The sequence below is a fragment of the Paenibacillus sp. JCM 18996 genome, assembly GCF_055392555.1.
In genome coordinates this window covers 2,990,001-3,105,343 of the sequence record NZ_AP043884.1, presented here as the reverse complement: position 1 = coordinate 3,105,343, position 115,343 = coordinate 2,990,001, and the positions used below count along the sequence as shown (strand labels likewise).

Here is a 115,343-nt window from a genome sequence, read left to right as displayed (position 1 = left end):
CTTTTTACGAACTCCATATTGTCGTCATTCCAAAAAAACACATTCCTTCCTTAATCGCAATGGAAGAGGACGACACGGGGATTCTGATGGAGCTCCTCGCAGTTATCAAACAGGTGGCTTCACAGGTTGCGGCGGAATACGGGGCATGCAGGGTCATGACCAATCTTGGAGCGTACCAGGAATCGAAGCATCTGCATTGGCACGTAGTTTACGGAGATACGGTGAGAAAGTGAGAATGGACTCCCTCTTGTACGCTAAAAGGACACCTTTCTCCGCAATGTGCGAAATATAGGTGTCCTCATCTATACAATCCTATGCTTTATCGTGCGATTCAACCCAATCCTGCATCTGATGAAGTACCGTTTCCGCACGGCCGATGGCGGCCTGAACCTGCGGAGCAGCCGTTCCTCCGTACACGTTGCGGGCATTCACCACATGAGCCGGCTGAAGCACCTCGTAAATGTCCTGCTCGAAATGCTCCGAGAACTCATGGATTTCCTCCATCGAAAGATCAAGCAAGTACTTATGGTTTTGGATGCAGTACAGCACCATTTTGCCGATGATTTCATGGGCCCCACGGAACGGAATGCCTTTGTTCACCAGGTAGTCGGCGATGTCCGTCGCATTGGAGAAGTCCTGGCTGACAGCTTGCTTCATACGGTCCTTGTTCACATTCATCGTGGACACCATAGGGGCGAACAGCTGCAACGCGCCTTGAAGGGTGCGCACGGTGTCGAGCATACCTTCTTTATCTTCCTGCATATCTTTGTTGTAAGCGAGCGGCAGCGCCTTAAGCACAGTCAGCAGGCCAAACAGGTTGCCGTAGACCCGGCCCGTTTTCCCACGCACAAGCTCCGCCACGTCCGGATTTTTCTTCTGCGGCATAATCGAGCTTCCCGTGCAAAAAGCGTCGTCCAATTCGACAAAAGCGAACTCGGTACTGGACCATAGCACCATCTCTTCGCAAAGCCGGGACAGATGCATCATAATAATCGATGCGTGGGACAGAAACTCCAGAATAAAGTCACGGTCGCTCACCGCGTCCAGGGAGTTTTCGTACACCCGGTCAAAACCAAGCTGCTCCGCGACGAAGTGGCGGTCAATCGGAAAGGTCGTTCCCGCCAACGCTCCCGCCCCGAGAGGCAGCATATTGATCCGTTTCAAGCTGTCCTGCAGACGCTCCGCGTCCCGCTGGAACATGGAAACGTAGGCCATCAAATGATGGGCGAACAGAATCGGCTGCGCCCTCTGCAGATGCGTGTAGCCGGGCAGGATCGTATCGATATTGGCCTTGGCCTGCTCCAGCAGCGCCTCCTGCAGCTTGCCCAATAAGCCGACGAACTCGATTACGCGCTTTTTCAAGTACAGATGCATGTCCGTCGCCACTTGGTCGTTCCGGCTTCTGCCGGTATGAAGTTTTCCGCCCACAGGGCCGATCTCTTCGATCAGCGCTTTCTCGATATTCATATGAATATCTTCATCGCTGACAGAGAACTGCTGCTCTCCGCTGCGAATGCGCTGCAGTACCTTAAGCAAGCCTTCCTTGATCGTCTGTACATCGTCGTCCGGAAGGATTCCGCATTTGCCCAGCATCGTCACATGAGCCAGACTGCCCTCCACATCCTCCTCCGCCAATTCCTTGTCGAACAAGATGGAGGCCGTATATTCTTCCACAAGCTGATCCGTTTTCTTCGTAAAACGGCCGCCCCACAGTTTTGACATCTCCCGCAGCTCCTTCCGTCTCTCTATCATCTGTACAGCAAACGAGCCGCACCCGCGGCCCGCTCCTGTCTACTTTACTTCTTGCTTCTCTCGACCCCGGACGACACCTTTAAGCGCAGTGCGTTCAAGCGGATGAACCCTGCCGCATCGGCCTGGTTGTAAGCTTGCGTAGGATCCGCTTCCATCGTGGCGATATCCGGATTGTAGAGCGAAACCGGGCTTTTCACGCCAGCGCCGATCACATTGCCTTTGTACAGCTTCAAACGAACCGTGCCGGTTACATTCTTTTGGCTTTCCGTTACCAGCGCCTGCAGTGCAAGACGTTCCGGAGCAAACCAGAAGCCGTTATAAACCAGCGAGGCGTATTTAGAAATCAGGGAATCTCTTAGATGCATTACGTCGCGGTCCATGGTCAAGGACTCCATTTTACGGTGAGCGGTGAATAGAATCGTGCCGCCAGGAGTTTCATACACACCGCGGCTCTTCATGCCGACAAAACGGTTCTCCACCATATCGACACGGCCGATCCCGTGCTTGCCGCCAAGCTCGTTCAGCGTTTCCATCACCTGCAGCGGAGTCAGGCGCCGGCCGTTCACGGCTATACAGTTGCCCTGTTCGAACTCCAGCTCGATGTATTCCGCCTGGTCCGGAGCATCCTCGGGGTCTACGCTTAACACGTACATATCTTTGTTGGATTCCGCGCTGGCGTCAAACCAGGGATCCTCCAGCATGCCGCTTTCAAAGCTGATATGCAGCAAATTGCGGTCTGTGGAATAAGGCTTGGCGGCCGATGCGGTTACCGGAATTCCGTGCTTCTCCGCGTAGGCGATCATTTCCGCCCGTCCCGGGAATTGTTCACGGAACGAGTCCAGCCTCCAAGGCGCGATCACGTTCAAGTACGGAGCCAGCGCCGCTGCGGTCAGCTCAAAACGGACCTGGTCGTTTCCTTTCCCGGTAGCTCCGTGAGCTATGGCGGTCGCTCCTTCAGCCAAGGCGATGTCAACCATTCTTTTGGCGATCAGGGGACGCGCAATACTGGTTCCCAGCAGGTATTGTCCCTCATACAGCGCTCCCGACTGGAACATCGGGAAGATGAAGTCTTTGGCGAATTCCGCTCGCAGATCGTCAATATACACTTTGGAAGCGCCGGTGTTGTAAGCTTTTTGCTCCAACCCGTCAAGTTCGTCCGCTTGGCCGATATCCGCAGTAAAAGTAATGATTTCGGCGTCGTACGTTTCTTTTAACCAAGTCAGAATTACGGATGTATCCAAACCGCCGGAGTAGGCGAGTACAATTTTCTCTTTGCTCATATCGGTTCCCCTTTATCCCTGCTCAGAATCTGTCACTACATGATGGCGGCCATTATCGCTTTTTGCGCGTGCAGGCGGTTCTCGGCTTGGTCGAAAATGATGGAGTGTTTGCCGTCGATCACATCTTCGCTCACTTCTTCCCCGCGGTGAGCAGGCAGGCAGTGCATGAACAGGTAATCCTTTTTGGCGCAAGCCGCGATCTCGGCGTTCACCTGGTAAAGCCGGAACGCCTTCTCCCTGGCGGCCTGCTCGGCTTCCAAGCCCATACTCGCCCAGACGTCGGTGTAAATCACATCTGCATTGGCAGCGGCTTCCTTCGGATCGGCAGTGACCGTAAGCTTCGCTCCGCTTTGACTGGCGTTTTCCAGGCACTGTTTCACGATGCCCTCTTCCGGCTGATAACCTTCGGGAGCCGCAATCGCGATATCCATCCCCAGCTTGCAGGCGCCCATCATCAAGGAGTGGGCCATATTGTTGCCGTCGCCGATATAGGCGATTTTGAGTCCCTGAAACTTGCCCTTCTTCTCGAAAATGGTCATGTAATCCGCCAGCGATTGGCACGGATGATTCATATCCGTCAGGCCGTTGATCACGGGTACCGTAGCCGCCCTTGCCAGATCGATCACCGTGCGGTGGGCAAAGGTGCGGATCATAATGCCGTCCAGATAGCGGGACATCGTCTGCGCCGTATCGAAAATCGTTTCGCCCCGGCCCATCTGGATATCGTTTTTGCTCAGAAAAAGCGCGTGTCCCCCAAGCTGATACATTCCCACTTCAAAAGAAACCCGCGTCCGCGTGGACGATTTTTCGAAAATCATCCCTAATGTTTTTCCTTTTAGCGGCTGGTAGATTTCTCCCGACTTTTGCTTTCGCTTGAGATCGATCGCCAGTTGAATGAGATGGTTCAGCTCTTCCGTCGTATAATCGGCTAACGCGATAAAGTCTCTTCCTTTCAGGTTCAAAGCAATTTCCTCGCTTACCAATCCGGCCATAGTCGTTCCTCCTTTATGGTTATGATTGAACGGCGGCAGCCGAATGCTTCGCCAGCACATTGACGATAACGGACAATCCGTGATCCAGCTGCTCTTTAGTAATGGTCAAGCTCGGCAGTAGCCGAATGACGTTTGGACCGGCCGGAACCACCAGCACGCCGCTCTCATGGATGGCCTTGATCAAATCGGCAACCGGCTGCCCGCATTCGATTCCGATAATTAGGCCTTTGCCGCGGATTTCGCGGACGAGAGGGTTGCCTTTCAACTTTTCGTTCAGCTGTTGGAGGATGTAATCGCCCAGCTCTGCCGCCTGCTGTGACAGGTTCTGCCCCACGATCGTCTCCACTGTAGCGATGGCCGCAGCCATAGCGATAGGCGTGCCGCCGAACGTGCTCCCATGGCTGCCGGCCGAGAAAGCTTCACGCAGCTTGGCTTTGCCAAGCATCGCCCCGATCGGGAAACCGCTGGCCAATGCTTTGGCTAGTGTAAAAATATCCGGTTCGATCCCATAATGCTGATGGGCAAAGAGCTTGCCGGTACGCCCCATGCCCGTCTGGATCTCATCCACGATCAGCAGCAGGCCGTGCTTGCCGCAAAGTCTGGCGATCTCCTGCACAAACGACGGATCCGCAGGAATGACTCCACCCTCCGCCTGAACCATTTCAAGCATAATGGCGCAGGTTTGGTCAGTGATGAAGCCCTCAAGCGCCTCCGCATCGTTGTATGGCGCATATACGAAGCCTTCCGGAAGAGGCAGGAAGCCGTCCTGGACTTTGGATTGACCTGTCGCGGTCAATGTAGCCAGCGTTCTGCCATGGAAAGATTGGTGGAAGGTAATGATTTCGTACCGGTTCTGGCCGAGAACCTTCTGGTAATACCGGCGGGCCAGCTTGATCGCCGCTTCATTGGCCTCGGCGCCGCTGTTGCAGAGGAAGACCGCATCGGCGCAGCTGTTATCGGTCAGCAGCTTGGCGAGCTTTTCCTGGCCGGGAATATGAAAAAGATTGCTCACATGCCAAAGATTATCCAGCTGGTCTGTCAACTTCTCTTTTACCGCTTGAGGCGCATGGCCCAACGAAGTGACCGCGAGTCCGCACATCAAATCCAGGTATTCCCTGCCCTTGTCGTCCCACAATCGGCTGCCTTCTCCCTTAACAAACGTCATCGGATATCTGGCATAAGTCGGAAATAACAAGCTTTGCTGCTCTTGGCTCATCCTTTTCACTCCCCATTCTGTATTGGTTATCCTATATTCAAAGAACCGGTTTTGCCGGATTCTACGATAATGCGGGTCCCGTTGCTGCCGCCTTTCAGTGCCTCCGGCAGAACACCCGGTTCAGAACCGTCGACGATAACGACCTCCTGCACATTGCCCTGCAGGCATTGGATCGCCGCCCGCACTTTCGGGATCATGCCGCCGTATATTTCTCCGCCTGCGATCATGTCTTCAATCTGCGATACAGTTACGCACGGAAGAACTTCTTTTCTGCCTTCCACAACCTTCATGATGCCTGGAACGTCCGTCACCACGATCATTCGTTTCACTCCGATGCCGGATGCCACAGCTCCCGCGGCGGTGTCCGCATTGATGTTGTACCGCTGGCTGCCGTCGGCGCCGAGGCCCAACGGAGCGATAACCGGAATATATCCCATGGCGACGATGCCATGGACAAGCGCTGCATTGACGGTGTCCACATCTCCTACGAGCCCCACTTCGTCAGCGTCCGCCACCGGCCTTGCTTGAATGAGGTGCCCATCTACTCCCGATAACCCGACCGCCCTCGCGCCTGACAGCTGGATGCGCCGGACAATCTCCTTGTTGATCTTGCCGGCAAGCACCATTTCCACGACATCAAGCACAGCTTCGTCGGTTTTACGCAGCCCTCTGACGAATTCGGTCTCAATGCCAAGCGCAGTCAGCGTGTTGGAAATCGCGGGGCCTCCTCCGTGTACGATGACTGGAGATAGCCCTTCCTTTTGCAGCTTGCACAGATCGTTGAAGAATGAATCAGGCAAAGCAGCCAGTGTGCTTCCGCCGCATTTTAGCACAAAACAGCCTTCCTGCATGCTCATCTTCGTTCCCCCTTGCACTTAAAGCATAAATTGAATCTATGTTCGGTAAGCCGCGTTAATGCGCACGTAGTCGTAAGTCAAATCGCAGCCCCAACCGACTGCCTTGCCTTCTCCGAGGTGAAGGTTGATGCGAATTTGCACGAAATCGCCTTTTAAGTATTCGAGTGCGGCATCTTCGTCAAAAGCTACCGGTCTCGACTGCTCCAGCACAATTATGTCCCCAAGTCGGATATCCACCGTTTCCGTGTTGACCGGCTGTCCGGCCCGGCCCACAGCGGCAATTATTCTGCCCCAGTTGGCGTCGGCGCCGAAGCAGGCGGATTTGACCAGGCTGGAGCCGATAACCGTTTTGACGATGGCTCGAGCCGCTTCATCGCTGGAAGCTTCAATAACCGCCGCCTCGATAAGCTTTGTCGCGCCTTCCCCGTCCCGGGCGATGGCTTTGGCCAGCCCTTCTGCCACGTACTGCAGACCTGCGGCAAACGCCTCCCAATCCTTATGCTCCGGATCCAGCTTGCCGCTTCCCGACATGCCGCTTGCCATCGCCACCACCATGTCATTCGTGCTCGTGTCCCCGTCCACGGTAATCATATTAAACGTCGAGTCCGTCACGTTGCTCAGAGCCTGCTGCAGATGCGTGCTGTCAACCGCCGCATCCGTCGTAATAAATCCGAGCATGGTTGCCATGTTTGGATGGATCATCCCGGAGCCTTTGGCCGCTCCCGCAATATACACGTCTTTGCCGCCGACCTCGAGCTTGACGCACAGCTCCTTCTTGACGAGATCCGTCGTCAAGATCGCCTGCGAGAAGTCGTCGCCTCCTTCCGCGCTCAGCTGCTCCGGCAGCCGGCCGATGCCGCCGAACACCTTCCCCATCGGCAGCAGCTGCCCGATGACACCTGTGGACGTCACGCCCACGCGGTGCTCGGCGACGCCCAAAGCCTCGGCTGCGGCACGGCGCATCGCGTATGCGTCGGCTTCTCCCTGCTCGCCGGTGCACGCGTTGGCGTTGCCGCTGTTGACCAGCATCGCCTGAAGCCGCCCTTCCACGCCGATGCTCTCCCGCGTCACCTTAAGCGGCGCCGCCTGAAACGCATTCGTCGTGTACACGGCTGCAGCCGCTGCCGGCACATCGCACACGATCGCTCCGAGGTCGTAGCGCCCGTTAGCCTTCAAGCCGCAGTGCAAGCCTGCGGCCCGAAACCCCTTCGGAGTGGTGATCGTCCCCTCCGGCACCACCTTAAACAGCTGCGTCCCTGCGCCTGTCTCCAAACCTGCGCCCATGCTCGTTCCCCCTTATGTCCCTTTATGGATAAACCGGCGTGAACAGCAGACCCGTCGTTTCTTCCCAGCCCATGGCCAGGTTCAAATTCTGAATGGCCTGCCCCGCCGCGCCCTTGACGATATTGTCGATCACGGAAATGACCGTCACGCGCCCGGTTCTTTCATCAACCGAGAAACCGATATCGCAGTAATTCGATCCCCAAACTTCCTTCGTAGCGGGCCACTTGCCCTTCGGACGGATGCGGACGAATTTGCGTCCTTCGTAAACCTGGCCGTAGAGCTCAATCAGCTCCTCCTCCGTCTTCTTTTCATTCAGCTGAGCGTACATCGTGCACATGATCCCCCGTGACATCGGCACCAAATGGGTGGTGAACGTCACCGTCACATCCTGCCCGGCCGCTCTGCCCAGCACCTGCTCGATTTCCGGAATGTGCTGATGTTTATTTACTTTATAAGCAAGAAAATTCTCATTCATCTCCGAATAGTGGACGCCGAGGCCGAGTCCCCGGCCCGCTCCTGACACACCGGACTTGCCATCGATAATTATACTGCGGTTGTCGATGAGCCTTGCCTTCACCAAAGGAAACAGCCCGAGCAGCGCTGCCGTCGGATAGCAGCCCGGATTGGATATAAAACGCCGCCCTTTGACTTCCTCTCCGAACAGCTCGGCCAAACCGTATACCGCTTCATTTAAATATCGGTCCGCCGCAGGCTTATGCTTATACCATTTTTCATATAGCTCTCCCGATTTCAGCCTGAAATCCCCCGACAAGTCAATCACCATCAGACCGGCGTCCACAAGCTTGGGAGCCAGCTCCGCGCTCACTCCTGACGGAGTTGCCAAAAACACAACGTCCGCGTGCTTACTCATGGCCTCGACATCGATTCCGTCCAATGTATGTACCATAATGTCCTGAAGATGCGGAAAGCCTTCCGCAATTCCCGCTCCGGCGCTGGATGAAGAAATGACCGATGTTATTGTGACCGAAGGATGCGCCTGCAGGAGGCGGATCAGCTCCACTCCGCCATATCCCGTTGAGCCGACGATCGCCGCTCTTATGATTGCGTTTGCCATTTTCCGTTCCTCCCCGCTACCTTTCCCCTGAATTTCCTGTAAAACTCGCTCTTCCAGGGTTCTTCTGTTCGAATGATATGAATTATTATACATGTCAAAGTATAAAAATACAATGATTTTTTTCTTCCCACCGGCCTGTTTTCATACTCCGCCTACGCCTTGATTATACTTGCATTTATGGGTGCTTTCCAGAACTAATCCCTCAAAATTCCGCCTCGCCCGGCTCTTCATTAATGATGACCCTTAAACCCTTTGCCCAGCACCTCGTGAGCGTCGCTCAGAATGAGGAACGCCCCCGGATCGATGGCTTTTACAACCGCTTTCAGCCGCAGCACCTCCCTCTTCCGCACCACCACCATCAGAATGTCCCGCTGCTCGCCCGTATACCCTCCCGTGGCGTTCAGTTTTGTCAGCCCCCGGTCAAGATCCTTGAGGATCGCTTCGCTTATTTTTGCGGATTGATTCGATATGATATAAGCCACCTGCGAGGTGCTTAGTCCAACCTGCATAATGTCTATCGTCTTGCTTGTGATGAAAAGTCCGATCAGTGCGATTAAAGCCTTCTCAGGCGTAAAAACGATTCCAGCCGCCAAAATCACCAGGCCGTCCAGCATAGCCACAGCGATTCCCAGAGAAACGCCCGCATACTTATGAATAATCTGGGCAGCCAAATCCAATCCCCCTGTCGATCCTCTTCCAAGAAAAACAACACCCAATCCGATGCCGACCCCCACCCCTCCGTAAATGGCGGCAAGCAGAGTATTCGTCGACAAGGCAGGCAGACCGCTCGTAAAATATACAAAAAGCGGCAAAATAAACGAGCCTGCCGCCGTTTTATAGCCAAATTGCCGTCCGAGCAGCAGCCAACCCGCGATAAATAACGGAATATTAAGCACCCATTGGGTGATGGCCGGCTGGACGCCAAGCGAGTACTGCACGATGATGGAGATCCCGGAAATCCCGCCGGAAGCGATCTGGTTTGGGCGCAGGAACAAATTGAAGCTTAACGCTATGATTAAGGAGCCCGCTATAAGCAATCCGTACTCTGCGGCTTCACCTAACCGCTTTGGCTGTTTTCTGTCGGACATGTTATTCACCTCAACAAAAAACATCCCATACCGCTGAAGGTACAGGATGGTTTTTTATAGTCATTATCTTCATTCCAAGGCAAAATTACTCATGTTTAACCTGCATGCGCAGATAAGCGTCGATAAAGGGATCCAGATCCCCATCCATCACAGCGCCGACATTGCCCGACTCTACTGAAGTTCGATGATCCTTGACCATGCTGTACGGATGGAACACATAAGAGCGGATCTGACTGCCCCAGCCAATCTCCTGCTGTTCGCCGCGGATTTCGGCCAGATGCTTCTCCTGTTCTTCGATCTTCTTCTCATACAGCTTGGAGCGAAGATGCTTCATCGCCCTTTCCCGGTTCTTGATCTGCGACCGCTCCGTCTGGCACGTCACGACGATGCCTGTGGGAAGGTGCGTAATCCTGACCGCCGAGTCCGTCGTATTAATGTGCTGGCCTCCAGCTCCGCTGGCCCGATAGGTATCGATCTTCAAATCCTCTGTACGGATTTCAATCTCCACATCGTCATCGATCTCCGGCACGACGTCGCAGGATACAAAGGAAGTATGCCTGCGTCCCGACGCGTCGAACGGCGAGATGCGCACCAGCCGGTGCACGCCTTTCTCCGCTTTCAGATAGCCGTATGCGTTGTAGCCCTTGATCAGCAGCGTCACGCTTTTAACCCCTGCTTCATCGCCCGGCAAATAGTCGAGAACTTCCACTTTGTAGTCCCGCTTCTCCGCCCAGCGGCGGTACATGCGGAGCAGCATTTCGGCCCAATCCTGGGATTCCGTGCCTCCTGCGCCGGGATGAAGCTCGAGAATCGCGTTCATGCGGTCATACGGCTGGCTTAAAAGCAGCTGCAGCTGGAAATCCTCCAGCTTCTTCGCAAGCTCCATAATGCCCTTGGCCACTTCCTGCGCCAAATCCTCGTCATTCTCATCGTCGGCCAGCTGGGCCATCAGCTCGAGATCTTCATATTCCTGGCGGAGCGCCTGAATCTGGTCCACTGAACCTTTTACCGCGTTCAATTCCGCAATGGTTTTCTGCGCCTTCTCATTATCGTCCCAAAAATCAGGGGCGGCCATCTTATGCTCAAAGTCCGAAATTTGCTCCAATTTCAGATCTAAGTCAAAGAGACCCCCTTAGATCATTTATTTTTCTGGCCGATTCCCTGAGCTGCTGTTTTACTTCCGGTTCCAACATAGTTAACCCACCTCGATAACACTAATTTATGTTTTATCCAATCCAATCCCCAGGCCGTTTCCGGACTGCCAGTCAAACACCGGCTGCTTACCCCTGCCCGTGGCAGTTCTTGAACTTCTTGCCGCTGCCGCAAGGGCACAGGTCGTTGCGCCCGACCGTGTCTTCCTTCTTTACCGGCGCTGAAGGTCCCGCCTTCGGATCGACAGCCTGGCCCTCAGCCACCGCCTGGCGCTCCAGATTCAACTGTACCTGCGCCTTCATAATATAAGTGGCGACTTCCTCCTGGATGCTCTCGATCATCTGCTGGAACATCTCGAAGCCTTCGAACTGGTACTCGCGCAGCGGATCCGTACCGCCGTATGCGCGAAGGTGAATACCTGAGCGAAGCTGATCCATCGCGTCGATATGGTCCATCCATTTGCTGTCTACGGCGCGCAGCAGAACAACCTTCTCGAATTCGCGCATAAACTGCTCGCCGAATTCCCGCTCCCGCTCCTCGTACTTGCGTTTGACAAGCGCCTGGATGTACTCCACCATCTCCGCTTTTTCCTTGCCCCACAATTCGTCCGTATCCAGATCGCCTTCATGCAGGAACGTACCGTTCGCGTAATCCACGACCGCTTTCAGGTCCCAATCCTCAGGCACGTCTTCATCGGAACAGTGAGCTTCCACGGTACGCTCGATGACCGGCATGATCATGCCAAGCACAATTTCCCGGACATTCTCGGATTCCAGCACCTCGCGGCGCTGCTTATAAATAATTTCCCGCTGCTGGTTCATTACATCGTCATATTGAAGAACGACCTTACGCACATCGAAGTTGCTGCCTTCCACCCTTTTTTGTGCGGACTCCACAGCGCGGCTGATCAATTTGCTCTCAATCGGCTGGTCCTCTTCAAAACCGAGACGGTCCATCATACCCATGATGTTCTCCGCCCCGAAGCGCCTCATCAATTCATCTTCCAAAGAAAGATAGAACTGGGAAGAACCCGGATCCCCCTGGCGTCCGGCGCGTCCGCGCAGCTGGTTGTCGATCCTCCGGCTTTCATGGCGCTCTGTGCCTATAATATGCAGTCCGCCGGTGTCAGGCACCCCTTCTCCCAACATAATGTCGGTACCGCGACCCGCCATATTGGTGGCGATTGTCACGGATCCGGGCTGTCCTGCGCGCGATACGATCTCCGCTTCTTCCGCGTGATACTTTGCGTTCAGTACTTTATGCGGCACACCCTTCTTCTTCAGCATGTCCGACAAACGCTCCGAATTTTCAATGGAAATCGTGCCGACCAGGACCGGCTGGTTCTTTTTATGGCGTTCTACGATTTCATCCACTACCGCACGGAACTTCGAGCCTTCGCTCTTGTACACAATGTCAGGAAGGTCCTGGCGGACCATCGGACGGTTCGTAGGCACAACGATAACTTCCAGGCCGTAAATTTTCTTGAATTCTTCTTCTTCCGTCTTGGCCGTACCCGTCATCCCAGCCAGCTTGCGGTACATCCGGAAATAGTTCTGGAACGTAATGGTCGCGAGCGTCATGCTCTCGTTCTGCACGTCCAGCTGTTCCTTCGCTTCAATCGCTTGATGCAAACCCTCGCTGTAGCGGCGGCCCGTCATAAGGCGACCCGTGAATTCATCGACGATCACCACTTCGCCGTCCTGCACCACGTAATCCACATCGCGTTTCATGATGGCATGGGCTTTAAGCGCCTGGGTAATATGATGGTTCAAAGTGACATGCTGATGGTCAAACAGGTTATCGATGCCAAAAGCTTTCTCCGCCTTCGTCACGCCCGCTTCCGTGAGGGCTACCGCTTTTAGCTTTACATCGATCGTATAATCGTCCTCCGGCTGCAGCTTGCTTACAAAACGGTCTGCCGCGTAATACAGATCGGTGGACTTGGCTGCTTGTCCGGAAATAATCAGGGGCGTTCTGGCTTCGTCCACCAGGATGGAGTCCACTTCGTCGATAATGGCAAAATAAAGCGGACGCTGAACCATCTGCTCCTTGTAAAGCACCATATTATCGCGCAGATAATCGAACCCGAACTCATTGTTCGTTCCGTAGGTGATGTCGCAAGCATAGGCTGCCTGCTTCGCTTCATGCGAAAGATCATGCAGGTTCACGCCGACGCTCATCCCGAGGAAGCTGTAGATTTGCCCCATTTCGCCGCTGTCCCGCTGTGCCAAGTAGTCGTTGACCGTAACGACGTGGACCCCTTTGCCGGAAAGTGCATTCAAATAAACCGGCAGCGTCCCTACCAGCGTCTTGCCTTCCCCGGTCCTCATCTCGGCGATCTTGCCTTCGTGCAGCACCATGCCCCCGATCAACTGCACGTCATAGTGGCGCTTGCCCAGCACCCGCCTTGACGCTTCCCTTACTACGGCAAAAGCTTCAGGAAGCAGGTCGTCCACTTCTTCCCCCTGCTCCAGCCGCGCTCTGAACTCGGCCGTCTTGCCCTTTAATTCCTCGTCTGTCAGCTTCTCAATGTCCGGCTCCAGACTATTTATATAATCAACTGTCTTCAGCATCCTCTTGATTTCACGTTCGTTGGAATCACCGAATATTTTTTTCACGAGACCAAGCATGGGTAAGCCCCTTTCTTTCAAATACGGTTTGCCTTAAATTGTAACAGTTTGTCAGTACAGCCGCAACAATCCACTAAATTCCATGCCATATATAAAAGCCCACTCCGCAAAGGATGGGCTGGTTAGACATCAAATCCTATTCAATCAAATCGCCGGTTCGATCAAACCGTATTTACCGTCATTACGCTTGTAAACGACATTCACCTGATCGGTATCCATATTGGAGAAGACATAGAAATCGTGGCCAACCATGTTCATTTGAAGAATCGCTTCTTCGACATCCATCGGCTTCAGATTAAACCTCTTTGTGCGGACCAAATCGAAGTCCTCCTCTTCCGCCGCCGCGGACACTTCGGAGACGAAATAATCCCTGATGCCGCCTTCCTGCTTGATCTTCCGGTTCACTCTCGTTTTGTGCTTGCGGATCTGCCTTTCCAGCTTATCCACCACAAGGTCGATCGAGGCGTACATGTCGGCTTCCCTCACTTCCGCGCGGAGCATCACTCCTGTCAGAGGAATCGTAACCTCTACCGACTGCCTTTCTTTGATCACCGATAAGGTGACATACACTTCATTGCTAAGGGGAGTTTCAAAATACTTTTCCAGTCTGCTTAATTTCTTTTCCACATAGTCCTTTAGAGCTTCTGTGACTTCGATATGCTGACCACGGATACAGTAATTCATATTTATCTCCTCCTTCTCGTCCATTATAACCCATTTCGGTCGCGCCTTCAAAAAATCTTAACATCATATTTATGCCGATCTTCGACCGGACAGAACCGCCCGCATACAACAAAAAGAAGCACCCCTGCGGGTGCTTTAAGTCTGAATGCTTTGAATGTATACTAGCGGCCAATCGGCCGATCAGTGCATTACAGTTTAGTTACGTTAGCTGCTTGCGGTCCGCGAGCGCCTTCCACGATGTCAAACTCAACGGCTTGACCTTCTTCTAGAGTTTTGAAGCCCTCTGTCTGGATTGCGGAGAAATGTACGAATACATCGCCGCCATCTTCGCGCTCAATGAAACCGTATCCTTTTTCTGCGTTGAACCATTTAACTTTACCTTGCATTGTAACAACTTCCCTTCGTCTTCAAATAAATGTAAGTTTTTTACTTACTATTCGAATATAACACCGCAAGAAAGCGATGTCAACGGATTTATGAAGTATAATTAAAGTATTTAGAAAATTTAGCTATATACAGATTATTCGACTTTATTAGACATTATGAAAGCTTGTTTTCATTAGTTATTCACAAACTTGTCCACATTATCCACAGGTTTTTGCGCAGCTTATTCACACAATTCGTTTACATTTATACCCAAAAAAAGCAAAAAGCCGACGCATTCGTCGACCCAAATCGGATTATTTGATTTTATCAAAAAAAATGCTGTCGGGTGTATAAGCGGCCTCGTACCCCGTTTTCTGGACTCGTGCGCGTTCAGCTTTTAATAAAGCTATATTAGCTTCATCTTTCAGCTGCCGCATTTTATCCATTATTAGCGTATCATATTGAAGCAAGTTCAGAATATCTTGTTTGTGTTGTGCATGGCCGTCTCTAATCAGTGTTGATATTCTTGAAACCATCTGTTCTCTTCGTTCAACAAATTCCACAAGCTCTTCGAAAGTTATGCTGTCGATTTCATCCACAACCTGCTGAGTGAGCTGCTGAAGCTCCTGAATAACATTATCCATGATTTGCTGCAGCAGATGTACTCAACGAAAGTTTAGCCGCTTGAACCCAGGTTTCTTTAAGCTCCAATAAAAAGCTAAGTATTTCCTCTGCTGGACCCGGTTCTTTCTTCGTGTTGGCTTCAACTAGTTTAAATACGAAGTATTCGTACAGCTTTAACAATCCTTCAGAAATGTCGGATTTCTTGTCCAACGTAATAACGAACTCCGAAATAATATCCTGAACCTTTAGAAGATATTTATTAGCCTGTTGGAAATTTCTTTGCTTCAAGGCTTCGATGGCCTGTTTACAAAAACGAATGGCTCCATCTGTAAGCATAATCAATAATTGTGCCGGAGTTGCCGTTTGCAAGGCAGTTTCCAGGTACTTATTTTGTTGTGATATCATAATCAGCCTCCATTAATCACCTTTGTGAACCGCCACTAAGTGCATTAGCCAAATAAGACGATTGCGAATTATATTTATTCATCGCGGTTTCCATTGCAGTAAATTGCTTGTAATATCGACCCTCAACCAATTTTAAACGTTTGTTTTCATTAAAAATTTGAGAGTTGATTCTCGTCAAATCCTTGCCCAAAATACTGTTTTCATTCAGCGATGTATCCGCAAAGCTTGAGGTACCTGCCTTTGTGGATATATTATCTAATGTTATTTTTAAATCATTGTATATTCGTTGAGCAATCCCCATGTCTGAACGATCAGGAGTTCCAGTGCCAGGGGCTGCAAAGATGGAGAAAACGGCATCGGGATTTGCGGCGATGGCGGCCCTGAGCTTAGTTTCGTCGGACAAGTATAGTTTACCTTTATCCATGTATGACCCGGTTGTAATGCCAATTGAACTTAATGTGTTATAAGTAGTGGTTCCCGTGTTTACTTTAGACATAATATCCAGTCGCATATTGTTAATTGCACTCTTAAGGATTGAATCATTTCTTAACAAACCGCTCTTGGCTTTATCTTCCCAGGTTTTAACATCATTATCTTTCATTGCTTTTTTCTGATCGTCCGTTAAGGGAAGAAAATCACGGTACTTGTTTTCGTTAACCTTTACTTGAAGGCTGCTTAACAGATCATTATAATCTTTTATAAACCCTTTAATCGCGTCAACAATCTTATCCGCATCTGCGGATACGTTAATGTTTACAGGGGACGTTGCTGCTTGCCCTGTACCTGAAACAGCAGTTCCAAAACCATTGGTAGCTACGTTAGAGACAACAGTAAGGGTACTGGTGGTTCCTGTATTAGCCGTTAAATCATTAACGACCAATTTGGTGCCGGAAGAATCAACTCCAAAAGAAACCTTACCATTTAATGAGGCATTACCTGTAATTGCTGCATTTAGACTGGTAACCATAGCACCGATAGTAGCATTAGTTGATGCACCTGGAGTAAGAGTAATTGGTGCTTGACCGTCAATCGTAAAGGTAAATGTATCCGTGCCTAAAATATTCGTTGAAGAAGGAACTGCACCCGTTACAGAAGCTTTCGATGCAGCAGGACCGGCTCCCCCAGCCTGCAATAATGTAATATCGACTCCATTTACATTAAATGTATTGCTTGTTCGGGTTGTTGTTATGCCATTGATAGTGACATTGGCATTAACGGCCGCCTTTTCATTAACACTTCCGTTGACGGTAAGAAACGTATTGGCCATAAAAGAGCCGGTAATGTCCTGGAAACTGATAGTAGGCTGATTACTTGTTGATCCATTGACCAACCCGGTTTGTTTGGAAGTAAAGGAGACCTTTCCGGTAACCGAATCATAAAAAGCACTCACATTTGTCGTTTTGTTTATTCGATCAATTACGTTATTTAATGAGTCGACATTGGGATCTACGACAACTTGAGTCCCGTTAATGCTAATGGTAGCCTTATCGTACGTTCCGGGAACGGTCTGGGTAAAGGAGTTGCGAATGTTTGCAGCTTGGCTGCCCAATGTTAGGCTTGCATCAAATGTAGTATTTAGGCGGATATCTGAATTACTCATATTTGAGGCCGCTGTTGCTAAAGTTGTAGCCAGAACGGTCAAGGTTCCAGTTAAAGCGTTCCCATTGGCCTTCGCGCTAATAGCTGATGTATTTCCGGTTAGATCAACTTTCTTCGCCTTTAATGTGGATTCAAGCTTAAAATTGAATAGTTTATTATTACGAAAGTCCACAATTTTAGAATTCGTTTCTTTATAAGTATCTCGACGCCATGTAAGAATTTGTTTCTGCTGTCCTAATTTATCTATGGGAACACGGCGTGCCTTCATTAGCTGACTTACCGTAGAATCAACATCGAAACCGCTAGACCCACTAATCCCAGAAACCATTAGAAATCCACCTCCAATTAGAATTTCATAAGCTATCTGCGTTCGTCTACTAAAATTCCAGCCATCTCCCAAACCTTTGCTATAAAATCAAGAGTTTTTTCTTGTGGATATTCTCTTATCACTTCTCCAGAGTCTTTATCAAGAACCTTGACTATGAGTTGTTTCGTTTTTTCATGAACAGAAAAATCGAGCATTGTTGAAGTACCTTCAACAGCTTTTATGGCACGGTCTATCGCTTTTAAAAGCTGTTCTTCACTTATGGGGATATTCTTACCTTCTAATTGGGCCTGCTTTAATTCTTTCGAGGTTTGGATTTGATCCAAACCAGAAGAATTCGTTGTATCATTGGTTACCCGATCTACGGAAATCTTGTCAGTTCCTTTTGAAACATTTAAACCTCCAATAGGAAAATTTGTATTCATGGTAACCTCCGTAAGTTCTATGATAATTATTATATCGGATGGAATTACCAATTTCGTTATATTCATTTAAAAAAAGAATCCAGAAGTTCCTAGATTCTTTCATATATGAACAAAAGTAAAAAAGAGACCCTAGATAAATTAGAGTCTCCTTTTTTGTAATACTGGAATTAACCACGAAGCAATTGCAGAACGCCTTGCGGTTGTTGATTAGCTTGAGCCAACATAGCCTGAGCAGCCTGAGCAAGGATGTTGGACTTCGTTTGATTCATCATTTCTTTTGCCATGTCTACGTCACGGATACGAGATTCAGCAGCTGTTAAGTTTTCAGAAGATGTATTCAGGTTGTTGATCGTGTACTCTAGACGGTTTTGGTAAGCACCCAGATTTGCGCGAGCGGAGGACACAGTATTAATTGCTGCATCAATCGTCGTAATGGCGGCTGAGGCATTTGCTTGAGTATTAACCAGCAAGCCCTTTTCAACCGTTGCCTTATCGATAACCAGACCATTTGCACCTGTGTTAGCTGCAGTAGATGCCTTAGCTACAACATCCAATGTAGAAGCGGAGATAGCACCAGAGGCTGTAGTTAAGGTTGTTGCGGATGGCACTGCCATGGTAACACTTAATCCGTTGCCGAAATCAACTAAAGGAGCAGTCGCAGTGTTGTTTAAACCTGTTACAGTCTTTGTAGTTATAATAGCACCAGTGGAATCCTTCAGGTTAACGCTTGCGGTTGCGTTGGTGCCCGTATTAGCTGTAGCTGCTGCAGGGAAACCAAAAGTGTTACCAGCAGAACCGACAATCGAAACACTGCTATTACTACCTACATTTGTAGTTGAAGTAGTGAATTTCAACTTACCTGTGCCATCATCTGTAACAGAAACTTTTCCCGCTAATGCACTACCATTAATTTTGCTGTTTACGTTGGCAATGAGGTCTGCCGCTGAAGCAAAGTTAGTGTTATCTACGACGATATTAACGGCAGCCGCACCATCTACTTGGATGGCCAGTGTTCTATCAGCAGCAGTTTGTGCACTTTGGTTGAGTGTTACTGCACCGCCTGTTACATTAGCTCTTGACGCGGGAGTTGTCACAGTCCCATCTACTGTATATGTCCCTGTGGCAATTGTTGGATTACTAGCTACTGTTGGAGCGCTAACAGAGGATCCGTTAACTAATGTTGCACCAATACCTGAGGTAACTCCAAGCGTTTTGGCATCAAAGGCTCCGATATTTAGCGTAATATCTTGACTGGAGTTAGCTCCAATTTGCAATTTTTGTTGACTGAAACCACCAGCTAACAGGTTCTTCGTGTTAAACTCGGAGTTATTGGAAATTCTCGTAATTTCGTTGGATAATTGATCTACTTCTTTTTGAACTTGCTGACGGTCATTGAAAGTTGAAGTATCGTTCGATCCTTGAACGGCAAGTTCACGCATACGCTGCAGAATGTCTTGAGTTTGGCTTAAGGAACCTTCAGCCGTTTGAATCAAGGAAATACCGTCTTGGGCATTACGGCTGGATTGATCCAAACCGCGAATTTGACCTCTCATTTTTTCAGAGATGGCAAGACCGGCTGCGTCATCCCCTGCGCGGTTGATACGAAAACCGGAAGATAATTTCTCCATAGCTTTCGAAGTTGACTCTGTGTTTCTAGTTAACTGGTTATACGTGTTTAATGCGGGAACGTTGTGATTAATTCTCATTTCTTTTTTCCTCCTTGAATTTAGGTAATATCCACTTCCATGTGGTCAAAGCTGTTCTTCAGGTCGGCCGCCCTTAGAATCGCCTTATAATTTATATATCGTAAACTCACTCAAGGAAATGAAGAGGGTATTCGTTAATTTTCACTTTTTTTTGAAAAAAACCTGTTTAGTTCCGCTAAATTAACCGTACTTTTAGATGATTCTTCGTTTGCTTGTTGAATAGAAATATAGATTTCCTTTCGAAATACATCCACATCCTTGGGAGCGGTGATCCCTAAACGCACCGTATCCCCTTCCGTTCCCAGGACAACGACCTCTATGTTATCACCGATCATGATGGATTCCCCTTTTTTACGGGCCAGCACTAGCATATACGATCACCTCTCTCAGGTTATTTTACAGACTGCGGCATAATTAACTTGTGTTTTGTCTTATATTCGGAATCATGCAAAATAACCTGTTTAGCCTGTCTGTTATTTACATTGACTATGATCGGCGCCAACAAGTTGAGTGTTGAGGTTTCCAATGGTTCTCTAATCGATACTACTGACCACACGGCTATATCTTCGGCAGTCTCAATGCCAAGCTCCTCCTGAACACTGTCATTGATTGAAAAATCATAATCCGGATAAAAGAGAAAGGGGTTCGTCAGAAGTAAAGATATTTCACTGTGATCCACACATTGCATAAAAATGAAAGGAGACTCCTTATCTTCCTGTATAAAGATATATTTGTGATAATCCTCAAACCCCGGAATGCCAGGCGAAAATGTGAAAAAATCTCGCTCCTGCACTTCCAACTCTCCAAACTGTCGCGTGTTTATATTCATATCCATATCCTCTCCTGGCTCTATTGATTTCAGAATAAACTAAAAAACTATAGATTTATATAACCTATAGTTTACCCAAGTATATTTGTGCTGACTTTACACCTTCATATCAATCTCAGGGGGAATCAATTCCACTTTGGGATATTGAAGCATATAAACATCTACTTTTCCCGGCGTGTAATTGATTTCAGGTTTATTCACCCGTACATTAATATCTACATAACCCCGCACAACTTCAAATTCCGGTTTATGTGCAATGTAATTTATATCTACATTATCGTAGGAAGGATCACCGAAATAATTGATGCCTCCACCGCTTTCAAAGGCTTGTTCCGACGCAATGTCAGCAATCGCATCCGTATTATTCTGTATAGCGGCCATGCGGTTCCCGTTTTCAACAATACGTGCTATTCCCTGTAGTGCAATTTGCTTAGACTGCGAATAGATTCGGCTCATAAACTCCAGATTGTTTCCCAGACCTAGCGCATCCCAAGCCCGGCTTTGATCGATGTGCAATTCCCCTTGCGGGGAGCGGATTTCAATTTTCAAAGGGGTCTGCCGTATCTCAACATCAGCATGGGGCTGCCTGATCTCCATAGTTCCCGGGTGAGTATCCATGCCTATTTTAGCAAACTGCTGTTGAATTTGAATTGTAGGGATCAGTGCACCCACCGCCTTAATGGAGGAAGTCAATCAAGCTGGGACGGATAATCTTTGCACCCACGGAGAGAGAAGATTGATAGACATTTTCCGCGGTTTTCAAATTGGTTATCGTTTCGGCCACATCGGCGTCTTCTACCTTGTTCTGCAATGACTGTAAGTTGGAACTTATATCCTGCAGTCTGTTGTTGGATAAATCGATACGGTTCATTTTGGCTCCAATATCCGAACGAACCGCCAAAAATTTATCCATCCTTGAATCCATCCGTCCCAAAGCGCTCTTAATACCAGTGAAGTCACTGGTTCCTAAAGAAGTAATCAAATCCTGTGTTAATTTAAACATATTATCATTGTCTGCAGGACTCCCGAACACTTGATTCCCGTTTACATTAACAGGAATGGTTACACCCGCGCCGATTTCAAATTTAATATCGGCCGCATCAGTATAATCTGCAGGAGCAGTAGCTTCCGTATAGGGAGCAATATTAGTTTTCTGTCCATTGAATACATGCTTTCCATTAAAATCGCTGTTTCCGATATTGACCATTTCCCCATAAAACTGCTTGACTTCACTTTGAATGGCATCCAACGCAGACTGCGGGTTAGTTCCGTTGGCGGCCTGGACGGTTAGTTCCCTAAGACGCTGCAAGACCTCTCCCGCCTTATTTAACGTGGAATCCGTATAATCAAGCCAAGAGGTAGCTGACTTCACATTCTCCTGATACTGATCGTTGGCAGAGATCTCACTGCGGTATCTTAAAGCAAAGCTCAGCCCAACCGGATCATCCGAAGGTTTATTGATTCTTCTGCCGGTAGACAGTTGATTCTGATAATTGTCCATTCGGGTCAAGTTGGAGCCCAGGTTTCTAATCAATTGAGTGTTGATCATCCCTTGCGTGATTCTATTAGAAGACATAAATCCCCCTCCTTTCTAATCATTATTATCTGCCCACAACACCCATGCCGTTGATGACCTTGTCCAGCAATTCGTCAAAAGTAGTCATAGAGCGTGCCGCTGCGTTATAAGCTTGCTGGTATTTGATCATGTTGGCCATTTCCTCATCCAGGGAAACGCCGCTGACGGATTGCCTTCTGGAGTCCACTTGATCTACCAAGGTTTGTTGGTTGGCATTCTGCCTGACGGCCTCTTGGGATTGTACTCCCAGCTGGCCGACTACTGCTCGCAAAAACTCATCAAACGTACCGCTGGTTAGAAGCGGTGTCCCGTTGGAGCTTGGGTCGAAATCGAACTTTTGGTTTCTGAAAGCAGCCAATGATAAAGCTACGTCATTGTTTCCTCTGACTACCTTTGTTGTACCGTCAGTATCCATGTACACTCGGGACGAGGCCGCGATGTTAGCGACCTTTTTCACAATGTCCGGGTTTACGGTAACGCTGTTTGCATTAAATTCCGTCGAGCCTTCTTTTAGAGTAAAGAATGGGATACCGGAACTTGGAGGATCTTCCAAAGAATATCCCAATAGATGCAAACCGTTTATGCCCTTGACTGTAACTTTCGTATCACCGGCCAGAGTTCTTTGGGCGATGCTTCCGCTGTAGGTTGTTCCATTCAGAACGGTGCCATCCGGAATTACAGTGCCCTTCGGCAGTGTTGTAGTGACTTGTCCCTGTACGAGAGACTTGATCATCGAATCAAACTGAAATTTATAACTTGCCAGATACTGGTCCCGCGAAACGGCCATGCCGTAAATTTCTCCGCTGCTTATGTCCTTGGATGCTATCCCCGCAGCCACTGATTGAGAGGTTAAAGTCGAAGTGACGGCTATCCCGCTTACTAAATTGACACTCCCCATCCTGATATCATAACCGCCGGACGCTTCAGTGACCTTCACATTAACAATCCTTGACAGGTTATCCACCAGCAAATCCCTTTGGTCCCTCAGGTCATTCGCATCATTGCCTAAACCTTCTACTCTGAAAATTTCGTTGTTGAGGTTGGCCACCTGGCTCAATAGGGAGTTGGCTTCCTTGACTTTGACATCTATGTTGTCAGTAAGGTTATTGGACAAATCATCGAGCTGTTTGCCGGTATGGTTAAAAGCGTCGGTTAAAGCCAATGCTTTTTCTTTCAAGGCGGCTCGGGATGTGAGGTTTTCAGGCTCTTTGCTTACATCCTGCCAAGCATTCCAGAATCCTTCTATTACTTTTCTTACTCCTGTATCGGAAGGCTCGTTAATGATAGCCTCAAGTTTTTCCAGCGTATCTTTCCGTACAGACCATTCCCCTGAAGATTTATTTTCATCATAAAACTGGGTATCCAGAAATTTCTCGCGTATACGGTTAATATGGTCAAACTGTACTCCCTGTCCCATTTGTCCCGGTATAGCGCTTCTCATTAAACCAACGGCTTCCAGCGGCCTGGATGCAATTAAATTGACGGTTTGCCGTGAGTATCCCTTTGTGTTGGCATTCGCTATGTTATGGCCTGTCGTCTGGAGTGCGGCTTGCTGTGCAAATAGCCCTCGCTTGGCAAGCTCGATTCCGGAAAATGTCGATCTCATAATACTCCTCCTTCCTTCCGAATGTTATGCTTTACTGTCAAAAATCCCTCTGCGTTTGTATAAAGCCGTCTGCATAGCCGGATGCTCATACACCGGGCTCTCTTCCGGGCCCAACACCAGATCCAGGGAGTAATCGATAAAAGCGAGCGATTGCTCGATCAGCTTCATATTCACGGCATTAGCTTCTTTGAGCTGTGCGATTGTGTTATGCAATTTCGCTTGTGCGTCGGTCAGCAGCTTCTTTTCTTCCTGCTTAAAAATCAGCTTCGCCAAATCACCCAGCGTAATGCGCGGATTCGGATGATAGCCTCTGGCGAGCAAGTATTGGTTTACGGCTTCCACCCGGTTCCGGTCCAAGTCGGCGGCCATGCGGATGAGCTTGTTCTCTTTGTTCACCAGTTGATTCAGCTGTTCAACGTGATTGGCGACGAGAACAGACCTCTTCTCTATCGCTATAGCCAATAAAGTGCGGTTGATTTCATCCAGCTTGTCCAATATCGCTGCTAATGCCTGTATAGTCAAAATCTTTCCTCCATACACCTAGCCTGATTATTTGATAAAAGGAAGCATCCGTTCCGCAAGCTTGCGCGCGTCTACTTTGTACGTCCCGGCGGCAACCGATTGCTTAAGCTCCTCTATACGCGCTTTGTTGCCTTCCACATTCTGCGTCTCGAGAAGCTCTTTTGCCTCTGGAGAAATTTCGACCTGATCCTTCTTCTTGCTGCGCTCTACGTTGTTCGCGGCCTGGTTCTCCGCTTGTTTCCGGTATGGGTTAATATTGTTAATGCGCTGGGGTTCATTAATTTTCACGATCTCTCACCTCACTAAAAAAATAACCGATAAGCTTAGTTAATTTATCGGTTGTCAAGGCCTGTTTATTTATATCTTGATGAAGTTTACTGCAATTTACCAAATCAAATCAAAGGCGGTCTTTCAACCTGTCGCTGATTCTATAAGCAATCGTGTTGTCGTGCTGAAGCTGCTCCTGCTTTAATTTATCCGAGTGCTCCACGTTTGAAGCATCGTTCGCCAGCCTGAGGCGGCAGGGTTCGCAAATCTTATTCTCCCGGATTGCCGTTCCGCATATATCACACGGATAATCCATATTCGGGGAATTCTTGATAGAGATCCTTCCTTCACGGATAAATTTGGCGATCTGCTTGACGGACACTTCCGTCGCGTCGCTAAGCTCCTCAATTTTACAAGCTTTATTCTCCTTAAGGTACTGCAGGCATCTTTCGTATTGGAGTTCAATCTCCTTTAGACAGGCTGGACACATGTCCTTCAAGTTCTTAACGTAAATTTTGCCGCATTTCGCACAGTTGTCAATATTCATGCCCATTGCACCCGCTCCCTTCCTTTGCTTCCAGTTTACTCGAATTTCACCGGATTTGCATGTATGTTTTTCGCAGACAGGTTAGCGCGCCCAGCATAAACCATACACTTCAGCAGGCAGGCTGCTTTTGATCACGCGTGCGCACTGGTTTAACGTACTTCCCGTGGTATATACATCATCGACAATATAAATCTGCTTTGGCGCGGTAGAGCCGAAGCGGTTGGCCAATTCCTGCAGCCCGTCCGGGTCGGTTGTAAAAGCGCCTTCCAGATCGCCGAGCCGGTCGCTGCGTTTCTTGAAGCTTTGTTTGTCCGTGTGCCTCGTTCTTTTCAACAGCGGATAGACCGGGACCCGGCATCTCTGCCCCAAACCAGCAGCCAGCCGTTCCGCCTGGTTAAACCCTCTTTCCCTGTATCTTTCTTCACTCACGGGCACGTAGGTCAACACCCGTACAGCCTCTTTCCCAGCCGAAGCCTGAGTGTGCATCAGGAAAGCATGATGGAGCATCTCTGCAAAAAGCCCGTGCAGCCTCTCGTTTCCCCTGTATTTATAGTTGGACAGCCATTCCTTCATCCTTGCATCGTATCGGACGGCACTGCGGTTGGCCACAAAGAAAGTCTCGTTTCTTCGCCTGCAGTCATAGCACGCTTCATATCTGCCGCAGGTTGGACAGCAGACTTCGTTGATCCAGGGAATCTGTCCCAGGCAGGAAGCGCAGAGCAGCAGCCGGGAATCCAATCTGGCTCTCCCCCTGCACCAGGAGCACACCTCCGTGGAAGGCAGCAGTGCCTGCTCCATCCCCCGTACCGCTTTCTTCAACGAGCGGACGATTCGCTTATCTTTATACTGAAACATGACATAAGACCTCCTATTATTAAACGAGTAATATAAATTATTGCAGTTTGTCCAGGTACCCCCTTTTTTTCGCGATCCTGTTCATTAGTTTAATCTGTTTTATCGCGCCTGCTTGAGAACGGGTCTTTTCCTCCGCCCAAAAGAATACCCTTCCTGCCGGATCCTCCTTCGACCTTCCGGCTCTTCCCGACATCTGGATCAAAGCCGCTTCGTCAAAAAGCTTGTCCCCCGCATCCGCGATAAAAACGTCCGTCTTCGGCACCGTGACACCACGCTCCAGAATCGTCGTTGTCACCAGAATGCGGATCCCGCCCTGCCTGAACTGCAGTACTTTATCCGTTCTCTCCGCATCCTTGGAAGAAGTGCCTTCTACCGCCAATTCGGGAAAATAGCTTCTCATCAGCTCCACCAAAGGCTGGACAAGCAAGATTCTCGGTACAAAAAAGAACAGCTGGGCTCCGCGATCGACAGAACCGGATAAAGCATACATAAGCTTATGAGGCAATCGGGCAGCGGCCAGCACTTTCTTCAAAGGAGGCAAGATCAGCAGCTGTGGGACCGGGAGCGGATGCCGATGGTATCTTGCCGGAACCTTCACATGCGGCAGTCTTCCGGAGGAAGCTGATTTACGCAGAGCCGCAGGCGGTGTAGCCGATAGAAAAATATACTTGCCGGCTGCCCTGCAGGCCTTCCTCGCCGCATACTCGAGCATGGGATTATTGTGAAAAGGAAACGCGTCGATTTCGTCAATTACAACCAGGTCGAAAGCGCCTGAGAAACGAAGCAGCTGATGCGTGGTAGCCAGTGTAATATCGCCCGTCTCCCATCTTTGCTCGCTGCCGCCGTACAAGGTCACCAGGGAATTTCGGCTGAACGCTTTCTGCAGCCTGGGCTTCAGCTCCAATACGACATCCTTCCTCGGCGTGGCAATCAGTACCCGTCCCCCGGCCTGCAGCTGGTAGTCGATCAGCGGGAACATCATTTCCGTTTTTCCGGCTCCGGTCACGGCCCAGATCAGAAAGCAGCCTGGTTCGGCTGCAGCCATTGGGCTCCGGACTTGCTGCTCGGACAGAAACCGCAGTCCTTCGGAGGAAGCCGCCGCTTGCGCGTCGCTTAAACCCCAATGTTCAATAAATGCCCTGGTCGGCGGCGGCTTAACATAACGCTCCTCAGCTTGAGGCTGGGCCTCCCGTCCACAGATCAGCAGCGAGCAAAAGCGGGTTTTGCCCATCGTCAGGCACGACTCGCAATATGGACAGGCTTCGCCGCAGAACTGGCAGTCTGTCCAATATAACTCTGCACCGCTGGCGCCGCATCTCTCGCAGCTGTACTCTGTTTTGCTTCCGGCCATCACATGCTTTCTGGTCATCCGTGCTTGCAGTCCGGGCAACAACTGGATCTGCCCCCGGAGAAATGCTCCCTGTAGCCAGCGCAACCGTTCCAATAAAGTCCGGCGATCTCCGGCGGTATCGCACAAGGACTGAAACTCTTCCAGCAGTAAAGACCTCCCTGCCAGATTAGCATCAAGATTGCCTCCAATTGGCGCAGGTGGCTGCCCCGAAAGAGACCGGCCTATTTCTGGCGCCTTTGTCCCAGACACAGCGAAAGTTGCTTCAGACCAACTCTGCGACCATCCCAGCCGTGCCGCACAGCGTTGAATGTTCTCGTTTACTTCCTTTATGTTCCCTGGTACAGCTTGATGCTCGTTCAACTGTTTGCATATGCAATACGCTTGTCCATAAGAAAAAACGGGATCCAGCCTTACCGCCTCAACTTGATCGCCCGGATGTGCGGACCAATGCTGAATATCGGAGACCAGATCCAAATCTATGGAGGGGAGCCATTGCCATTCCGTGCCGGTTCTCACCGCGTAAATGAGAGCCTTCAACAGATCACCTCCATTTAGTTTGTAAGCGGTTTCTACCAGATAAGCGGCACCTGCCGCAACTCTTCTTGATTATACAAATGAATGGTAATCGTGTTCCTCTGTGAAGCAATTCCTCCGCCTTCAGCGGCTTTCCCGGCAGAGATGCTTACAATCTCAACAGATATCCGTGCAGACAAGCGTTCTATGATCTCTAAAGTTTCGTCGGTCGAACCTTCATCCGTGATCGCCACAACCACTTTCCGTCCCTTTACCCATGAGTAAAAATGCAGCAGCCGCAGCACCCATTCTATTTGCTCCGCGCTGTTTTTTGTCACCAGAACATAGTTCGTGTCCTCTTCTGATGTTTCCCTGCTTAAGAAAAGATAAAGTATATGGACCGAAGCGGCGGCAGCCCCGTAAATACCAATGATCAATAAAAATAGCATCATCGCGGCTCCCTCCTTTTGGCACAGTATATGCCGCGAGAATGCATGTGGTTCCTACAGGATGACCCAACCGTTCTTTATCGCGATAATAACGGCTTGTGTCCGGTCGTCCACTTCCATCTTCTGCAGAATGGAGGACACGTGGTTCTTTACCGTTTTCTCACTGATAAACAGAAACTCGCCGATCAATTTGTTGCTTTTTCCTTCGGCCATCAGCCTGAGTACTTCTGCTTCGCGGCGGGTTAAAGGGTTGCCCGCGTTATGTACATAGCGAACCCCGGCTTCATTCAGCTCTTCACTGTTGCCGCCTACTCCCGCTTCATTCAAATAGGTCATACGTCGAAGCTGATTAATTAATTTGCCGGTTACTTTAGGATGTATGTATGCATAACCTTGGACAACGGATCGTATGGCGTTGATTAACGATTCCGCCTCCATATCTTTCAGCAAATAGCCGGATGCGCCCTTGCGCAGTGTCTCGAAGACATAGCTTTCATCATCATGGATGGATAAGATAATAATTTTGATATCCGGGAACAGGGTCTTGATCTTCTCGGTTGCCGCCACGCCATTCTCTATCGGCATATTGATGTCCATTAGAACAACCTCGGGGTGCAGAGCATTGCAAAGCTCGATGACATGAATCCCGTCTCCGCATTCGCCAATGACTTCCAGGTCATTCTCCATATTTACTATACGTTTCAATCCCTCCCGGAAAAGGGGATGGTCATCTGCTATGACCAATTTTACGGTGTCAGTGGAGATCCCTGTGTTATCCATTCTAAGTTTCCTCCTTAGAGTCTGTGTTTGTCGGAATGATTATGGTCAGTTTGGTGCCAGCCTCTTTGGAGGACTGGATCTCGACTCCCCCTTCCAAGAGTTCTACCCTCTCACGCATCCCCATAAGACCAAAGTGGGTACCATTGGAAATTGTGTTTTCCATTCGATCCACATCAAAGCCTGACCCGTTGTCTTTAATAATGATCTTCACTTTATCCTTCAAAAAGCTGAATTCGACATGCACATGGGATGCATTGGCGTGTTTCAGCACATTGGAGAAAGCTTCCTGCACCAACCGGAAAATTGCCGCTTCCATCCCGGAAGCCAGTCTGCATTCTCGACCGAGAACATCAAATTCTGTACGTACTCTGGTTTTTTCCTCAAAGTCCTGTACAAACTTGCGGACAGTAGGAACAACCCCCAAATCGTCAAGTGCCATGGGACGCAGGTTAAAAATAATTTTACGGACTTCTTCCAGCCCATCCCTTACCTGGCTCTTCAAATCCTTGAGCTCATCCCTCACTTCCCCATACTTCTGCTTGACCAGCATTCTTTCGGCAATTTCAGTCCTGATGACTAAGTTGGCCATCGATTGGGCAAGCCCGTCATGGATCTCCCTGGCAATCCTTTTCCGTTCATCTTCCTGCGCCAGAATGATCTTAAGCCCCATCATCTGCCGGTTTCTGGCCGATTCCAGAATTCTCGTCACTTTGTTTAAATCCCCAGAGAGGTACTCGAGCGCCACATTCATTTGGTGCACGACCGTTTCCGCACGCTCCAGCTGCCGGTTCACCCGCTTGATCCGATGCTGCATGTCTTCCCTGCGGCTTTTTAAATGGGCTTCTTTCTCTCTGAAGATCGTCAGCTGCATCTGGATGCTTGTTGCCACTTCATAAGCCACCTTGATGTCTTCCTCTTTATAACGCTGAAAATCCCGGCTTACTTCCGTAAGCCGGATTCTCGATCTCTTATAATCTATCTCTAACTTGTCTACCTGGTCAATCGTTTGGGTCGTCAGCTCCTGCAATTCCTGCAGTTCCCTAAGAAGAGTATCCCGCTCAAGCCGGGTATTCTCACATATCTCGAACACTTGGTACTTGCTGTTCTCCATAACTTCCAGCGTTTCTTTTATCACCCGGTCAATTGCATCGTACTTAAGCTCTGCCAAAATGAAATCTCCTTTATGCTTTTGTACCTTTCCTACTATTCTATCATACGTCGGGCATAAAAAGAGAGAGCCTTTTGTTGCATTTGTGATTCAATTTCATAATGTTGCGGACTTATGAATTGACTTACTGCAAAGTGACCGTGTAAGTCGCCTGATCCCAGCCTACTTTCCAGCCAAGATTCTCGGAGATAACGCGCAGAGGCACCATTGTCAGATTGTTCGCCAGCCGCGGAGGCACTTCAGCCGTGATCCTGTGGCCATTCACAATCAAATCGTTCTGGTCATTCCAGAGTTCAATCAATTTATCGCCTCTTAGGATTGTAACCTTTCTTTCATCTTGGTTCCAGTCCACTTTTCCTCCCAACGCTTCAACTACAAAACGAAGAGGAATGAGCGTATTGCCCCGGTCTATGAAAGGCGCCTGCTCCAAAGTAAGAGGATTGCCGTTGACGGAAACAACGGGCTTATTGATGGTCAAGGACACTTTATTATATCCCGCTCCCGGCATAGCCCCTTTGTAAGAGAAAGAGATATCGTCGAAAGAAACCTTTCCCGTAAGGGCTCTCTCATCCTGGCCCTGCTCGGCGTTAACAATATAGATGTTCTTTAATGCAATCGGGTACTTCATGTTATAATCAGCCAGGTTTACGCTAAGGAGCTTCCAGCCTTTCCAGATCACATTCTTGTCTATATCCACTTTGAAAGTCTGGAAATTGGCATCCATAAACTCCGCCCTGAGCCAATTCTTGCTCTCGTCGCCTTCCACTTTCAGGTTCATGTACGAAGGCTCTCCGTCAATGCGCATTCCATAAGAACCGTTAAAATCAACATAGGCCGCCTTGGTGCCGGTTCCTTTGGTAAAATCGTAAGAGAGCTCCAGCTTGTTGTTGCCGGATGCTTCCTTCGCGATACTCATGCCCGCCGCCACTTCATTTGGATAACCGCGCCCGCTGAGCGGGAATGCGATGTTATCGCCGTTGAACCACATCCGTATATCTCCAAGAGGTACCGACAGCAACGTGCTGTAACCGTCCAGACGTGCGGTAATTTGCGCCATTTTGCTGCCTGCCATGCTTTTAACCGTTAACTTTCCGTCTTTGATCTCCCCGTCGATGCCTTTAAGGTCCCATTGGACGGCTTGCGGGGACACCTGCTTGGTCTGGCCGCTCTTGGTCGTTACCACTACAGGAAGATCGTAAGTTCCGCCTTCCATCAATACCAGGCCGTTCGAGGCAATTCTCATATCATTGATTTGATCGCGTCCGATAACTTCGATATCAATGCTTTTCGATCCTTGACCTGAGGTCACCGTCAGTGTGGTGGTCCCGGTTTGGGTAGGGATAAAGACATTTCCCTGGAATTGTCCGATCGGATTGGAGGATGACCAGGTCTGTTTTATATCCTTCACATTCACAGGGTTGTAGTATTGGTCATAGGCTTTGAGCTGAAACCCGACCTGCTCGCCGATCAGCACCTGCGAAGGGCCGCTGACGAATAACCCCGACACCTCTCCTTTCGGAGCCGTGGAATAAACGCCTAATCCGTTGACAACTTTTCTTTCGGAACCGTATTCCGTCTGGTTCACGACTTTCGTTTGGAACTCTCCCAGCGGACGGGCTACCATCTGAGTAGAGCCACCGCCGTCAAGGTTCAGGCCGTTCCAAATCCCGGCTTGGATCATGACCCTCTGAAATTCCTGCATGCTGAGCCCCTTGCTCTCTCCGCTGTTGTCCGCAGTAATGATATACGCGTATCTCTGATCCTTGGAATAGCCCACACCCGTCCTGGAGCGGTTGCCGCCGACACCTTCGAAATCGCGCGTGAACTGGGACGGTTGTCCTTCGTCCACCATCAACGTTCCGCCGCCAATCATCATTTTAAAGGACTCCACATCATAGTTTTTGCTGGAATCCTGGCTGAACATTTTGGCCGAGTAGGTGACCGGATCCCCTTCTTTAAAATTCTGCACCACGAAATCGGCAGCTTTTCCCGCTGCTCTCAGTATATACCCATCCTTCGGGGCTACTATTTTAATGACGCTGTTTACCGCAATCTGTTTAATGATCCCGTTCTGGACCAGCACTTCGGTAGGAACGGTCTTTCCGTCGTTGGCCCGATCCCATTGCCCCCAGGCGTTGGTATACATGAACATGGCGTCAATGGTGCTTTCTACGCCGTTTCTGGCGGGATCCTCAAACCAGTAGTACGTTTTGTTAATGCCTCCGAGAGGAAACTTCGCGCCATTCGCGGCAGTAATCTCCCCTTTGAAAGCAAAAGCATCCACAATCGGACTGTTGTTCTTGTCCAGCGCGAAGCTGTAGAAGCCCTTCAGATCGGGTGCCGTGGCCATCACTTGACCGTTGCTGATTTGCGGCCCGATAGGCACACCCTCCGCCTGGGTGTTGAAAAAGTCCCCGTTCGTCCCGGCTACTGCCCCGGTTTCGTTAGCCATGTTTCTCACAGTGTTATTCTTGGTAAATTGGTTGTTTGTTCCAGTCATCACATCCATCTTGACCAGCGGATTCTTCAAATCTACTTGAATCACATTGACATTCACTTTGATAGGTGCGTTATATCTGGTAGATGACCATACATATTTTTTAAGAATGGCTCCCGACGTTAGTGCTTCCTCACTTGTTTGTGTCAGACCGGATTGTGCGAATGTTAAGGTTGGCGTGACTACGTCTATCGCCATGATAAGTAACAGTGTGAAAACGATACTTCTGATTTTGCCCAAAAACATTTAGAAACTCCTCTCCCGATAGTTAGTAACTTCTCCCCAATAGATATAGACTCCGCCACCCTGCAAAAAGTTACGAAAACAATGCAAAAAATATGAAGCTTGCCGAAAATAAGAAAAAAACCACCTATTTTTTTGAAGTGACCCCAAAAAGTTAGACACTATTTAGTTATGCTGCCTTCAAGGCATGAGTTCGGTACTGCACTGGGCTCATGCCTTTTAGTTTTGTCTTAATTCGTTTGTGATTATAGTAGTTGATGTATTTTTCTAGTTCCACTTTGAACTCTTCAATACTCTCGAATTCCTGTGTATATAAGAATTCGGATTTTAAGATGCCAAAGAAATTTTCGACAACGGCATTATCGTAACAATTTCCTTTGCGTGACATACTTTGAGTAATCCCTCGTTCCTTTAACGCCTGTTGATACTTACGCATTTGGTAATGCCAGCCCTGATCGGAATGAATCAGAAGTGTATCGGCTTCATTCAAACGTTCAAACGCTTGGTCCAGCATCCTGGACACAAGAGAATAGACTGGGCGAGAATCAATGGTATACGTAATAATTTCCCCGTTGAATAAATCCAACATAGGTGAGAGATATAGCTTCTCGCCAAATAGATGGAATTCAGTAATGTCCGTTACCCATTTCCGATTTGGTTTTGTTGCATGAAAATCTCGATTTAGTATATTAGGTGCGATTTTACCGACGTTCCCTTTATATGAACGATATTTTTTCATTCGAACTGTACATTTCAACCCAAGTTCACGCATAATGCGCTGCACCTTTTTATGGTTTACTAGGTGCCCTTCATTGTGCAGTTCATCTGTAATACGACGATAACCATAACGACCCTTGTGTTCATGATAGATGGCTGTAATGCGGGCTTTTAAGTCTGCATCTTTATCTCGTCGACCAAGTGTACTTACCCAGTAATAATACGTGCTACGTGGAATCTGAGCCAGTTGAATGAGTGAAGTAATGGGGAATTCTAGCCTTAGTTCAAATATTACTTGCGCTTTGTCTTGCTTCGTGATTTTTCCTTGTTTTGAACTAAGGCATTCAACTTTTTTAGGTAGGCGTTCTCCATTCGAAGACGCTCTAATTCTGCTTGTAGTGCTTCGACCGAACCTTCAACTTGAGTCGATTTCTTTGTTTCTTTTTTCATGGATGGACGCCCCTTTTTCTTTGGTTCTAGGGCGTCTTCACCTCGTTCTTCCAGAACTCTTTTCCACTGTAGAATGGTCGCAGGCGCTGGAATGTTATAAGTCGCGGCGGTTTCTAAAAGAGACGTCCCTGATTCGTTCATAAAATTCAGTACGTCCATTTTAAACTCTTTTGAATAGGTTGTATACCTTGTGACCAAGCCTTCCATGCCATGCGCTTGATAAAGGGACACCCATTTTGCAACAGATTTGTGATCCACGCCTATACGTGCTCCAATTTCCCTATACGATTCTTTCCCTGTCAAATAAGCTTGTACTGCTTGGAGCTTCTCTTCCGCACTAAATTTACCCATAAAAAAACTGCACCTCCAACTGTTAGTGGTGTCTAACAATTGGGGTGCAGTTCATTTAGGTGGTTTTATGTGAAACTTTGTCGTGAATTAGGCTAATGCGTCCTTTTTCAATAGCTCGGCTTTATCCGTACGCTCCCAAGGAAGATCCACATCTGTACGTCCAAAATGACCATAAGCTGCGGTTTGGCGGTAAATCGGTCTGCGCAGGTCAAGTTCTTTAATGATACCGGCAGGCCGTAGGTCAAAATGTTTGCGGATAACTTCGACGAGTTTCTCTTCGCCAACTTTGCCCGTGCCAAAAGTATCTACGCTGATCGAAACCGGTCTTGCAACGCCAATGGCGTAAGCCAGTTGAACCTCGCATTTATCCGCAAGTCCCGCTGCTACAATATTTTTAGCCACATAACGGGCGGCATAAGCTCCGGAACGGTCAACTTTAGTCGGATCCTTACCTGAGAATGCGCCGCCTCCGTGACGGGCATATCCGCCGTAAGTATCCACGATAATTTTTCTTCCGGTCAATCCGGCATCCCCTTGGGGTCCGCCAATGACAAAACGGCCTGTGGGATTGATAAAATATTTGGTGTTTTCATCAAGGAATTCAGCTGGAACGACCGGCTGGATCACTATTTCTTTAATGTCTTTCTGGATTTGCTCCAGAGTGATCTCTTCCGCGTGCTGGGTTGAGATAACGATAGTGTCAATACGCTTTGGAGTATCTCCATCGTATTCGACCGTCACTTGAGTCTTTCCATCCGGACGCAAATATTCCAGGGTACCGTCTTTGCGCACTTCGGTCAAACGCCGGGCCAGTTTATGGGAAATCGATATCGGCAGCGGCATGAGTTCCGGAGTTTCGCTGGATGCAAAACCGAACATCAATCCTTGGTCTCCGGCTCCGATGGCCTCAATCTCTGCATCGCTCATTTGGCCTTCCCTGGCTTCCAAAGCCTGGTTAACCCCTTGCGCAATATCGGGAGATTGTTCATTTAAGGATACCAATACCGCACAGGTCTGGTAATCGAATCCAAATTTCGCCCGGGTATACCCTATTTCTTTAATGGTTTGTCTTGCAATCGCTTGAATATCGACATATTCCGAGCGTGAAGTGATTTCTCCAATCACCAGAACGAGTCCTGTGGCTACAGAAACTTCGCACGCTACACGCGCATTAGGATCGTTTTGCAGAAAAGCGTCCAACACGGAGTCCGAAATCTGGTCGCAAATCTTGTCCGGATGTCCTTCTGTGACTGACTCTGAAGTGAACAAATGTCTTCCTTTAGCAACAGCCATGTTATCTCAACCTCCTACTACAATAGTATCTTATAAAGAAACAATACCTAAACAAAAAAATGAACCTTTCCCGGCTGGAAAAGGTTGTTATGCTGTTGACAGCATATATGAGGGAAAGCTTGGAAGCCGCCGCAACTTTTAACCTTCGATACATTATCTTAGCGGATTTGTTGAAATGTGTCAAATCATGAATTACTTATCTAAAATTTTATGAGATCTTGTGCTTCATAAAGTAAATAACGTTTCTTCCGCCTTGCGAATCAAACGGCTTACAATCGTTCCACCTACCGCTCCGGTGTTGCGGGAATTAATATATCCCCAATAATCTTCCTTCATTGGAAACTGTGGGATGGCGCCTAACTCCGAAGCAAACTCTGTATCGGTTTGAGCAAAATAAGACTGTCCAACAGGCAGACCCATTTCAGCTGCAATTTCATACTTTAGTGTATCCAGTGCTTGATTGCTTCCAGGAACCAGCTTTTTATTATTTTTAGCCACTATGATCCACTCCTTTTGTCGGTGTAATCATAGTATGTCCGAGCACTCTGCTCTTGTGCGCATAAGTTATTGTAAAAACGGACAAAATTATGGAGAAACCTTCGTGCCATCCGCTTTCATAATTGAATAATTGCCGCGCACCATAACATAAATTTGCGTTTGATTTTTGGTGTCAGGCTTGATTCCTCTGCCTTCCCGCGGGAACAATAGCATGTGGTTTAATTCAATTGCTGTTCCTGCAGCAATATCTTTGCCTGAGGTAACATCAGGTATGCCGTTGTCGTCGCTGCTTACAGCTACGGCTTTACCTGACCTCAGAATAATCTCGCTGCCCGCACCGGCATAAAGGGTTTGACCGGCCTGCAACTGGACCACTGTCAGAGTCTGCACTGATGTATTAGTTGAGTTTGGCGCATTGCCGCCCGGCGCACCTGTGTTGGAGCCTGTTGCCTGTTGCGTGATTTTAGCCAATTCGTCTGTAATCATCTGTCTGACTTTATTTTCGTCTATGCTGCTGCCGGCTGCCCCGGTAGGCGTGCCCGATTTTTTGAGATACTGTTCCAGATAGCTCTTGGTGATTAATGGATCGTCTGCGTTGCCTGGCTGCGCAGCTTCATTACTTTTAGCAGGTTCAGGAAAAAACAAATAGGTTCCTACCCCGCCGATAAGCAGCGCAATGATGGATGTTACGACCGTTCGTCTCATAATCGCCTCCGAATATAGAAAAAGGGACCCTTATTCAGGGCCCCCTCTCTAGAGATTGTTATTAAGAAAGATTACTTAACGTAGATTGTGCAAGATGCCATCTTACCATTAGGAGCAACTGCGTTGATTGTGAAGCTCGAAAGATTGCTTGCATCTCCGCTCAATACACCATTTACAGGATCGATAGATACTGCACTTGCAGGAGCTTGATTGCCGCTTATAGTCTTGGCGTCGGAAATGAAGTATCTGATTCCCAATGCTGCGTTGTAGTCATAAACAGCGGCTTGAACTGTGTTCTCATTTTTGAACTCATTTCCATACTGGTCTTTAACAGTAAGCTTGTTCATCAGGATTGCATCCCAAGCGTTTTTACCGCTAAACGCGTTGCCGGATACAGTTTGAGAAGTCTTGTCAGAAGTAATCGAATCCACTGCAAGCGCATCGGCTTTAACTGTTACGTTGATGGAAGCTGTTTTAGTACCGTTTGGAGAGTTGTAAAGTACCGTCAACGTTGCTGTTCCTGCTTTGTTACCAACTACAGTTGCTGCACCATTCATTACTGGTTGCACCAAAAGTACATTTGCGTCACTTGAAACTGCGGATTGAATTTGACCGCTTGGAATAGCAACAGTATTGCCGCTTGCGTCTTTCGCTGTTACCTTAATTCCGTGAGCTACTTTCGTTCCGAAAAGTGGAGCTGTGTTAGTGTTATTGTAAGTTGTTCCAGCTACAGTAATTCCTTTATCTCCAGCTGCATACAATGTGTTGTCTTTTGCGCCGTCAACAGCAACGCCATAAGTCAACCCGATGTTGGAATCTGTACCTTTGATAACGCTAATCTGACGGCTCACTGAGTATACTTCTGAATTGTCAGTTGTTTTAATGATTTTGGCAGTCAGCTTCACATTCTCATCAGCGTTTCCTGCAATGATGTTGCTTGCCTTATCAAATACTTGGCTGATCGGAACATTAACAGCAGTTCCATTATCAGATACCGCATAGGTTGCACCAGCAACTGTAGTACCATTGATTACGGCAGCAGTACCGGATGTTCCATTGTTCTTTGTAAGAGCAAATTGAACCTGGTATGCATCCTGGTCAGCTTTTAATTCTTCATTGTATTGATCATAAACTTTGAACTTAAATTCGGAAGATGCACCGTACAAGATGGATGTAGCAGGTTCTTCAGTAACTTTCAGAACAGATGGTGTACGAGTATCCTGGATGGATACTGTCATTTGAGCGTTTTTGCCAGTAGCATTGATTCCTACATAAATTGTAGCGGAACCTTTATCAGTGATATTGGCAAGCTTGATTTTACCTTTGTTCTCTCCAGCTGTTTCGATAGTCACATTACCAGTAATGCTGTTTGTGGAGTAAACAGTGAAGCTTGCGATGTTATTAACGATATCGTCAGCGGAAAGCTGGTTTCCTTGGTTATCTTTAACAACAATTGGGATGTATTTGTTAGTGTCACCTTTTGCAAGAGTATCAGTGAAGTTACCGAACTCTACAGTAGCCGGAACTTTAGGAGCTACTACGTTGATAGTTTTGGAAACGGATTGTCCAGTTCCATTTGCGAACAACGTAAGCGTTGCTTGCTTATCTGCAGTTACGCTCTTGGATGTCAATTCGATTTCCGGTTGATCGTCTCCATCGTAATCAGTGAAACCAGTTACGTCGAAGATTCCAGTGTCGCTAACGACGCGGGTGATACCTCTGCTGGAATCCAATCCGGATACCACGTTGCCTTGCGCATCTTTAGTTTGAACTGTTGTTACCTTAGTTCCGTATTGATCGTATGCTGTGAACTTAACGTATGCTTTCTTGCTGCCGGATTCGAAGTTCTTCACTCCGGATGGAAGAATTACATCACCAAGCTCGATTTTGGATACGATTGGAAGATCGCCCACTTTGAAGACTTTGCTTGTAGAAACGCCGCTGTCAGTGTGGATGATAGTAACAGGGAAAGTAGTGTCCTTGCTCAAGCCTTTCAAGTTCAACTTGATTGCTTGTTTTCCGGTTACGTTGGTGTAGCCTACGTTACCAGTTTGGATATTGAAGTTAGTAGCGGACAGGTCTGTTTGCTCACCGTATTGATTAGTAGCTTTGAATTCTACCTGAACTCCGTCAGCTTGAGGCAGAACATCGGAAGCTGTCAGAATGTCGATTTTCTTGATTTGCTCTTTTGTTGCTACAACTTCTGCGGAAGCTTTATCGATTGCAGTTGCGTCTAAACCGCCTAAAGTGACTTTATATGTAGCGTCAGTCAATTTAAGGTCCAGAGCGATTGTAGCAGTAGTTTTGTCAGCGGACCATGTAGTTGTACCAGTTACAGGAATTCCGCCACGAGTGATTGCCAGGCTTGCTTTAGCTGTATCAACAGGTTGGCTCAGCTTCACTGTCAATGTTTTTGCGCCGGTAGCTTTAACTTCGGATACGGATACCTTAGCGCCAACTGGTGGTACGTATTGAGCTTTTGCAGCAGATGCGCTCAGTACAAGAAGATCGCGAGTTGCAGGAGTTGTTCCGTTGAACTTGCCGCTAGCTTCATTGGACAGAAGGCCCAATTTGATAGCCAAAGCAACATATCCTGTAGCCCAAGGAGATACAGTGCTGTCAACAACTGGAGTGATTGTCTTGGCGTCAGCTTCTTTACCCAATCCGCGGATCAAGAAAGTTGCCAATTGCTCTTTAGTTACTTCAAGAGCTGGAGCGTATTTACCGTCGGCATAGCCGTCAGTCAAACCTTTAGCGGCAAGTGCCGCGATGAAAGGAACTGCGTATCCGTTAGCCGGATCGTCTTTCTTCACGTCTGCGAACTGAGTTGGAACTGCGTTAGCGTCAACATTCAGAGCAAAGATTTTGGCCGCTACTTTAGCGTATTGAGCACGGTTCATTTTCTCTTTAAGACCGAATGTGCCAGTAGCTGTTCCTTCGAATGTACCATCACTGATAAGTGCGTCAAACTTGGCTTTTTGATCTGGAGTCAGATCTTTCAGATCGCTGAAATCAGCAGTGGACTGAGTCGCGCCGAATGCTACGGATGCAAACATGGAGAATCCCATAGCGGCGGATAGAATTACGGATAAACTTTTCTTCATAAACTTATTTTCTCCTCCTCGGATATCTTGCGTATGTTTATTATTTAATGAAATATAAGAGCTCGATTCCCTCATTTTCCGATTCACCCCCTTCCCAGAGTTGAGCATGAATTAACAATATAATTAGGTCTGTAACTCTTCGCTACAGAAACTTGTAAATAAAATGATAGAATGCATAGATTTACATATTCACACACTAAAACATTATACAACGCTTGCTGGGTGCCCGTAAAGCGAGAATTGTAAAATAAATCCATGCTGCGGAGCGGTCATCTGTCTGTATTGTTGATTCCACTGTATTAAACGCACGGTTTTGCAAAAAGTTGCGGTGCCCGCGAAATAATTTCGAAATAATGGAAGAATGATTTGACAGAATATTCTGTTCTTTCTGTTATATCATTACTCTTATTCCATTTATTTCACTGGTATTAGTATACATCCCTGACGTGACTTTCGTCATCATGCAGTATTTGGAAGGAAAGGGTGTGAAAGGCAAGTTGATTTTTAGTTTCATTAACGCAACAAACGTCCCGAATAGAGTCCGGGACGCCTTAAGCAACAATATTAATCGAAGTTTTTAGGGAACACCTTGCTGCTGCTACTCTGTATTACTCTTACCGCAATTTGGGCTGCTTGAGCACGGGTCAGGTAAGCTTTTGGCTCAAAACGATAGCTTTGTTTCTGGCCCTGGAACAGGACGTTCGGTATGCCCTCCATGATCTTGGCCTTGTAGACGCCTTCCACCGCCGGTCTTGCGTAAGAATCGATCTGCGGACGGTCCGTGAATATTTTATCCAAAGAAGCATCGAGCTTATCTCCCCGCATGGAAAGCTTCAACTCATTCGCGCGGGCAATCATGGTCGCTGCCTGCTGTCTTTCCAGCAGCTGGTCGGCAGCGAACACGTTGTTCTCCATACCGGTGACAATCCCGGCTCTTGCGGCGGTTTCAATGCTGTAATAGTCCCACTTCGGAGAGCTGGAGCCCGACAAAACATCTACAAACGTGTTTTTGTCATCGGTGATCAAAGGAAGGTTGAATGCTTTGACAAGAATTTTGGCGAATTCACCGCGGGTAATGTTCTCATCCGCACCCATGTCGTTGTAATACAATGCAGGCATATATCCTTTAGCAAACATTGCGGACAGTATATTTCTCGCCCACCCGTGCCTGGCAACATCCAGAAAGCTGCTTTTTCCTTTTCCTACCATATAATATCCAAATTGATCGAATGGAACGGTAATGGTGTTCTTAGTCGTATCGACTTCGCCGCCTAGTATCTTCCATTGCCCCTGGTCGTTCAGCATAAGCACAGACACCACTGTTCCCGCATCCTGCACCACCGAAGGATCAAATTTCAATGTGATTGTACCTCTTTCGGTGGGTACCAGCCTTCTGCTTGTTAATTGCGGATCGGTAAATGCCCTGATATCCGTACCATCTTTGAAAATCGGCAGAACGCCATCCAATTTTTTATTTGTCGGAGATTCTCCATACCCTCCGGACAGCCAGTAAACATCAGAGATACGGGAAAAATGTCTCAGTACGCTGGTAGCAGTAAAATTCGCGGCCAGTCCTTCATTGTTGTTGATGGTATTGCCTGCGTCGTCTCGGAGAGCGACGGCCCCCGTTGCCGGGTCAGCTAATCCGAACAGCAGATTCTGGCTTTCATAGAACTTGAAGTTCTTCGGATCGTTCGGGTTTGCCGATTTAAGAATCGTTCCTTTAGGGAAAGTCAGATTCAGTGCGCCGTTAAACACGGAGTGCTTGGTGGACAACGGCTCCATAAATTGCTCGTAATTCTGGTTCGAGTTGGTGTAATACACTCTGAGCGTATCGTTGATTGGAGCCGTGCTGTTCCGTTTGATCTGCAGTTTGATCGCATTCTCCTTATTGGGTTTCAAGCCCATATAAGTCGCCCGGTACATATCGGTGCCTGTCAGTCTCACAGCCGGCTTTCCGTCAATCAATACTTCCTGCGCGGCTTCCGCTTCGAGGATAATGTCCACAAAGTTTTTGTTCACTACAATTTTATCGTCCACCGTAGGAACCGGCGATACCTTGCGGTAACCGGAAGGTTCTCTTACGATTTCCAGGGTTTGAGTGTTCTTGGCACCGTTTGAATTGGTTACTTCCAGAGTATAAATATGGCTTCCCGGGTTATCGAACAAACGGTCCTTCACCCTGATCACCGAGCTGGCCGATGTACAAGGATTGCACTCTACATTGGCTGCGGCGCCGCTGGCAAAGTTGGTTATAGGCTGGTCCGCAAGAACCTCGCTGCCGCCCTGAGTCAACCTGACTCTATCAACTCCGCTAAGCTGGAATACAAGGTCATATTCTTTGAGGCTCGTCACATATTTGCCGGATTTATTCTGCAATTGTTCAGGCAGGATTGTAAAAAGAGCCGGATCTGTTAGGGCAACCCTGTCCAGTGTATTGTCCGCTTTACGATTTATATAAGAAGGCTGAAGCTTAAGGATCGTCGGTATGTTAGTGTCAAAAATAACGATTTTGATTTCTTTGCTTACTTCTCGCGTGCTGCCGCTCTCCTGATATCTACCGACAATCCGGATGCGGTTCTCACCCACATTAAGATGGGTTCCGATGACTGCATTAGCTGTGAATTTCAGCAATTGCGGTATACCGGTGGTATCAAGAGTAAACAATGGTGCGCTTGCTGCATTTGAGGGATCAACGTAAGTTGTTTTGCCGTTAATGAAAAATTCGTACTGTGGCTGTTGGACGCTCTCGAATCCTATGAACTGCCCTTTAATCGAAATAATCTTACCCGGTTCGGACTTGGAGTTATAATTTACGACCTGGCCGTCGATCGGGTTTTCCAGATAAATATAGCTTTTGGATATCCTGGTAACCATCGTACTGTATGCGGATTGATTGGCCGTGTAATAAAACAACAGGCTGTTGACTCCGCTGGGCAGGTTGGTCACATGGTAAATTTCTTTGTTCTTGTTTAAAGTTTGCACACCTGATGCATTGGAATCATAGTAGTTCCAATTCGTTTCCGCGGTCAAAGACTTAACAGTTCCGTCTGGAAACTTAACTTGAAGCGTTTTACCTTGAGGAGATGCTGCATTATAATCACTTCCGATGGCTTTATCGCTTTCCACCACTACATAAAAATCGGACTTATTTACTTCTCCTTTATCCAGAGGGGTTGTAGCTGTGGTTCCAGTGATTTTATACTCCGTTCCTACCGGCAGGACATTTTCAGTGATAAGCTGAATGTTGGAGATTTTCGTATCTCCTGGGTAATATTTAAACCCGGAGTTAAGGGTGAGCAGCGAATTGTAGTATACGTTCAGAGTTACGGTTTGATTCGATGAAGCCGGAAAGCTGTATGGATTCGTTTTAAAATTAATCAATTTATAAGCATTGGTTACCCCGTCGCTGCCTTTAATTATTTCCTCTTTCAGGCTGGCCGGATCGAAACCGATATCACTGGCCTTACCTGGAGTAGCCGCATTGATGTTGATATATTGATTAGCGTCAGAAGAGGAAAACGGTGCGCTGCTGTAAGGCACCAACATTTCAATATCCAGATTGGCCCTCTCGTCATTCGTACCCGTCGGTGTCTGGCCCGTCAGAAGCGGCTGGTTGCCCGAGTCCAGGATAGAAGCCGGCAAATCTCCAATATGTTCAATGTTCACTCTGGAGAACGGATTGCCTGCGTCATACAAATAAACTTGTCTCTTAAGATCAACTTTGGACGTAGCTGTTTTTAATGTCATGCTGATGGTGTTCAAACCTCGATTTAAGGGCACTCCCGAAATATAGAAAGTCCCGTCCGCCAGAGGACTGGTAGAGAAACCATTGATTACTGCTTCCGTGGCATTAGGCGCTTTACCTTGTAAAGAGATCAAATTATTGGTTACAACCGTTCTGACCCCCTCGTTAAGGTACTGGGGTTGGGCCGAACCGGAGAGCACTTGGAGATTCTGCAGATAAGGAGCCTCCTCGTAAAGGACAAAGAAAGTGTCTGCAGGCTGCGTATTTCCCTGTTTGCCCGAAATCGTAATCTGGTTATACCCCGGGAACAATTCAACAATATTCGCTTGGAAACGTTTTGAAGAATTAGCATCTAAAGTGACAGAAGCAATATTATAATGTGTTGGATCGGCTTCCCAACCGGCAGGCGACTTCTTCCTGAGCTGGTCTACTCGAATCGACAAGGAATTGCTTTCCACTCCCTGAAACGATCCGTTGATCGACATTGTTTTTCCGCTGGAAATATAGACGTTTGCCCTCTGCAGGCCGGCGTCTGAAGCCGCATTATCCTTTAAATCGATAAAATTGGCTGTTTTGCCAAGCTCCGCACTGTCTGGGAAAAAAGAACCGGCTCCCGTAGCTGCTTGAACCTGATTGCCCAACGACACGGGCAGAAGCGTTACTATAAGCGCCACGATCATTACCCAATGCAGCATCTTTTTCTTCATCGTTTAGAATTCCTCTCCTTTGATCTAAAACACAGTTTCTTACATGGTCTATATCGGCAGATACGAATCTTTTGTTTAGCAAAAAAAGACAGAAACTTCTTCGGACATGGCAAAAAATGGAACCCCACGGACTCCCAATATTTATACTCTCTATTATTTTGAAAAAAAAACCGCCAAGCTTAAGCTTGACGGTTCGAAAAGAATACGATTTATTTCATTATTCGGCCTCTCGTGATAGAGAGGGTCTTGATTCCGATTTTATTGATAAGGCCCAGAACAGGTTTCTTGTTCTTGCTTATAATACCGATTGCCTCCGCACCCAGGATGAGGACGAAGAGCACCGCGGCCAGAATCACAATAGTAACGGTTAAGCTTGCCTTAAAATAGAACAGCAGCACGGCGCAAGCTCCAAACATTAAAGAGAGTGCATATATGATCAAAACGGTAACCGGATGGCTGAATCCCTGCTGCAGCAAGCAGTGGTGGAGATGATTCTTGTCCGGCGCCGAAATCGGCAGCTTGTTGACGTATCTCCTGAGGATCGCGAAGAACGTATCGGACAAAGGAACGCCCAGAATCATCACAGGCATCAGCAGCGATACCATGGTAGCCTGTTTAAAGCCTAGTACAGACAAGGCTGCCAGTGTAAAGCCCAGGAATAGCGCCCCGGAATCGCCCATGAAAATTTTAGCCGGATGGAAGTTAAAGAACAGGAATCCGATGATGCTTCCCAGCAAAATAACGCTCAGCAATACGACGGTTACGTTGCCCATCATCAACGCTACTACCATAATGGTTGAAGTAGCAATAGCGGATACTCCCGCCGACAGGCCGTCCAACCCGTCAATCAGATTAATGGCGTTCGACACTCCGACAATCCAGAGAATAGTCAGTGGAATGCTCAGCCAGCTTAAGGAGATCGTGGTATCGCCGAACGGGATATTCAGAAAATCAATCTCCACTCCAAACGCAACGACAACGGAAGCGGCAATAATCTGGCCTAGCAGCTTCACTTTTGGCGACAAATCAAAACGGTCATCGAGCGCACCGACAATAACGATAATCGTGCCGCCTAGCAGAATGCCAAGCGCGACATTGAAATTAATAGAATCGATAGCAGGGGAAATGATGAGAAATGCACCGCAGAAAGCCAGGAAAATCGCGAGGCCTCCCAAACGCGGCATAATCCGGGTGTGAACTTTACGATGGTTCGGCGCATCTACGGCTCCTACCCAGAAAGCAAACTTCTTCACCAAGGGCGTGAGCAGCAGCGCCATAAGACAAGCAGCGGCAAAACCGATTCCGTATAATAAATACATTGATTGCATTGTAATTCTCACTTTCCCCTCTAAATCACTTATTGGCGAAATAACTTTCTCCCATTTAGCCTACTACTGAGTAACCAAATCTGAACAATTATGAAACCACAAAACTGAAATGCGGCATCCAATGAAGGTTAATTCAAAAGAGTGCCGCATTTATTATAACGTTCTTATTAGAGGAAGGCGAGCACCGTTTTCCACGGTTTTTAGGCGCTTTTCTCTATATTGTAACAATTACCTTGGATTTTGCACCGTTTTCTTCTCGCGCATCACTTTGACTGCGAATTTCGGCAGTGCCAGCATTCGCTTGTATCTCCATGGCTCCTTGAGCAGACGGTAGAACCATTCCAATTTGAGTTTTTGAAACAGCACTGGGGCCCGCTTCGTTCTACCTGACAGGACGTCGAAACTGCCGCCGACACCCATCATGACCGGGACGGACAGCTGCTTTTTATATTTGTCGATCCATGGCTCCTGAGTAGATGCCGAACGTCCGACAAAGAGCAGATCAGGCGCCGCCGCTTTAATCTCCGCAATAACCTCCGCGTCCTGGTCCTCCCCGAAAAAGCCGTCATGGGCTCCGACAACTTCAATCTTCGGGTACATCAGCTTAAGCTTCGCCGCACTTGCTTGAATGACCTCACTTGACGCCCCGAGCAGGTAAACCTTCCACTGCTTTTGCTCGCCCGCCTTCATCAGCTCATGCAGAAGATCGTAGCCCGCTACGCGCTCAGCCACCGGATTGCCCACGTACTCCGCGGCCCATACGACCCCCGCGCCGTCCGGAACGATCAATTCGGCCCGTCTCATCATCTCCGAATAATTCGGATCTTCCAAAGCCGCCATCACCATAATCGGGTTAGCCGTAATGACTTGATGGGGTTCTTTCCGCTCGATAACTGCAGTTAAATAATCCACGGTTTGCTTCATATTCATTTTGGAAAAAGGAATGCCGAAGAGGCTCACTTTAGGTATACTCATCCCATCTCATCCTTTATTTCGTAAATATACGGCAATCTGCCGGGCGGGCTCCTGGGCCTGTGATTTAAGTCCGTCGATCAGCTGCTTTTTGGAGTCGATCCATTGCTGAGGATGGTGCAACAGCTCCCGCGCCTCGCCAGCCAGTTTATCTGAGGACAGGTTCGCGGCTGAAGCTGATGCAGACATGTCCAAACGGCGAAGAAACTGGTCTATCTTGGGGTCATACGAAATCCCGAGCATTGGTACGTATTGTGAAGCAGCGTATATCAAGGAATGCAGCCTCATGCCGATGAGCAGCGAACACCTTCCCACCTCTGCAAGCATGTCTTGAGGATGCGTGATTCCCCGCGCGGTTTCTATCCGCCCTGCATATTCAGCACCCAGCCGGTCCGCTACATAGCGGGATGCCTCTTCATCCGAGGGCAGATGAAACGGCAGGAACCGCACCCTCACCTGTTGCTCCTCTGCCATAACGTTGCGAAGCGCCAAAGCCAGCCCGTCCAGTTCGGAGCGGTCCTCGTTCCAATAACGGACGGAAACTCCGATAACCGGTTCAGTGCCCTTATGTTCAGAAGCTTCTACTGATCGCAACGGCAACCCCATGACAGGATCCGGCACTACGTCCACACGTGATTCAGACAGTCCAATCTCGCGCAAAAGACCCGCTGATTCCTTGTCCCTGACGGAAATATACTTGCTGCTCCGGAAAGCGGAGCGGATGAGCGGAAAGAAGCTCTTTCGGTTAACCGGTCCGATACCCTGGGAGTAAACGAAGGTAGGCTTCCCTAACCACTGGGCCAATTTAATTACAGCGGTGTAATAAGGAATGGTTTTGCCGCTGGTCACATCCTGCAGCAGGCTGCCTCCCCCGCTGATTAATCCGTCAACGGATCGAAGGGCGCGAAGCACCTCCCTAGGTTTCATCCGGTGAACCGCCTCGACGCCGTACATTTCCCGGGTCAGCTCCGGATTAATGGACAGCACCAGCGGTTCAAAAGTGATTCCCTGCTGCGTTCCTTGTTCTTTCAGAGCAAGCAGAATCGATTGAAGCACAGCTTCATCGCCGCTGTTGTTAAAGCCGTAATAGCCCGAGAGGGCTATTCTTTTGACACCGGAGCCCATCGGTTCCAACTCCTTGCAATAAATTCCCAGACAACTATAAACACGATGCCTGTCAGCACTCCGAACACAATACCGTAGGTGATCCTTATCGCCGAGATCATAACGGGAGTATGCAGGTGGGCAAAGGTATCAACGATGGATAATTGGCCGATTACCCCAATCAACATCACATACACCGCGTTCTTATATCTGACGGATAAGTAAGCGCCCAGGATAAACAGAGGATGGGCAATGAGGAATTCTTTAGTCCGCGGCCTTATTCTTAATGTGTTTTCCAGGAACGAGCGGAAGTAAATTTCGAAAGCCGAAGCTTGTCCCGCGTTCCCCGTTCTCGTCAAATAATAGTAAATGGCGGCCAAAGCAGCTCCCGCCACTATGATCCACAGCACATTGATGTTGTATTTCAGCACACTTCCCACTTTACCCGCCCTCTGCGACAGGGTAAGCGGCCGGCTGTAAAAGAGCAAATAGATAACTGTGATTACGATCGGCAGCAGGTGCAGCGCGCTCACGCCCCGGAACTGTTCAAGCAGCAGCGAGTAAGTGATTCCGTTCAGCAATCCGATAATAAACAAGACACCCATCAGGGAAGTCACCGTGGTTCTCAAGAAGAGCTGCAAGCTGAAGCCCAGACGAGACCCCGCTTTCTGTGCAGCGCCGCTTTCCACCGTGCGGATGGCCCGAATCATGGCCACACTTGGCGCGCATATGGCTGCGGCCAAAGCTAACAGCTGGGAACACAGGCTTGGAGAAACCACATAGAGTCCGGCAGCCCCAAATACCCCCAGCGCCAATACAGCCAGAGCCAGTGCAGGTTCAAAGTAGCTCACTGTCAAAGCAAGCAGCGAAAGGGCTGCAGCAAACAGCACGATTTTCGCAAATTTCATCCAGCCCGGAGTGACGGATTGGAAAGGTTGGGATTGCCCTAGTGTGAAGCCTGAGTGCTGAATCCGGTTCACAGCTCCATCGGGCCCCTGCAGTGAAGCATAGATACTATTTAAAGGGTCCGCAATTTTGGCCTTATCCGCATTTTTGGTAGCGTGGGCGTGCAGGAAGACCATGCGGATGTTGCGGTCCTTCACTGCCAGCACGAAGCGGTCCGAAGTGGTCAGGATTTGCTGCTTGAGTGCCGCCCCGGATAAGCTTTCGGACAGCTTGTCCGAATCTTTTTCCGTAAAGGAATGGAGCCTTACTACATTATAGCCTATATCCTTGGCGACTTTGTCGAACCCTTTTTGCGGCTGTTTAAGCAGCTCGATCGCACTCAGGCCGATGCCATGCTTCTTCAACAGCGCTGAGAAGTCCTTTAAACCGGATCGTTTCGGATCGTCGTTATACCCCGGCACTTCTTCACCGTCTATAATCAACCGGGATACTCCCAGCTTCTTCATTTCGCCCAACATGGCGTCGTATTGTTCCGGCACAAACGCCCTGCGGTTTGACAACCGTATCACAGGATGGAATCCTTGCGCCTTTAACTCGCTCATGGTGGCGAAATCGGGGTCCATCGGTTTTAACACGGCTTCGTCCATGGGCATCTCAATAATCAACCCCGGTTGATTTTTATAGCTCCAAGGCCGCGTGTTGACGCCGATCGAAGAAAATGCTTTTTGTATCACCGGTTTATACTGCTTCTCCGCCTGCGCATCAGCAAACAGCAGATAAGTGAAGTTTTCGGTAGGTGAAATCGGCGTTTGGTTCAAAGCTCTGGCGTCTCTTGAATTAAACAACTCAATCTTGCGTTCCAGCTTCAGTTCGTTAAGGGACGATTCGTAGAAAGCCAAAGAATGCACGCCCGCCTTCTTTAGCTGATCTAACTGGTCCGCGACGAACCCGGCCGGATTGCTCCTGTAATCGGATATTTCAAGCAAATTGCGGTAATCGAAAACAAATTCCACCTTATTCGCCGACTGTTCCCGATTAATTCTATTCACTGCCATAGGGATGGAAGCCACCAGACCGGCGATGACAACCCACCATAATATTTTTTGCAGCCTATGATTCCACTGCTTGTACCATTGGACCAACTCTTCCACTCCTTCACATGCTGTCGTACATTCTAAAACCCCTTCAGGACACTGCTGTCCTAAAGAGGTTTTTTTGTTTCCAAAAAATTATCCGTCTACCCTCGACATCACAGCTTTATTCAAATCGTTCAGTTTAGCCGCCGCATTATCTACCGAGGAACCCTTTACGGCGAAGTAAACTTTAATTTTCGGCTCCGTGCCGGAAGGCCGCAAGCAGAACCAGGAGGAATCTTCAAGAATAAATTTCAGCACATTCTCTTTAGGCAGACCGTGTATGCCTTGTGCGTAGTCTTCCCTCTGGGCGACTTTTAACCCATTCACTTCCGCCGGAGGGTTGTTTCTCCAGTCTTCCATGATGGCCTGGATCTGCTCGACGCCCTGAATGCCTTTCAACGTCCGCGACTCCAGGCTTTCCAGGAAGTAGCCGTGCGTTTCGTACAGATCCTGAAGCACGTCGTATAATGTTTTACCTTGGCTTTTATAATAAGCGGCCGCTTCGCAAATTAACATCGAACCCAGCACAGCGTCTTTGTCCCGCGCGTAGGTGCCCGCCAAATAGCCGTAGCTTTCCTCGTAGCCGAACAGGAATTGATGCTCGCCCGTTTGCAGGAATTTGGTCATCTGTTCGCCGATATATTTGAACCCGGTCAGCGTGTCCATCGTCGCGACTCCGTAATGCTTGGCGATGACCGCCCCCATCTCGCTCGTCACGATCGTCTTGATGACCATGCCGGCGGCCGGCAGCTTGCCCTGCTGCTTCATGCTTGAGAGCAGGTAGTTGACCATTATCGCTCCGGATTGATTTCCCGTAAGCACGAAATATTCACCGTTCGGATCCTTCACCACCGCTCCCATCCGGTCGCAGTCGGGGTCGGTTCCGATGATGATATCGGCATTCTGCTCTTTAGCCTGTCCGATCGCGATGCGGAATGCATCCTTTTCTTCAGGGTTGGGAGATTTCACGGTAGAAAAGTTGGCGTCCGGCTTCTCCTGTTCCGGCACCACGTGCACCTGCTCAAATCCGATCTCTTTCAATACCGCGCGAACGGGCAGATTGCCTGCGCCATGCAGCGGAGTATAGACAATACGGAAATCCGGACTGATCTTCTTCACTGTCTCCCGATTCTGGCTGATAGCAGCCACTTCTGCGATATACGCCCGGTCGATCTCTTCGCCGATCCATTCCAGAATGCCCTCGGCTTCCGCCTTCTCCCGGTCAATCCTGCGGACGGACGAGAAAGATTGGACATCGTTGATACACCCGATCACCTGCTCGGCGAATTCAGGCACCAATTGGCCGCCATCGGCGCCATACACTTTATATCCGTTATATTCCGGAGGGTTATGGCTCGCCGTTATGACCACTCCCGCCGTCGCTTCCAGCTTTCTAACGGCAAAAGACAGCTCGGGTGTAGGACGGAGCGATTCGAACACATAAGCTTTAATTCCGTTGCCGGCGAGCACAAGCGCGGTTTCCAGCGCAAACTCGGGAGACTGGTTTCTGGAATCGTAAGCGATCACAGCTGAAGGCCGCACCGCTTTCTGGCGCAGGATATACTCCGCAAGTCCCTGAGTCGTCCGGCCCACCGTATATTTGTTGATGCGGTTTGTACCTGCTCCTATAACGCCGCGCAAACCCCCAGTGCCAAACTCCAAATCTTTATAAAAACGGTCCTCAACTTCGGAACCTTGCTCCGCAATCTGCTTCAGTTCGGACTTCGTCGAGTCATCGATCATCGGATCATTCAACCACAGCTCATACAAATTCTTCACTCGATTGGATTCGCTCATAAGATTACCCCTTTTTGAATGAATTTTTAGAAAGGAGAAGTCAGCGCAAACATCAATTCTCCCTGGGCCGCTACTTTGTCACCGACTTTGGCCAGAGCTTGTCCTTTGCCGACGGAACCTTTTAATCTGGTAATTTCCACTTCCAGATGGAGTGTGTCCCCAGGCACCACCTGCTCACGGAAACGAAGGCCGTCTATGCCCGCAAACAAGCCGATCTTGCCCCGGTTTGCCTCCAAGCTCAGCATGGCGATAGCGCCCACCTGGGCCAAAGCCTCGACAATCAGCACTCCGGGCATGACCGGATATCCGGGAAAGTGCCCCTGGAAAAAGGGTTCGTTTACGGTTACATTTTTCAGCCCGACAGCTTTTACCCCTTCCTCCAGTTCCAGAATCTTATCCACCAACAGAAACGGGTAGCGGTGGGGAATAATCTTTTGAATTTCCTCAGCGTTCAACAAGTCCGAGTGCTCCTCCCACTAATTGGTATCGATTGGTATAAAAGGCTGCGACATAACTTACAATAACATTGTCCCTTCACGAGCTGCAGTAGTGGAGGTTGATATAAGGGAGCATTCGCCGGGAGTATTCCTTGCTTATGCTCTTTTTTCTGCAGTTATGCAAGTTTGGCGCAAAGACACCACTTACATTATACCTTCCCCGGCACAAAAAAAAAACTCCCCGAGGGAGTTGATATACCTGAAAGCGAGAGTTCGGCTGCCCCATCTGCGATGTGCTGCGCACACGGGGAAGTCTCTTTATGTGTTAGCGAATATCAGTTCGAATAGATGCTTCCATGTTGAAAACATCCAGGCCTCGCGCAGGCTGCCTTTACCGATGTAAACATATCCGATCAACAATCCCGCTGCGAGAGTGAGCGCACAAAGCAGGGGAACTCTTAGCTCCTTGCAGATCTTCAGCAGGATAGAGCCTGAGCGCAGCAGCTTGGAAGGCGCACGTTTAGCAGGCTGAACGTCTTCCTGTTCCTGTTCCGTCATCGTTAAAGCTCCTCATTTTCGTTATCCGCGCAAGTTATTCGCGAGCCCCATCATCGTATCGGAAGAACGGATCGCTCTGGAGTTCAGCTGAAAAGCGCGCTGCACATTCATCATCTCCGTCATCTCCTGTGCAACATCGACGTTGGACTGCTCCAGGAAGCCTTGGCGAACCTTGATTGAATTGGGATTGCCAGGGTTCGGCAGTTCCGTACGAAGAACGTCGTTGTAGGCTGCTCCGGGCTGGAGCTCAAACAGGTTATCCCCCGACTGCTGCAAAAGCTGAGGACGCAGGACCCGCACCAGCTTGATCTGTCCTGCTCTTACAGGCGCCGTGCCGGGGGCGGCGTTATTGTAAGACATTATGACTCCGTCAGGTTGAATCTCGAGCCGGGTATTGGCCGGAACCGAAACCGGCCGCTCATCAGCCCCGATAATCCGCTTCCCGTCCTTGGTTGTCAGCAGCAAAGTGCCGGGAGCCTGGGGATTGATCGAAAGCGCCAAAGACCCGTCCCGAGTCCATTGATTCGCGCCGACCTGCAGCAGCCCCTCACCTTCAAGGGAAAGATCCAGGGGATTGCCGGTTTCCTTGACCGCTCCCTGGGACATGTTCAATGTTGCCGCGCCGAGCATGGAGCCGTAGCCATGAGTAATGCCAAGCGGAGTCAATCTGCCCTCTTCTTGAAAGCTTTTGGGCTGGCTGCTGATATTTGTCAAAACATCCTGGAAGGACGCCTCTTTCTTTTTATACCCTACCGTGTTGACATTAGCAATATTGTTAGCCATCATATCCAATTTTTGCTGTAAAGCATTCATGGAGACCGAGGCGCTTATTATAGAGTTATTCATTCAGGAACCTCCTATTTAAAAGGGCCGTCATCCGCTACACTCTTCCCACTTCGCTGACAGCCTTCTCCATGCTTTTGTCATAAAATTGGATCACTCTCTGATTGGCCTCATATGCCCGCAGCGCAGTATTCATGTCTACCATAGCCTGCGTAGAATCGACGTTGGAGCGCTCGATAAAACCCTGCTTCAGCTGGACTCCGGTAAAATCGGCCAGAGGAGCCGCCGTATTCTGGTCATCCGGGCTCACACGGAACATCCCGTTCCCTTCGCTGAGCAGTTTCTGCGGGTTGTCCACCCGGGTAATCTGCAGCGTCGCCACCGCTTGTCCAGTCTCTGTCGTTAAAACGCCGTTAGCCGCCAATTTTACCGGTTCCGTAATGGTAATAGGTTGATTCCGGGTGTCCATCACCCGTAATCCTCCAGCAGTGACGAGCTGCCCCAAGCGGTCTACGGTAAATTTGCCATCGCGCGTAAAGCGCTGCTCCCCATCCTGACCAAGCACGGTAAAGTAGGCTTGAGGCTGATAGACAACCGTTCCGTCCGCGTTCCTGGATTTGCCGGAAGCGTCAAAGTTCATGTTCGGCACCCGTATGTCGGATACAAGTGCAAAATCATAGGAATTTTGCGTTTCCATCAAATCGCCCTGTGTATAGATTGTCGGAATTTCTTCCGTGTATACTCCGGTATTGATTTTTCCGAGGGGCATGCGGCCCTGGCTGGAATCATCGCGGATCTTCGCTATGAGCATTTCCGGAAACGAACGGGAAACGGAATAACCCTGTTTGTAGCCCGGTGTATTTATATTTGCAATGTTATTCGTGACTGTGTCATGTTTTCTCTGCTGTGTAATCATTCCCGACGCGGCGCTGTACAGGCCTCTTAACAAGTTCTTATCCTCCTTAGGCACAATGCGGCAAAGCCGATATATTATCTATATCGGCAGGGATGTCGTTAAAATTTATGTTTGGATACTTTATCCAGATTATGAAGCATCGCCCCGGTTCCATTGACCACGCAATGCATTGGATCCTCAGCCACAATGACCGGCACCTTCAATTCGTCAGCCAGCAGCTGGTCCACGCCGTGAAGCAGGGCTCCCCCGCCTGTGAGGATCACGCCCCGGTCGATGATATCCGCCGATAACTCCGGAGGCGTCTGTTCCAGCACGTTCTTGGCCGCAGCCACGATGGAAGCGACGGGGTCCCACAGCGCATCTTGCACCTCAGCCGACGAGATGCTGATCGTCAGCGGAAGCCCGGAGACCATATCCCTGCCCCGGATATCCATACGCTCGTCCCGTCCTTCCGCAAACACCGTTCCGATCTTCAATTTAATATCTTCCGCAGTCCGTTCGCCGATCAACAGCTTGTACTTATTTTTGATAAACTTCGTGATCGCATTATCGAATTTGTCGCCCGCAATCTTAATGGAGGATGCCGTCACGATCTCCCCCATGGACAGCACAGCCACGTCCGTCGTTCCGCCGCCGATATCCACCACCATATTGCCGCTCGGTTGAAAAATGTCCATACCCGCTCCGATGGCGGCCGCCTTAGGCTCTTCCTCCAGGAAAACTTCCCTCGCGCCGCAGCGCTCGGCCGCTTCGCGGATCGCCTTCTGCTCCACGGAGGTTATGTTTGTGGGAGCGCAGATCAATATTCTCGGACGGTTGTACCATCCTCTGCCTCCCACTTTTTGAATAAAGTAGTTTAGCATCATTTCGGTTATTTCAAAATCCGCAATTACACCATCCTTTAATGGACGAATTGCAACAATGTTGCCCGGGGTGCGCCCCACCATGCGCCGGGCTTCTTCCCCTACGGCCAGCACTTTCTTCGTTTCGCTTTCAATCGCTACAACGGAGGGTTCGTTCAATACTACACCGCGCCCTTTTACATGAATCAGAACATTAGCTGTGCCCAAATCAATACCGATATCCTTGTTAAACATCTTCCTTTATCCTCCTAAGCTAAGCCAAACGGAGCCGGTTACCCCGCAGCTCTATGCCAACCGTTCATCCAGTAAAAGCGGGCGGATCTGTCATCTATGTGTATAATTCGCCATATAACGACAAATTTCCTCTTTTTTATGGATTGTATCCAACAAAATATTATACGGCAAGAGAATAAAGAGATGCAAGAGATCAGGCATTATAATTTGGCAGTAATTAACTGCTCCGCTGCTTTGGGGCTTCTTGTTTTCCGATACTTGATTTTGGTCGCTTCTCCTCCGCGAAGGTGGCGGATCGACTTGTGGTACTCCAGAATGTGCTTCACTTGGTTGGCCAGCTCCGGGTTGATCTCTGGAAGTCTCTCGGTCAAGTCTTTGTGCACCGTACTTTTGGAAACTCCAAACTCTTTGGCTATGGTTCTAACCGTGTGTTTTGTTTCCACCAGGCAACGTCCGATTTTAATGGTTCGCTCTTTGATGTAATCGTGCACTCCCCTCGCCCCTTTCCTCAAGCTAGTTTGGTACATTATATGAGGAGTGCCACCATATATTCTCTGTTTCCAAGCCTGACAAGCTCAGTTTGTCATAATTATTTTCATTTTCACTAAAAAAAAAGCAGCAGGGATCAAGTTTTCCCCACTGCTTATACGAGAAGATTTACTTCTGGCTAATCAACTGCTCCGGATTGACGGCGGCACCGTCGGCGCCTTGGCGAACTTCAAAATGAACGTGGACTCCCTGGTCCTTCTCCAGTTCACTGCGTCCCGCCTGGGCGATGGCATCGCCTTTCTTCACTTGGTCGTCTTTCGCCACTTTTACATCAGCCAAGCTCTGGTACACTGTAACATAACCGTTGCCGTGCGTGATTTCCACGATATTGCCCACCAAAGGATCCTTCTGCACGAGAGAGACTTTGCCGCTCATCGCTGCCAGCACATCGAACGGTTGGTTGTCGTTTCTGGCGAGGTCCACTCCAACGTGAGGAATCATGGTGTTGTCATACTCTACCATCGCGGTTTGTCTTACCTCGTTAGAGCCGTTCTTGTCATAGAAAGGAAGCACAACCTGCAGCTCATTCTTGTCCTTAACCGGCCACTGCATCGTTTCGGAGCTCGCCATAACCGGTGTGGAATCGGGTTTCGATACCGTGTCCGTTACGGATTTGCTGCTTGTCAGGCCTGTGGAATCCGCCGAATGGTTCTTTGTCCCGGAGCCTTGATAGACCCACATTAAGGTTAAGATAATTGCCGCAGCTGCCATGTACGTCGCCGGAAATACCCATTTCTTGGACAATAATCTTTTCCATCCAGACGTTGAAGCTTGTTGAGCTCCTTCTAGCAGTTTAGGAGACTCTTCTTTTTTTTCGTTTTTCTGGTTTTCATTCATTCTATCATCACCTCAGTAACTCATTGTTGCCAGAACCTGTTGTTTTATACTCAAGGGTGATAGATTTTTGAAATAAAATATAGAAGAGTTTCTCAGGAGCCTGTCAGTGCTGCCAGAGGAGGGGCTTGACTGATCTCTACCCCGTCGTAATAATACCGCAAAATTTGTTCCGCCGTGCTGCCTTCCTTGGCCATTCCGTTCGCTCCCCACTGGCTCATCCCGACTCCGTGTCCGTATCCGTAGGTTGTAACGATCAAAGAGCCGCCCTTCCGGCTCCAGTCAAATTGTGAGGAAGGCAGACCCAGCTTCTCTCTTACTTCCCTTCCGGTGAACACCTTTCCCGCTACATTGATTTTCTTGATCCGCTGTCCCTGGCTTTTCTCTAAAACTTTCATTCCAAAAGAATTCGCGCTGGCCGGAATGGCCGAACCTGCTCCAAGGCTTTGCAGCACATGGCCGATCGACAGCGTCGTCGTCTGTTTATATTCGGGGGAGTTACGGTCCCAAGGGCTTGGCACACTGCGCAGATAGGGGATGTATTCGCCCCAGTAATCTTCTGCATTTTCCGTATACCCGTTGCTTGTGGAGAAAAAGAAGGCTTGGATCGGCTTTCCCTCATACGTGATAATCTGCCCTTTCGTCTCCTCTACCGCCCGGTTCAGTTTGGCAAAGTAAGCGGCCTGTTCATCAGCGGACAATTTGCGGCGAAGCTCGTCCTCGGAAATAAAAGCCTGGTGCGCCACCGTATCGGTAATCCACGCCTCCTTGACGGGGACGCTGCTGAAATCGCGGTCCTGCAATCTGCGGATGAGGTAGGTCCTCGCAGCAATGGCCTGCGCTTTAAGGGCTTCCACTTCGAACTCCAACGGCATTTCAGCGGCAACTACTCCCCGGACGTAGTCCTCCAGAGGCAGGCTTTCCACTTTATGGGTTTGGCTTCTGTACACAGGAATAAGCACCGGTTTCTCTGCAGCCTGGGTATTCTCGGACGCTTGAACGGAGGGCCTCAAGGGTACTTGGGATTTGGGGATTTTTTTAACCAGCAAGCCCGGCACCAGGAGGGTGGCCGCCATAAAACCTATCATTCCAACAAACATCCAGAGTGCAAAATTCCGGTTCAACGCAATCTTCATACTTACCTCCGTCTTCTGCTTAAAATAGACCATGACCGTTGGCGGGAATCACTGACTCTTGCTTTAGGCTGTACTATTTTATGAGAGACAAGAGGCCGATAGAACAAAAATAACCCCACAAAGTGACGTGAAGCTTCGAAGCCTATGCCGGATACTTTGCGGGGGGCCCCAAAAGAATGCCACAAAAAAAGGCGCACTCTTCATTAAGAAGAATCCGCCTTCGTCAGTTTGTTTATGCCCAGGTCGGCTGCACGGTTAACCTGCCTGCATCTAGGGGCAGTTGGACGGGCGCCGGATCCGCCACTCTGAACAAGTCCGCGCCAAGCGCCCTGAACTTCTCTTCAATATCGATGTACCCTCTGTCAATATGGTGCAATCCGGTGATCTCGGTCTCCCCGTCCGCTATTAAGGCGGCAAGGATAAGAGCCGCCCCGGCACGCAGGTCGGTCGCACAAACGCTCGCTCCACTTAGCGGCACTTGGCCGGTGACGACTGCCGTCCTCCCTTCCACCTTGATTTGGGCGTTCATCTTCCTGAATTCCGCCACATGCATGAACCGGTTCTCAAAAACGGTTTCCGTCACGATGCTGGTCCCTTCTGCAGCGAGCAGAAGCGCCATCATCTGAGACTGCATGTCGGTCGGAAATCCCGGATGGGGCAGCGTCTTGACGTCTACGGCCCGCAGAGGCTTGTCGGCTCTTACAAGTATGCCGTTCTCTTCGTCAATGACCGTTACGCCCATCTCCTGCATCTTGGATATAACCGGAGTGAGATGGTCTGAGATGGCGCCCTCAATGTAGATTTCGCTGCCTGTGATAGCCGCCGCCATCATATAAGTACCCGCTTCCACCCGGTCGGGTATGACCGTATGTACAGCGCCACTCAGTTTTTCCACTCCGTCGATGCGGATTACGCCTGTGCCCGCTCCCCGTACAATGGCACCCATAGCGTTCAAATAGTTGGCCAAATCAACGATTTCCGGTTCTTTGGCGGCATTCTCGATAATGGTCGTTCCTTCCGCGAGAGTCGCCGCGCTCATAATATTCTCCGTTGCGCCGACACTGGCTACATCCAGATAGATTTTGGCGCCGCGCAGACGCCCTTTTACCCTAGCCTCGATAAACCCTTGCCCGAGCTCAATTTCCGCGCCCATTGCTTCGAAGCCTTTCAAGTGCTGGTCAATGGGACGGGTACCGATTGCGCAGCCGCCCGGCAATGAAATTCTTGCCTGGCCCAATCTTGCGAGCAGCGGCCCCATAACGAGGAAGGACGCTCTCATTTTACGGACCAGATTATATGACGCTTCACATGTGTGAATCTGTTCCGCATTGATTTTTACCGTTTCGTTTCTATATTCTAGTTGAACCCCCAAGCTTTGCAGAACTTGGTTAATCGTCATGACATCATCAAGTGGGGGGGCTTCAAGAATTACGCTTTGCCCCTCCGATGCTAACAGAGACGCCGCCAATATTGGCAGAACTGCATTTTTGGCACCGCTCACTCTCACACTACCCGACAATTTTTTACCACCGCGGACGATTATTTTTGACATACGAGGTCCCTCCGCGCCCAAATTTTATTTGTATTTATTCACAGTTCGATACAGACTTAATTAGTCTACCATTCGCTTGTTTTAACCGGCAACTGAGAACACTTGGAAATTGGCTGTTTTTCGGGCGCCAATCATACTATTCGTATGGAGAATCCGATTTGATACGGTAGTATTATCCATTGTTTACAAATTGCCATATTGTTATTCTCTTCTCCCCCACTTCCTGGCTTTACATCCCCCCGAAGGAACCGAACGACAATTTCCAATATTCGATAAAAAACTGTGCGATACCATATCCCAATACAATGGAGAGAAGAAGCTGCAAAATTTTTCCCTGCACACTTCTTGGCCTTACAAGCAGAATGTCGAAACGGAGGGCCTGCAGTGCCCACCAGGAAAGGCTTATACTTGCAAGGATTATGATAATGTGTATTACCCTGATCCAATAAATAGGAAACGCGGCCATTGGAAAATAGTTCATATCCTTCCCCTTCCCGATCTCAAAATTTGGGTTAACAATACAACAAATTCGGCCCTGGTCGTATGCTGAGTGGGGCGGAATGTCCCGTCGGGAAAGCCTTTGATCCATCCTTCGGCTTTGAATTGCTTAAGGATCCCTTCCCCCGGATGGCCTTTGGGAATGTCGTTGAAAGGCGGGAAGCCTCTGTACTTTCCTTTATAATTCAGGCAGTTTGCGAGCAGCTGGGTCATCTCCAGCCGGTTAATCGGCTCGTCGGGCACCAGTGTACCGTCAGGGTATCCCTTGGTAATACCCGCTGTCACTGCCCTTGCGACCATATCGTAAGCCCAATAGGTCCGGGGAACATCAGAGAAGTAAATTTCGTTTTCCCTGGTCAAGCCAAAAGCATCCACGAGAATCGTCAAGGCTTCGGCTCTCGTTATTTCTTTGTCGGGATGGAACATGAGGTCTTCCTGGCCTTTTACCAAGTGCTTCGCGCTGAGCTCCAGGATCGCATTCGCGGCCCAATGTCCCGCCACATCCACATACCCGCCGAACAGCGGCCTAATGTCAGCCTTGAGCAGATACATTTGATTGTCAAAAGGCGAGTCGGTATGAAGCTTGATGTAATAGTCTCCGGCGGCAAGCCTCAGCTTGCTTTTCCACTGAGAGTTTTTCACCTCGTAAGAGTTGATCGGATTAATATTGCGGTCATAAACCGTCACGGCCACCGGGTGTCCGTCAGGTATATTGCCCAGATTGATTTCCAGCAAGCTCTCTCGATCCAAAGCCGCCCTGAACCAGTCTTCATCCTCCACCGTATCTAAAATTCCTTTGTATTCCGTGCCCGATCCCAGTGTTGTCGCTTCATAGGGCTTATCGTTCGGTTCGTTCGGGTCGATGTATTTCATGTTGTATTCCAGGCTGAGCGTGTATTCGCCTGTTATGGGCACGGCATTTCCCTGGGCATTGCTGACGCGGATATAATATTCGCCCGGTAAAATGTTCATCAGCTGGCTGGTTTCCGTTACTCCGTCGCCGCCCTGGTCAATTATCAGAGGTTTGCCCCCTTTGGGCTGGATATAGAGGACAGGATCCATCCGTCCCGTATCGGTGCTCACCTTGACGCGCAAAGTGCCGGATCTTTCTGCCACAAATTTGTACCAATCCTGGTCGTCCGCTTTTTCGAACGCTCCTTTGATCTCTTTGGTATTCGGAGGCAGCGTATAAGCGGTAGATTGGCTTTCATTTCCAGCATAAGCGTCCGGACCGATCGTAAAGTTCGTAATCAGCGAGTACGGCACCGGGGCTGTCATGCTTAAATTCGCGGGCAGCTTGCTCTGGCTTGCACCGCCAGTTGTGGCCGGCGCTTGCCCGGTAGACGGGTTCGATTCTGCAGCGAGCTGCAGCATCAAGTAGCCTTTGCCCTTGGATACGGGAATGGAAACGGACTGCTTGCCCTTTACAAAATAAGTCTTCGGTTTGCGAGCCCCGCTGGCGTAATAGGTGATTTGAACGGATGTGTTGTCATTTGTCGCCAGCTGCAGCTGGACGGTGCCGTTATAATCGGATTCCAGCCGGAACCAATCCTGATCGGCCGGACTGCTGAACTCGGCGTCTATTTTCATATTAATAGACAGCGCTTTGGCCTTGTCTATTGAATTGTTATCCTCATACATATCCGCAGTGTAGGGTTGCGTCAAAGCGCGGTCCGCCCGGAGCAGGCCGTAGCCCGTTTTCGGATCCCATCCGGGCTCGCCGATATCCTGCGCCGTTTGGCGGAGAAGATTGCGGATTTGGGCAGGCGTCATATCCGGATATTTGCTCCAGGCCAATGCCGCGACCGCAGCCACTTGAGGGGCAGCCATAGAGGTACCGTCCTTGTATTCATAGCCTCCGCCCATCGCTGTCGTAAATACGTCCCATGGAGCCACTATATCCAGTTCCGGTCCGCTGTTCGATTTGGGGTGGGCTTTCAGGTCTGCGGTGACTCCGCCCACGGCCATGACAGTCGGATAGGCGGCCGGATATTTCACGGTCATTCCTTCGTTGCCCGCGGCCGCAACGATCAATACCCCTTTGTCATCCGCATACTTTACCATATCGTACATAAAAGGGGAATATTTATTGAGTCCCAGGGACAGCACCACTATTTTCGCACCGTGATTCACAGCATACCGGATGCCTTCCCCGAGCTTGGCTTCTCCTCCGGTGCCGTCCGCCTCTAACGCTTTAATCGGCATAAGGCGCGCATTTGCGGCGATTCCGGCTATCCCTTTGTCATTGTTTGCATTTGCTGCGATGATGCCCGCAACGTTGGTTCCATGTCCATTGTCGTCCTTAGGCGGCAGGGAAGGGAAGAGCAGGTTGCTGCCGTCCCCGATTCTTCCTTCCAAATCCGGGTGCTTCAGATCCACTCCCGTATCTACAACCGCCACCGTAATTGGCTTCTGGTTTAAAGGCACGTCCCATGCTTCTTCGGCGTGGATTTGCTGCAGATATTTTTGCTTTACCAGCAGAGGGTCGTTTGGAACTGCAGTAACCTGTACCTTTGTATCGGGCTGCAGATAATCCACTGCTGGAGATGCGCTCCATTTATCGAGCCAGCTTTGTTGCTGCCGGGAAGATTTGGGCCGTGCGACAACGATGCCGAGCTCACGGAATTCGGTGACCACTTTGCTTTCTTTCAGAAAAGACGGTTCCACCCCATTCTTCCACTTTATGATCCAGGAGGAAACCGCCGCCCGATTTATCGTATCCGCATTTGATTTCCTTGTGATAGAGGCAACCGGCCCACCGGTATTAAACGCCAACAGCAGAAAGCAGATAAACAAGAGTATATATTTTTTAAAATTCATAGGATCAAGCCCTTTTAATCTTTTTTATATCGGCGCACACCCTAATATTCTACCTGATTTGATGGAAAAAGCATAGAAACCATCCGTCCGTGAAGACAAAAAAACCTTTCCCTCAAGAGGAAAGGCCCGGCCCTGTCCGGCAGTTACGTCTATAGAATAAACAAGTCTTTCTGGTAGGTAAAAATCGTTTCGATAAACCGCAGCATCGTCTGTGGAAAAAGCCCCAAAAGCACCGAAGCTGCAGCACAGAGCCAGCAGGTTAATCCCAGAAGGAAAGGAACTTTCACTTCTGAGGGCCTGTCATCGCTGCGCATAAACATTTGGCGGATAAGTCCGAAATAATAGTAAAAGGAAATGACGCTGGTTACGATCATAATCGCCGCAAGCCAGTAGTGGTACGTTTGGACCGTCCCGAGCATGATGTAGACTTTACCGAAGAACCCGGCGGTCACCGGAATGCCCGTCAAGGACAGCACAAGCAGAACCACCGCTGCGGCCGTAAAAGGCGCGCGATAGTACAATCCCGCAAAGCCGCTGAGCTCCTCGTGCCCGTTAGACTGCTCCATCAGGATAATGACGGCGAACATTCCGATGTTCATCAGCGCATAGGCTGTCAAATAATATATGAACTCCGAGAAGTTGGCATAATGCAGAATGGCGAACTGGTTTGCGATCGGCACAAGCAAATAGCCCGCGTTAGCAACTCCGGACAAAGCCAGCAGCCGTTTCATGTTGGTCTGCCTTAACGCCGTCACATTGCCTATAACCATGGCGATGGCCGCCAGAACCATCAAGGACAAGGAAACATCCTTGGTCATATTGGCAAGCTCCGCTCCGGAAGGTTGGTTGAACAGCACCTTGATCGCTTCCACGCCGAACATCCCGTATATGATCCGGAACAGCATGGCAAACCCCGCTGCTTTGGAGACGACCGCCAAATAGGCCGCAATAGGTGTCGGTGCCCCTTGGTACACATCAGGCGCCCACATATGAAACGGAGCCGCAGCTATTTTAAAGCCCAAGCCCGCGAGCAGCAGGAAGAAAGCGACATACAACAGCGGCAGCATCGCCGTCGAAGCGTCCGGCAGAGCCGCGCTGATCTGCCGCAGATTGGTCGAACCGGTAATTCCGTACAGGAAGGACATTCCATACAAAATTACAGCGGAGGATACTCCGCCAAGGACGACATATTTAAAGGCGGCCTCGTTGGAGTTCGTATTCTTTTTTCGCATCCCTACCAGAATGTAAGAGGTAATGCTCAGCAGCTCTAATCCAACGAATAATGTGATCAGGTCCCCCGAGCTTGCCATCACCATACCGCCCAGCGTAGCAGGCAGCAGCAAATAGTAATATTCGCCTGTGTGGGGAATGTCGCCTGTGTTGAGAGAACCCAGGCTCATCAAGATGATCAGCGCGGTGGAGCCGAGCAGCACCAGTTTTATGAGGCCCGCAAAATCATCCACCCGATAGCTTTGGTTCAAAAGCTGGACCGGCAGTTCAAGGTTCAATTGGAAGCAGACCAAGATGAGCGAGGCAAGAACCCCGGCAAGGGAAAGCCAACCAAGAAAGCTGCGGTTTGCGCTGCGGGGAAAAACCAGGTCTATCACCGTAAGCGCAACCGCCACAAATACGATCGTTAATTCAGGCCAAAGATGAGCCAGATCCGCTAATTGAAGCCGTACTTGTTCCACAGCTCTAACCTCCTATCTTCGCGGGCATGGTTTGAATGATATGGTCAAAGCTGCTCACGGTCTGCTGCATGATCCCTGTGAGCGCCTGAGGATATACGCCCAATAGGAAGATAAATGCAACCAGCACGATCATTGGGATAGCCTCCATCAGCCTTGCGTCCTTAATCGATTGGTACGAGGCGGCCATGGGGCCGAACGTAATTCCCATTACTCCGCGAAGCATGTAAACTGCAGTCAGAATAATTCCGAGCGCTGCAATCGCAGCGGTGATTTTGGCTTTCTGGAACAGCCCGAGGAACGAAAGGAATTCGCCCACGAACCCCGACAAACCGGGAAGTCCCAGCGAAGCCATACCGGCTACCAACAAAATTCCGCTCATAAACGGAATAGAGCTTGACAGCCCGCCCAGCTGATCGAGCCTAGTCGTCTGTGTCCTCTCATATATGCTGCCTACAAGCAGGAACAGCAGAGCGGAGATAAGTCCATGGGAGACAAGCTGCACCATGGCGCCCTCCAGGCCGACCGGATTTAAAGCGGCGATTCCTATAAGAACAATGCCCATATGCGAAATACTGGAGTAGGCCAACATGAGCTTGAACTCATTTTGCACAAAAGCCAATACGGCACCGTACAGAATATTGATCACACCCAGGACGGCCAACAGCCAAGCCCACTGCCTAACCTGCTCCGGAAACATCAGCACGCCGAATTTGATCAACCCATAGGCTCCCATCTTCAGCAGGATACCCGAGTGAATCATCACGATCGAGGGCGGCGCTTCCGTATGTACCTTGAGCATCCACGTGTGAAAAGGGAAGATCGGAAGCTTGATTCCGAAAGCGGCGAGCAGCAGAAGGAAGAGGATCCCTCTGGCCGTTCCGCTCAAGTAGAATGGGTTGGAACCGTCCGGACTTGCTTGATTGACGAAGCTGTCCGCTTTTTGCAGCAAGTTATCCATCATGATCTGCCAGTCGGAGGTGTAGAAAACGGTGAAGCCCCCGGCCTTATCCTGCTGCACGATCCCGGCCGTACTAATGAGGATGAGGAAGACTATAAGCATAATAGCGGAGCCCAGCCCGTTATAGATCAGGAACCGGTTCGCGGCCCTTTCCCTGTCTTTGTAGCCCCAGATTCCGATCAGGAAGAACATCGGGACCAGCGTAACTTCGAAGAACAGGAAGAACAGCACCAGGTCCTGCGCCATAAACACACCGTACATTCCGGTCTGGAGCAGCAAAAACATAGTGTAGAACGTTTTCCATCTCTTTTTGATATGAATTGAGGCAAAGGCCGCCATAACCGAAACCAGTCCGGTGAGCAAGACGAGCGGCAAGGACAATCCATCCAAAGCAAGATGATACTTAATTTGCAGGAAAAAGGAAGTCAAGTCCTGGTTCAGGGGCTCCTTGTTGAGCGGGATATTAATCCAGTCGAACTTCTCTCTGTACTGCATGCCTTCCAGGTTCATATTGAAATCGGTATAAATCCATGCGCTTAGGATTAGCGGAAGGATCGATACGCCTATGGTCACATTTCTCAGCAGTCTTCCTTTTTCCTTGGGCAGGAAAAGGAGCAGCAGCATTCCGATAAAAGGAATAAACGCGACTAGAGAAAGCAAGTGTCTGTCCATCCTAGATGAACCTCCTTCCGGCCAGAGCGAGCATCAATACGATTAACCCCAGCAGAGTAACAAGGCCATAGGTCTGGACCTGGCCGTTCTGCACCCGGATGCCGACTTTGCCCAGCCCCACGGTGGAAAGGATCGACAAACGCACTAAACCGTCGATGATCCACTTGTCGAACCAGTTGAAAAAAGAGCCGACAGCCTGCAGCGGTTTAACAATAACAGCCTGATACAGTTCATCGATATAATATTTGTGGTGTACGATCCGGTACAAACCGGGCGCAGGGCCGGAGACCAAATCTGCAGGAACCGACTTCTTGCCGTACATCAACCAACCCAAACCGATTCCCGCCACACCTGCAATATTGGACAACAGCATGACGGCAATGTTTGCCTCTTCATGGACCGTTTTCCCGGTCAGCCAGGACCCGAGCCATGGATTGAAAGGAGTGAACACGAAACCGGCTAGAACCGCCAGCACAGCCAGGACGACCAGCGGCACCGACATGGAGGCCGGGGATTCATGAGCTTCACTTTTAAATCGGGGCCTGCCGAGAAAGACGAGAAAGAACAGCCGCGACATATAGAAGGCGGTGAAAAATGCCGCAACCAATCCGATCAGGAATAACCCCATATGTTGATGATACGCTGCAGCGAGAATCGAATCCTTGGACCAAAATCCCGCAAAAGGGAAAATACCGGACAACGCCAGCGCACCGATGGCAAACGTCCATGTCGTGATCTTCATACTGCCTGCCAGTCCGCCCATTTCATGAATGTCCTGAGTATGTACCGCGTGAATGACGCTGCCCGCTCCCAAGAATAATAATGCCTTGAAGAACGCATGAGTAAACAAATGGAAAATACCCGCCGTATAACCCGCTTCCGTACCTAGTCCGAGCGCCATCATCATATAGCCCAGCTGGGAAACCGTGGAATAAGCCAGGATCCGTTTAATATCGTTCTGGGCCGTACCGATGGTAGCCGCGAAAATAGCGGTAAAACCGCCGATACAGGCAACAATGAGAAGGGCATCCGGAGACGCTGCGAAAATATCGTAAGTCCGGGCTACCAGGTAAACCCCCGCAGCGACCATCGTAGCGGCATGAATCAGAGCGGAGATTGGCGTGGGGCCTTCCATCGCATCGGGCAGCCAGGTGTGCAGAGGGAATTGGCCCGATTTGCCCACAGCTCCGATGAAAATAAGAATCGCGACCCAAGTGAGGGTCTCACCTGGAATTTTGCCCCCGGTCACCGCATTATGGATGGAATTGAAGTCCAGAGCATGGTCAGGCATGACCCAGAACAATAAGAGGATCCCGAGGAATAAGCCCACGTCCCCTATGCGGGTGACGATGAATGCCTTCTTGGCGGCCGCCCTCGCTTCCGGCTTGGTGAACCAGAATCCTACGAGCAGGAAGGAGCAAACGCCCACGAGCTCCCAAAATATGTACAATTCAAGCAAATTTTCCGATATGACTAGACCCAGCATCGAAAAAGTAAACAGCGAAATGTAAGAAAAAAACACCGTGATCCTTGGATCATCCTTCATGTAACCAACGGAATAAATATTGACCGCAAGCGCGACTAGAGTGACGATCAGCAGCATTAGCGCGTTCAAATTCGTCACTTCGTAACCTATATGCAGCGTATAATTCCCTGCTTTTATCCAGTCGATTTGGTTCCAAGTATAATTAGCGGCCCTTTCTCCGGTGCGTGCGGCAAAAACCGCTGCGGAAAGAAGAAACGAAAGCGCGGCAGCCGCTGCACTGATGCCGGGCCCCAGGCCTCTGGACGAGCGTCCGAAAGCGACGAGCGCCAGGAAAGCAGCCAGCGGAAACAGCGGAATGAGCCACACATAGGTTGAATAATCCGGTACCATGGATTGTCTGATCCTCCTTCATATTGCAATTCGTCCGTTCCGGCAACCTGAAGACTTACCGCTTCATGGAGTCCATCTCATTCACATCCGCAGTGCCTTTATTGCGGTAGAGCGCTATCAGTATAGCGATTCCAACCGCTGCTTCCGCCGCCGCAACCGAGATGGTAAACAGAGAGAAAATTTGTCCCGTAAGGGAAGGCCTGACTCCGAACTTGGAGAAGGCGATCAAATTCAAGTTTACCGCGTTCAGCATTAACTCTATGGATAATAGCACAATTACCGCATTTTTCTTGGTCAGAGCACCGTAAAGCCCGATACAGAAAAGAATCGCTCCCAAGGTCAAGTATGGCGTAGCTGTAGCAACCAAGCTTATTCCTCCTCTCTTTTGGCTATAACGATGGCTCCTATAAAAGCAACCGTCAGCAGCACCGACATAATCTCAAAAGGAATCGCGTATTCGTTGAACAGCCTCTGCCCGATTTCCATCGTATTCTTCTCGACTGGTACATATTCGCCTGAAGGGAGGCTCGATTTTTGAATCGCATAGAACAGTATCCCGAGCAGCCCCAAGGCCCCTACCGCTGTCAAAATATTGTGCGCAGGCCGCTTAGGCTTCTGTTCCTCCCCTTGATGCCTGGTCATCATGATACCGAAGATCATCAGGATCGTAATTGCGCCCGAATAAATCAACACTTGGACAAAAGCGATGAACTCCGCGTTCAGAATAACATAAAGCCCGGCCAGGCTGATGAAAGTCAGCGATAAAGCCATCACCATATGCACAACTTTTGTAAAACTGATCATATAAATCGCGCCGCCAATGGCCAAAAAAGCGAAAATGAAGAATGCGATGTTGCTCCCGCTTGAAAAAAACGCAGCCCCATTCCCAAACATATCTATTTCGCCCCTCCTTTGACGGGCAGCGCGGAGTTGTTGTTCTCCTGTCGCACGTTGGTGTTATTTTCATTCAACCACTGCATGTTTTTGAATAGTTCATCCCGGCTGTACGCGCTCAGCTCAAAATTGTTCGTCATCACGATCGCTTCCGTAGGGCATACCTCCGTACATAAGTCGCACAGAATGCAAATTTCGAAATTGATATCGTACGTGTCGATGACCTTTACCTTTTTCTCGGGATCCGGGTTGGCCTTTCCTGTCAATGTGATGCATTCGGTCGGACAAATTCTCACACACTGGTTGCAGACGATGCACTTTTCCGGGTCAAAATACTGTATTCCGCGGAAGCGGTCCGGCATATCGAGCGGCACGTCAGGGTAATTGTACGTAACTTTTTTTTGGGTCATACTCTTCAGCGTTACCCCGAGTCCTTTTACGATCCCCTTCATTCGATAATCCCCCCTTGCTCTTCAGGCTTTATGATAAAAACTGAATGTAGACAGCGGTAATGAAAATATTGAGCAGCGACAACGGCAGCAACACCTTCCATCCGAAGCTCATCAGCTGATCCACCCGGATCCTGGGCATGGTCGCCCGAAGCCAGAACAGGAAGAAGACGACGGCGGAGAATTTCAGCACAAACCAGATGAGGCCCGGAACCCAGCTCAGGAAGGCAAAAGGAGCATGCCAGCCGCCCAGGAACAGCACCGTAGTTAAAGACGCGATCGCAAAAACGTACACATACTCGGCCAGCATGAAAAAAGCGAACCGGAAGCCGCTGTATTCCACGTGATAGCCCGCTACCAGCTCGGATTCCGCCTCGGGAAGGTCGAAAGGCGTGCGGTTCAGCTCGGAGATAGCTGCAATGATGAACACGACAAACCCGATAATCTGGGGCAGGAAGTTCCAATGCCAGAATCCGCCTTCCTGTGCGATAACAATCTCCCTCAAACTTAAACTGCTGCTTGTCATAATAACGCCGATAACGGATAACACAAGCGGAATTTCATACGAGATCATCTGGGCGGCGGAGCGCATTCCTCCTAGCAGGGAATATTTATTATTCGATGCCCATCCGCCCAACACTATCCCTATCGTAGAGATTCCGGATAAAGCCACATAATACAGCAGACCGACATTCAGATCCGCGTTGTACAGGCTGTACGTGAAAGGAATCGTAGCAAGTACGACGAACGCGGGAACAAAGGTGATGATGGGCGCCAGGATGAACAGTTCCCTGTCCGCTTTGGCCGGTATTGTATCCTCTTTAAGCAGCAGCTTGAGCACGTCTGCCACCGATTGCAGCAAACCTAACGGTCCCACCCTGTTCGGTCCGATGCGGAACTGCATCCAGCCGATCACCTTGCGTTCGAAATAAATCGCATAAGTGACGAACCCGAGCACAATTAACAGCATAACGACGCCCCAGAAGGCAAATATGAGAAAATGCGTCCATGTAAAACCCTGATTCAGCAGATTGGCCATCAGCAGTCGACCTCCCCAACGACAATATCGATTCCTCCCAGGATGGTGATCAGGTTCGTCATGCTCTGCCCCCCCAGCAGTTTGGGGAGAATCTGCAAATTCACAAACGACGGGCGTCTGAATTTCAGACGGTATGGCTTATCCTTGCCTTTGGATACGATATAGCAGCCGATTTCTCCTCGCGGGGATTCAATTCTCGCATATACTTCGCCTTCGGGAGGACGTACCACTCTGGGCACTTTCCCCATAATTTCGCCCTCCTCAGGGAACTGCTCCACTGCCTGTTCCAGAATCCGCAGCGACTGCCGGATTTCCCCCAACCGGACAAGGTAACGGTCATAGCAGTCCCCGCCGCCTCTGACCACCGTATCGAATTCGAATCGGTCGTATATGCAGTAAGGCTGGTCTTTACGCAGGTCCCAGTTCACTCCGGTACACCTTAAGTTGGCTCCGCTTAACCCGTATGCGATCGCGGTATCCGCGTCATAACGGCCGACGCCTTTAATCCGTGCCAGAAAAATTTCATTCCCGCTCACCAGCCGGTCATACTCATCCAGCTTATCTTTCATATAAGGAATGAATTGCCGTACCTTTTCGATCCAGCCCTCGGGAGCATCCCACTTTACTCCGCCTACTCGCATGTAATTGTAAGTCAGACGGGCTCCACACAGTTCATTGAACAAATCGATGATTATTTCCCGGTCGCGAAAAGCAAACAGGAACGGGCTCATCGCCCCAATATCCAGCAGGTAAGTGCCCCACCATACCAGATGGGATGCGACCCGCTGAAGCTCCATCACTATCAGTCTAAGAAACTCTGCGCGCTCCGGTATCTCCAGTCCCATCAGCTTTTCCACGGCATGAACCAGCACGTAATTGTTGGTCATGGCGGAGACATAGTCCATCCGGTCGGTATAAGGAATGATCTGCGTATAAGTGAGGTTTTCCGCCAGCTTTTCCGTTCCCCGGTGCAAATAACCCATAACCGGCGTGGCCTCGGTGATCATCTCTCCGTCCAGCTTCACAATGATCCGAAATACTCCGTGCGTACTTGGATGCTGAGGCCCTACATTTAGTAAAAGTTCTTCCGTCCGTATCAAACTGTCACACCTCCGGATCAAACGGTTCGTAATCTTTGCGCAGCGGGTGGCCTACCCAGTCGTCGGGCATCATGATGCGCCTTAGATCCGGATGCCCGTGGAAATGGATTCCCAGCAGATCGTATATTTCCCGTTCATTCCAATTGGCTGTAGGCCACACCGGGGTCACGGAAGGAATCGCCGCCGCTTCGCGCTCCGTCTTCACTTTAAAGCAGTAATCCTGCTTGGTCTCCAAAGACAGCATATGATAAGCCACCTCCAGATGAGTTTCCTGGTCTGTGCCCGATACATTGCGCAGGTAGTTCATTTTCAGCTCCGGGTGGGACAGCAGCAGTCTAGCCGTTTCCAGCCAAAATTCCTTCTGTATAACCACATAGGGAAGGTGTCCGTCCCGCTCATTGATAAAAGCTTGCTCCACAGTGGAGGCACCGACGTTCTCTTTAATGATCCCGACCAGCCGATCCAAAATGGGCTGCTTGGGGGAAGGAGCCTTGGGCGTATCGCTCTCCGCATCCGTTTTGGCAGCTCTGGCGCTTGCTCTTGCCGCCCGGGCTTCGGCAGCCGCTTTACGCTTGGCTTCTTTCTCGTCATCCACAGGCCCACTTGGCTGCTCCTGATTATCCGGAGGCGTGTTCTCATCGGTCATCGATTCGTCACCTGCTTCCCGGTCCTCGCTTCGTAGCGGATTTTCTCCTGCAGCTTATTGATCCCATAGATCAAAGCAGCCGGATTAGGCGGACAGCCCGGTATGTAAACGTCGACAGGCACCACTTGGTCCACACCTTTTACAACGGCATAAGATTTAACGTAAGGCCCTCCTGCAGTTGCACAGGAACCCATGGCTATAACCCATTTGGGCTCGGGCATCTGCTCGTACAAACGGCGCAGAAGAGGAGCCATCTTCTTGGTCACCGTGCCGGCGACGATCATGACATCCGACTGTCTCGGCGATGTCCGGAAGATGACCCCGAAGCGGTCTAGATCATAATGTGAAGCGCCCGTTCCCATCATTTCAATCGCGCAGCACGCCAGCCCGAATGTGAGCGGCCATAAAGAGTTGCTGCGTGCCCATGCCTTCAGCTGATCCAGAGTAGTCATAAACACATTGCGGTCCAGTTCCTGTCTTTCTTCAGGCGAAATGTTTTCTAGATTGAAGTCCATTGCAGCACCTTCTTCTTCCAGGCGTATAGTAATCCCACTAACAATAAGGCGATAAAAATGAACATCTCCACTAACGCAAATAAGCCAAGCTTCTTGAAAGCTACGGCCCATGGGTATAAGAAAACGGTTTCCACATCAAAAATAACAAACATTAACGCAAACAGATAATAGCGGATATTAAACCGGACATGGCTTTCCCCTACTGGTTCGTTTCCGCTTTCATACGTGGTGTACTTCTCTTCCACGGGCTTGCTGGGGCGCAGCAGACGGCCCATGGTGAGTGCTGCGATAGGGAGCAGAATCCCCAGCACGATAAAGATAGCTACGATGACATAATTGTTGGTGTACATAGAAACCGCATCGCCTCCGTACAATTCATCCGATTGTATAAAACTGGGTAATGGTATCTTTAAATTATAGCAAATGAAAAAAAAGGTGTCTAACAATTTCCACCAATTCTATTTTATATTCATTTGAAAGCTCGGAAAAAACAAAAAAAAAGACTGCTAACCGGTAGCAGTCTTCCCCATCACTTTCTATTTTCATGAACGTTAAGACGGTTAATCGCTCGCTGCAAAGCCAATTCGGCACGGCGATGCTCGTACTCATCTTTGCCCAACAAGCGTTTTTCAGCTCGTTCCTTAGCTGCGCGAGCGCGTTCAACATCTATCTCTCCGGGCAATTCGGCGCTCTCAGCCAGAATGACAACTTTGTCCTTGCGCACTTCCATAAAACCGCCGTTGACGGCCATATGCTCGTCACCGTCGCTTTTCTTAATGACAAGAGGCCCAATTTTCAAAGGTGTCACCAGAGGTATATGTTGTGGAAGAATACCCAGATCGCCCTCTACACCCTTGGCGATAATCATATCCGCCTCTTCGGCGTATACCTTCCGTTCAGGAGTTACAACTTCCAGCAGGAATTTACTCACCTTGATACCTCCTAAGAGCTTTGCGGAGCAAAGCTGACTTCGTAAGCATTCACAGAGCTTTGCAGGGCAAAGCCATAAGCGTGATAAGCTTGCGCCCGGATCCTGATTAATCCGGGCGGCTAAGCCAAATTACATATTTTTCGCTTGCTCGATCGCTTCTTCGATGGTTCCTACATAACGGAACGCGCCTTCCGGAAGGTTGTCATGCTTGCCTTCAAGAATTTCTTTGAATGAACGAACAGTTTCTTTAACCGGAACATATTTTCCCTTAAGGCCGGTAAATGGTTCCGCAACGTGGAACGGTTGGGACAAGAAGATTTGAATCTTTCTTGCGCGCTGTACCAGCAATTTGTCTTCATCGGACAATTCGTCCATTCCCAGGATCGCGATAATATCCTGCAGCTCTTTGTAGCGCTGAAGAATTCTTTTCACACCCTGAGCTACATCGTAATGCTCTTGGCCGACGATTTCTGGAGCCAGAATTCTTGAAGAAGACGCGAGCGGGTCAACCGCCGGGAAGATACCCATCTCGGAAATTTTACGCTCCAGGTTGGTTGTCGCATCCAAGTGAGCAAATGCTGTTGCAGGAGCCGGATCCGTGTAATCGTCCGCAGGAACGTAAATCGCCTGAATTGAAGTAACGGAGCCTTTCTTCGTAGAGGTAATGCGCTCTTGCAGCTGGCCCATTTCAGTTGCCAAAGTCGGCTGATAACCTACCGCGGAAGGCATACGGCCTAACAGCGCAGAAACCTCGGAACCGGCTTGGGTGAAGCGGAAGATGTTATCGATAAAGAGCAGAACGTCTCTGCCTTCTTCGTCGCGGAAATACTCGGCCATTGTCAAGCCGGACAGAGCAACGCGCAGACGCGCACCCGGAGGCTCGTTCATCTGGCCGAAGACCATCGCGGTTTTACTGATAACGCCGGAATCTTTCATCTCATGGTAAAGGTCATTTCCTTCACGGGTTCTTTCCCCTACGCCCGCGAATACGGAAATACCGCCATGTTCCTGGGCGATGTTGTTGATCAGTTCCTGGATCGTTACCGTTTTACCTACACCGGCACCGCCGAACAGACCGATTTTACCGCCCTTCGTATATGGAGCAAGAAGATCAATAACTTTAATGCCCGTTTCAAGCATCTCCGCTTGAGTGGACAACTCGTCATAGCTTGGAGCTTCTTTGTGGATTTTGCTTGTCAAGGTACGATCCACTTCGCCGTTATTATCGATCGGATCTCCCAAAACGTTGAACACACGGCCCAAAGTTGCCGCACCTACCGGCACGCTGATCGGAGCGCCTGTATCGACTGCCTCCATTCCGCGTACCAATCCGTCTGTAGACGACATCGCAACGCAGCGAACCACATTATCTCCCAAATGCAAGGCTACTTCAACGGTCAGGTTGATGTCGACGTCGCCTGCCGCTTGTGCTTGTCTTTGAATTTTAATAGCGTTCATAATATCAGGCAGCTGTCCACGTTCGAACTCAATGTCGACAACCGGGCCTGAAATAACCACAACGCGTCCTTTGTTCATCTTTTTCCCTCCTAAGAGTTTGCGTAAGCAAACTTTCTTCATAAGCATATAATCAATCGATAGCCAAACTAGCCCTGCGCCGCGTTCGCACCTGCAACGATCTCGGTAATTTCTTGAGTAATCGCTGCCTGGCGGGCACGGTTGTAGATCAAGGTATAGCTGGAAATCATCTTGCTTGCGTTCTTCGTTGCGGAGCCCATCGCGGTCATCTTAGCACCGAATTCGCTCGCTTTACTTTCCAATACGGCGCTAAAAATCAATGTTTCCGCATATTTCGGCAGAAGCACTTCAAGAACTCCCTCAGCCGAAGGTTCATATTCATAGCTCGCTGCGGTTGAACTTCCGGAAACGTCATCGAGTGGAAGCAGCCTCTTCTCAACCGGAACCTGAGTAATGGCATTGACAAACTGGTTATAGACAAGGTACAACTCGTCATATTGGCCTTCTTCGAAAAGACGTACTGCCGAAGCGGCAATATTCTTGATATCGGCGAATTTCGGAGCATCGGAAAGTCCGGTCACTTCTTCAACGATAGCGATATTGCGTCTTTTGAAGAAGTCTCTTCCCTTACGTCCAATGACGAAGATAGTGTATTCATCCGGGGATTTATGCTTATCCCTGATGGTGTTCATCACCTTACGCAGCACGTTGGCGTTATAACCGCCTGCGAGCCCGCGGTCCGATGTAATCACGAGGTAGCCTGTCCGTTTAATGTCTCTGGATTGAAGCATAGGATGCTTTATCCCCTTCGATCCCGCTGCGATCGACCCGATCACTTCCTTCAGCTTGTCCGCGTAAGGGCGGGAAGCTTCTGCGTTCCTCTGGGCCTTCTTGAGGTTGGAAGCGGCGATCATTTCCATTGCTTTGGTGATCTGCCTTGTATTTTGAATGCTTTTGATCTGGCGCTTAATTTCGCGCATACCTTTTGCCATATTGTTTCACCACCTTAGAGCTCTACCCGAAGGCGAGCTAACTTCGAAAGCGTTACTGAGTTGACTGTAAGCCACTTACTTCGAAAGTGTTACGCCGCTCACCGTGAGAGCAGTTCCTTGGCCCATTTAACCTGACTTCGCAAGTTTTACCAAGCCTACTGAGGGGCAAGCCGAAATACAGGAGTGGCAGCGGACAGCCCGACGAGCCGTACCGCTCCCGCCTATCTGTCAAACGGACGTTGCGAAGCCTTTTCTGAAGTTCTCGATCGCTTGCTTTAGAGCATTTTCGTTGTCCTCTTTCAAATCCTTGGTGTCGCGGATGGAAGCCAGAATTTCAGGGTGGGTCGTATCGATGAACGCCAGGAACTCTCTCTCAAAACGGCTAACGTCAGCAACCGGAACTTCGTCCAGGTAACCTTTTGTCGCCGTGTAGATGGAGATAACCTGCTTTTCAACCGGCAGCGGTTGGTTCACGCCCTGCTTCAAAATTTCCAGCGTACGAATACCGCGGTTCAGACGGGCTTGGGTCGATTTGTCCAAATCGGATCCGAACTGGGCGAACGCAGCGAGCTCACGGTATTGCGCAAGGTCCAGACGCAGTGTGCCGGCAACCTTCTTCATCGCTTTGATTTGAGCGGAGCCACCTACACGGGATACGGAGATACCTACGTTAACCGCAGGACGCTGACCGGAGTAGAACAAGTCGGACTCCAGGAAGATCTGTCCGTCGGTAATCGAAATTACGTTCGTAGGAATATAAGCCGAAACGTCGGATGCTTGTGTTTCAATGAACGGCAACGCGGTTAAAGAACCTCCGCCAAGCTCATCGTTCAATTTGGCAGCGCGCTCCAGCAAACGGGAATGCAGATAGAATACGTCCCCGGGATAAGCCTCGCGGCCCGGAGGGCGTCTAAGCAGCAAGGAAAGCTCGCGGTATGCAGCGGCTTGCTTGGACAAGTCATCATAGATAACAAGCACGTGCTCGCCTTTGTACATGAAGTACTCACCCATAGCGCAGCCTGCGTATGGAGCCAGATACAGCAGCGGAGCCGGTTCGGAAGCACTCGCTGTAACGACGATAGTGTAATCCAAAGCGCCGTTGCGGCGAAGAGTTTCCACAACGCCTGCCACTGTGGATTGTTTTTGTCCGATAGCTACATAAATACATTTTACGCCGTTGCCTTTTTGATTAATGATCGTATCGATGGCAATGGCTGTTTTACCTGTTTGGCGGTCACCGATAATAAGCTCGCGCTGTCCGCGGCCGATCGGCACCATGGAATCGATCGCCTTGATACCGGTCTGCATAGGCTCATGTACGGATTTACGAGCCATGACGCCTGGAGCCGGCGACTCGATCGGGCGGAATGCGGTGGTCGCAATCGGTCCTTTACCGTCCAAAGGTTGTCCCAGAGGGTTAACTACACGGCCAAGCAAAGCTTCGCCGACCGGTACTTCCATAATACGGCCAGTACGTTTGACCTGGTCGCCTTCGACAATATCCGTGTAAGGTCCAAGAATAACGATACCGATGTTATTTTCTTCGAGGTTAAGCGCCATGCCCATTACACCATTGGAGAATTCCAACAATTCGCCGGCCATAGCGTTCTCTAATCCATGGGCGCGGGCAATACCGTCACCGACTTGAATTACAGTACCAACGTCATCTACTTTAAACTCCGTCTCAAAACGTTCAATCTGCTGTTTAATGAGAGTGCTAATTTCTTCAGGTCTGATACTCAACGAACCTCACCCCTATCTATAAAACTTGAGTTTCTTGCAAAGATTTGGACAAGCGCTGCAGTTTGCCGGACAAGCTTCCGTCATATATACGGTCGCCGATGCGTACCTGCATGCCTCCGATTAAGCTTTGGTCGATCACGTTGTTCACACGGATCGTTTTGCCGGTCAATTTACTGAACTTCTCCGCTACCTTACCGGCATCGCTTTCCGACAAGGGGTACGGAGTATATACGGTTGCTTCGGCCTGGCCCAGCGCTTCATTGGCAATGGCCACATAGCTTTGAAGCATATTCTTAAGCAGCGATTCTCTTCCGCTTTCGATCAAAAGCAGGACGGAGTTCAACACCACCGGAGAAGTTTGGCCTTCCAGCAGCTTTTTGACAATGTCCTGCTTCGTCGATACCGGGACATTGGGAAGCTCGATCAGTTTGTGCAGATCATCGTTCTGTGTGAGCAAATTCACCGCAAAGGCAAGCTCTTCTTCCACTTTGGCGATAGCCTGCTGCTCCTTGGCGGTTTCGAATAACGCTCTGGCGTATCTCTTGGCTACGATGATGTCACGGCTCATACGTTGCCTCCTACCACTTTCAGGTAATGGTTAACGAGCTCGGCCTGTGACTTTTCATCGATCTGCTTCTCGATAATTTTGGAAGCGATCAATACGGACATGGCGCTGACTTCACTGCGCAGAGCGGCTACCGCTTTATTCTTCTCGCTTTCGATGTCGCGGACCGCTTCTTCTTTCAATCGCACCGCTTCCGCCTTGGCCTGCTCAACAATATCGTCCGCCTGCTTGGTGCTGGTCAGCTTCGCGCGCTCGATAATTTCGTACGCTTCTTTGCGGGCATCCTGAATCGCCTGCTTCTGCTCGGCCAGGAACTGTTCCGACTGCTGACGGCTGCTCTCCGCGCTCTTGATTTGATCCGCAATAAATTGCTGACGCTTCTCCATAATGCCGAACAAAGGACCGAAAGCGTATTTTTGTAACAGGAAATATAAAATCCCAAACGCAACTAATGCAAAAATGAAGCTTGAAAATACAAAATGCATCTAAGGTCACTCCCTTCTGAGAGGTTTACACAAAATGAAGGCGTGGAGGCTTAGGCTTCCCCGCCAGGTTACATCTTATTAACGAAGTACGAAGGTGAAAAGCAAAGCGAATACCAGGGAGATAACAGGAAGTGCCTCTACCAGACCGACCCCGATAAACATCGTTGTTTGAAGAGTGGAGCGAAGTTCAGGCTGACGAGCGATTCCTTCTACTGTACGTCCTACGATCAGACCGTTACCGATACCTGCGCCCAGTGCGCCCAGACCGATTGCAATTGCTGCTGCTAGAAATGTCATGAAAAAAATCCTCCCTAAAAGGTTTTATTTGTTTTTTATTTAATCCCATCTCATTGCCTTCACAGGCGAGCTGGATTTAATGCCCTTCTTTATGCTCCAGCATTTGACCAAGGTAAACCATAGTCAAGATGCTAAATACGAATGCTTGGATCGTACCGACGAAAATACTGAAGCCCTGCCATACGATCAAAGGAATGATTCCCCAGAATCCGGCCATCAGAATAACCCCGATCAGCACTTCACCCGCGAAAATGTTACCGAATAGACGCAAACCGAGAGTTAACAGCTTGGAAATCTGTTCGATGATGTTAAGCGGGAACATGAGCCAATGCGGTTCAAAATAGTGTTTCAGGTAATGCTTTGTGTTTCTGGTCAACCCCAGGAAGTGGGACATAAAGATAACCATCAAAGCAAGAGCCATAGTTACCGCCATGTCGGCTGTCGGCGACTTCCACCAGGAGATGCCCACACCTTCTTTTCCTTTAGCCTCGGCATCATGAATCATCTGCTCGGTGACGATCTCATGTCCGAACAGCGAGAACGGTTGCGTATGCTCCGTTACGATGCCGAATGGCAAGCCCAGCATATTGCCCACAAAAATAAACATAATGAGTGTAATGCCCAGCATTAAGAACGGCCTTCCCGTCTTCATATCCATGGTGCTCGAGATCAAGCTCTGAACGAATTCAACGATCCATTCCACAAAATTTTGCATTTTGCCCGGCTTGTCAACGGATAGTCTGGAGGTTCCGGCCCTAGCGATAATGAACACAATCAAACATGTAATCGTAATCATAAGTATAGCTGAAATATCAACATCGATGCCCATCAGATTAATTATCGGCAGTTCATGCATGCAGTCAAATTTCACCCCTTTCCATAGAATTTGTAAAAACCTAATGGCGAGACTTGAGATTTGAAAAGATTCCCAGTAGGAGTGTTGCCAATTGAGTGAAAAATAAACCGGCAAGCGTGGTTGAGAATGCAATCTCATCCCTGAACCTAAGGGAGATGACTACGGCTAATAATGAAATGGCGGCTCTCGTCATAAATCCCAAGTTGATCTTGCGGCCGGATTTCTCCATTACCGCTTTAGTGAGCTGCTGTATTTTCCAGGCAAGATACCGGGCGTTCACAAGACTTGCGGAGGCGCCCAAAATAATGCCGGCAAAATAGGGTCTATAGGCGGGAAGCAGCGCCCAACCTGCAAAACATGCCGACAACAGCAGGAAGGTCATCCTTTGAATCGTTTTCAGATGACTGGAGAAATCATCCATCCGAGCCTCCTGTAAACTTGCGAAGTATGAGAATTACACCTGCAACCCCCACGAAAAAGCCTACCATAATTCCCGCCACGGTCCAAATCGGTCCGCCCAGCAAGCGGCCGGCTCGGCTTCCCAGCCAGTATCCGCCCAGCATGCATACCACCAAGTCCATGCCAATAGCGGTTACCATTGCGGCGGCCCGCCAGGGGCTGTCCTGCGAGTTTCGTTTGTTCATTAGAATCTCCTTGTTCACTATATAAGTAAACCTGATGACCCTCATTTATTTTATTGAACTATGGCCCTGTTGTCAATTATTGAAACCGATGCCCTTTCCTATCAGAAAACGCCAAAACCCTTGATACAGAAGGGCTTTAACGGTTCAAAACCAAACAGCTCAACTGTACGCTGTGATGTTTGTCACTAGATTGTCAAGGTTGAAAAGAATCCGGGCGGTTTTCCAGGCGTCCAAAGTGATGGAGAATCGCTTGCACAATCCTTTGGGAGGCTTTGCCGTCTCCGTAAGGATTCGCTGCCTGGCTCATATTCTGGTATGTGGTAGGATCCGTCAGCAAAGCTTTGGCCCTATCATACACCTTGGCTTCGTCTGTTCCGACGAGCTCCAGCGTGCCCGCTTCGATGCCTTCCGGACGCTCGGTCGTTTCCCGAAGCACGAGGACCGGCACCCCGAAGGAGGGAGCTTCTTCCTGGATGCCTCCGGAATCGGTCAGGATCATATAAGCGTGAGGGTAAAAATTATGCAGCTCAATAACGTCCAACGGCTCGATCAGCTTGATTCTCGGGTGATTGCCCAGCATTTGATGCGCCGGTTCTTTCACTGCCGGACTCGGATGGACCGGATATACGATCGCCACATCTTCGAATTCGTCGGCGATCCTCTTGACCGCTCTAAAGATGGCGCGGTGAGGCTCGCCTTGGGCTTCGCGGCGGTGTGCGGTCATCAGGATCAACCGCTTGTTCTCGGCCCATTGCAGCACAGGATGCGAGAATTCTTTCTTCACTGTGTATTGGAATACGTCGGTGACGGTATTGCCGGTAGTATAAATCAATGATTCCGGTTTATTTTCTTTACGCAGGTTTCCTGCAGACCAGGTCGTCGGAGCAAAGTGAAGATCCGCCAATACCCCGGTCAGCTGGCGGTTCATCTCTTCGGGGAACGGAGCCAGCTTGTTCCATGTGCGCAAGCCAGCTTCCACGTGTCCGACTTTAATCTGCTGGATGAAGGCGGCGTAGCTGGCCAGGAATGTGGTCAGCGTATCTCCGTGGACAAGGATCAAATCGGGTTTCGTTTCCCGAAACACAGGCTCCAATCCTTGCAGCACGCGGATAGTAACCTCGTTAAGCGTCTGGCCTTCCTTCATGACGTTCAAGTCGAAGTCCGGTTGAATCCGGAAAGTGTCAAGCACCTGATCAAGCATTTGACGGTGCTGCGCGGTGACACACACGAGAGACTCAATCTGCTCCTGATGCTTGGCGAGTTCCAGAATGAGCGGAGCCATCTTGATCGCTTCCGGCCTGGTTCCGAAAATCGTAATCACTTTTAATCGTTCCATTGCTCTTCCCCCTTGAGACAACCAAATTTATATGTATGGATTGCGTATTTCCTATTTTGTGCCGAACAAGCGGTCTCCCGCGTCGCCCAGTCCCGGGACGATATAGCCGTGGTCGTTCAGCTTATCGTCAATCGCGGCAACATAGATGTCTACATCCGGATGCGCCTGCTGCACGGCTCCGACGCCTTCGGGCGAAGCTATAAGACACATTAGCTTGATCTGTACGCAGCCTCTGTTTTTCAAAACTTCTATAGCCGCATTAGCCGATCCGCCTGTCGCCAGCATAGGGTCGATTACAATCAACAGCCTTTCCTGGACGTCTGTCGGAAGCTTGGTGTAATACTCTACCGGCTGCAGCGTTTCCGGATCGCGGTACAGGCCGACATGGCCAACCTTCGCTCCGGGGATCAGCTTCAAAACTCCGTCCACCATGCCGAGGCCGGCGCGCAGAATCGGAATGAGCCCCAGCATTCTGCCGGAAACAACCCGGCAATCGGCCGTTGCTACGGGAGTCTTTACCTGTACTGTTTCGAGCGGGATATCTCTGGTAATTTCGTAAGCCATTAATGTAGCCACTTCGTCCACCAATTCGCGGAATTCCTTGGTTTTCGTATTCTCATCTCTTATAAAAGTGAGCTTGTGCTGTATCAACGGATGGTCGCATATGAAAACTTTACTCATCATTTTCCTCCTGATTTAACTCGGCGGATCGAATCCAAACCTTATCCATTATATCACAACCTGTCCATATTATCCTTACCAAAAATGGTCGGAACATGCCGGAGGCCGTAAACAAAGAAAAATCCTCTCCTTAAGCAGAGAGGATTCCGTCAATTCTTAGTAGCTGAGGCCCGGGTAGAGCGGGTACTGAGCGGTCAAATCGCGCACCATGCCGCGCACTTGTTCGTGAACCGCGGCATCAGCCGGATTCTTCAGGGTAGTGGCGATGATCTTGGCAATCGTCTTCATCGCATTCTCGTCCATGCCGCGGGAAGTCGCCGCCGGAGTTCCGATCCGGATTCCGCTTGTTACAAACGGGCTGGTAGGGTCGAAAGGAATCGCGTTCTTGTTGACGGTAACGCCCACTTCATCAAGCAGGTGCTCGGCATCTTTGCCGGAGATGTTAATATTGCGAAGGTCGATCAGCATCAAATGGTTGTCCGTGCCTCCGGATACGATGTTGAGCCCTTCCGCCATCAATGACTCGGACAACACCTTCGCGTTGGCAACCACTTTCTGCGAGTAGGTTTTGAACTCGGGCTTTAACGCTTCTCCCAGGGCTACCGCTTTGGCCGCAATGATGTGCATCAGCGGGCCGCCCTGTGTACCCGGGAACACAGCTTTATCGATTGCCTGCGCCCAAGCCTTGCGGCAAAGAATCATGCCTCCGCGCGGTCCGCGCAGAGTCTTGTGGGTTGTAGTGGTGACGAAATGTGCGTAAGGCACCGGACTCGGATGCAGGCCCGCCGCAACCAGACCAGCGATATGCGCCATGTCGACCATCAGCAAAGCACCTACGTCATTCGCGATGGAGCCAAGAGCTTCAAAATCGATCGTGCGCGGATAAGCGCTGGCGCCGGCGACGATCATACGCGGCTTATGCTTGAAAGCGGCTTTGCGCAGTTCGCTGTAATCGATTCGGAAGTCTTTGTCGCTGACTCCGTATTCCACGAAGTTATAGAGAATTCCGGAAGCGTTCACCGGGCTTCCGTGCGTCAGGTGCCCGCCGTGCGAGAGGTTCATTCCCAGCACCGTGTCCCCGGGCTTCAAAGCGGCCAGATAAACCGCCATATTGGCCTGGGCTCCGGAATGGGGCTGGACGTTCGCATGCTCTGCGCCAAACAGCTCTTTCGCGCGGTCGCGGGCGATATCCTCGACGATGTCGACGTATTCACAGCCGCCGTAGTATCTTTTGCCCGGATAGCCTTCCGCGTATTTATTGGTCAGTACCGTACCCATTGCTTCCAGCACCGCTTGGCTGACGAAGTTCTCGGAGGCGATCAGTTCGATTTTGTCCCGCTGGCGTCCGACCTCCAGATTCATCGCTTCCACAATTTTCGGATCTGCGTTGCGTAAATGTTCCATAGTTTATCTTCCTCCAGTTTTATAAAGAGTCATCATTATAAAGGGTCATCTTGATATGAATGTAGCGGAATTTATAAACAGCTGTCTGACGAGCCCGCCTGCTCCGGCCGATACACGGCCCGCTCGCCGCCAATCAGCTTGGGCCTCGTATAGGCCATCGTAATATGCGCTTCTCCAATGGTTCTAATGGACGGGCGGACGGGGACGGCCACCCGCCTGAGGTGCATCCCAATCAAAGTATCGCCGATATCCAGCCCGGCATGGGCCTGGATCATTTCCACCACAACAGGCTTCTCCATATGCTTATAAGCGTATGCCGCCATGGAGCCTCCCGCTTTAGGCACGGGAATGACGGAGACCGGCTCGAGGACAGGATAGGCGCGAAGCAGTTCGCGCTCGACCACCAGGGCGCGGTTCAAATGCTCGCAGCATTGGAAGGCCAGATAAAACCGGAGCTCCAGGCTGACTCTCCGTGCAGCCGAATAAATTTGCTTCGCCGCACGCTCCGTACCCGCAGTGCCGATCCTATGGCCTGCCACTTCGCTTGTGCTTGTTCCGATCACAACAATCTGGCCGGGTTCAACGGAACCCGCTTCGCAGAGTTCCCTCAGCACCTGCTCCACCTGAGGGCCGATGGCTTCAAAATCAATTCCAACAGCAGCTGACGGGTAGTTCATCTTCCTGCACCTCCAATGCGAATGGGTTTTCGGTTACGGATGAATGGAAAACTTGTCTTCCAGCGCCTGAATTTTACCGATGCGGTTTTTGTGCCGTTCACCTTGCGAGAACCCGGTCTCCAGCCAAATCCGGATGATTTCCTGGGCAAGCCCGGGCCCGATTACCCTTTCGCCCATCGCCAGCACGTTAGAGTCATTGTGCTCCCTTGTCGCTTTGGCCGAGAACGTGTCGTGGACCAGCGCGCAGCGGATTCCGGGAATTTTGTTCGCGGCAATCGTCATGCCGATGCCCGTTCCGCAGATAAGAATGCCTTTGTCCGCTTCCCCGGAGACCACCTGCTCGCACACCGGCTGGGCATAGTCCGGATAATCGACTGAATCCGTGCAATGGCAGCCCAGATCGGACACCGTATGTCCCAAAGATTCGATAAAAGCGATCAGCTCATCCTTAAGACGAACACCGGCGTGATCCGCGCCAACAGCAATTTTCATAAAAGCTTCCCCCTTAGAGTCCGTTGATTCGTTTGATCTCTATTATAACCTGTAGAGCAAACACAAACCAAATGCCCGCAAAATGAAGCTCCCGAAGCATGAACCAAATAACAAAAAAAGAGCCAATCGCGGCTGCATAATGCAGGCGATGCTCTTTTGCCCAGGCGACCGGCCGTATATCCCGATGCTCCATTGTGGTTCAACCACTAGTCGCCAGTTACATCGAGCTCACTTCGTTGTTCTTATTCTATCCGATTCCAAACCTCGTGTAAAGACCTGAATCAGCAACTTTTTAATTTCCGAACGAGCTTGTAAAGGGATTCCTCGATCTCCGCTGCCGTTGCCTTATACAGATGCAAAGGTCCCCCGAAAGGGTCGCTTATGTCGTAATTCGGCGACAGGCTTTCCAATTCGGAGATTCTCCTGCGCAACTGTTCGGCAACGGGTTGTCCCAGCGCCTGCTGCATCTGAAGCTCGGCATATAGACGGCCCAGCTCCTCGAACCGGGAAAACACCCGGGGATCGTCCTCCACATACTCCTTCAGCGTGAACGTTTTGTCCGCCGCGTCCGGGAACATCTGTATGACACTGCGTTTATGCGTTTGGGTCATTGTCAGAATCAGGTCAGCTTCCCGCACGGCCGCCTCCGCCAGGGCGCTGGAGGTGATGGTGCCGTCGAAACCTTTTTCCTTCAAAATGGTAAAGCTGTTGACCGAGATCGGACCGCCGTCATAAGCGGATACGCCCGCGGATTGCACCGTCAGCTCCAGCCCCTCCCGTTCCGCGATCTGCCTCAGCATCCCTTCAGCTAATGGGCTTCGGCATGTATTTCCCGTACATACAAAAAGAATATGCTTCACGTTGAGTAACACCAGCCTTTCTGAAGGTTGCTTTTACTTTATTATACACCCCGGAAGGCAAGGAAAATCAAGCTCAAAGCAAAAAAGAAAGCCCGAAAGCGAACAAAATTACACCGCCCAAAGCTTCGCCATACTCGCCCGCCAAACGTGAAACCCGGCGTCCCAACAGCAGTCCGAGAATGGACATGACCCCGCCGAACGTCCCGAACAGCAGCACAGTCAGCACCACATCGGTCGCGAACAATCCGAGCGAAACGCCTACAGAAAAGGAGTCGATGCTTACGCTTAAAGCGAATAACAGGAGGCCCCACAGCGTGGTATGGTCGAATGACTGCGCTTGCTCTCCCCGCAGGGAGCTGTAGACCATGTGGGAACCCAGCAGGACGAGCAGACCCCCGCCGATGAACGTCGCCACATGGCCGAACAGCGAGCTGAAATAATGGCCCATCACCATGCCGGTCAGGGGCATCAATATATGGAACACCGCAATAACCAAGCTGATCTTCAGTATATCCAGCAGACGGATCCCCTTCAAACCGATGCCGATTCCAAGGGAAAAAGCGTCCATTCCCAATGCCAGGGCCAAGCATATTACGGTAATAAGCTGGCCGGCTGCCGCAGGCGATGCCATTCCCATTCCCCCTGTCCTTATCTCATTCCAAGATATGCGGACAACCGGGAGAACATGCTTAGACGGAGACGACCCAAGCAACCGATCGATGGGCCGCTGCCCGAAACCGGACAACCGGGAGAACATGCCTAGATCGAGATGACCTGGTTTCCGGCGGCTTTCGTCAGCCGGTTCATGATGGCGGCGCCTATGCCCTCCCGCGCCATCGCGGATGTGAGGATATAACTGATTTCTGCTTCGTCAAAAGCCCTCAGTGCGTCGTACAATCCGGCGGCGATGGTGGCAGGCCGGTGAAGGGAGCCGCAGGCCACGACCAGATCGGCGTCGAAGAGCTGCTTGTATTCTTCAACGGTAAGCACACCCGTTCGCTCGCCGCGGCCCCGGGCGAGTAGCAGCGCTTCGCGGATCCACTCGTTCACCTGGTCCGCTGAAGCGCCTTGTACGATAGTAAGCTGCCCTTGCGGAGCGTAATGGGTGTACTTCATGCCCGGCGCGCGGGGGGCCTCGTCTTCGCCGGCGGTGCCGGGCTCTGCGGCCCCGCCGTGCGCTGGCTCTATTACCGCGGCTTCCGGCGCCGCCAGGCGGAGCTCGTCCGCGGTTACGCCGCCGGGACGCAGGATGTGAATCAGGTTATCGCGGAGAGCGATGACCGTGGACTCTAGTCCGACGCCGGCCGGTCCGGCGTCGAGCAGGCCCTCGATGCGTCCGCCGAGGTCGTGGCGGACGTGCTCGGCCCGCGTCGGGCTGGGCCGGCCCGAGCGGTTCGCGCTCGGCGCCGCGACCGGGCGGCCCACCGCGGCGATGAGCGCCAGGGCGGCCGGATGGTCAGGCATCCGGACGCCCACGGTGTCGAGGCCCGCCGTCACCAGCGGGGAGACGGCGCCTTCGCGGACCGGCATCACCAGCGTCAGCGGGCCGGGCCAGAACGCGTCCATGAGACGCTGTGCCGCGGCCGCCTCGGAATGAGGGGCGATCAGCCCCTCAAGCTGCGCACGATCCGCGATATGGACGATGAGCGGGTTGTCCGACGGACGGCCTTTTGCGTCGAAAATACGCCGCACGGCTTCCGTGGAGGTTGCATCGGCGCCTAAGCCGTAAACCGTTTCCGTCGGAAAAGCGACAAGCTGCCCTTCGCGGAGCAGCTTTGCGGCCGATTCTATACTTGCGGAATCCGGGTGAACCGGATCTACCTTCCATTCTGCGGTCATCTCGTTCATTCCTCTAAGTTCGTATTTGAAGCCATTATACATTAGGCGAACATTTTTTTCAGCATGTCCCACAGGAAGAAGCGCACTTCCACCCCCTCTTGCCCGCCCGCCGCCGACGCCGTCGTTTGGGACAATTCCCGCGAGTCTCGGCTTCCGGAAGAGGAAGAAGAGGCTGCACTTTTCCCTTGATTGGCGTTTGCGCCCTTGTTGGCTGCAGGCTCTGCACCATTCTTGCTCACGGAGCCCTTGTTGGCCGAAGGCTCAGCACCGTTGTTGCTGACGGAACCCTTTTTCTCGGCCGCTTCAGAGGAAGCGATCTCCACGAAGCAGAGCGGAGGGAACAGCACGCACCACCAATTTTGCCCCAAGCCTTCACCCAAAGTGACGCGGACCGCTTCATAATCTCCCGCAGGATAAACTTTGGTGCCGTATACTTTATCGGGGAACGGAACAAGACCCAATTCCACCTGGTAAGAATAATGAAAACCTTGCTTAACAAGCACTTTGCCAACGATTTGCCGCAGCTCCGGCAGGTGGCTTCTGGTGATGACCCGGGCGTCCTCTACTGTTTTGGCATCTTCCACCCATTTGTCCATATTATCGATAATAGCGTCGCGCACCTGCTTTTTCACCAGTTGGTCGGGTGTGGAATCGGAATTAGCCAGAATCCGCAGCCGGATCGCCTGCTGGGGAATCTCTGCATTCACGACAGCTGCGGAAGTGCGGTTCGATTCCCAGCAGCCGATCATAACGATGATAGCGAAAATGGTATAATAGAAACTTTTATAAGAGATATTAGTCCGCTTTACCATAGATAAAAGCCCCTCTCGTCTTCTGTATTACCAGTATGGTCAGAAGAGAGAGAGGCTAAACCCGGCAATCTATTATTTTTTCGCGCAGCCTATCACATGGCGTTCTATTCCGGCGAAATCCCGGATGATTTCGATAGATTCATAGGCTTCCAGTTCCCTGAGCAGAGTAGAAACCGCCTCGGCCTGATGGATGCCGACCTCGAAGCCCACGATCTCCGGCAGCCGCGGCAGCTCCCTCATCTGCGCCGCCATCCGGCGGTACAGGTCGAGCCCGTCGGCGCCGCCGACCAAAGCGCTGTGCGGCTCATACATCCGCACCTCCGTCTGCAGCGTCGGCAAATCCGAAGCCGGAATATAGGGCGGGTTCGACACCAGGATGTCGAAGCCCCGCCCCAGGGCGATATAGGGCGACAGCAGATCGCCCTCCAGAAACTGAACCTGGACTCCGTTCAGGTTCGCGTTCTCCGCCGCCACTGCCAGCGCGGCCGGCGAAATGTCCGAGCTCATGACCCGCCAGTGCGGGCATGAGGCGGCCAGGCTGACGGCAATGGCGCCGCTTCCGGCGCCTACGTCAGCCACCGTCGGGGCCTCGCCTCCGGAGGAGGCCCTGAACCGCTCGCGGCCGAGCTGCACGATGCGCTCGACCAGCAGCTCGGTCTCCGGCCGAGGGATCAGCACGGCCGGGTTCACTTTGAAGCGCAGGCCGTAGAACTCCTGCTCCCCGATAATATATTGCGCAGGTTCCCCTGCCGCCTTGCGCATCAGAGCATCCTGCCACGCCTCCCTGCTGCCGGCCGGGAACGGCTCCTCCCAGTGCAGGAGGAGCCGCGATTTATCCCAGCCGAGCACATGCTGCAGCAGCATGTCCGCATTCTCCCTGCTGTTCTGTATCCCCTGCTCGGCTAAAAAAGAAGAAGCCTCCATAAAGGCTTCCCTTATCGATAACGGGCGCCCCCGCATATTATTGCTCACCTTTTTCCATCAATTCCGCCTGCGAAGCAATGGTCAGAGTGGAAACAATCTCTTCCATATCCCCGTTCAGTACCGCATCCAAACGATGCAGCGTCAGTCCGATCCGGTGATCGGTGATCCGGCTTTGCGGGAAATTGTAAGTCCGTATGCGTTCGCTTCGGTCTCCGGTGCCTACCTTGCTTTTACGCTCGTCTGCGTATTTGGCCTGCTCTTCCTGCAGCAGCTTGTCGGAAATCCGCGCCCTGAGCACCTGCAGCGCCTTCGCTTTGTTGTCATTCTGCGATTTGCCGTCCTGGCAGGTAGCTACGATCCCCGTCGGCACATGGGTCACGCGAACCGCCGATTTCGTCGTGTTGACGGATTGTCCGCCGGCACCGCTGGAACAGAACGTATCTACGCGGATGTCGCTTTCCCTGATCTCGATTTCCACTTCCTCCGCCTCAGGCATCACAGCCACGGTAGAAGTGGACGTATGGATCCGTCCGCCGGATTCGGTTGTCGGAATACGCTGTACCCGATGCGCGCCGCTTTCGAATTTCAGCTTGCTGTACGCGCCTTTCCCGGAAATCATAAAAATGATTTCCTTGTATCCGCCCAGATCGTTCAGGTTGGCGTCCAGAACTTCCGTTCTCCATCCCTGGGAATCGGCATAACGGGTGTACATCCGGTACAGGTCCGCAGCGAACAAGGCCGCTTCATCGCCGCCCGCGGCGCCGCGGATTTCCACGATCACATTCTTATCGTCGTTCGGATCCTTCGGAAGCATCAAAATTTTGATTTTCTCTTCCAATTGCTCCTTTTGTGCGCTGAGCTCCTCGATTTCCATTTTCACCAGCTCGCGCATTTCGTCGTCCAGCTTCTCGTTCTGCATCGTTTTGGCCGCTTCGAGCCCTTCCATGACCTGCTTATATTGAACGTAAGCTTCGTAGGACTCCTGTAGATCGGATTGTTCTTTGGAATAGTCCCTCAGCTTTTTCGTATCATTGGCAACATCCGGGTCGCACAGCAGCTCGCTCAATTTCTCATAGCGGTCAGCCAGCGCCTGAAGTCGGTCTAACATCACTTCCACCTCCTGAAGTACTGACAATCTATAGGTTTATATCTAAATCTGCCTTTATTTTTAAAGAGAACGCAGGAAAATCCGGAAGGCTCCGGATGGGTCCCATCGGTTTCTCGTCTCTGCTTATAGGCCATGCGGCCAACATAGTCTAACTTTATTTTATTGTAAAATCCGCCTTGTTGTCAATGCAGCGCATGCCTGTTTTCCATAAAAAGGCGGCCCGCTCCTTATACATTAAAGCGGAAATGCATAACGTCGCCGTCTTTTACTACATAGTCTTTGCCTTCCAGTCGAAGAAGTCCTTTATCCCGGGCCGCAGCCATCGATCCGCAGCTCACGAGATCCTCGTATCCTACAACTTCCGCGCGGATGAATCCTTTCTCAAAGTCGGAATGGATCACACCTGCCGCCTGCGGCGCCTTCATGCCCTGGCGGATGGTCCACGCGCGGACTTCCTGCACCCCTGCCGTAAAGTAGGTGTACAAACCAAGCAGATGATACGCCGCGCGGATCAGCCGGTTCAGACCGGACTCTTCCAGGCCCAGCTCCTCCAGGAACATTTCCTTGTCTTCGCCTTCCAGCTCGGCAATCTCGGATTCCACCTTCGCGCTCACATGGACCGTATCGGCTCCTTCACCGGCTGCAAATTCGCGCACCTTCTGTACGTGAGGGTTGCCGTCCGCGTTCGCCGCTTCCTCTTCGCTCACGTTCGTCACGTAAAGCACAGGCTTCATAGTCAGTAAATGCAGATCCCGAATGAGCAGCTTCTCTTCATCCGACAGCTCTACGTTTCGCGCCGGCTTGTCGTTGTACAGAGCGTCCTTCACCCGTTCCAGCGTCTCCACTTCCACCGCAACCTTCTTGTCCCCGCCCTTGAGGTTTTTGCGTGAACGCTCGATTCTCTTCTCCACCGTCTCGATGTCGGCGAGAATAAGCTCCAGATTGATCGTTTCGATATCGCTCAAGGGATCGACTTTACCCGCTACGTGGGTAATATTCTCGTCCTCAAAGCAGCGCACCACCTGTACGATCGCGTCCACTTCACGGATGTGCGCCAGAAACTTGTTGCCGAGGCCTTCGCCCTTGCTCGCCCCTTTGACGAGACCAGCAATGTCCACGAACTCAAAAGCGGTAGGCACGATACGGTTCGGAGTTACGATTTCGGCCAGCTTCTGGAGGCGTTCATCAGGAACCTCCACCACACCGACGTTAGGATCTATTGTACAGAACGGATAGTTCGCCATTTCGGCGCCCGCCTGCGTAATTGCGTTAAATAAAGTCGATTTGCCCACGTTCGGCAGGCCGACAATACCACAGGAAAGTGGCATATATAAACAACTCCTTAGTTTCAAATAGGGTATATCCCTAACATTATATATAAAATCATAGAAAAAGCCTAGTTTTTTAACTCTGCTGCAGAAATTCAAGACCATTCCGATGGGAGCATATTTTGAGTAAGAATTTTGTTGTAATGATGACTATTTACCTATATACTATCCAAAGCTGGTTTTATTTGACTAAATTTGTCGATTTTTCATGCCCGCTTTTTGCCAGTGTAGCATCAGAGGAGGACGATAAACTAATGAAATTGCATTTCAATTTATTCCGCTCAGTGAAAAGTAAATTAATCTTATCGTTTGCTCTCATTTTAATGATTCCAAGCTTCGCAATCGGTTGGATCGCTTATTCCACCGCTAAAAATAAAGTGGACGACCAAATGAAGCGTACCGCTTCCCAAAGTGTGTCTTTGATGGATGAAACGATCAATCAAATGTTAGATGCGAAAATGAAGGAAGTGAATCTCTTATCCCAAGAAGTTTCTCTAGGTTCGATAGGTTCCAGACAAGGCGCCGAGGATCCGCGGGTTAGGCAAAAGCTGGATGCCTATCAGCAGAATCATCCGGAGCTGGAGCTTACTTTTGTTGGAACAGACCAAGGGGTATATATGAACGCGCCCAGCAGTGTAACCAATCCCCCGGATTATGACCCGAGAGTAAGACCATGGTATAAACAAGCAATGGACAACAAAGATAAAGTGATTATTACCGACCCGTACATATCGAAAGCGTCAAATAACGTGGTAGTGACCATTGCTAAGGTTGTGAACGACGGGCATGGCGTGATGGCGATAAATCTCAGCTTAAAAGCACTGGGTGATGTTGTAAAAGGAGTTAAAATAGGAAATGATGGATATCTTTATCTGTTGGATGCAAAGAGTAAATATTTGAGCCATCCAACTAAACAAACAGGCTCTGATGCTAAAGGCCCCCAGTATGAGAACATGTACCGCTCCAATTCAGGTATATTCAATTACGTCCTGGATGGAAACCCAAAGAAAATGGCTTTTACAACGAATCGTTTAACCGGCTGGAAATTAGCGGGGACTTGGTATTCGAATGAAGTAAGCCAGGAAGCCGCCCCTATTTTCAATAAAACTGTACTCGTCATTGCGGTTGCTTTAGCCCTGGGCACCATTATCGTGTTTTTTATTATTCGTTCCATTATATCCCCGCTGCGTCATTTAACCGAAACGTCCCGAAAAATAAGCTTGGGTGATCTGGGCAATCGGGTGGACGTGAATTCGAAAGACGAATTCGGCGAGGTCGCAGCAAGCTTTAACAATATGATCGATTCGCTACGGACCGTGTTGACTGCAGTGAGTGAGTCCTCGAATCAATTGGCTGCGTCAGCCGAAGAACTCTCTGTGAGCGCAGATCATACATCCAAGGCTACCGAACATATTGCGGCTTCCATTGAGCAGATGGCTGTTGGGGCAAATCAGCAGGTTGACAGCGTACAGGAAAGTGCACGCACCATCAATGACGTATCCGCAAGAATACAGCAGATCGTTGCTAACTCCCAGTCCGTGGCTGACGCAACCATTAAGACTTCTGAAAAATCATCGGAAGGCGGCCGGGCGATCCAGACTGTAAAAGGACAAATGAATTCTATCAGCGGCTCTGTCAGCGGACTTGCTCAGGTTGTGAACCAGTTGGCCGTTACCTCCCGGGAGATTGGCCAAATTATTGAAGTTATCACCCAAATCTCCCAACAAACGAATCTGCTCTCGCTTAACGCTTCCATCGAAGCAGCCAGAGCGGGTGAACATGGACGCGGATTTGCCGTGGTAGCAGGTGAAGTAAAGAAGCTTGCCGAACAATCCTCCAATTCCGCGGGACAAATCACAGAACTTGTCAATGCAATCCGCGATGAGATTGATAAAGCCCAGCAGTCCATGCAGTCGGCAACGGACGAAGTAACCGTTGGAATAAAAGTCGTGCATACGGCAGGCGGATTATTTTCCGAGATCGAGCGCTTTGTCAATGAGGTCAGCAGCCAGGTGCAGGAGGTTTCAGCGGCCGCTGAGCAAATTTCGGTCGGCACAGTTCAAGTCGTACAATCCATTGAAGAGATCGCCAGTGTCGCGCAAGCAACCGCATCGGGTTCCCAGAATGTGTCTGCGGCCACACAGGAACAACTGGCGTCTATGGAACAAATTTCATCCTCTTCATCAGCCCTCACGCACCAGGCGGAAGAGCTGCAGTTGCTAGTAGATAAATTCAAACTGTGAGTTGGACAAGCGAATGCGAAAGACCCCGATCTCCATGCTGTTCATTGACAAGGCACACGTCAATAAACAATATGGACTCAGGGCCTTTTTCTATCCGGTCTATTTAAATACTCTATTCTGCTTCTGTTTCGCCAATTCTTTCTTGGTTCCGAAATAGGACTCCACTTGCTTTTTCAACACATAGGCTCTCAGCGAATTCAGCTTTTCTTCGGTGATCCCTATGAATTGGGCACCATAGTAGGTCCCCAATTCCACTTTCTCGACCCGCGCCACTTCCACTATGCACTTCAGTTCAAACCCTAAATCCAGCTCTACCTGCAGCTTGTGATTTGGCTTAATGTCAAGATCGTCGATCATCGTAAAGCCGACGCCGGTTATCGAAATATTATCCACAACAAGGGGAACGGCCTGTTCTTTAAGAACATCATTGATCTGTTCCTGGTCAAGGATGGAGCGCAGCTTTCCTTTATCTCTGACGTTCACCCTTGGCGACACGCGCTTCTCATTAAAATGCTTCCAATTTTGCGGCGTATTAAGAATAATAAGGGAGCCGCTATCCCTAGCCACAATGGTGGATTGGAACACATAGATGCCGGCGGGGGAATAGACGGTCATTTTGACGGGATCACCAAGCCGGTAAGCTTCACCTTCGGAAATTTCGATCTCAAGGATATCTCCTTCAATATAGGTCAGCGTTCCTGTGGATACAAAATCCTTGCTTTCCACCATCGTCCTGCATTGAAGCAAACTCTGAATCGACGATTTATCTTTAACCGAAGAATATTCAACTTGTGAAGCCAGTTTGGAAACGGACATGGCTCCATCCCGCCTTTCATTTTTTAATTTTTCCAAGTCGTCTATGTACATTGTCCTATGGGTTCGAATTAATAGTTAACAAGCTGGAAACAGCATTATTTTCAGTATACTTCACCCGCCACCCGCAAGCAATGTATTCGATTGATCGCGCTCGTACAGCTTGTCCTCCACGGCTTGCTTCCTTCTTTACTTTCCCCTACAATTAAGGGCGGATAGCAGGTTATCCACACAAAAAAAGTTATCCACAAAGTTATCCACAACATGTTAACAACGAATAAATGTTCGTCTTATTTATCCACAGCGAACAACTTTACCTGACCTAAGGAGCTCCTACATGGAAGACCATACGCGTTGGATGCAAGAAGCGATAGAGGAAGCAAAGAAAGCCGAGCTGCTGAGGGAAGCGCCGATCGGAGCGGTTATCGTTAAAAACGGGGCGATTGTAGGCCGCGGCCATAACCTTAGGGAAACGACATTTGATCCTACAGCTCATGCCGAGATGATCGCTATCCGGGAAGCCAGTAAGGCACTGGACGCCTGGCGGCTGCTTGAATGCACTTTATATGTGACTTTGGAGCCGTGTCCCATGTGTGCCGGGGCCGTCGTACAATCGCGCATTCCTCAAGTCGTTTACGGAACACGCGACCCCAAGGCCGGCTGTGCGGGAACTCTGATGAACCTGCTTCAGGAGGAAAGGTTTAACCATAGGACCGAAGTAGTGGGGGGCGTTCTGAGGGAGGAATGTGCTGCGCTTTTGACTGACTTCTTCCGTTCCCTTCGCAGGAAGGGCTAACCTTGATCGCCACTGCGAATTTCAGCTTGAAACCTCCCTCAGCAAACTGCTAACACGCCTTGATAAAATTGGTAGGCAAAGGGACTTTTCTTCCTCTGAAGAAACGTGATATAATAAGTCTCACGCGCGCCCGTAGCTCAGCAGGATAGAGCGACAGTTTCCTAAACTGCAGGTCGTACGTTCGAATCGTATCGGGCGCGCCAATTTCTATTTTCCCCGAAATTTGAAATTCCCATAGTCAATTACCATAATCCTTCCCTTATGTCCTAAACGTAAGTTTTCCCGCTTAATATCTGATGGGATGATTCCCTTTTTCTCAAATTCGGATATCAATATTCGCAATTTTTGGGCATATTCTTCTGTTACGGGAAAGGGCCGATCATACTTTTTCATAATTAACCAGCGTTTTCTATGCTTTATTATGTTGGCAAGGTGTTTTCTCACTGGAGAAGGACATAATTTATACATTCTCACTTCCCGCTGATTGTATTTAATTGCCCTGTCTGATCTCCCTACCTTTAATACATAGCCATTCTCCAGATCATATGCAATTCGCCTGGCGCCGGCGCCGATTGGTTTCTTTCCTTTAATCAATTTTCTAATCGATTTTCTCATTTAATCATGGCTCACCCCTCATAAGGAAATTTGAACCAAAAGGTTTTAAAAGATTGTGCCCTTAAGTTTATCCAATAGTATATGTCGGACGTGCCCAAGTGGCTACAGCGGGCGGCGGCCGATAACAAGGATACCATCCCGCCCGATGCCGTATAATACCTTTATGATTCTTTATCCTCCGGCGGAAGCAGCACAATCCGTCCGTCTTCCAGCGTCACTCTCACTTTATTGGCACTTTTCAGCCCGGTCGAAGCCAGATAATGATCCGGTATTTGCAACCTGCCCGCCTTATCCATCACCGCATATTCCACATGGGACTCCTCAGCCTGCTCCTCCTGCACCAGTCCAGCTTCAAGCTCAGCCAGTTCTTCCGCATACGATTTGCGGCGGATGATCTCCGACGAAGTTTTGCCGTCCCTTATCGCTACAACCCGATCCACCTTCTTGGCGAGCAGAGGATCGTGAGTGACGATGACTACAGTGAGACCGAAAGTGCGGTTAAACTCCCTGAACAGGTCCAAAATTTGACTCGCCATCTTGGTATCGACCGAACCGGTAGGCTCATCGGCAAGCAGCAGCTTGGGGTGATTGGCCAAGGCAATCGCAATCGCCACCCGCTGTTGCTCTCCGCCTGACAGCTGATTTAACCGGTTGCGCATCCGGTGCTTCAGACCTACCGCATCCAGCAGCTCCATCGCTCTTTCCCGCTTCCGGCGCCCTTTTAAAAGAATCGGCAGTTCGACGTTCTCGAGCGCGGTCAGATAAGGAATCAAATTTCGGGCGTTATTCTGCCACACGAATCCGACCGTTTCCCTTTTGAAGAGCACAATGTCTTTTTCCGTTGCCTTCAGCATATCTTTGCCGTCGATCTCGAGCTTGCCTGCCGAAGGCCGATCCAATCCGCCCAGCATATTCAGCAGTGTAGACTTGCCGCTTCCGCTGTTGCCGATGATCGCCATCAGTTCCCCATCGTCCACCTGAAGGTCCAGCCCTTGGAGACCTACGACTTCAAGATCGGCTACTTTGTAGATTTTGACCAGATTTTCGCATACGATCATGTCTAGTCCTCCCCGAGTTTGACGGCTTGATGGATTTTAATGCGGGACAGCATATAACCCAGGATGAACAGCCCAAGAAGCAGAAGCACCGTCACGATAAAATACAGCCTTATATAATCCAGGGGATCGAAGGTTACCCGGAATGGCGGCACTTGGCTGGAAGAGGCAAAGGATAGCTGGAACAGCGGCACATACAACCGGCTCGTCACATTGCCCGTGATGATGCCAATCAGCATACCCGCTCCGGAAGTCAGCAACTGTTCGACAACCAGCATCCCTATCAGTTGGTAAAAGGATATCCCCATCGCTCTCAAAATTCCGAACTGAAGCATTTTACCGGACAGTGAGATAATCCAATAGATCAGGAAACCAAGAAAGCTGATAATTATGGAAATGAGGAAGCCTAGTGTCATTACCCCGTTCATAGCCAGCCGAAAAGGGTCGTTCTTCGATTTGATCAATTGCTGGCGTGCATCCACCAGGCTTGTAATCGGCAGATTTCCTTCCGAAATGGCATTATACAGCTTTTGGGACGAAGCGTCGGGCTTCAATTTCAGCCATATATCATAAGGCTCCAATATCATGTTGTTCTGTATGTACGGCAGCTGGCCGACAACGAGATTCGGAATGTTGGTTTTGGTCTTTTTGTCCGTATTGGCGCTTCCGTTCGAATTTCCTTCCAACACCGGATTCGGATTCCATGAAGGCCAATAATCGATCACGCCGTAAACGATAAACTGCGCCGGCTTCCCGCCGGTCCCCGTTAAAGTAATTGCAGAACCCGGCTTAAGGTCGTTGGCATCGGCCAATGATCTGGAAACAAGCACCGCGGAAGGCTCCGAGGCAATCAGGTTCAAATAGGAGTAAAAATGATGATCCAGCAGGCGGTCCTGCATCCAGGCTACCCGCCCGAACGCATCCGTTTCAATGCCCATCAGCTGCACAGTCGAGCTTTTTTTGCCTGCCTGCAGCTCAATGCCGCTCTTGTTATACACTTTGGCGGCGGCTTCCACCTCCGGCAGCTTGGCAAACGGCTCAAAGGGCGGCTCGGTGAACTGGACCTTCTTAGGTGGCGCAGGGAGGGCGTTTGGACCTGCCGCCGATGCTGCGGGTGCATTGCTGGCACCGCCGTCGCCGCTGTCGCCAGCTGCCTCTCCGCCTGCAGGGGAAGACGGAGCATCGTTATCCCATTTGACCTGAAGCTTAATATCCGCACCGCCCATATAACGGATCGTATCCTCCATGTTGCGGTTCATCGTTCTGGCCGCGCTGGCGCTGAATAAGCCCGTAGCCAAGGTTAAGATGAGGAATACCATGATAAAATGGTACTGGCCTGTCGACCTCCCAACCTGGATGAGGGTAGAATACAGCGAGGGAGGCCACCAATGCCTTCCCAGCCAATACACCAACCGGATGAGCCAAGGATACAGCCTCAGCAGAACCAGGCCGGCGCCGAGCACAAACAGGGCGGGAACGATAAATAACAAAGGATCGATTTTCAAATCCTGCGAAGTGAGGCCCAGAGATTGAAGGTCGCTCATCCTGCGCCTGAAGCTCTGCATGCCGTAAATCGCAACAGCGAGCAGAATCACATCAATAAAATATTTGTGCCAGAAAGAAGCCTTCTCTTGGCGGGCTAACTGCTGCTTATGTCCCACAATGGAAACCCGCGTGGCCAGGTAAGCGGGGATCAAAGTCATAAACACCGAACCTGCCACCGCGATGAGGGCATATTGAAAAGCTTCCCTGCCGACCCGGATATCCAGGGCGGAGCGCTGCACAAACTCAAGAAATCCGTTCGAGGCACCCAGCATTCTGGTCAAAAACATACCGAGATAAGGGCCCACCACAAAAGCGATAGCACCCAGCAGCAGCCCTTCCACCACATAGCCCAGCAGAATCTGCCAGCGGCTTCCCCCTCTGCTTCGGATCACGGCGATTTCCGTCTTTTGCCGTTCGGTGATCAGATTGGATACCATGAACAAGTAGAAGGCCAGCATGATCATGACGGGCGTATTCAGAGACCAAAGAATGACCCGCAGCTTCCTCTCCTGCTGGAAGTAAGTTTCCATCTTTTCCATAGCCGGAGCTTTTACAAAATAATTTTCAAACTTGCCGGAGAGATAACCGTCGATATTTTGATAGACTTGGGCGAATCTGTTCGCTTTATCCAGTGACATTTTATGGTAATCGACAGCATAGGTCCATTTGCTGAAATTAACCTTCAGCTTGCCGCCTTCCGTAAAGTCGCGTTCGAATAAATCGAAGTCCAGCATCAAAGAGGAGTCGGAAGTAGTCCAATTGCTCTGATACAGTTCGCTGTTGCCTGCTTTGGCCTCTACTACGCCCACCACTTTAACCTTGACCGGTTCTTTCAGCTCTTCGCTGCGGACAGTAAATTCGTTCCCTACGACGAGCTTTTTCCTGCTCAGCACCTGAGAGGATACCACCGCTTCATAGAATCCGTTTACAATTTCTTTGGAGGGCAGTTTTCCGTCAACTACGCGCACATGCTCCTGCAGACCGTCCTCCGCCATAAACTCAACCGTCCTGTCCGATGTAGAATCGACTTGGGAAGGGTCGACAGGGTCCAGATTGACCACGATCGTTCCCCGCTCCCGCGCATACAGCTGTACGGGCAGTGAAAACTTATCCCCTTGCGCGGACAGGAAGCTGTCTGCTTGTTTCCACCCATTCCCTCCTGAAGCCGAAGGCGACCCCGTAACTATGGCGCGCAGACTTCCCGGGTAATGCCCGGTGTCACTCTGGATATTTTGCAAATCTTTGATCAGCATCCGCTGTAGCACGGCGTTGGTATAAATGGGCATCGAGCTGAACAAGGCGACAGAGATAATAAGGCCGGCCAGCAAGCTGAGCTCCAGCCATTTATTTTTGGTCATCTTGCGAATGATCATAATGAATAAAGCCATAAGGAACCTCCAAGTCAGGCTTCAGTTATTTAAAATAATGTTGCTGCCTTCCTTCAGACCTTTTCTAATCTCCACTTCCGTGGCAGATACAATCCCTTTCTCCACGTCCACCTCTTTGCGGCTTTCCCCCTCTAGCACCTGTACGTAATCGCGTCCCATGAAGGTCCTGAGTCCGGTGCGCGGAATGATTAACACATCGTCTCTCATCTCCGTTGTAATGACTATATCCGCCATAGAGCCAATGGTGACATCGTCCTTAAGACCGTTTACTGCGATAATTAACCGCTTTGCGTTTCGCTCCGATTCCGTTTTGTTCGTGCTTAAAGGAGCGGATGATGGAGTTTGCACTACTTTTCCTGTATATGCGTCACTTTTCACCTTAACCGCTACTTCCATCCCAACCTGCACAGAGCTGATGTCGTTCGGATTGGATGCATCGTAAATGAGCTGAAGCTGCTTGGGATTGGCGATCGTCACTACCGGCTTGTAAGCGGTTACCTGATCTCCGCCCTTCAGCGTATCGATATAGGTGACGATACCGGAAATAGCGGCTTTCAGCTTGGTCTTCGCCAATTGTTCCTGCAGATGATCCAACTGCAGTTTTTCCTTCTCCACATCGATCATTTTGGTCCTGATAGAGTCCGCATTCCCTAAACTGCCGGACTTGACCTGTTGAAGCGCGATATCTGCTTTCTCGTACTGCAGCTTCTGCATCTTAATCTGGTATTCCAGGTCCCCAGGCTCCAATTGAGCTAACACTGCCCCGGCTTTTACAGCATCTCCGACATTGACATCAATCGAACGTATCCGTCCTCCGGATTCCGGAAAAAAAACGTCTTGGTTCTGGGTCGGAAAGAAGGTGGCCACGGCTGTAATCTGCTTCGCTATGGAGCCTTTTTTGACGGCAACAGTCTGGATATCATCCTTTTTCGGCTTCACTAGCGGAGGCGCCAGAGCTTGTTCTTCCTTGGGAACGATAGAGCAGCCCGATACAAATAAAACCACAGAGCAGGCAACCAGCATTCGAAATACAATCGGATTATCTTTCTTCCACAATTTGTCCATCCTCCAATGCATAAACTTGATCGACGATATCCATGATGGCAGGATCATGCGTCGTTAAAATGATGGTCATGCCGTGCTGCTGCACCAATTGTTTGAACACCCTTATGACCTGCAGCCCCATCCGGCTGTCCAGCTCCGCCGTAGGCTCGTCCGCCAGCAGCAGCGGAGGTTTGTGCGCGATCGCCCTGGCGATGGCCACCCTCTGCTGCTCTCCACCCGACATTTCAAATGGGCGGTGCTTCATCCTCGGCTTGAGTCCGACAAAGTCCAAAGCTTCTTCCGCAAATTGCTTGTACTGCCGAGCCGGCGAGCCGGCGATTCTCAGCCCGAATTCCACATTCTCATAAGCGGACATCAGGGGTATCAGGGCATATGACTGAAAAATCAAACCCATATTCCGCCTTCTCTGCTCGTTTCGCCTGTTATCGCTCAACTTCGTGATTTCCTGGCCGAGAAAATGAATGGTGCCATCCGTCGGACGATCCAAAGCGCCCAGAATGTTCAGCAGCGTGGTTTTGCCGGAACCGGACCGTCCTCTAAGCGCAACCAAGCGTCCTTGCGGGATGGTCAAGTTTCCGTTTTTGAGCACATGCACGGCCTGATTTCCTTTGCCGAACGTACGAGTTATGCCTATTGCTTGCAGAATAGGTGCAGTCCCCTTTATATACGCTGTGGATTCCATGGAATACCCTGCCTTTTAGAAGGATAAATTCATTATGTATACTCTACTACTTCCAAAGATTACCGTCACTGGCACACTTCACAAAATAACTTCACAAATCCAACAAAAAAAAGGATCCTAAGATCCTTTTTTAGCAGCATGTTTTCCTTTTTACAACAGATCGCAAGCTTCCTCAGGCATCCATTTCTTGTCCTTGCCCTCCCATTTAATATTACAACCGATGGGATTGGTAAGCGGAATAGAAATCTCCCTGTCTGTGGTGAACTCCTCGAGCACTCTTTCGAGATCGTTTGTTGTCATTTTTGATGTGTCCTTAGGATTATCCACACCGCGTCCCGTATAAATAAGCCTGCGTTCCTGATCGAATACGTAAAAATGGGGAGTTCTAAGGGCGCCATAAGCTCTGGCGGTTTCCTGGCTTTCATCATGCAGATAGGTCCAAGGGAACTTGTGTTCCTTCATCTTTTCTACCATATGATCATATGAATCTTCTTCAAAAGTACTGGCGCTGTTGGAGTTGATGGCTGCAAAAGCGATTCCCTGGGGAATAAACGTTTCCGCCGTGTTTCTTGTAATCTCATCCGACCCCTTCACATAAGGACAGTGGTTGCAGGTGAAGAAAATAACGAGCGCTTTAGCGTCCTTGAAATCCTTGAGTGTGTAAATCTTCCCGTCCGTTGCGGGTAAAGAAAAATCCGGAGCCTTTGAGCCTATAGGCAGAGTGAAAGACATAGCGGCACCTCCTTAGGTTCACGAGTTTATCTTCATTTTACATGCCTGTGTACCGGGGTTCAAATAGGTTGAACGAACCAAACCCCTAAAAGGATATAACCTCTTAGGGGGATATTGACACGAATGATTATAAAAAACGACTCATAGCCCTGTTCCAAACAGCATATGCCTAGCTGCCTTCTCCGTGATTGGCCCGGCTGTGCTGACGATTTTTCACCTTTTTCGAGCCGGATAAAGGTTCTTGCACACCATGGTCATCCGGATCGTTATGGCGCTCTCCACGGCCAGGGGCAGCCACGGTCTGCGGGGGAATTTTCTTCACCATAGCACGTTTCCTCCTGTTTCCTTAAGTGCCTTTGTGATTAAGCGCATCTTGATGCCTGCGGTCATTCGTTTGCTGCTGCAGCTGTTGATCTTGATGGCCGTTCACGCGAGTTTGTTCCAAGTCATCGACCACATTTTGCAAATTTTTATCATCCGGTTTGGAAGTGCCCATATTGTGTGTCCTCTCTTATCTCGCCGTTAATCCGTGGAGCTGGGATGCGCATTCACGGATATGCCGAACATAATCTTGAATCAAGCTCTGAATGATGTCTGTCCTCTCGTCTACATGAATGTCGTCCTTCTCTACATCCACGAGCTCTATCCTGACTTCGCTGTTATCGACATAAGTGCACTTGAAATCAAAAGTATAGCTGGAACGGCCCGCTGAAGTTATATGAATACGCAGCGCACGTGGATCGGCTTCATCGGGCCATATTTTCGCCTTGTCCGAAGCTTCCAGCGTATTCGGCAGCATACGGGCCCAAGCTTCCGCCAGCCTTTGTTGCTCTACTTTCAGTTCCTCATGACTCATTACTAACCACCTCCACATTCTTAAAATGCGGCAGTGGAGCTTTTTTTATGCAGCGTCAATAAGCACGACTAAGGCGTCGGTCAATTTTGGCAACGCAGCAAGTTAGGGTAAGGTACCTTTTATCGTAAGGGGGCCGTCCTTCGAATTTTATCCTACTTTCCGTTATTATCATTTGGAGATTATGTGACGAAACAGGCATATCCGAGGCAACTCTTAGCGGATTTTAAAATATATCTGGTCTGATAACAGTTACCATCTTTGTCCAACTCGCATTATCTATTAGTAACTTAATAGAAAGCGAGGTGTAGAGAATATGTCTATCCTAAGAACCGATATGGTCGTAATTAAGTTCCGCAGAGTAAAAGGTGTTAGGTTTATTAGCGCTTTCCGTATCATTGGCAGTGCTTTCCCTTGCAGAGGATTCTTATTTATTGGCGGACGAGTCCTTTTTGCTCAACGCTGTCTTTTGACTAACGGATTCAGTCTTGTTTTCTCCTCTGGGAATGTATTGGTATTTGTACGCAAAAGATAATGTCCCACAAAGAAACGACCGCCTCTAACTCCGGACCGTCGTTTCTTTTTTGCTGTCTATGGATAATTAGGTATTTCTAATAGAAATTTTAATTGATTAGTCCATAGCCATCACAAAATTCTCATCATACTTTAGTTTATCCGGGAGGTGACTTCATTTTGACCCTAACAAAACACAGATTAGCGAAAGATAAAAAGTTCGAAACATCCTATTACATCATCAGGGGAAAGTCTAAGGGAAACACAGTATTGGTCACGGCAGGTATTCATGGCAATGAAAAAGCAGGCATCCTCGCGGCGAATAAACTATTAGATATGATGAAAAAAGGGGACCTCCGGATTCACAACGGTATTTTAATAATCGTCCCCATTGTCAACCAACACGCATATCATCGGAAGATCAGAGGTATTCCCGATTTGAATCGGACCTTCCCGAGCAAAACAAACGATACGGCGCGTCACCCGCTTTCAGCCGCGTTATTTCGGTTAACAAAGCGCTTCCATCCGTCCTGGTATATTGATCTGCATGAAGCGAACGGATTATCCAACATAAATTCCAAGGTTCTGGGACAAACGCTGATTCTAAATCCCGGAAGCAAGGCGATCCCTGCAGCCAGGCGAATTGTGGAGCAGATAAATCGTTCCATCGACCAAAGTGAAAGATACTTTAACTTACGTGTGAGCGCATTACCAGGATCGGGTCGCACCGCGGCATTCCGCCTGTTAAAATCAAAAGCCATCACCGTGGAGACGTGCTGGAGCCTTCCTTTAGCTGACCGAGTAAAGTTCCAGGTGAAAATCCTCCATAAACTTTTACATGAATCCGGATTGATGACGAAAAACTCTGCCCCTCCATTAAAACGCCCTGCGGCTCCCATTGACAAGCAAAAGCAGGTTAGCCCTGGAAAGCCTCCATTTCCGGGTATGCCTTTTTTTAGCCAGCTGTATCCCGAGGGACACCCTGTCCTGAACCCGTTTCAAATTTGTTTTTAAAACCGTTGTAAAAATGCTCTAGACTAGTCTCCGACGAACCGCTACTCCTCCAATACCCTTCCCCGCAACGCAAAAAGGAGCGATTTCTCGCTCCCTTTCGCTCTACGGAGAGGGTGGGATTCAAACCCACGGTGCCCGCAAAGACACGGTGGTTTTCAAGACCGCTGCCAACGCCTACAAGCCATTCATAGCCACGTATCTCCTTCTAATTCGATAAATGCCCTTTCAGGCTTAAGAAGGCCGCCCATAGAAACCCTTTAAGATCCGCTCCAAGGCAAAAAAAAGCACCATCGTATGATATGATGCTTGTCGGGGCGATCTGCTTTGGATGAAACTGCTCTTTTATAGAAATATCGTTCCCATTAGAGGAACGACAAGAGAATTAGCCATACAAATGTGACTTACCTTTTCGAATTGAAATACTGTTGCCGCTGAAAGGTAATGTCCAAGTGCTGACGGGATTGCCTGTCCGAGAGTTGCAGAATATAATGACCATATCTCGGTAAAGGAAAAGGATGCCTACTTGGTACGTACATCTGCGGGAACAGGTGTACCGGACTAAAGAGGAATTGAGTATTAACGCAAAGATTGGTGCTTCACGTTTATCTGCTTTAATGTTTGGAAATATTAAGGCAATAACTTCGAAATAGGAGCATCATTAATGCTTTTAGACAGAATAATTCTAATCTCAGCATGGGTTGTAACCATATTGCTTCTTATTCTTTTCACTCCAAGGGATAAGATTCGGGAAGCACATGTATTGTTTTTGTTCAAGCAGGTCTTAACATGGTTGACGGGGTTGTTAATTGTTGAATCCCACTTGATTGAATATCCAGTCAGGGAGTTTCAAACTGCAACAGCAACCAGTTTTTCGTTCGAGTACTTTATTTACCCTGCAGTTTGTATCATATTCGTTCTACGGTTCCCTTTCCGAAAATCAATATGGCTTAAGATTGGTTGGTTTGCTCTGTTTCCAACAGCAATTACCATAGGGGAAGTGTTAATTGAACGATACACTAATCTTATCAAGTATATTAGTTGGGAATGGTATTGGTCTTGGTTATCCATGTTACTTTTCGACATTATAACTCTTTGTTACTATTTGTGGTTTATTAAAAAAGGGACAGCAAATACTTAATTCTCAATTAGGAATCACCTGTTGCTAATTAGTAGGGCTGGGGATGGTGTTAAGTGGGATTTTGATGAAAAAAATCCCTGCCAGCCAATGCCAGAGTGGATTATATTAAAAGCACAAGTCTAAAGAAAAAGAAATCCATTGTAATGATTCTCCCTTCTTTGCAACTTGGGGCGGACAGCTTGACCGTCACCAGCTGGACAACTTACGCCGTCAACTGCAGGACATTGTGCGGTAACAGTAACAATATACAATCGATTTCACTTTAGGGTAAAGAAACTTAATCCTTGACTTGATAAATTCCATGTTTTATTTAACTACCCATTCGTCCAATCTTCGTAAACCTGATAATAAATAATTTCTTTTTAACCAAGTTATAGCGTCCAAAACAAGTGGTGACGAATTATCATCGTTAAGCAAACTTATGTCTATCCAATCTGCTCCGATTGAATCGTTATCCTTTACATGATTGGAATAATCAAGATTGCCATCCTTATAATTGACTTCGTAAAAACAGCAACATGATGAATATGAGAGGTCTTGGAAGTGCAGGTGTTACGGGGTTATTTGAACCAGATGGTCTGATTGGTATTATCCCCCTCCCATATCCGTTGATTAACTTTCGTTTATCTGTTCCTCAATTAAGTTTAAAGAAGCCCTTATAATAACTCCTACTAATGTACCATTAAAGGCGATTGAACCTTCAGTATCCGCCATTTTCTCAAGAGCATTTTTTACATCTGAACGGCAAGGATAATGGAATGTTAAATTCCTTGTGGAAACCACATCTTTTCCAAATAACGTTGATTCATCGGGTTTTGATGAATTATCCAAAATCATTTTGTACGCCTCTTGTACCTCTACAGAAAGTTCACACACAAACTGAACTACATAAGGTTTTGTATGGGTTTCTACAAGATATTTTATCCCCTCACGATAATGGGAGCTGGCTAAACGAAACCAATACAATCTCTCACCAATCTTTGTCGCTTCATTATCGTCCAAAATTTTTTCAAGCGAACTCGTGGAGAGAACAATGTCGTTTAACATCATTGCAACTATGACTATCCACGACGACAAATTACTCTCATGCGGAAAAATGTCACCAACCATAAATTTACCAAGCATAATACACCCTCCCCAAACACAGAACAATTAAATACTCCATACAATTCGATTACACATTTCGATAAGTTTGTTATTACTTCCTTTTTAGTAGAAATAACTCTTCGATGGTGGGAGTGGAAGTTCTATCGGGGTTAACTGTGAACGATACATCATCAATTGGTGTAAACCATCCCCCATACGTTATAACGTCAGACCGCCTAGAAGCCATTCAGAGCCACGTTTTCTTCGTCTAATACGGAAATACACCCTAACAGGTCTAGAAATGCTCATACAGGCACTTGACTCCGCACCGCCGCTAACAAAAAAACCCAGCCAATAACGGCTAAGTTCTAAAATGTTTACTTGTTAATCTTATTTCTAGTGCTGTAGTTAGTAAAGTAATGACAATTGCTGTTATGTAGAGAAATCGGAGTCAGGCGGTCTAGAAGCCGCTGTGGTACGTCAATATTGTTCCTCCGTTGTCCCCGTTTTCGTCCTGTTTTCAAGGCATTCTCACTCATTGAACTTACCTCCGATATAGAAGATCGAATTAGTCTAGTCCAACGGTCATGAAAACAAAAAAACGCACCAGACCGCTTGTTCAACAGTCAGTGCGTTTCAGTCGTACACCTTTACGTACGGGCGTTTTTATTCAGGTACGGAGAGGGTGGGATTCGAACCCACGGTAGAGTCACCCCTACGGCGGTTTTCAAGACCGCTGCCTTAAACCACTCGACCACCTCTCCAAAATGTTCCACAAGGAACATTCGTCACGGTGACAAAGAGCATTGTATCATATCGAAGCCCTTGAGTACAAGGGCTATTTTCTGCCAATTACCTTCGCTCCGCCCATGTAAGGCTGAAGCACTTCAGGCACCAAAACGGTACCATCCGCCTGCTGATAATTCTCCAGGATAGCGGCCATCGTCCTGCCGAGAGCAAGGCCAGATCCATTTAGGGTATGGACAAATTCAGGCTTCGCTTTGGCATCTTTGCGGAAGCGGATGTTCGCCCTGCGCGCCTGAAAATCCTCAAAATTACTGCAGGATGAAATCTCCCGGTACGTGTTGGAGTGTGGCAGCCACACTTCAAGATCGTAGGTCTTGGCGGATGAGAATCCGATGTCCCCCGTACACAGAGACAATACCCTGTAAGGCAGCTTCAGCAATTGAAGCACTCTCTCCGCATTCTGAGTCAGCTTCTCCAATTCCTCATAAGAATCCTCAGGCTTAACAAGCTTCACCAGCTCTATTTTATTAAATTGATGCTGGCGGATCAGTCCTCTCGTATCCCTGCCCGCGGAGCCCGCCTCCGAACGGAAGCACGCGCTGAAGGCGACAAAATACTTCGGCAAATCCTCCTGAGCCAGAATATCGTCCCTATGGTAATTCGTAACCGGCACTTCTGCCGTTGGGATCAGATAATAATCGGAATCCGTTATTTTAAACACGTCTTCTTCAAATTTAGGCAGCTGCCCTGTTCCTGTCAGGCTTTCCGTATTGACCAAATACGGAGGAAGCATTTCCTCATAACCGTGCTCATTGGAATGCAGGTCCATCATAAAATTGATTAAGGCCCTCTCCAACCGTGCACCCAACCCTTTATAAAAAACAAACCGGGATCCCGTCACCTTTGCAGCGGCTTCAAAATCAAGAATTCCCAGCTCCTGGGCCACCTCCCAATGAGGCTTTACAGCGAAGGAAAAAGCCGGTACTTCCCCATACTTGCGAATTTCTACGTTGTCCTCTTCCGAAGCGCCTACCGGTACGGATTGATGCGGTATATTCGGGATGGATAAGAGGATGGAATTCAGGTCTGACTCGAGTACCCGGATCTCATCATCCAAACTTTTAATTCGATCGCCGACGGCTTTCATCTCTTCAATCAAATTGTCCGCGTTTCCACCGGAGCGTTTCAAAGCAGCTACTTCCTGAGAAACCGTGTTTCTGCGGTTTTTTAAAGCTTCGACTTCCTGAAGCAGTTCTCTTCGCTTAGTATCCGCACTGGCAAACCGGTTCAGTTCCTCCGGTTCTTTGCCGCGGTTAGCCATTGCCTGCCGCACATGTTCCATATCGCTTCTAAGTAATTTTACATCGAACAACAAAGACCCCTCCCAAAAGGGAAATAGTTTATCGCAAAAGCACCCTAGGTCCTTTCAGTAAAGGTTAAGGTGCTTTCCATCTTGATTTATCCGTTACCCTTGGTACTGCTTCACCATATCGAGAAAATAAGAATGCATCCTGTAATCTTCCGTCAGCTCCGGATGGAAAGAAGCGGCCAATAAATGATCTTGTCTCGCTGCGACCATTTGGCCGTTATGCTCCGACAGTACCTGAACATCTGATCCGACTTTTTCAATGAGCGGAGCCCGGATAAATACGGCTGTTACCAGATCGTCAATGCCCTGCACTTTCAAATCCGCTTCAAAGCTCTCCCGCTGCCGGCCAAATGCATTTCTTGCAACCTTCATATCCATCAGCTTGAGATGAGCCTCGTCTTGTCCGCTGATTTCCTTCGCAATTAGAATCATTCCCGCACAGGTGCCGAAAACAGGTTTCTTTTGCTCTGAAAATTCTCTGATCGAATCCATAAAACCGTAGGTTCTCATCAGCTTTCCGATCGTGGTGCTTTCGCCCCCAGGGATAATGAGTCCCTGGAGATCTTTCAGCTGCTCGGTTCTTTTTACAGCCACTCCTTGGGCCCCCGCGAGCTCCAGCATCCGAATATGTTCAGCTACCGCGCCCTGTAGAGCCAGAACTCCGATTTGCATTGCAATCCTTCCTTTTCTACGAACGGTTTACCAGCCGCGGTCCTGCATACGCTCTGCAGCGCCCAATTTGGAAATCTCGATGCCTTTCATTGGGGCGCCCAGGTTTTTGGACAGCTCAGCGATCAATGCATAATCTGTGTAGTGTGTCGTCGCTTCCACGATGGCTTTGGCGAACTTCTCAGGATTTTCCGATTTGAAAATACCCGATCCGACGAACACGCCATCCGCACCCAAATGCATCATCAAAGCGGCGTCTGCAGGAGTCGCTACTCCACCGGCCGCAAAGTTAACGACAGGCAGTTTGCCCGTTTCATGCACCTGCTGCAGCAGCTCGTATGACACGCCAAGGTTTTTTGCTTCAGCCATAAGCTCATCCTGTGCGAGGGATTGCACCTTGCGGATTTGTCCCAGAATGACACGCATATGACGGACAGCTTCGACAATATTTCCGGTTCCCGGTTCCCCTTTGGTCCGGATCATCGATGCCCCTTCCGCAATACGGCGAAGCGCTTCACCAAGATCCTTGGCTCCGCAAACGAAAGGGACGGTGAAATCACGCTTGTTGATATGAAACACTTCATCGGCCGGAGTCAGCACTTCACTTTCATCCAGATAATCCACACCTAAAGATTCCAGCACTTTAGCCTCCACATAATGGCCGATTCTCGCCTTAGCCATTACGGGAATGGAGACCACCTTCATAACCTCTTCCACAATCGTAGGATCCGCCATACGGGCAACGCCGCCGGCAGCGCGGATATCGGAAGGTACTCTTTCCAATGCCATAACCGCAGATGCTCCGGACGCTTCAGCGATCTTCGCTTGCTCGGCGTTCATAACGTCCATGATAACGCCGCCCTTTTGCATTTCGGCCATACCTTTTTTAACGCGGGATGTTCCTGTTTCCATAGTTCCATTCCTCCTGAACTTCTATAACATAAACTGCTCTTATATCCGGGTAAATTACGAAAACTTCTAAAAAATTATTTTACATGAAGCCTGTCCAATATACAACTAATCAAGGAAATTATAACTTGTTTTTTACTTGTCCCAATAAACCGGCAAAAAAGTCTTTAATCCCTCGGAAAAACAATCGGATAAATCCGCCTTTTTCCACATTCTGGGACGCAATCATGTTGACCTGTTGCTTCTTATCGTCGTATTCCACCGTTGCGATAGCCAGAACTTTTCCCTTTTCGATCGGAGCAAGCAGTTTGCTGCTGTCCACCGGCTGTACAGTGATCTTCGGCGTAATATTTGCACCTTTTCTGCCTACAACAGTAATCGGGGTTTCAGTTACGATCGGAGCTTCCGTTTCTTTCCCTTTTTTAACGGGCACCGTCTTCATCGCCTCTATAGTAGAGTTAGCGTCTAGAATCTTCTTCAATTCATAATTGTTAAAACCATAGTCTAGAAGCTTCCGCGTTTCTTCGAATCTTTTGGGCTCCGTCTGGGTTCCCATCACAACGCTGATCAATCTCATTCCATTACGCTCCGCCGTACCTGTAAAGCAGAATCCCGCTTCTGCGGTATGCCCTGTTTTCAGCCCATCCAGTCCGGTATATGCATATTTTTTAAAGTTCACATTATTGCTGTTTCCTTCCAACATCCAGTTCCAGTTAATCATCGGCGTGGCATCTTTTGGACGCAGTTTTTGGCTTGTGATCTTTGTAAAATCAAGCACTTCCTTGTGGTCTTTAAGGACGCGATACGCCAGAGTCGCGACATCGCGGGCTGTCATCATCGTTTCTCCCTGGATACCGGCTGGAGCATACTTACCGATATCCGCACGCGTGAGACCTGTAGCATTAATGAAATGAGCCTTGTCCGACAAGCCCAGCTCTTTAGCTTTGTCGTTCATCATTTGTGCAAATTTTTCTTCCGTTCCACCATAATGTTCGGCCAAAGCTACCGAAGCATCATTTGCCGAATAAATGGACATGGCAGAGAACATATCTTTAATCGACAGTTTCTCCCCTTCGGCTATTAACCCTCCTGATCCGATTACATCCTTGGCATATTTAGTTGCCGTCACGGTTTCGTCCCATTTGTGCTTGCCGCTTTTGATGCCTTCCATTACAAGATACTCCGTCATCATTTTGGACATACTGGCGGGAGGCAAAGCTTCATCCGCATTGCTCTCGTAAATCACCTGGCCTGTGCTGGCTTCCATCAGAATCGCCGATTTAACCTCGAGCTTTAAATCTATCGATTCGGCAGCGTGCACATTTTTAGCCGCCCCCAACATGCTCACTGCTTGTACGCACAAAGTTACGCTTAAAACGGTAGATATCTTTTTTACAATTCCAAACCTGCTCAAATTTATACACTCCCCGCGATTTTATGCTTACTTATTGTACCACAGGGGGGTAGGCAAAAAAAGAAGACGAAGGACTTATTAGTCCCCGTCTCGTCTGGTAACCATTTCTTCTACAAGGAGTAGTTGGGAGCTTCCTTCGTAATATGCACGTCGTGTGGATGGCTTTCCCTCAAACCTGCTCCGGAAATACGGACAAACTGTGTTTCATTGATAAGAGCGTCAATGTTAGGTGCGCCGCAGTAACCCATACCCGAGCGCAAACCGCCGACCAACTGATAAATGGTATCCGCCAAAGGCCCTTTATAGGCTACACGGCCCTCAATGCCTTCCGGTACGAGCTTGCTCTCGTTCTCCTGGAAGTAGCGGTCCTTACTGCCCTCTTTCATTGCGCCAAGGGACCCCATACCGCGATATACTTTAAATCTGCGTCCCTGGTAAATTTCCGATTCCCCCGGGCTTTCCTCGGTACCAGCGAACAAGCTCCCAAGCATGACGGCTTTGGCGCCTGCGGCAATCGCTTTGGTGACATCACCAGAAAACTTGATTCCTCCGTCAGCGATAACCGGCACATTATATACTCTCGCCGCTTGAGCGCAGTCATAAATGGCTGTGATTTGAGGTACTCCGATGCCTGCGATTACACGAGTCGTACAGATCGATCCAGGCCCGATGCCTACTTTTACGATAGAAGCTCCTGCTTCAATCAAGTCTCTCGTGCCTTCCCCAGTGGCCACGTTGCCTGCACAGATCGTCAGGTCCGGATACTGTTTACGGATTTTCTTGACAGTTTCAAGGATATTGATATGATGCCCATGGGCGGAGTCTACAACAATCATATCGATACCTGCATTCACCAAGGCCGTCGTCCGCTCCATAACGTCCTTGGAGACCCCTACCGCTGCGCCGACGACCAGACGGCCCTGCTTGTCCTTAGCCGCGTTAGGAAACTGGATGGCTTTCTCAATGTCCTTAATGGTAATGAGTCCTTTAAGCTCGTTGCTTTCATCCACCAGAGGAAGCTTTTCAATCTTATGCTTTTGAAGAATCTCTTCCGCCTGCGCGAGCGTAGTGCCCACCGGAGCTGTAACTAGATCTTCCGAGGTCATGACATCCTTGATTTCAATGGAGTAATCGTGGATAAAACGAAGGTCGCGGTTCGTGAGGATACCGACTAATCTGCCCTGCTCGTCAACAATCGGTACACCGGATATCCGGTATTTGGCCATCAAAGCTTCAGCATCGTACACTTTATGATTAGCCGTCAAAGAAAATGGATTCGTGATGACACCGCTTTCCGAGCGTTTCACCCGGTCAACTTCCTCAGCCTGCATCTCGATGGACATGTTTTTATGAATAATGCCGATTCCGCCTTCTCTTGCGATGGCAATAGCGAGCTGTGATTCTGTCACCGTGTCCATCGCCGAGCTCAGCATTGGAATGTTCAATTTTACCGTTTCCGACAATCGTGTCGAGATATCAATTTCCTTACCAAACACATTGGATTTTCGGGGTACCAGCAGAACATCGTCGAAGGTTAATCCTTCTTTAGCAAATTTATTATCCCACACCAAAAAGTCCTCCTTACATTTATTAAAACGTTCTCCATGCGTATATTATTGCAATATTATCAAAAGCCTTTTTTCCGGTCAAGCCAAAAGCACAGGATTACTTGATATCATGGTCTTTTATGTAGTTTTTATGCCAAAAGCAAAAAAAGCCCGCATCTGCGGACTCTTTTTACATGTTGCTTGGCAATGTCCTACTCTCCCGGGACCCTGCGGTCCAAGTACCATCGGCGCTGAAGGGCTTAACGGCCGTGTTCGGTATGGGTACGCGTGGTTCCCCTTCGCCATGATCACCAAACGTTATTCTGTTCAGGTACAACCTCGCCAAAGGCTGTTTCCAAACTCGCAAGATCCTCCCGGAATCCACTTGAGTTTGTTTATTCCCTGAAAACTAGCAGCGAAACGTACGTAAAGTCTTTGTTCTTTTAGTTCCCTTCAAGTGGTTTGGGGCTCCCCGAAAAGTAATCGGAAGATGCTTCGAAGCCTTGCGTCACTTTCTTGGGTATTATGGTTAAGCCCTCGACCGATTAGTATTCGTCAGCTGCATGCATTGCTGCACTTCCACCCCGAACCTATCTACCTCGTCGTCTACAAGGGGTCTTACTGAATTGGGAAATCTCATCTTGAGGGGGGCTTCACGCTTAGATGCTTTCAGCGCTTATCCCTTCCGTACTTGGCTACCCAGCGGTGCTCCTGGCGGAACAACTGGTACACCAGCGGTACGTCCATCCCGGTCCTCTCGTACTAAGGACAGCTCCTCTCAAATTTCCTGCGCCCGCGACAGATAGGGACCGAACTGTCTCACGACGTTCTGAACCCAGCTCGCGTACCGCTTTAATGGGCGAACAGCCCAACCCTTGGGACCTACTTCAGCCCCAGGATGCGATGAGCCGACATCGAGGTGCCAAACCTCCCCGTCGATGTGGACTCTTGGGGGAGATAAGCCTGTTATCCCCAGGGTAGCTTTTATCCGTTGAGCGATGGCCCTTCCATTCGGTACCACCGGATCACTAAGCCCGACTTTCGTCCCTGCTCGACCTGTTTGTCTCGCAGTCAAGCTCCCTTCTGCCTTTGCACTCTTCGAATGATTTCCAACCATTCTGAGGGAACCTTTGGGCGCCTCCGTTACTCTTTAGGAGGCGACCGCCCCAGTCAAACTGCCCGCCTGACACTGTTCCCGATC

General features: G+C 49.6%; 107 protein-coding genes, 2 tRNA genes, 2 rRNA genes and 1 riboswitch (2 of these 112 cut by a window edge). Of the genes, 6 read left to right on the top strand and 105 right to left on the bottom strand.

From position 1 onward, the window contains the following. Positions 1-233, top strand: partial view of an HIT family protein gene (locus ACZ5N7_RS15250; protein ID WP_464655353.1) — the 3' portion only. It extends 100 nt beyond the left edge of the window; the window shows 233 of its 333 coding nt (coding positions 101-333); its start codon lies beyond the left edge, outside the window; it ends in the stop codon at positions 231-233. A gap of 79 nt (positions 234-312) precedes the next feature. Here ACZ5N7_RS15250 and argH read toward each other — a convergent pair whose 3' ends face one another. From argH to ychF, 86 genes are all read right to left on the bottom strand, one after another. Next, a complete protein-coding gene (gene argH / locus ACZ5N7_RS15245) occupies positions 313-1,722 on the bottom strand; it encodes an argininosuccinate lyase (protein ID WP_464655351.1) in 1,410 nt (469 codons plus the stop codon). Between the two features lie 74 nt (positions 1,723-1,796). Then, a complete protein-coding gene (locus ACZ5N7_RS15240) occupies positions 1,797-3,032 on the bottom strand; it encodes an argininosuccinate synthase (protein WP_464655350.1) in 1,236 nt (411 codons plus the stop codon). Positions 3,033-3,067: 35 nt separating this feature from the next. Beyond that, entirely contained in the window at positions 3,068-4,024 is a 957-nt protein-coding gene (argF, locus tag ACZ5N7_RS15235; protein ID WP_464655348.1) for an ornithine carbamoyltransferase, read from the bottom strand. Between the two features lie 19 nt (positions 4,025-4,043). Beyond that, positions 4,044-5,240, bottom strand: a complete 1,197-nt coding sequence (locus ACZ5N7_RS15230; protein WP_464655346.1) for an acetylornithine transaminase — start codon at positions 5,238-5,240, stop codon at positions 4,044-4,046. 26 nt (positions 5,241-5,266) lie between these two features. After that, complete coding sequence (gene argB / locus ACZ5N7_RS15225; RefSeq protein WP_464659301.1) at positions 5,267-6,091, bottom strand: acetylglutamate kinase; 825 nt, start codon at positions 6,089-6,091, stop codon at positions 5,267-5,269. A 42-nt stretch (positions 6,092-6,133) separates the two neighbouring features. Further along, entirely contained in the window at positions 6,134-7,381 is a 1,248-nt protein-coding gene (gene argJ / locus ACZ5N7_RS15220; protein WP_464655345.1) for a bifunctional glutamate N-acetyltransferase/amino-acid acetyltransferase ArgJ, read from the bottom strand. Between the two features lie 22 nt (positions 7,382-7,403). Beyond that, complete coding sequence (gene argC, locus ACZ5N7_RS15215; RefSeq protein ID WP_464655343.1) at positions 7,404-8,456, bottom strand: N-acetyl-gamma-glutamyl-phosphate reductase; 1,053 nt, start codon at positions 8,454-8,456, stop codon at positions 7,404-7,406. Positions 8,457-8,686: 230 nt separating this feature from the next. Then, a complete protein-coding gene (locus tag ACZ5N7_RS15210) occupies positions 8,687-9,544 on the bottom strand; it encodes a YitT family protein (RefSeq protein ID WP_464655341.1) in 858 nt (285 codons plus the stop codon). Positions 9,545-9,629: 85 nt separating this feature from the next. Further along, positions 9,630-10,737, bottom strand: a protein-coding gene (prfB, locus tag ACZ5N7_RS15205) for a peptide chain release factor 2 (protein WP_464655339.1) whose coding sequence is annotated in 2 segments (ribosomal slippage) — positions 9,630-10,664 and positions 10,666-10,737 — 1,107 coding nt in all. Because the reading frame shifts where the segments join, the coding sequence is not laid out codon by codon here. 87 nt (positions 10,738-10,824) lie between these two features. After that, positions 10,825-13,326, bottom strand: a complete 2,502-nt coding sequence (gene secA, locus ACZ5N7_RS15200) for a preprotein translocase subunit SecA (RefSeq protein WP_464655338.1) — start codon at positions 13,324-13,326, stop codon at positions 10,825-10,827. Positions 13,327-13,470: 144 nt separating this feature from the next. Continuing rightward, positions 13,471-14,010 (bottom strand): ribosome hibernation-promoting factor, HPF/YfiA family, encoded by a 540-nt coding sequence (gene hpf / locus ACZ5N7_RS15195; RefSeq protein ID WP_464655336.1) that lies wholly within the window; start codon positions 14,008-14,010, stop codon positions 13,471-13,473. Positions 14,011-14,198: 188 nt separating this feature from the next. Then, a complete protein-coding gene (locus ACZ5N7_RS15190; protein ID WP_464655334.1) occupies positions 14,199-14,396 on the bottom strand; it encodes a cold shock domain-containing protein in 198 nt (65 codons plus the stop codon). A gap of 294 nt (positions 14,397-14,690) precedes the next feature. After that, on the bottom strand, positions 14,691-15,020 hold the full coding sequence (gene fliT, locus ACZ5N7_RS15185) for a flagellar protein FliT (RefSeq protein WP_464655333.1): 330 nt from the start codon (positions 15,018-15,020) through the stop codon (positions 14,691-14,693). Continuing rightward, positions 15,013-15,405 carry a flagellar export chaperone FliS gene (gene fliS, locus ACZ5N7_RS15180; RefSeq protein ID WP_464655331.1) on the bottom strand — a complete coding sequence of 131 codons (393 nt, stop codon included), beginning with the start codon at positions 15,403-15,405 and terminating at the stop codon, positions 15,013-15,015. Before fliS ends, fliT begins: the two co-directional genes overlap by 8 nt. Before the next feature lie 16 nt (positions 15,406-15,421). Beyond that, a complete protein-coding gene (gene fliD / locus ACZ5N7_RS15175; RefSeq protein ID WP_464655330.1) occupies positions 15,422-17,332 on the bottom strand; it encodes a flagellar filament capping protein FliD in 1,911 nt (636 codons plus the stop codon). 32 nt (positions 17,333-17,364) lie between these two features. Further along, the gene (locus tag ACZ5N7_RS15170) at positions 17,365-17,754 is read right to left on the bottom strand and encodes a flagellar protein FlaG (RefSeq protein ID WP_464655329.1); all 390 of its coding nucleotides are present in this window, start codon (positions 17,752-17,754) and stop codon (positions 17,365-17,367) included. Between the two features lie 167 nt (positions 17,755-17,921). Continuing rightward, a complete protein-coding gene (locus ACZ5N7_RS15165; RefSeq protein ID WP_464655327.1) occupies positions 17,922-19,460 on the bottom strand; it encodes a flagellin N-terminal helical domain-containing protein in 1,539 nt (512 codons plus the stop codon). Positions 19,461-19,594: 134 nt separating this feature from the next. Beyond that, positions 19,595-19,831 (bottom strand): carbon storage regulator CsrA, encoded by a 237-nt coding sequence (csrA, locus tag ACZ5N7_RS15160; protein ID WP_464655325.1) that lies wholly within the window; start codon positions 19,829-19,831, stop codon positions 19,595-19,597. Positions 19,832-19,851: 20 nt separating this feature from the next. Continuing rightward, complete coding sequence (gene fliW, locus ACZ5N7_RS15155; protein ID WP_464655323.1) at positions 19,852-20,289, bottom strand: flagellar assembly protein FliW; 438 nt, start codon at positions 20,287-20,289, stop codon at positions 19,852-19,854. Between the two features lie 96 nt (positions 20,290-20,385). Then, positions 20,386-20,961 (bottom strand): DUF6470 family protein, encoded by a 576-nt coding sequence (locus ACZ5N7_RS15150; protein ID WP_464655321.1) that lies wholly within the window; start codon positions 20,959-20,961, stop codon positions 20,386-20,388. Between the two features lie 4 nt (positions 20,962-20,965). Further along, positions 20,966-21,865, bottom strand: a complete 900-nt coding sequence (gene flgL, locus ACZ5N7_RS15145; RefSeq protein WP_464655320.1) for a flagellar hook-associated protein FlgL — start codon at positions 21,863-21,865, stop codon at positions 20,966-20,968. Positions 21,866-21,890: 25 nt separating this feature from the next. After that, positions 21,891-23,471 carry a flagellar hook-associated protein FlgK gene (gene flgK, locus ACZ5N7_RS15140; RefSeq protein WP_464655318.1) on the bottom strand — a complete coding sequence of 527 codons (1,581 nt, stop codon included), beginning with the start codon at positions 23,469-23,471 and terminating at the stop codon, positions 21,891-21,893. A gap of 24 nt (positions 23,472-23,495) precedes the next feature. Next, positions 23,496-23,993: a flagellar protein FlgN gene (locus tag ACZ5N7_RS15135; protein WP_464655317.1), complete on the bottom strand. Its 498-nt coding sequence runs from the start codon at positions 23,991-23,993 to the stop codon at positions 23,496-23,498. 27 nt (positions 23,994-24,020) lie between these two features. Further along, positions 24,021-24,281, bottom strand: a complete 261-nt coding sequence (flgM, locus tag ACZ5N7_RS15130) for a flagellar biosynthesis anti-sigma factor FlgM (RefSeq protein ID WP_464655315.1) — start codon at positions 24,279-24,281, stop codon at positions 24,021-24,023. A 109-nt stretch (positions 24,282-24,390) separates the two neighbouring features. Further along, entirely contained in the window at positions 24,391-24,813 is a 423-nt protein-coding gene (locus ACZ5N7_RS15125) for a flagellar protein (RefSeq protein ID WP_464655313.1), read from the bottom strand. A 75-nt stretch (positions 24,814-24,888) separates the two neighbouring features. Next, on the bottom strand, positions 24,889-25,662 hold the full coding sequence (locus ACZ5N7_RS15120; protein ID WP_464655311.1) for a ComF family protein: 774 nt from the start codon (positions 25,660-25,662) through the stop codon (positions 24,889-24,891). A gap of 37 nt (positions 25,663-25,699) precedes the next feature. After that, a complete protein-coding gene (locus ACZ5N7_RS15115) occupies positions 25,700-27,550 on the bottom strand; it encodes an ATP-dependent helicase ComFA (RefSeq protein WP_464655310.1) in 1,851 nt (616 codons plus the stop codon). Between the two features lie 32 nt (positions 27,551-27,582). Next, positions 27,583-27,978, bottom strand: coding sequence for a hypothetical protein (locus tag ACZ5N7_RS15110; RefSeq protein WP_464655308.1), 396 nt, complete (start codon positions 27,976-27,978; stop codon positions 27,583-27,585). A 51-nt stretch (positions 27,979-28,029) separates the two neighbouring features. Continuing rightward, the gene (locus ACZ5N7_RS15105) at positions 28,030-28,755 is read right to left on the bottom strand and encodes a response regulator (RefSeq protein WP_464655306.1); all 726 of its coding nucleotides are present in this window, start codon (positions 28,753-28,755) and stop codon (positions 28,030-28,032) included. 1 nt (position 28,756) lies between these two features. Continuing rightward, a complete protein-coding gene (locus tag ACZ5N7_RS15100) occupies positions 28,757-29,923 on the bottom strand; it encodes a sensor histidine kinase (protein WP_464655304.1) in 1,167 nt (388 codons plus the stop codon). A gap of 124 nt (positions 29,924-30,047) precedes the next feature. Continuing rightward, positions 30,048-32,666, bottom strand: a complete 2,619-nt coding sequence (locus ACZ5N7_RS15095; RefSeq protein WP_464655302.1) for a stalk domain-containing protein — start codon at positions 32,664-32,666, stop codon at positions 30,048-30,050. Positions 32,667-32,832: 166 nt separating this feature from the next. After that, positions 32,833-34,181 (bottom strand): IS3 family transposase gene (locus ACZ5N7_RS15090; RefSeq protein ID WP_464654521.1). Its coding sequence is split into 2 segments (ribosomal slippage): positions 32,833-33,737 and positions 33,737-34,181, totalling 1,350 coding nucleotides; the frame shifts between segments, so codons are not numbered across the junction. Between the two features lie 87 nt (positions 34,182-34,268). Then, positions 34,269-35,474, bottom strand: a complete 1,206-nt coding sequence (gene metK, locus ACZ5N7_RS15085; protein ID WP_464655300.1) for a methionine adenosyltransferase — start codon at positions 35,472-35,474, stop codon at positions 34,269-34,271. 225 nt (positions 35,475-35,699) lie between these two features. Then, the gene (locus ACZ5N7_RS15080; protein ID WP_464655298.1) at positions 35,700-35,972 is read right to left on the bottom strand and encodes a small, acid-soluble spore protein, alpha/beta type; all 273 of its coding nucleotides are present in this window, start codon (positions 35,970-35,972) and stop codon (positions 35,700-35,702) included. Between the two features lie 87 nt (positions 35,973-36,059). Further along, a complete protein-coding gene (locus tag ACZ5N7_RS15075) occupies positions 36,060-36,677 on the bottom strand; it encodes a hypothetical protein (protein WP_464655297.1) in 618 nt (205 codons plus the stop codon). 71 nt (positions 36,678-36,748) lie between these two features. Next, positions 36,749-39,856, bottom strand: coding sequence for an S-layer homology domain-containing protein (locus ACZ5N7_RS15070; protein WP_464655295.1), 3,108 nt, complete (start codon positions 39,854-39,856; stop codon positions 36,749-36,751). 489 nt (positions 39,857-40,345) lie between these two features. Next, a complete protein-coding gene (locus ACZ5N7_RS15065) occupies positions 40,346-44,236 on the bottom strand; it encodes an S-layer homology domain-containing protein (RefSeq protein ID WP_464655293.1) in 3,891 nt (1,296 codons plus the stop codon). Between the two features lie 209 nt (positions 44,237-44,445). Beyond that, positions 44,446-45,555 carry an MraY family glycosyltransferase gene (locus ACZ5N7_RS15060; RefSeq protein WP_464659299.1) on the bottom strand — a complete coding sequence of 370 codons (1,110 nt, stop codon included), beginning with the start codon at positions 45,553-45,555 and terminating at the stop codon, positions 44,446-44,448. Between the two features lie 237 nt (positions 45,556-45,792). Then, positions 45,793-46,539, bottom strand: a complete 747-nt coding sequence (locus ACZ5N7_RS15055) for a WecB/TagA/CpsF family glycosyltransferase (RefSeq protein WP_464655292.1) — start codon at positions 46,537-46,539, stop codon at positions 45,793-45,795. A gap of 6 nt (positions 46,540-46,545) precedes the next feature. Then, positions 46,546-47,661, bottom strand: coding sequence for a polysaccharide pyruvyl transferase CsaB (gene csaB / locus ACZ5N7_RS15050; RefSeq protein WP_464655290.1), 1,116 nt, complete (start codon positions 47,659-47,661; stop codon positions 46,546-46,548). Continuing rightward, positions 47,637-49,697 carry a DUF5693 family protein gene (locus tag ACZ5N7_RS15045; RefSeq protein WP_464655288.1) on the bottom strand — a complete coding sequence of 687 codons (2,061 nt, stop codon included), beginning with the start codon at positions 49,695-49,697 and terminating at the stop codon, positions 47,637-47,639. The genes csaB and ACZ5N7_RS15045 overlap by 25 nt, the downstream gene beginning before the upstream one ends. Positions 49,698-49,775: 78 nt before the next feature. Continuing rightward, positions 49,776-51,479 (bottom strand): phospho-sugar mutase, encoded by a 1,704-nt coding sequence (locus tag ACZ5N7_RS15040; RefSeq protein WP_464655286.1) that lies wholly within the window; start codon positions 51,477-51,479, stop codon positions 49,776-49,778. Positions 51,480-51,505: 26 nt separating this feature from the next. Further along, complete coding sequence (gene fabZ, locus ACZ5N7_RS15035) at positions 51,506-51,937, bottom strand: 3-hydroxyacyl-ACP dehydratase FabZ (protein ID WP_464655284.1); 432 nt, start codon at positions 51,935-51,937, stop codon at positions 51,506-51,508. Between the two features lie 297 nt (positions 51,938-52,234). Next, the gene (locus ACZ5N7_RS15030; protein WP_464655282.1) at positions 52,235-52,474 is read right to left on the bottom strand and encodes a DNA-directed RNA polymerase subunit beta; all 240 of its coding nucleotides are present in this window, start codon (positions 52,472-52,474) and stop codon (positions 52,235-52,237) included. 21 nt (positions 52,475-52,495) lie between these two features. Next, positions 52,496-53,320 (bottom strand): flagellar hook-basal body protein, encoded by an 825-nt coding sequence (locus ACZ5N7_RS15025; RefSeq protein WP_464655280.1) that lies wholly within the window; start codon positions 53,318-53,320, stop codon positions 52,496-52,498. A gap of 34 nt (positions 53,321-53,354) precedes the next feature. After that, on the bottom strand, positions 53,355-54,206 hold the full coding sequence (locus ACZ5N7_RS15020; RefSeq protein ID WP_464655279.1) for a flagellar hook-basal body protein: 852 nt from the start codon (positions 54,204-54,206) through the stop codon (positions 53,355-53,357). A 65-nt stretch (positions 54,207-54,271) separates the two neighbouring features. After that, entirely contained in the window at positions 54,272-55,270 is a 999-nt protein-coding gene (gene mreB, locus ACZ5N7_RS15015; RefSeq protein ID WP_464655278.1) for a rod shape-determining protein MreB, read from the bottom strand. A gap of 200 nt (positions 55,271-55,470) precedes the next feature. Further along, positions 55,471-55,761: a sporulation transcriptional regulator SpoIIID gene (gene spoIIID, locus ACZ5N7_RS15010; RefSeq protein ID WP_464655276.1), complete on the bottom strand. Its 291-nt coding sequence runs from the start codon at positions 55,759-55,761 to the stop codon at positions 55,471-55,473. Between the two features lie 166 nt (positions 55,762-55,927). After that, entirely contained in the window at positions 55,928-56,656 is a 729-nt protein-coding gene (locus ACZ5N7_RS15005; protein WP_464655274.1) for a peptidoglycan DD-metalloendopeptidase family protein, read from the bottom strand. A 92-nt stretch (positions 56,657-56,748) separates the two neighbouring features. Further along, positions 56,749-57,789, bottom strand: a complete 1,041-nt coding sequence (spoIID, locus tag ACZ5N7_RS15000) for a stage II sporulation protein D (protein WP_464655273.1) — start codon at positions 57,787-57,789, stop codon at positions 56,749-56,751. 232 nt (positions 57,790-58,021) lie between these two features. After that, a complete protein-coding gene (gene murA, locus ACZ5N7_RS14995; RefSeq protein ID WP_464655272.1) occupies positions 58,022-59,341 on the bottom strand; it encodes a UDP-N-acetylglucosamine 1-carboxyvinyltransferase in 1,320 nt (439 codons plus the stop codon). Between the two features lie 229 nt (positions 59,342-59,570). Then, positions 59,571-59,822: a DUF1146 family protein gene (locus ACZ5N7_RS14990; protein ID WP_464655270.1), complete on the bottom strand. Its 252-nt coding sequence runs from the start codon at positions 59,820-59,822 to the stop codon at positions 59,571-59,573. Then, on the bottom strand, positions 59,819-62,659 hold the full coding sequence (locus ACZ5N7_RS14985; protein WP_464655268.1) for a S8 family serine peptidase: 2,841 nt from the start codon (positions 62,657-62,659) through the stop codon (positions 59,819-59,821). Before ACZ5N7_RS14985 ends, ACZ5N7_RS14990 begins: the two co-directional genes overlap by 4 nt. 149 nt (positions 62,660-62,808) lie before the next feature. After that, positions 62,809-64,350 carry an NADH-quinone oxidoreductase subunit N gene (locus tag ACZ5N7_RS14980; protein WP_464655267.1) on the bottom strand — a complete coding sequence of 514 codons (1,542 nt, stop codon included), beginning with the start codon at positions 64,348-64,350 and terminating at the stop codon, positions 62,809-62,811. 4 nt (positions 64,351-64,354) lie between these two features. Further along, positions 64,355-65,980, bottom strand: a complete 1,626-nt coding sequence (locus tag ACZ5N7_RS14975) for a complex I subunit 4 family protein (RefSeq protein ID WP_464655265.1) — start codon at positions 65,978-65,980, stop codon at positions 64,355-64,357. A gap of 1 nt (position 65,981) precedes the next feature. Then, entirely contained in the window at positions 65,982-67,856 is a 1,875-nt protein-coding gene (gene nuoL, locus ACZ5N7_RS14970) for an NADH-quinone oxidoreductase subunit L (RefSeq protein WP_464655263.1), read from the bottom strand. A 55-nt stretch (positions 67,857-67,911) separates the two neighbouring features. Next, positions 67,912-68,223, bottom strand: coding sequence for an NADH-quinone oxidoreductase subunit NuoK (gene nuoK / locus ACZ5N7_RS14965; protein WP_464655261.1), 312 nt, complete (start codon positions 68,221-68,223; stop codon positions 67,912-67,914). Positions 68,224-68,225: 2 nt separating this feature from the next. Further along, positions 68,226-68,750 (bottom strand): NADH-quinone oxidoreductase subunit J, encoded by a 525-nt coding sequence (locus ACZ5N7_RS14960; RefSeq protein WP_464655259.1) that lies wholly within the window; start codon positions 68,748-68,750, stop codon positions 68,226-68,228. A 2-nt stretch (positions 68,751-68,752) separates the two neighbouring features. Next, positions 68,753-69,202 (bottom strand): NADH-quinone oxidoreductase subunit NuoI, encoded by a 450-nt coding sequence (nuoI, locus tag ACZ5N7_RS14955; RefSeq protein WP_464655257.1) that lies wholly within the window; start codon positions 69,200-69,202, stop codon positions 68,753-68,755. A gap of 28 nt (positions 69,203-69,230) precedes the next feature. Next, positions 69,231-70,238, bottom strand: coding sequence for an NADH-quinone oxidoreductase subunit NuoH (gene nuoH / locus ACZ5N7_RS14950; protein WP_464655256.1), 1,008 nt, complete (start codon positions 70,236-70,238; stop codon positions 69,231-69,233). After that, positions 70,238-71,338, bottom strand: a complete 1,101-nt coding sequence (locus tag ACZ5N7_RS14945) for an NADH-quinone oxidoreductase subunit D (protein ID WP_464655255.1) — start codon at positions 71,336-71,338, stop codon at positions 70,238-70,240. Before ACZ5N7_RS14945 ends, nuoH begins: the two co-directional genes overlap by 1 nt. A gap of 4 nt (positions 71,339-71,342) precedes the next feature. Continuing rightward, entirely contained in the window at positions 71,343-71,984 is a 642-nt protein-coding gene (locus ACZ5N7_RS14940) for an NADH-quinone oxidoreductase subunit C (RefSeq protein ID WP_464655253.1), read from the bottom strand. Beyond that, positions 71,981-72,499: a NuoB/complex I 20 kDa subunit family protein gene (locus ACZ5N7_RS14935; protein WP_464655251.1), complete on the bottom strand. Its 519-nt coding sequence runs from the start codon at positions 72,497-72,499 to the stop codon at positions 71,981-71,983. Before ACZ5N7_RS14935 ends, ACZ5N7_RS14940 begins: the two co-directional genes overlap by 4 nt. After that, a complete protein-coding gene (locus tag ACZ5N7_RS14930; RefSeq protein WP_464655249.1) occupies positions 72,484-72,849 on the bottom strand; it encodes an NADH-quinone oxidoreductase subunit A in 366 nt (121 codons plus the stop codon). The genes ACZ5N7_RS14935 and ACZ5N7_RS14930 overlap by 16 nt, the downstream gene beginning before the upstream one ends. Positions 72,850-73,028: 179 nt before the next feature. Then, a complete protein-coding gene (locus ACZ5N7_RS14925; protein ID WP_464655247.1) occupies positions 73,029-73,430 on the bottom strand; it encodes a F0F1 ATP synthase subunit epsilon in 402 nt (133 codons plus the stop codon). Positions 73,431-73,559: 129 nt separating this feature from the next. Then, positions 73,560-74,966, bottom strand: coding sequence for a F0F1 ATP synthase subunit beta (atpD, locus tag ACZ5N7_RS14920; protein ID WP_464655245.1), 1,407 nt, complete (start codon positions 74,964-74,966; stop codon positions 73,560-73,562). Between the two features lie 68 nt (positions 74,967-75,034). Next, positions 75,035-75,898, bottom strand: a complete 864-nt coding sequence (atpG, locus tag ACZ5N7_RS14915; protein WP_464655243.1) for an ATP synthase F1 subunit gamma — start codon at positions 75,896-75,898, stop codon at positions 75,035-75,037. A 228-nt stretch (positions 75,899-76,126) separates the two neighbouring features. Beyond that, positions 76,127-77,641, bottom strand: a complete 1,515-nt coding sequence (gene atpA, locus ACZ5N7_RS14910; RefSeq protein WP_464655241.1) for a F0F1 ATP synthase subunit alpha — start codon at positions 77,639-77,641, stop codon at positions 76,127-76,129. A gap of 16 nt (positions 77,642-77,657) precedes the next feature. Continuing rightward, positions 77,658-78,209: a F0F1 ATP synthase subunit delta gene (locus ACZ5N7_RS14905; protein ID WP_464655240.1), complete on the bottom strand. Its 552-nt coding sequence runs from the start codon at positions 78,207-78,209 to the stop codon at positions 77,658-77,660. After that, a complete protein-coding gene (gene atpF, locus ACZ5N7_RS14900; RefSeq protein WP_464655238.1) occupies positions 78,206-78,691 on the bottom strand; it encodes a F0F1 ATP synthase subunit B in 486 nt (161 codons plus the stop codon). Before atpF ends, ACZ5N7_RS14905 begins: the two co-directional genes overlap by 4 nt. A gap of 78 nt (positions 78,692-78,769) precedes the next feature. After that, a complete protein-coding gene (gene atpE / locus ACZ5N7_RS14895; RefSeq protein ID WP_464655236.1) occupies positions 78,770-78,988 on the bottom strand; it encodes a F0F1 ATP synthase subunit C in 219 nt (72 codons plus the stop codon). A gap of 76 nt (positions 78,989-79,064) precedes the next feature. Then, a complete protein-coding gene (atpB, locus tag ACZ5N7_RS14890) occupies positions 79,065-79,844 on the bottom strand; it encodes a F0F1 ATP synthase subunit A (RefSeq protein ID WP_464655235.1) in 780 nt (259 codons plus the stop codon). 40 nt (positions 79,845-79,884) lie between these two features. Next, positions 79,885-80,265 carry an ATP synthase subunit I gene (locus tag ACZ5N7_RS14885; RefSeq protein ID WP_464655233.1) on the bottom strand — a complete coding sequence of 127 codons (381 nt, stop codon included), beginning with the start codon at positions 80,263-80,265 and terminating at the stop codon, positions 79,885-79,887. After that, complete coding sequence (locus ACZ5N7_RS14880) at positions 80,258-80,488, bottom strand: AtpZ/AtpI family protein (protein WP_464655231.1); 231 nt, start codon at positions 80,486-80,488, stop codon at positions 80,258-80,260. Before ACZ5N7_RS14880 ends, ACZ5N7_RS14885 begins: the two co-directional genes overlap by 8 nt. A gap of 193 nt (positions 80,489-80,681) precedes the next feature. Continuing rightward, on the bottom strand, positions 80,682-81,824 hold the full coding sequence (wecB, locus tag ACZ5N7_RS14875) for a non-hydrolyzing UDP-N-acetylglucosamine 2-epimerase (protein WP_464655229.1): 1,143 nt from the start codon (positions 81,822-81,824) through the stop codon (positions 80,682-80,684). Between the two features lie 51 nt (positions 81,825-81,875). Next, a complete protein-coding gene (gene upp / locus ACZ5N7_RS14870) occupies positions 81,876-82,505 on the bottom strand; it encodes a uracil phosphoribosyltransferase (protein WP_464659297.1) in 630 nt (209 codons plus the stop codon). A gap of 156 nt (positions 82,506-82,661) precedes the next feature. After that, the gene (glyA, locus tag ACZ5N7_RS14865; protein WP_464655228.1) at positions 82,662-83,909 is read right to left on the bottom strand and encodes a serine hydroxymethyltransferase; all 1,248 of its coding nucleotides are present in this window, start codon (positions 83,907-83,909) and stop codon (positions 82,662-82,664) included. A 71-nt stretch (positions 83,910-83,980) separates the two neighbouring features. Continuing rightward, positions 83,981-84,586: a TIGR01440 family protein gene (locus tag ACZ5N7_RS14860; protein ID WP_464655226.1), complete on the bottom strand. Its 606-nt coding sequence runs from the start codon at positions 84,584-84,586 to the stop codon at positions 83,981-83,983. 33 nt (positions 84,587-84,619) lie between these two features. Next, complete coding sequence (rpiB, locus tag ACZ5N7_RS14855) at positions 84,620-85,078, bottom strand: ribose 5-phosphate isomerase B (protein ID WP_464655225.1); 459 nt, start codon at positions 85,076-85,078, stop codon at positions 84,620-84,622. Positions 85,079-85,229: 151 nt separating this feature from the next. Continuing rightward, a riboswitch (ZMP/ZTP riboswitch) is annotated at positions 85,230-85,309 on the bottom strand. A gap of 50 nt (positions 85,310-85,359) precedes the next feature. Beyond that, the gene (locus ACZ5N7_RS14850; protein ID WP_464655223.1) at positions 85,360-85,938 is read right to left on the bottom strand and encodes a low molecular weight protein arginine phosphatase; all 579 of its coding nucleotides are present in this window, start codon (positions 85,936-85,938) and stop codon (positions 85,360-85,362) included. 73 nt (positions 85,939-86,011) lie between these two features. Next, the gene (locus ACZ5N7_RS14845; RefSeq protein ID WP_464655221.1) at positions 86,012-86,575 is read right to left on the bottom strand and encodes a manganese efflux pump MntP; all 564 of its coding nucleotides are present in this window, start codon (positions 86,573-86,575) and stop codon (positions 86,012-86,014) included. A 122-nt stretch (positions 86,576-86,697) separates the two neighbouring features. Beyond that, positions 86,698-87,786 carry an L-threonylcarbamoyladenylate synthase gene (locus tag ACZ5N7_RS14840; protein ID WP_464655220.1) on the bottom strand — a complete coding sequence of 363 codons (1,089 nt, stop codon included), beginning with the start codon at positions 87,784-87,786 and terminating at the stop codon, positions 86,698-86,700. A 32-nt stretch (positions 87,787-87,818) separates the two neighbouring features. After that, positions 87,819-88,589 (bottom strand): stage II sporulation protein R, encoded by a 771-nt coding sequence (spoIIR, locus tag ACZ5N7_RS14835; protein WP_464655218.1) that lies wholly within the window; start codon positions 88,587-88,589, stop codon positions 87,819-87,821. A 72-nt stretch (positions 88,590-88,661) separates the two neighbouring features. Further along, positions 88,662-89,549, bottom strand: a complete 888-nt coding sequence (prmC, locus tag ACZ5N7_RS14830; RefSeq protein ID WP_464655217.1) for a peptide chain release factor N(5)-glutamine methyltransferase — start codon at positions 89,547-89,549, stop codon at positions 88,662-88,664. Position 89,550: 1 nt separating this feature from the next. Next, positions 89,551-90,621, bottom strand: coding sequence for a peptide chain release factor 1 (prfA, locus tag ACZ5N7_RS14825; protein WP_464655215.1), 1,071 nt, complete (start codon positions 90,619-90,621; stop codon positions 89,551-89,553). Between the two features lie 227 nt (positions 90,622-90,848). Further along, entirely contained in the window at positions 90,849-91,949 is a 1,101-nt protein-coding gene (gene ychF / locus ACZ5N7_RS14820) for a redox-regulated ATPase YchF (RefSeq protein ID WP_464655213.1), read from the bottom strand. A 254-nt stretch (positions 91,950-92,203) separates the two neighbouring features. On the opposite strand from ychF, the gene ACZ5N7_RS14815 reads away from it, so the two are divergent. Further along, positions 92,204-94,192 carry a methyl-accepting chemotaxis protein gene (locus ACZ5N7_RS14815; RefSeq protein ID WP_464655211.1) on the top strand — a complete coding sequence of 663 codons (1,989 nt, stop codon included), beginning with the start codon at positions 92,204-92,206 and terminating at the stop codon, positions 94,190-94,192. A 99-nt stretch (positions 94,193-94,291) separates the two neighbouring features. On the opposite strand, the gene ACZ5N7_RS14810 is transcribed toward ACZ5N7_RS14815, so the two are convergent. Further along, on the bottom strand, positions 94,292-95,008 hold the full coding sequence (locus ACZ5N7_RS14810; RefSeq protein WP_464655210.1) for a PilZ domain-containing protein: 717 nt from the start codon (positions 95,006-95,008) through the stop codon (positions 94,292-94,294). A gap of 334 nt (positions 95,009-95,342) precedes the next feature. Between ACZ5N7_RS14810 and tadA the strand changes: the two genes are divergently transcribed. Both tadA and ACZ5N7_RS14800 read left to right on the top strand, forming a co-directional pair. Further along, the gene (gene tadA, locus ACZ5N7_RS14805; RefSeq protein WP_464655209.1) at positions 95,343-95,801 is read left to right on the top strand and encodes a tRNA adenosine(34) deaminase TadA; all 459 of its coding nucleotides are present in this window, start codon (positions 95,343-95,345) and stop codon (positions 95,799-95,801) included. A gap of 126 nt (positions 95,802-95,927) precedes the next feature. Further along, a tRNA-Arg gene (locus ACZ5N7_RS14800) sits at positions 95,928-96,004 on the top strand. A 4-nt stretch (positions 96,005-96,008) separates the two neighbouring features. Here ACZ5N7_RS14800 and ACZ5N7_RS14795 read toward each other — a convergent pair. From ACZ5N7_RS14795 to ACZ5N7_RS14755, 9 genes are all read right to left on the bottom strand, one after another. Continuing rightward, positions 96,009-96,416: a protein kinase family protein gene (locus ACZ5N7_RS14795; protein ID WP_464655208.1), complete on the bottom strand. Its 408-nt coding sequence runs from the start codon at positions 96,414-96,416 to the stop codon at positions 96,009-96,011. Between the two features lie 161 nt (positions 96,417-96,577). Beyond that, positions 96,578-97,474 carry an ABC transporter ATP-binding protein gene (locus ACZ5N7_RS14790; RefSeq protein ID WP_464655206.1) on the bottom strand — a complete coding sequence of 299 codons (897 nt, stop codon included), beginning with the start codon at positions 97,472-97,474 and terminating at the stop codon, positions 96,578-96,580. Positions 97,475-97,476: 2 nt separating this feature from the next. Then, on the bottom strand, positions 97,477-100,404 hold the full coding sequence (locus tag ACZ5N7_RS14785) for an ABC transporter permease (protein ID WP_464655205.1): 2,928 nt from the start codon (positions 100,402-100,404) through the stop codon (positions 97,477-97,479). 21 nt (positions 100,405-100,425) lie between these two features. Further along, entirely contained in the window at positions 100,426-101,460 is a 1,035-nt protein-coding gene (locus ACZ5N7_RS14780; protein ID WP_464655203.1) for an efflux RND transporter periplasmic adaptor subunit, read from the bottom strand. Beyond that, positions 101,444-102,151, bottom strand: coding sequence for an ABC transporter ATP-binding protein (locus ACZ5N7_RS14775; RefSeq protein ID WP_464655201.1), 708 nt, complete (start codon positions 102,149-102,151; stop codon positions 101,444-101,446). The genes ACZ5N7_RS14780 and ACZ5N7_RS14775 overlap by 17 nt, the downstream gene beginning before the upstream one ends. A 150-nt stretch (positions 102,152-102,301) precedes the next feature. Then, positions 102,302-102,883: a thioredoxin family protein gene (locus ACZ5N7_RS14770; RefSeq protein WP_464655199.1), complete on the bottom strand. Its 582-nt coding sequence runs from the start codon at positions 102,881-102,883 to the stop codon at positions 102,302-102,304. Between the two features lie 169 nt (positions 102,884-103,052). Next, positions 103,053-103,208, bottom strand: a complete 156-nt coding sequence (locus tag ACZ5N7_RS14765) for a small acid-soluble spore protein P (RefSeq protein WP_464655197.1) — start codon at positions 103,206-103,208, stop codon at positions 103,053-103,055. A gap of 21 nt (positions 103,209-103,229) precedes the next feature. Continuing rightward, a complete protein-coding gene (locus tag ACZ5N7_RS14760; protein ID WP_464655195.1) occupies positions 103,230-103,379 on the bottom strand; it encodes a hypothetical protein in 150 nt (49 codons plus the stop codon). Positions 103,380-103,394: 15 nt separating this feature from the next. Next, positions 103,395-103,739: a hypothetical protein gene (locus tag ACZ5N7_RS14755; RefSeq protein WP_464655193.1), complete on the bottom strand. Its 345-nt coding sequence runs from the start codon at positions 103,737-103,739 to the stop codon at positions 103,395-103,397. 690 nt (positions 103,740-104,429) lie between these two features. On the opposite strand from ACZ5N7_RS14755, the gene ACZ5N7_RS14750 reads away from it, so the two are divergent. Both ACZ5N7_RS14750 and ACZ5N7_RS14745 read left to right on the top strand, forming a co-directional pair. Then, entirely contained in the window at positions 104,430-105,263 is an 834-nt protein-coding gene (locus ACZ5N7_RS14750; protein ID WP_464655191.1) for a succinylglutamate desuccinylase/aspartoacylase family protein, read from the top strand. A 661-nt stretch (positions 105,264-105,924) separates the two neighbouring features. Next, positions 105,925-106,401 carry a CBO0543 family protein gene (locus tag ACZ5N7_RS14745; RefSeq protein ID WP_464655190.1) on the top strand — a complete coding sequence of 159 codons (477 nt, stop codon included), beginning with the start codon at positions 105,925-105,927 and terminating at the stop codon, positions 106,399-106,401. Between the two features lie 612 nt (positions 106,402-107,013). Here the strand turns inward: ACZ5N7_RS14745 and ACZ5N7_RS14740 are convergent. The 9 genes from ACZ5N7_RS14740 to ACZ5N7_RS14700 form a co-directional block, all read right to left on the bottom strand. Continuing rightward, on the bottom strand, positions 107,014-107,526 hold the full coding sequence (locus ACZ5N7_RS14740; RefSeq protein ID WP_464655188.1) for a hypothetical protein: 513 nt from the start codon (positions 107,524-107,526) through the stop codon (positions 107,014-107,016). 638 nt (positions 107,527-108,164) lie between these two features. Continuing rightward, positions 108,165-108,251 (bottom strand) — tRNA-Ser (locus ACZ5N7_RS14735). 74 nt (positions 108,252-108,325) lie between these two features. Then, positions 108,326-109,606 carry a serine--tRNA ligase gene (gene serS / locus ACZ5N7_RS14730; protein ID WP_464655187.1) on the bottom strand — a complete coding sequence of 427 codons (1,281 nt, stop codon included), beginning with the start codon at positions 109,604-109,606 and terminating at the stop codon, positions 108,326-108,328. A gap of 93 nt (positions 109,607-109,699) precedes the next feature. Then, positions 109,700-110,275, bottom strand: a complete 576-nt coding sequence (gene pdxT / locus ACZ5N7_RS14725) for a pyridoxal 5'-phosphate synthase glutaminase subunit PdxT (protein ID WP_464655186.1) — start codon at positions 110,273-110,275, stop codon at positions 109,700-109,702. A gap of 27 nt (positions 110,276-110,302) precedes the next feature. After that, positions 110,303-111,184 carry a pyridoxal 5'-phosphate synthase lyase subunit PdxS gene (gene pdxS / locus ACZ5N7_RS14720; RefSeq protein WP_464655185.1) on the bottom strand — a complete coding sequence of 294 codons (882 nt, stop codon included), beginning with the start codon at positions 111,182-111,184 and terminating at the stop codon, positions 110,303-110,305. 118 nt (positions 111,185-111,302) lie between these two features. Continuing rightward, on the bottom strand, positions 111,303-112,595 hold the full coding sequence (locus ACZ5N7_RS14715; protein ID WP_464655183.1) for a D-alanyl-D-alanine carboxypeptidase family protein: 1,293 nt from the start codon (positions 112,593-112,595) through the stop codon (positions 111,303-111,305). A gap of 110 nt (positions 112,596-112,705) precedes the next feature. Beyond that, positions 112,706-114,163: an IMP dehydrogenase gene (gene guaB / locus ACZ5N7_RS14710; RefSeq protein ID WP_464655181.1), complete on the bottom strand. Its 1,458-nt coding sequence runs from the start codon at positions 114,161-114,163 to the stop codon at positions 112,706-112,708. A gap of 178 nt (positions 114,164-114,341) precedes the next feature. Continuing rightward, positions 114,342-114,458 (bottom strand): 5S ribosomal RNA (rrf, locus tag ACZ5N7_RS14705). Between the two features lie 209 nt (positions 114,459-114,667). After that, positions 114,668-115,343, bottom strand: a 23S ribosomal RNA gene (locus ACZ5N7_RS14700) (it continues 2,250 nt past the right edge of the window).

Bases quoted from the DNA above. Each gene is read 5' to 3' on its own strand.
- ACZ5N7_RS15095 (WP_464655302.1), bottom strand. From the start codon at position 32,666: ATGTTTTTGGGCAAAATCAGAAGTATCGTTTTCACACTGTTACTTATC.
- prfA (WP_464655215.1), bottom strand. From the start codon at position 90,621: ATGTTAGACCGACTTCAGGCGCTGGCTGACCGCTATGAGAAATTGAGC.
- spoIIR (WP_464655218.1), bottom strand. From the start codon at position 88,589: ATGGTAAAGCGGACTAATATCTCTTATAAAAGTTTCTATTATACCATT.
- ACZ5N7_RS14975 (WP_464655265.1), bottom strand. From the start codon at position 65,980: ATGGACAGACACTTGCTTTCTCTAGTCGCGTTTATTCCTTTTATCGGA.
- flgK (WP_464655318.1), bottom strand. From the start codon at position 23,471: ATGAGATCGACATTTTCCGGAATCGAGCTTGCCAAGCGAGGGCTATTT.
- fliT (WP_464655333.1), bottom strand. From the start codon at position 15,020: ATGGATAATGTTATTCAGGAGCTTCAGCAGCTCACTCAGCAGGTTGTG.
- ACZ5N7_RS14840 (WP_464655220.1), bottom strand. From the start codon at position 87,786: ATGAACGAGATGACCGCAGAATGGAAGGTAGATCCGGTTCACCCGGAT.
- ACZ5N7_RS14905 (WP_464655240.1), bottom strand. From the start codon at position 78,209: ATGAGCCGTGACATCATCGTAGCCAAGAGATACGCCAGAGCGTTATTC.
- ychF (WP_464655213.1), bottom strand. From the start codon at position 91,949: ATGCCACTTTCCTGTGGTATTGTCGGCCTGCCGAACGTGGGCAAATCG.
- ACZ5N7_RS15025 (WP_464655280.1), bottom strand. From the start codon at position 53,320: ATGAATAACTCTATAATAAGCGCCTCGGTCTCCATGAATGCTTTACAG.
- secA (WP_464655338.1), bottom strand. From the start codon at position 13,326: ATGCTTGGTCTCGTGAAAAAAATATTCGGTGATTCCAACGAACGTGAA.
- ACZ5N7_RS14760 (WP_464655195.1), bottom strand. From the start codon at position 103,379: ATGGGCACTTCCAAACCGGATGATAAAAATTTGCAAAATGTGGTCGAT.
- nuoL (WP_464655263.1), bottom strand. From the start codon at position 67,856: ATGGTACCGGATTATTCAACCTATGTGTGGCTCATTCCGCTGTTTCCG.
- ACZ5N7_RS15005 (WP_464655274.1), bottom strand. From the start codon at position 56,656: ATGAATGAAAACCAGAAAAACGAAAAAAAAGAAGAGTCTCCTAAACTG.
- ACZ5N7_RS14785 (WP_464655205.1), bottom strand. From the start codon at position 100,404: ATGGCTTTATTCATTATGATCATTCGCAAGATGACCAAAAATAAATGG.
- ACZ5N7_RS14815 (WP_464655211.1), top strand. From the start codon at position 92,204: ATGAAATTGCATTTCAATTTATTCCGCTCAGTGAAAAGTAAATTAATC.
- metK (WP_464655300.1), bottom strand. From the start codon at position 35,474: ATGGCTGTTGCTAAAGGAAGACATTTGTTCACTTCAGAGTCAGTCACA.
- fliS (WP_464655331.1), bottom strand. From the start codon at position 15,405: ATGATATCACAACAAAATAAGTACCTGGAAACTGCCTTGCAAACGGCA.
- ACZ5N7_RS14795 (WP_464655208.1), bottom strand. From the start codon at position 96,416: ATGAGAAAATCGATTAGAAAATTGATTAAAGGAAAGAAACCAATCGGC.
- ACZ5N7_RS15070 (WP_464655295.1), bottom strand. From the start codon at position 39,856: ATGAGGGAATCGAGCTCTTATATTTCATTAAATAATAAACATACGCAA.
- ACZ5N7_RS15190 (WP_464655334.1), bottom strand. From the start codon at position 14,396: ATGCAAGGTAAAGTTAAATGGTTCAACGCAGAAAAAGGATACGGTTTC.
- ACZ5N7_RS14940 (WP_464655253.1), bottom strand. From the start codon at position 71,984: ATGACCGATGAGAACACGCCTCCGGATAATCAGGAGCAGCCAAGTGGG.
- ACZ5N7_RS15055 (WP_464655292.1), bottom strand. From the start codon at position 46,539: ATGAGTATACCTAAAGTGAGCCTCTTCGGCATTCCTTTTTCCAAAATG.
- nuoH (WP_464655256.1), bottom strand. From the start codon at position 70,238: ATGGCCAATCTGCTGAATCAGGGTTTTACATGGACGCATTTTCTCATA.
- atpF (WP_464655238.1), bottom strand. From the start codon at position 78,691: ATGCATTTTGTATTTTCAAGCTTCATTTTTGCATTAGTTGCGTTTGGG.
- atpB (WP_464655235.1), bottom strand. From the start codon at position 79,844: ATGCATGAACTGCCGATAATTAATCTGATGGGCATCGATGTTGATATT.
- argH (WP_464655351.1), bottom strand. From the start codon at position 1,722: ATGTCAAAACTGTGGGGCGGCCGTTTTACGAAGAAAACGGATCAGCTT.
- ACZ5N7_RS15060 (WP_464659299.1), bottom strand. From the start codon at position 45,555: ATGTATTTATTATACGGAATCGGTTTTGCCGCTGCTTGTCTTATGGCG.
- ACZ5N7_RS15125 (WP_464655313.1), bottom strand. From the start codon at position 24,813: ATGGGCATGAATATTGACAACTGTGCGAAATGCGGCAAAATTTACGTT.
- ACZ5N7_RS14745 (WP_464655190.1), top strand. From the start codon at position 105,925: ATGCTTTTAGACAGAATAATTCTAATCTCAGCATGGGTTGTAACCATA.
- ACZ5N7_RS14770 (WP_464655199.1), bottom strand. From the start codon at position 102,883: ATGTCTTTCACTCTGCCTATAGGCTCAAAGGCTCCGGATTTTTCTTTA.
- ACZ5N7_RS14845 (WP_464655221.1), bottom strand. From the start codon at position 86,575: ATGGGAATGGCATCGCCTGCGGCAGCCGGCCAGCTTATTACCGTAATA.
- csrA (WP_464655325.1), bottom strand. From the start codon at position 19,831: ATGCTAGTGCTGGCCCGTAAAAAAGGGGAATCCATCATGATCGGTGAT.
- argC (WP_464655343.1), bottom strand. From the start codon at position 8,456: ATGGCAAACGCAATCATAAGAGCGGCGATCGTCGGCTCAACGGGATAT.
- ACZ5N7_RS15120 (WP_464655311.1), bottom strand. From the start codon at position 25,662: ATGTTTCAGTATAAAGATAAGCGAATCGTCCGCTCGTTGAAGAAAGCG.
- pdxS (WP_464655185.1), bottom strand. From the start codon at position 111,184: ATGGAAACAGGAACATCCCGCGTTAAAAAAGGTATGGCCGAAATGCAA.
- ACZ5N7_RS15030 (WP_464655282.1), bottom strand. From the start codon at position 52,474: ATGACGGAACAGGAACAGGAAGACGTTCAGCCTGCTAAACGTGCGCCT.
- tadA (WP_464655209.1), top strand. From the start codon at position 95,343: ATGGAAGACCATACGCGTTGGATGCAAGAAGCGATAGAGGAAGCAAAG.
- argB (WP_464659301.1), bottom strand. From the start codon at position 6,091: ATGCAGGAAGGCTGTTTTGTGCTAAAATGCGGCGGAAGCACACTGGCT.
- ACZ5N7_RS14775 (WP_464655201.1), bottom strand. From the start codon at position 102,151: ATGGAATCCACAGCGTATATAAAGGGGACTGCACCTATTCTGCAAGCA.
- ACZ5N7_RS14755 (WP_464655193.1), bottom strand. From the start codon at position 103,739: ATGAGTCATGAGGAACTGAAAGTAGAGCAACAAAGGCTGGCGGAAGCT.
- ACZ5N7_RS14860 (WP_464655226.1), bottom strand. From the start codon at position 84,586: ATGAACTACCCGTCAGCTGCTGTTGGAATTGATTTTGAAGCCATCGGC.
- glyA (WP_464655228.1), bottom strand. From the start codon at position 83,909: ATGGAACATTTACGCAACGCAGATCCGAAAATTGTGGAAGCGATGAAT.
- pdxT (WP_464655186.1), bottom strand. From the start codon at position 110,275: ATGCAAATCGGAGTTCTGGCTCTACAGGGCGCGGTAGCTGAACATATT.
- hpf (WP_464655336.1), bottom strand. From the start codon at position 14,010: ATGAATTACTGTATCCGTGGTCAGCATATCGAAGTCACAGAAGCTCTA.
- ACZ5N7_RS15230 (WP_464655346.1), bottom strand. From the start codon at position 5,240: ATGAGCCAAGAGCAGCAAAGCTTGTTATTTCCGACTTATGCCAGATAT.
- murA (WP_464655272.1), bottom strand. From the start codon at position 59,341: ATGTCAAAAATAATCGTCCGCGGTGGTAAAAAATTGTCGGGTAGTGTG.
- ACZ5N7_RS14960 (WP_464655259.1), bottom strand. From the start codon at position 68,750: ATGTTTGGGAATGGGGCTGCGTTTTTTTCAAGCGGGAGCAACATCGCA.
- mreB (WP_464655278.1), bottom strand. From the start codon at position 55,270: ATGTTTAACAAGGATATCGGTATTGATTTGGGCACAGCTAATGTTCTG.
- ACZ5N7_RS14740 (WP_464655188.1), bottom strand. From the start codon at position 107,526: ATGCTTGGTAAATTTATGGTTGGTGACATTTTTCCGCATGAGAGTAAT.
- ACZ5N7_RS14765 (WP_464655197.1), bottom strand. From the start codon at position 103,208: ATGGTGAAGAAAATTCCCCCGCAGACCGTGGCTGCCCCTGGCCGTGGA.
- ACZ5N7_RS15210 (WP_464655341.1), bottom strand. From the start codon at position 9,544: ATGTCCGACAGAAAACAGCCAAAGCGGTTAGGTGAAGCCGCAGAGTAC.
- ACZ5N7_RS14935 (WP_464655251.1), bottom strand. From the start codon at position 72,499: ATGGACTTCAATCTAGAAAACATTTCGCCTGAAGAAAGACAGGAACTG.
- csaB (WP_464655290.1), bottom strand. From the start codon at position 47,661: ATGGGCTCCGGTGTCAAAAGAATAGCCCTCTCGGGCTATTACGGCTTT.
- ACZ5N7_RS14990 (WP_464655270.1), bottom strand. From the start codon at position 59,822: ATGAACTATTTTCCAATGGCCGCGTTTCCTATTTATTGGATCAGGGTA.
- ACZ5N7_RS15110 (WP_464655308.1), bottom strand. From the start codon at position 27,978: ATGATGCTATTTTTATTGATCATTGGTATTTACGGGGCTGCCGCCGCT.
- wecB (WP_464655229.1), bottom strand. From the start codon at position 81,824: ATGGAACGATTAAAAGTGATTACGATTTTCGGAACCAGGCCGGAAGCG.
- ACZ5N7_RS14810 (WP_464655210.1), bottom strand. From the start codon at position 95,008: ATGTCCGTTTCCAAACTGGCTTCACAAGTTGAATATTCTTCGGTTAAA.
- ACZ5N7_RS15240 (WP_464655350.1), bottom strand. From the start codon at position 3,032: ATGAGCAAAGAGAAAATTGTACTCGCCTACTCCGGCGGTTTGGATACA.
- prmC (WP_464655217.1), bottom strand. From the start codon at position 89,549: ATGCGGGGGCGCCCGTTATCGATAAGGGAAGCCTTTATGGAGGCTTCT.
- spoIID (WP_464655273.1), bottom strand. From the start codon at position 57,789: ATGAAGATTGCGTTGAACCGGAATTTTGCACTCTGGATGTTTGTTGGA.
- ACZ5N7_RS15065 (WP_464655293.1), bottom strand. From the start codon at position 44,236: ATGAAGAAAAAGATGCTGCATTGGGTAATGATCGTGGCGCTTATAGTA.
- nuoI (WP_464655257.1), bottom strand. From the start codon at position 69,202: ATGAAGGGGATCGTAAAAGGACTCGGGGTAACGCTGAAGAGTATGACC.
- ACZ5N7_RS14885 (WP_464655233.1), bottom strand. From the start codon at position 80,265: ATGGATGATTTCTCCAGTCATCTGAAAACGATTCAAAGGATGACCTTC.
- upp (WP_464659297.1), bottom strand. From the start codon at position 82,505: ATGAGTAAAGTTTTCATATGCGACCATCCGTTGATACAGCACAAGCTC.
- ACZ5N7_RS14790 (WP_464655206.1), bottom strand. From the start codon at position 97,474: ATGATCGTATGCGAAAATCTGGTCAAAATCTACAAAGTAGCCGATCTT.
- ACZ5N7_RS14930 (WP_464655249.1), bottom strand. From the start codon at position 72,849: ATGTACACCAACAATTATGTCATCGTAGCTATCTTTATCGTGCTGGGG.
- atpD (WP_464655245.1), bottom strand. From the start codon at position 74,966: ATGAACAAAGGACGCGTTGTGGTTATTTCAGGCCCGGTTGTCGACATT.
- argJ (WP_464655345.1), bottom strand. From the start codon at position 7,381: ATGGGCGCAGGTTTGGAGACAGGCGCAGGGACGCAGCTGTTTAAGGTG.
- atpG (WP_464655243.1), bottom strand. From the start codon at position 75,898: ATGGCAAAAGGTATGCGCGAAATTAAGCGCCAGATCAAAAGCATTCAA.
- fliW (WP_464655323.1), bottom strand. From the start codon at position 20,289: ATGAATATAAACACGCGACAGTTTGGAGAGTTGGAAGTGCAGGAGCGA.
- ACZ5N7_RS15075 (WP_464655297.1), bottom strand. From the start codon at position 36,677: ATGAGACGAACGGTCGTAACATCCATCATTGCGCTGCTTATCGGCGGG.
- argF (WP_464655348.1), bottom strand. From the start codon at position 4,024: ATGGCCGGATTGGTAAGCGAGGAAATTGCTTTGAACCTGAAAGGAAGA.
- ACZ5N7_RS14985 (WP_464655268.1), bottom strand. From the start codon at position 62,659: ATGAATTTTAAAAAATATATACTCTTGTTTATCTGCTTTCTGCTGTTG.
- ACZ5N7_RS15040 (WP_464655286.1), bottom strand. From the start codon at position 51,479: ATGAGCGAATCCAATCGAGTGAAGAATTTGTATGAGCTGTGGTTGAAT.
- atpE (WP_464655236.1), bottom strand. From the start codon at position 78,988: ATGACATTTCTAGCAGCAGCAATTGCAATCGGTCTGGGCGCACTGGGC.
- flgL (WP_464655320.1), bottom strand. From the start codon at position 21,865: ATGTCTTCTAATAGAATCACGCAAGGGATGATCAACACTCAATTGATT.
- ACZ5N7_RS14880 (WP_464655231.1), bottom strand. From the start codon at position 80,488: ATGAACAAACGAAACTCGCAGGACAGCCCCTGGCGGGCCGCCGCAATG.
- rpiB (WP_464655225.1), bottom strand. From the start codon at position 85,078: ATGAAAATTGCTGTTGGCGCGGATCACGCCGGTGTTCGTCTTAAGGAT.
- fliD (WP_464655330.1), bottom strand. From the start codon at position 17,332: ATGGTTTCTGGGATTAGTGGGTCTAGCGGTTTCGATGTTGATTCTACG.
- ACZ5N7_RS15170 (WP_464655329.1), bottom strand. From the start codon at position 17,754: ATGAATACAAATTTTCCTATTGGAGGTTTAAATGTTTCAAAAGGAACT.
- ACZ5N7_RS15165 (WP_464655327.1), bottom strand. From the start codon at position 19,460: ATGAGAATTAATCACAACGTTCCCGCATTAAACACGTATAACCAGTTA.
- ACZ5N7_RS15105 (WP_464655306.1), bottom strand. From the start codon at position 28,755: ATGGATAACACAGGGATCTCCACTGACACCGTAAAATTGGTCATAGCA.